This is a genomic window from Thermobispora bispora DSM 43833 (assembly GCF_000092645.1).
Taxonomy (GTDB): Bacteria; Actinomycetota; Actinomycetes; order Streptosporangiales; family Streptosporangiaceae; genus Thermobispora; species Thermobispora bispora.
Map to the genome: position 1 here is coordinate 2,403,529 of NC_014165.1, position 115,343 is coordinate 2,518,871.

The window sequence follows — 115,343 nt, forward strand, 5'->3', positions numbered from 1 at the left end:
CCTCCTGGAGCCGGTGGACGAGGTCTCCGTCCTCATCCCGGACGAGTACGTCGGCGCGATCATGTCCGACCTGTCGGCGCGGCGCGGCCGGGTGCTCGGCACCGAGCCGGTCGGGACCGGCCGCACGGTGGTGCGCGCCGAGGTGCCGCAGCTCGAGATCACCAGGTACGCGGTGGACCTGCGCTCGCTGTCGCAGGGCACGGGGACGTTCACCCGGTCCTTCCTGCGGTACGAGCCGCTCCCCGCCCACCTCGCGGCCAAGGTCACCCAGGCCGCCTGACCCGGGGCTCAGCCGCACCGGGCGCCGGCGCCGCCGGTGCCCGGTGCGCCGCGCCGCCGGCCGTACCGGGGCACGCGGCGAACCCGCGCCGGGAGGGTCACGGGATCGTGCCGGGCGGGCCATGCCGCGGCCTGCGCGCGGGCTCCCCTGCCCGCATGGGCCGGACCCCACGCGGTGAACTAGGCGTTCCCGCGCGGCGGAACCGGCCCTGGGCGAGCCCGGCCGGCTGCCCGCGCCGTGCCGTACCCGGCGTGCCGGGCGCGGCATGCCGGGCCGTACGCGGGGACGGCCCGGTTCCGCCCGGGCGGCCGGGTGCACGGCGGCGCGCGGGTGGGCCACGGCACACCGCGGGTACCGCGCGGCACACCCCGGGTAAGGGAAGATCTCCCTCCGCTTGGCCGGGCCATCCGGTTCCGATGCCAGACTGTGTGGCTGATGCCCATCGGAATCGGGGAGGACGCCACGTGTCCGGACGGGGCCAGACCGCTCGGCCGTTACTGATCAGCACCGCCATCGCCGTGCTCGCCACCGGGGCGGCCTACGCCTTCGGCCCGCAGGCGAGCGCGGACCGGTCCGCGGCCTCGGCGCAGCGGCAGGCGGCGGCCGAGGTCACGGTGCCCACCTCGGCCGCGTCGTGCCGGGTGGACGCGCGCTTCCCCAAGCGGGAGATGCGCGGGGTCTGGATCGCGGCGATCCACAACCTCGACTGGCCGTCGCGCGGGGCGCGCACCCCCGAGCGGCAGCGCGCCGAGTACCTGAAGATCCTCGACGCGGCGGTGCGGCACCGGCTCAACGCGGTGTTCGTGCAGGTCCGGCCGGCCTCGGACGCGCTCTACCGGTCGTCGCTGGAGCCGTGGTCACAGTGGCTGACCGGCACGGCGGGCAAGGACCCGGGCTGGGACCCGCTGCCGTTCCTGATCAAGGAGGCGCACAAGCGCGGCCTGGAGTTCCACGCCTGGTTCAACCCGTACCGGGCGGCGCTCACGGACGACGTGACCAAGCTCCCGGCCCGGCATCCCGCGCGGCTTCACCCGGAGTGGACGGTCAAGCACGAGGGCCGCCTCTACTACGACCCGGGCCTGCCGGAGGTGCGGGACTGGGTGACCAAGGTCGTGACCGACGTGGTGCGCCGCTACGACGTGGACGGCGTCCACTTCGACGACTACTTCTACCCGTACCCCGGGAAGGGGACGCCGTTCCGGGACACCGCGACCTACCGGAAGTACGGCCGCGGCAAGCCGCTCGCCGATTGGCGGCGGGAGAACGTCAACAAGCTGATCGCCCAGGTCCACGCGGCGGTGCGCAAGACCAAGCGGCACGTGAAGTTCGGGGTGAGCCCGTTCGGCATCTGGCGGAACAAGAAGCAGGACCCGGCCGGCTCGGCCACCTCGGGCATGTCGGCCTACGACGCGATCTACGCGGACGCGAAGGCGTGGATCAAGGCGGGCACGGTCGACTACGTGATCCCGCAGCTCTACTGGCCGCGCGGGTACGCCGCGGCCCGGTACGAGGTGCTCGCCCCGTGGTGGGCGGACGCGGTGAAGGGCACGGACGTCCACCTCTACATCGGCCAGGCGCTCTACCAGGTGGGCACCAAGGACGTCCCGGGCTGGCGCAAGCCCGGCGAGCTCCCCGCCCACCTCGCCATCAACCGGAAGTACCCGCAGATCCGCGGCGACGTGTACTTCAGCGCGTCCTCGCTGCTCCGCGACCCGCTCTCGGCGATGAGCACGATCACCAAGGAGTACTACCGCAGGCCGGCCCTGCTCCCGGTGCCGGAGCGGATGGCGGGCCGCCCGCCCGCGGCCCCGCAGGGCGTGCGGCGCAGCGGCGGCACGCTGGTGTGGCGGCACACGCCGGGTGCCCGCGCGTACGCCGTCTACCGGGTGAACGGCAAGGCGGACGCGTGCGCGTTCGCCGACGCCCGCAACCTGGTGGCGATCGTCCCGGCGAGCCGGAACCCGCGCCTGGCCGTCAAGGGCGATGGGAAGTACTACGTGAGCGCGCTCGACCGGCTCACCAACGAGAGCCCGGCCGTCCTCGCCCGGTGAGCGGCCGGGCCGGAGGGCTCAGGCGGGCCAGGCGTCGGCGAGCAGGTCCCGGGTGTCGCGCAGGAGCTGCGGGAGGACCTTGGTCCGCCCCACCACCGGCATGAAGTTCGTGTCACCGCCCCACCGGGGCACGACGTGCTGGTGCAGGTGGGCGGCGATGCCGGCGCCCGCGACCGCGCCGAGGTTCATGCCGACGTTGAACCCCTGGGCGCCGCTCGCCTTGCGCAGCGCCTGGATCGCCCGCTTGGTGAACTCGGCGAGCTCGGCGGTCTCCGCCTCGTCGAGGTCGACGTAGTCGGAGACGTGCCGGTAGGGGCAGACCATCAGGTGACCGGAGTTGTAGGGGTAGAGGTTGAGCACGGCGTAGACGGCCGAGCCGCGGGCCACGATCAGCCCCTCCGGGTCGGGCCGCTTGGGGATGTCGCAGAAGGGGCAGCCGTCGTCCGCCCCGGGGCCGCTGGGCTTGTTCTCGCCCTTGATGTAGGCCATGCGGTGCGGGGACCAGAGGCGCTGGAACTGGTCGGGGATTCCGGCGCCGGCCTGCTCGATCGGCTCTGGATTCACGGTCGTGCTCTCCTCCACTCCGTCACTGCCCCGGTTCACCGGTTCCTACCGCACCCGAGCGGGGTTCCTGCCGCCCCCAAGCAGGATATGCCGCACTGATCGCCATCCGTCCGGGTGGTCGCGACAGTGCGGCCCTTGGGCGCGCGGCGGGCGGGGGCCTCGCCCATGCTCCCCGGCGGGGGCGGCCCCACGGCGGACGCCGGCCGCACCGCGTCCTCCCGGCCGCGGACGTGGGCCGGGCCACCGGAGCGCGGACCGGCCCCGGCGGACGGGCGGTTCCGCGGCCGGGGCGCGGACGGCCCGGCGGCACGGGGCGGCCGGCCTCGCGGCCGGGACGCGATCGGGCCGGCGGCCGGAGCGTACGGCTCCCGCCGCGCCGGGCGGGAGCCGTACCGGGGTCAGACCTGGATGCGGCGCTCGACCGCGCTGACGATCTCCTCGATCGCCTGGTCGATCGGCACCCCGTTCTTCTGCTCGCCGTTGCGGTAGCGGAACGACACGGCACCGGCCGCGACGTCCTTGTCCCCGGCGAGCAGCATGTACGGGACCTTGGCCTTCTGCGCGTTGCGGATCTTCTTCTGCATCCGGTCGTCCGAGGCGTCCACCTCGACCCGGATGCGCCGCTCGCGCAGGCGCTTGGCGACGTCCTGCAGGTACGGCACGTGCGCCTCGGTGATCGGGATGCCGACGACCTGGACCGGGGCGAGCCACGGCGGGAAGGCGCCGGCGTAGTGCTCGACCAGCACGCCGAAGAACCGCTCGATCGAGCCGAACAGCGCCCGGTGGATCATGACGGGGCGCTTGCGGGTGCCGTCGGCCGCCTGGTACTCGAGCTCGAACAGCTCGGGCAGGTTGAAGTCGAGCTGGATCGTCGACATCTGCCAGGTGCGGCCGATCGCGTCCCGCGCCTGCACCGAGATCTTGGGGCCGTAGAAGGCGGCGCCGCCCGGGTCGAGGACGAGCTCGAGGTTCTCCGCCTCGGCGACCTCGCGCAGGGTCCGGGTCGCCTCCTCCCACACCTCGTCGGAGCCGACGTACTTCTCCGGGTCCTTGGTGGACAGCTCCAGGTAGAAGTCGTTGAGGCCGAAGTCGCGCAGCAGGTCGAGCACGAACCGGAGCAGCGAGCGCAGCTCGTCGCGCATCTGCTCCTGGGTGCAGTAGATGTGCGCGTCGTCCTGGGTGAGGCCCCGCACCCGGGTCAGGCCGTGCACCACCCCGGACTTCTCGTACCGGTAGACCGTGCCGAACTCGAAGAGCCGCAGGGGCAGCTCCCGGTACGACCGCCCGCGCGCCCGGAAGATCAGGTTGTGCATCGGGCAGTTCATGGGCTTGAGGTAGTACCGGGCGCCCTCGAGCTCCATGGGCGGGAACATGGCGTCGGCGTACCAGTTGAGGTGGCCGGAGATCTGGTAGAGCTTCTCCTTCGTGATGTGCGGGGTGTTCACGAAGGAGTAGCCCGCCTCCTCGTGACGCCGGCGGGAGTAGTCCTCCATGATCCGCCGGATGGTGCCGCCCTTCGGGTGGAACACCGGGAGGCCGGAGCCGAGCTCCTCCGGGAAGGAGAACAGGTCCAGCTCGACGCCGAGCCTGCGGTGGTCGCGCTTCTCCGCCTCCTCCAGGAAGTGCAGGTACTCGTCCTGCTTCTCCTTGGACTCCCAGGCGGTGCCGTAGATCCGCTGGAGCTGCGGGTTCTTCTCGCTGCCGCGCCAGTAGGCGCCGCTCGACCGCATGAGGGCGAACGCCGGGATCGCCTTGGTGCTCGGCAGGTGCGGCCCCCGGCACAGGTCCTTCCAGCAGACCTCGCCGGTCTTCGGGTCGATGTTGTCGTAGATGGTGAGCTGGCCGGCGCCCACCTCGACGTTCGCGCCGTCCTCGGACCCGGCGGCGCCCTTCAGCTCGATCAGCTCCAGCTTGTACGGCTCGCCGGCGAGCTCCTCGCGGGCCTGCTCATCGGTCACCGGGCGCCGCCGGAAGAGCTGCCCCTGCTTGATGATCTCGCGCATCCGCTTCTCGATGCGCTTGAGATCCTCCGGGGTGAACGGCTCCCGCACGTCGAAGTCGTAGTAGAAGCCGTTCTCGATCGGCGGCCCGATGCCGAGCTTCGCCTCAGGGAATAGCTCCTGAACGGCCTGGGCCAGGACGTGAGCGGTGGAGTGACGGAGGATGGCCCGGCCGTCGCCGCTGTCGATGGTGACCGGCTCGATGACGTCGCCGTCGGCCACCTCGGTCGCGAGGTCACGCAGCTCGCCGTTGATCCGGGCGGCGATCACCGTCCTGCCGTCCGCCTCGAGCGCCTGCCCGGCCGTCGTCCCCGCCGCCACCACGCGCTCGGTCCCGGCGATGGTGATGCGGATCTCTTGGGCGGAGGACACGGCTGCTCCTTCGGTCATGGAAACGGAATCGCACGTGAGTGAACGCCCCTCGAGCCGGCAGGGGCCCGATTCGAGGCACACCATCCGATGCTACCGGTGCCGCCGCCCGGCGATTCGCATGATCGCTTGCGTGACGGCGGCCGGTGCCCGGCCTGCCGGCCCCGCGGTACGGCGCGGCCGCCCACGGCGCGGGCCCGGGACGGCGCCCGGTCCCGGGCCCGGCCGGCTCACCAGCGGTGGTGGACCTGCGGCCGGATCAGCTCGTCGTACACGGTGCGGACCGCCGCGTGCACCTCGGGGGACAAGCGCGGGAAACCCGCGGCCGCGGCGTTCGCCCGCGCCTGCTCCGGGTTGCGCGCCCCCGGGATCACCACGCTGACCCCGCTCTGGTCGAGGATCCAGCGCAGCGCGAACTGGGCCATGGTCATGCCCTCGGGCACCAGCGGGCGGAGCCGCTCCACCGCCTGGAGGCCGACGCCGTACTCCACGCCGGAGAACGTCTCCCCCACGTCGAACGCCTCACCGCGGCGGTTGAAGGTGCGGTGGTCGTCCTCGGCGAAGACCGACCGCGGGCCGAACTTGCCGGTGAGCAGCCCGCTGGCGAGCGGGACCCGCGCGATGATGCCGACCCCGGCCTTCTCCGCGGCGGGGAGCACCTCCTCCAGCGGCTTGAGCCGGAACATGTTGAGGATGATCTGCACGGTCGCCACCCCGGGCCGCTCGATCGCCCGGAGCGCCTCGGCGCAGGTCTCCACGCTCACCCCGTACGCCCGGATGGCGCCCTCCGCGACGAGCGTGTCGAGTGCGTCGAAGACCCGGTCGTCGTCGTAGACCGGGGACGGCGGGCAGTGGAGCTGCACCAGGTCGATCGTGTCCACCCCCAGGTTCGCCCGGGAGCGGTCGATCCAGGAGCGGAAGTTCTCCAGGGTGTAGACCTCCGGCGTCTGGGCGACCCGGCGGCCCATCTTCGTCGCCACGGTGAGCCCGGGCCGTTCCTTGAGCACCCGCCCGATCAGGCGCTCGCTGCGGCCGTCGCCGTACACGTCGGCGGTGTCGATGAAGTCGACCCCGGCGTCGATCGCGGCGTGGATCGTGGCGAGCGCGTCGGCCTCGCTCACCTCGCCCCAGTCCCCGCCGATCTGCCAGGCGCCGAGCCCGACCACGCCGACTCGCCTGCCCGTTCTGCCCAAGACGCGCTGTTCCATGAGGCCGATCGTATCGAGTGGGTCACGGGCGATTCTCATGCGCCGCTCCCCCGCCGGTCTCCCGGGCCGGATCGCCGGGAAGGCGGGGCCGGAAACAAGAAGGGGTGAACCGAGCGGTCCACCCCTCCGTTGCGATGCGCCGGCTCCCGATCACTCCTCGGGCTGGGACTCCGACGTCTGCTGATCGGCGTCGGTGAACTGCTGGCCGACCGCCTGCTTGGCGAGGTCCTCACCGGAGAGCTTCGCGTTGACCGGCTGGTTGCCCTGCGAGCCGAACAGGAAGTCCTGCCCGCCGTCCGGGCGGTTCCGCGTGACGACCGGCCCCGTGGCGCCCTGGCCCGCCGGCACGGTGAACCCGGGGACGCCGCGGACGTTGATCGGCTGCTTGCGCACGTTCCGGTCACCGGTGTTCCACACCGGGATGTCGAAGTCCTCCAGGAGCGGGAAGCTCATCTCCGGGAACTCCGGGAAGCTCACGTTGGCGATCTCCGGGGCCTGCCCCGAGCCGGATCCGGGGTTCGGGTTCCCCTCCTGGACGGCGGCGTTCTCCGCCGGACCGGCCTCGGCGCCGGTCTGGGCCTCCTCAGCCGCCGGGCGCTGCGGGCCGCTGGCCTCGGCCAGGTCCTCGAGGTCCATCAGCGGACCGGCCTTCACGGGCTTGCCGAGGATCTCCAGCGTCCGGTTGGCGATGAGGTCCGGGTTGTCCGGGTGCTGCAGGGCGACCGCGGCGATCTGCTTGCCCGGCGTGAGCACCCCGGGCGCGGCGGCCGGCCCGGGATCGGCGGGCGTCCCCGGAGCCGCGGCCAGGGCCGCGGCGATGATTGCGCTGCTCAACGGCATGACATTCCCCCCGAAGGTTGCTGTCGGTTACGGACCCGACGCTATGCGCCACATTCCGGCTGATCACGTATTTCACGTTCTGTGTCGGGTCAAAGATCGGGTGTGCCCTCGTGACCCACCGCCGCCCGCGTGATCGCGGCCCGCGAGATCGCGGTCCTCGTGATCGAGGGCCTCATCACCGCGGGTCTCATCACCATGGCCCGCGGCACCGCGGCACGGCGGGGCGGCGCGCCGCGCGGGCCGGCCCGCGCGACAGGACGCCGGGCCACCGGTCGAACCCAGCCGGGCTCGATGTCGCGAGGCGGCGGGCCGCCGGTCCAGCCCGGCCGGGCTCGGGTGCCGCAGGGCGGCGGGCCACCGGTGCGGGCCCGTTCCGGCACCCCGCCTACTTCGGCAGCAGCACCTTGTCGATCAGGTAGACGGTCGCGTTGCGCGTGCTCAGCTCGCCGCAGATCACCCGCGCGCCGTTCACCTTGGCCCGCTCGGGCGATCCCTTCACGACCAGCGTGTCCCCCTGCAGGTTGGTCAGCTTGCCCCGCAGCCCGGAGCGGGGCGTGCGCCCCTGCACCATGTGGTAGCCGAGCAGGCTGCCGACCGCCCGCTGGTCCTTCATCAGCTTCTTGATCTTCCCGTCCAGGGCCTTGTCGAAGGCCTTGTCGACGGGCGCGAACAGCGTGACGTCCTCGACCGTGTCGATCTTCTCCACCAGGCCGGTCCGCTTGGCCGCCTTGGCCAGCGTGGAGAGCTCGGGGATCTTGGCGAGGGCGGTGCCGACCGGTTCCCGCTCCAGCGAGGCCGGCACCCCGGCGCAGGCGGAGCCGGACCGGGGCGCCGCGGCCGGGGCGGACGGTGCCGCGGTGGCCGTGGCCGTCACCGCGCCGGAGGCGGCCACGCCGGTTTGGGGGTGTTCGGTGCCCGTGCCGCCGCAAGCCGTGGCGAGCCACGCCGCCGCGGCAGCGGGGAGGGCGAGTAGCCGGGTGTTCATGACGTCGTGCTCCCTCGTCGGGTCGCTGCTCGCCGGCGTGGCCGGGATGGTCACCGGAGTGCGCCCGGCCGCCGCGGTGGCGGCACGGCACGGTGGACGATCAGCGACGGGTCACATTTCGTACCTGCGGATGCGGCTTCGCATGGACGGTGCGGCGGGCGCTCCGGTCGCGGGCCGCGCAGGGCCCGCGCGGGCTCGCTCACCGTGGGCGGGCCGGCGCGCCGCGCCGGTGCCGGGCGCCGCGTCCCCGCCCATCGGTGCGGTGCCGTACGGGGTGCCGCACGGCCGCCGCCGTACGGCACCGCCCACCGGGAAGCGGCCGCGCCGCCGGCGGTGGGTCAGCGGTGGAACCGGCTGCCCTTGCGGCCGGCCTTGCCGGAGAACGAAGGCGTTCCCTTCGCAATCTGGATCTGGCGGCCCGTCAACTGCGGAAGGGTGAAGCTCTGCCCGCCGGTGCCGATCTTGTCGAGCGGCGGGTGGATGAAGACGTCGCCGGTCTCCGGGTCGACGATCGTGCCGGGCGGCAGCGACTTCGGCCCGGTCTTGTCGACCGCGGGCAGGGTGACGAACTTCTCGTCGTCCTCGCCCTGGGCGTCGTCGTCCTTGTCCAGCGCGTCGATGTCGGGCACCACGTTCGCGGGAATGAGGGACAGGGGCGATTCGTCGGAGTCCTCGTCCCCGGCCGCCTGCTTCTCCCCCGTCTCACGCGCGACCGCGTCGTTCGCCCTGGGCAGCAGGCCCGCCTCCTGCTGCCACCAGATCGGCGGGCCCCACCAGCCGGGCTGGTAGCCCGGGGCGAATCCGGGCACACCGGTCGTGCTCTGAGCGGGCCGGGACGCGGTGGTGTCCCCCGGAGCCGGATCGGCCGGCGCGGTCACAGGTCCGGCAAGCAGGACAGCGGTGAGCATGGCCGTACTGATCATGAGACTCCCCCGATGTCGTTGACGGTATGTGCAAGACGGTAAGCGCGGTTCGCCGGATGGTCTGAGCTCCGACGATCAATGTCCGGTCAACAATGGGGATGGGCCACTTCACCCGGATAGGTCCACCGGATCCGCGCTCCCCGCACACCCTCGGCAGGCTGCCGTTCCCGCGCGCTCCCCACGCGCCCTCTGATGGGTGGCGTTCCCGCGCGCTCCCCGCGCGCCCACGGCAGGCGACCGTCTCCACGCGCTCCCGCGCCGTCAGTGGGCGGGCATTCCCCACTCGCCCTCAGTGGGCGACCGTCTCCCCGCCCTTCGCCGCGCCCGCGGTGGGCGGGCGTTCCCACGCGCTCCCCGCGCCCATGGCGGACGAGCGTTCCCGTCAGCGAGCAGGCCGGGCGGGATGGCTCCACCGTGCGCCCGGCTCCCCGGCCACCACGTCACCGGGCGCCACTCCTGCGCCGGACCACGGTGACCTCCCCCGCCGGCGGTGCCCACCCGCCACCGCGATCCCGGCGCGCCGCCCCGCACCCCCGGGACACCACCGGAGACGGGCTCGCGCGGCACCGCGGCGGGTGCCCTCGCCCGCCCCGGCGCGCGTACGGCACGCGGATGCCCGATGGGCCGGCCACCGCGGCACCGGCCCATCGGGCATCGAGGGGTGATCAGGCGCTGCGGATCCGGGCGGCGTCGTGCAGGCCGAGGATCTCGATGGCCTGCTCCCGCATCTCCACCTTGCGGATCTTCCCGGTGACCGTCATGGGGAAGGAGTCCACGACGTGCACGTACCGGGGGATCTTGTAGTGGGCGAGGCGGCCCGCGCAGAACTCCCTGAGCCGCTCGGCCGTGAGCGGCTCGGCGCCCGGGCGCATGATGATCCAGGCCATGAGCTCCTCGCCGTACTTCTCATCGGGCACGCCGATCACCTGCACGTCGGCGATGTCCGGGTGCGTGTAGAGGAACTCCTCGATCTCGCGCGGGTAGATGTTCTCGCCGCCCCGGATCACCATGTCCTTGATCCGGCCGACGATGTTGACGTACCCCTCCTCGTCCATGGTCGCCAGGTCGCCGGTGTGCATCCACCGGGCGCGGTCGATCGCCTCGGCCGTGGCCTCGGGCTGCTCCCAGTAGCCGAGCATCACCGAGTAGCCGCGGGTGCACAGCTCACCGACCTGGCCGCGGGGCACGGTCCGGCCCGTCTCCGGGTCGACGATCTTCACCTCGATGTGCGGCATGACGCGGCCGACCGTCTCGGTACGGCGGGCCAGCCCATCGGTCCGCCGGGTCATCGTCGACACCGGCGAGGTCTCGGTCATGCCGTAGCAGATCGCCACCTCGGACATGTGCATGTCGGCGACCACGCGCTTCATCACCTCGACCGGGCAGGGCGATCCGGCCATGATCCCGGTGCGCAGGCTCGACAGGTCGAAGGACGCGAACTCCGGGTGGCCGAGCTCCGCGATGAACATGGTGGGCACGCCGTACAGGGACGTGCACCGCTCCCGCTCGACGGCGCGGAGCGTCGCCTCGGGGTCGAAGCCGGGCGCGGGGAGCACGACGCACGACCCGTGGGAGGCGGCGGCGAGGTTGCCCATGACCATGCCGAAGCAGTGGTAGAGCGGCACCGGCAGGCAGATCCGGTCCTGCTCGGTGTACCCGAGCAGCTCGCCCACGAAGAACCCGTTGTTGAGGATGTTGTGGTGCGAGAGGGTGGCGCCCTTGGGGAAGCCGGTGGTGCCCGACGTGTACTGGATGTTGATCGGGTCGTCGAAGGTCAGGGTGGCCGCCCGCTCCCGCAGCGCGGCCGCATCCAGGCTCCGCCCGTCCTCGATGAGCCGCTCCCAGCTCGGCTCGCCGATGTACACCACGTCGCGGAACCCGATCTGCTCGATCATCGCCCGGTAGTCGCTGGTGCGGTAGGCGACCGCGCTGATCAGCAGCCGCATGCCCGACTGCCGCACCACGTACTCGAGCTCATGGGCGCGGTAGGCGGGGTTGACGTTGACGAGGATCGCGCCGATCTTCGCGGTGGCGTACTGGACGAACACCCACTCCGCGCAGTTGGGCGACCAGATGCCCACCCGGTCGCCCTTCTTGATCCCGCGGGCCAGCAACCCGAGCGCCACCTCGTTCACCGCGGCGTCGAGCTCCGCGTACGTCCAGCGGCGCCCGGTCGCCGCCTCCACCAAGGCCTCGCGGGCGCCGAACCGCGCCACCGTGCGTTCGAAGTTCTCCCCGATCGTCTCACCGAGCAGGGGGACGTCGGAGACACCGGAGGAGTACGACAGCAACTCGGCCATGCCCGCAGTCTCCGGGCGGGTGCCGAGGCCGGCCACCCCCGTTCGGGGGTGGTTAACAGCAGGCAAAATGCGTGCCAATCTGTCCCTATGCCGGACACCCGCCCACCGGTCGCGACCGCGCAGCACGAGCGCGAGGTGGTGCGCGCCGCCCTGCGGAGGGTGGGGCTGGCGACCGGGCTCCCCGTCCTGTTCGGCGGGACGATCGGGCAGCGGGGCGTGCGGCTCACCGAGCTGCTGGGCACCCTCACCCCGCACCTGCACGGCCTGGTCATCCGCCCCGGGGCCGGGCTCGGCGGCCGGGTGATCGTCACCACGCGCCCGGGCAGCGTGGAGGACTACCTCGCCGATCCCCGGATCACCCACGAGTACGACGGGCCGGTGAGCGCCGAAGGGCTGCGGGCGATCGGGGCGGTGCCGGTCGTCGTGGACGGCTCGGTCGCCGCGCTCATGTACGGCGGCACGCGCGAGCCGGTGCCGCTCGGCACCCGGGTGCTGGACGCCATGGCCCAGGCCGCGGCCCGCGCCGGGATCGAGCTCACGGTACGGCGGGAGGTCGAGCGCCGGATGGCCGAGCTCGAGACGGCGGCGGTGATCCGCGCGGCGCGGGAGGCGCCGGCCGCCCCGGAGTGGGAGGAGATCCGGCAGGCCCACGCCGAGCTGCGGTCGATCGCCCGGGAGATCACCGACCCGGCCCTGCGCCGGCGCATCGACGAGGTCTGCGCCCGGCTGACACGCCCGGGCGGCCGGCCCGCCCGCCCGAACCCGCTCTCCCCGCGGGAGCTCGACGTGCTCGCCCTGGTCGCCGTGGGCTGCGGCAACGCCGAGGCGGCGCGCCGGCTCGGCATCGGGCCGGAGACGGTGAAGAGCTACCTCCGCAACGCCATGCGCAAGCTCGGCACGCACAGCAGGATGGAGACCGTGGTCGCCGCCCGGCGCGCCGGCTTCCTCCCGTAGCGCGAACCGGGATGTCCCGCGGCGGGTGCCTCACCGCCGCGGGTGCCGGAGTGGCCCTCCGGCGGCCGGGCCGCAGGCCGGCGGATGCGCACGCCCGGCGGCGGTGGCGGCCGGCGGCGATCGGCATGCGCACGCGCCGCCCACGAGAGTGGGCCGCCCGGCGCCTTGGAACCGCCGCTCCAGCCGGGCGCTTCACAGCGGGGGCAGCGGGGCCGGAGGAGCGGGCCGGGAGGCCCTCACACCCGGGCGAGGCCGGAGACGGGCCGAGCGCTCACACCCGGGCGGTGCCGGAGGCCCGGAAGCGCCGGACCAGCTCGACCCGGGAGCCGATGCCGAGCTTGGCGAAGATGTTCCGCACGTGGTAGTCGACCGTGCGCGGGCTGATGAACAGCCGGGCCGCCACCTCGCGGTTGGTCGCCCCCTCCGCGATGAACCGGGCGATCTGGAGCTGCTGCGCGGTGAGGGCGCCGGTCTCCTCGCCCTCCGGATCGGTGACCGTCTCCCCGGCGGCCCGCAGCTCGCCGCGCGCCCGCTCGGCCCACCGGGTGGCACCCAGCCGTTCGAAGATCTCCAGCGCCTCGCGCGTGTACCGCCTGGCCTGGGCCCGCCGGCGCTGCCGGCGCAGGTGGGCGCCGTACAGCAGGGCGGTGCGGGCCCGTTCGAAGTCCCGCGCGCTGACCGCGTGCAGCTCGAGCGCGCGCCGGTAGTGCCCGTCGGCGGCCGCGGGGTCGGCGAGCAGCGCGCGGCACCGCTCCACCAAGGCGAGCGCCCAGGCGGACTGCACGGCCTCCGCCCAGGAGCGGAACATCGCCAGGGCCCGGGCGGCCCGGTCGTGGTCGCCGCTGCGCACCGCCGCCTCCACGTAGTGCGGGGCCGACAGCACGGTGATCACCGGGTGGCCGTGCCCGGGGCCGGCCTCCGCCATCCGGGTGAGCCGGTCGGCCGCCTCGCCGTACCGGCCCAGCGAGAGATCGCTGAACGCGAGGGCCCAGGTCGCGACGGCGGAGACCAGCCCGAGGTCGTGCTCCCTGGCCCGGGCCAGCGCCTCCTGGGCGCGCTCCCGGCAGGTGCGCACGTCGCCTTCGATCGCCGCGTGCAGGGCGAGCAGCGCCCGCAGGTGGCCGGCGCAGTTGAGCTGCCCGGTCTGGGTGGCGAGCCGCAGGCCCTCCAGCGCGTTCGCCCTGGCGATGGCGAGCCGGCCGGTCCACAGCTCGCTGTGCACGAGCAGCTCGATGGCCTGCGGCACCTTGGTGACCGCGCCGCGGGCCCGGGCGATGTCGACGGCGCGCGCGGGGAGGGCGTGGGCGATCGTGTCGTCGCCGACCATCAAGGCGGCGGTCGCCGCCCACCGGAGCAGGTCCGGGTCGTCGATCCGCCCGGCGATCTCCAGGACCGTGCGGAACTGGCGGATCGACGCCGCGATCTCCCCCTCGGCGGCGTGGGCCATGCCGGCGAAGTACGCGCGGATGAGGGCGGCCCGCTCCCCCGGGACCGGGCCGAGCCGCCCGATCCGCGCCGCGGCGGCGGTGAACCGGAGCTGGTCGCCCGCGTAGAAGGCCGCCTCGGCCGCGGCGGTCAGGGCGTGCAGCGCCTCCTCCGGGCCGAGCCGGTCGGCCGCGGACACCAGGGACTGGTAGGCGTCCCGCGCCACCCCGCCGCGCAGGCCGATCATGCCGCGGAGCAGGTCGATCTCGCCGAGCGTGCCGGCCCGGCCGCCCGCCTCCGCGGCGCGCCGGGCCTGGTCGAGGAGGCCGACGGCGGCGTCGGCGTGCCCGCCGAGCCACCGGTCCCAGGCGGCGCGGACGAGGCGGCGCGCCCGCACCCCGTCGTCCGGGGTGAGCTCGGCCGCGCGTTCCATGGCGGCGGCCGCGGCCGTGTACCCGCTGCGGACCCGGGCCCGGCCGGCGCTCCGCTCCAGCTCGTCGGCGAGCCCGGCGTCGGGGTGGAGCGCGGCGGCCGCCCGGTGCCAGGCGCGCCGGTCGTCCCGGGCCGCGACCTCGCCGAGCACCTGGTGGGCCCACCGGCGGCGGGCGAGCCCCGCGCCCTGGTACACGGCGGAGCGGATGAGCGGGTGGCGGAAGCGCACCCGCGTCTCCGACACCCGGATCAGCCCGGCGGCCTCGGCCGCCTCGAGCGCGGACGCGTCGATCCCGGCGTGGGAGGCGGCCCGGAGCAGGGTGACGGCGTCGATCTCGTCGTCGGCCGCGGCGAGGAGCAGCAGCCGCTGAGCGGCCACCGGGAGCGCGGACACCCGCTCGAGGTACGCGCGCTCCAGGGCCGGGCCGACCGGCAGCGGGCGCGGCAGCGGGGCCCGGCCGGCGAGCTGGGCGGCGGAGAGCCGTTCGGCGATCTCCAGCAGGGCGAGCGGGTTCCCGCCGGTGTGGGTGATCAGCCGGTCGAGCACCGGTCCGGCGACCGGGCCGCCGGACCGGGCCCGGATGAGCTGTTCGCAGGCGGCGGGCTCCAGCCCGCCGATGGTCATGACCGGCGCCCAGGAGAACGGCTCGGGCGGCTCCGGCCGGGTGGCGGCGAGCAGGGCGATGCCCTCCGCTTGGAACCGCGCGGCGGCGAACGCGAGCGCGTCGAGCGACGGGGCGTCGAGCCAGTGGGCGTCGTCCACCACGACGAGCACCGGCCTCTTCTCGGCCAGCTCCGACAGGAGGCCGAGCACGGCCACGGAGACGAGGAACCGGTCGGGGGCCGGGCCGTCCTCCTGGCCCAGCGCGGCGCGGATCGCCGTGCGCTGCGGCGCGGGGAGCCCGCCGATGAGCTCGGTGACCGGGCGGAGCAGCCGGTGCAGCCCGGCGTAGGGCAGCCGCGCCTCGGACGGCGTGCCCCGGGCGCACAGCACGGCGAAGCCGTCGGCGTGCGCCGTGACGCTGTTGAGCAGCGCGGTCTTGCCGATTCCCGGCTCGCCGACCAGCACCCGCACACCGCTTTCCGACCGTGCCGCCGCCTCGATCACCGCGGTGAGCTCGGCGCATTCCTGCACACGGCCGTATAACACGGGCATTTCCGCCACATTTCGAAGTTACTTGTCAGTTAAGGCCGAGTGAATAGGCAACCGCCCACTCCCGGCCGCGCCCCGGGCCGGCCGGGAAGTGCGGCAGCCCAATCGGATCCTCCGTATTGCGCCCGGTCGCGCGCCGCATGAGAAGACCGGCGATTTCACCGGTGCGCGCGCAATGCGATCGGGCCGACTCTTTCGGCGGCACCGCCAATCCCCCTGCGGGCCGTACGAAGGAGGATCCCCCATGGCACGTGCGTTACGGCGCGTCGCCGCGGCAGTGATACTCGTGGCCGCGGCGATTCTCTCCCCCTTCACCACCCCGGCGAAAGCCGCGACCCCTGACCCCGTGATTTTCGTGCACGGCTGGTCCGGCGCGGACTGGAACTGGGCCGTGATGATCGCCGACTTCCAGCGCAACGGCTGGCCCAGCAACCGGCTTTTCGCCTGGAATTACGACTGGACGCAGTCGAACGCCGTCACGGCGCAGAAGCTCGCCGCCTACGTCGACCAGGTGCGCGCGCAGACCGGTGCCGCCAAGGTGGACATCGTCACGCACTCGATGGGCGGGCTGTCCTCGCGGTACTACCTGAAGTTCCTCGGCGGCACCGCGTACGTCGACGACTGGGTGTCGATCGGCGGCCCGAACCACGGCACCAACGCCTCGTACCTGTGCAACCTGCTGATGGTCTCGTGCGCGGAGATGAACTACAACTCCGCGTTCCTCACCCAGCTCAACGCGGGCGACGAGACCCCCGGGCCGGTCAACTACGGCACGTTCTGGTCGAACTGCGACGAGATCATCAACCCTGACTCGAGCGTGCTGCTCGACGGCGCGGTCAACACCTACGTCGGCTGCATCGGCCACATCTCGATGCTGGCCTCGCCGTCGGTCGCGCAGAAGGTCCGCAACTTCATCCGCTGACCTTCGGCCGATCCGCCTGTCACCCGGCCGCCTTCCACTACCGTCGCCACACCACCACGCGGCCGTCCGCGCGCCCTCACCGGCCCGCTCGCCGGTGAGGGCGCCGCCGTGCCGTACGGCACCGCCCAGGGCCGGCCCGGCGCGGCGGGCGGGCGCCATGAGCGGGCCGTCCATGCGGCCCCACGGCCAGGCCGGGCGGCGCGGCGAGCGCGCCAGGTGCCCGGGCATCGCCGGGCCGGCGGCGACCCGGCGGACGCTCGTCTCCCGGGCGCATTCCCAGATCCGCCGCGCGGTGCCGTCGCGGCTCCCCGTACGGCGGAGCGGAGGTCAGGCGGCGCGCAGGCCCTTGAGGGCCGGGGCGAGCCGGGCGAGCTCACTGAGCATCGCGTCGGCCGCCTGGTTCATCACGTCGTTGGGCCGCAACCGGCCGTCGTCGCCGAGGTACCGGTTCACGTACGGGATGGTCACCGCCTCGGCCACCGGCATCATCTTCAGCCCGGTGACGACCTGCTTGAGCATCTGCACCGCCCGGGTGCCGGCGGAGACGCCGCCGTAGCTGGCGAACCCGACCGGCTTGTACAGCCACTCCTGGTGCAGGTAGTCGATCGCGTTCTTCAGCACCGCGCTGAAGCCGTGGTTGTACTCGGGTGTGACGAAGACGAACGCGTCGGCCCGCTCGACGGTCGCGCTCCACTCCTTGGTGTGCGGGTGGACGTACTGCCGGAGCCGCGGGTGATTGGGCTCGTCCAGGAACGGCAGGTTCACCTCGGCGAGGTCGATCAGCTCCACCTGGAACGCCCCGTGGGCGACCGCCCGGTCACGCAGCCACCGGGCCACGGGCAGCGCCACCCGGCCGGGCCGCGTGCTTCCGATGATGATCTGCAGCGTTGGTTGCCCCAACGTCTCCCCCCACGAACACAAGCTGTGACTTGCTCAACAAAGCATAGCGACTAAGAATTCCGTAGTAGGAAGCGCGTGGGACCCACGCCCCTGAGCGGATCGGACGGTCGACGGAACATGTGCGAAGCGCGCCGCTGCTCGAAGTTCCACCAGGCGGTCGAGCTCATCGGCGCCCGCTGGTCGGGCGCGATCATCCACGCCATCTTCACCGGGCGGCATCGCTACGCCGAGCTCAAGGCGGCCATCGCCGGGGTGAGCGACACCATGCTCAGCCAGCGGCTGCGCCGGCTCGAGGGCGAGGGGATCATCGAGCGGCGGGTCATCCCCAGCACCCCCGTGCAGGTGGAGTACCACCTCACCGACAAAGGGAAGGAGCTGGAGCCGGTCATCGAGGCCCTGACCGCGTGGGCCGAGAAGTGGATCACCCTGGAGGAGCCCGGCGGCGGGCGGCAGGGCGAGGCCGCCCCGGCGCGGCCCGGCGACGCGGATCCCGGCTCCGCCCGCTGAGGACGGCCCGGCACCACCGCCGCGGCAACGCGCCTCGGCCGCACCGGCGCACTCAGCCGCACCGGCGCGCCTCGGCCGGTCATCCGGCCGGCCGTACGGCACGCCCGGGGGCGGCCGGTCACCCCGGTCCGGCTCAGCGGCCGGACCACTCCCGGAGGATCTCGTCGATATCGCTGGCCGTCTGCCCGATGGGGTTCACCCCGCCGCCGGCGGTGCGGGAGAACCGGGGCGCCACGCCCGCCTGGGTGACCCCGTCCACCGTCACCACCGAGCCCCGGGCGGCGATGTGCGGGTGGCGCGGCACCTCGGCGAGGCTCAGCACCGGGGTGACGCAGGCGTCGCTGTCCGCGAAGAGCTCCGCCCAGTGGTCGCGCGGGTGCTCCCCGAACCGCCGCTCGAAGATCTCGTGGAGCTTGGGCCACTGGGACGGGTCGTTCCGGTCGGGCAGCGTGGCGAGGTCGAGCCCGAGCTTCTCCACCATCTCGGCGTAGAACTGCGGCTCGATGCACCCGACCGCGACGAAGCCGCCGTCGGCGCACCGGTAGGTGCGGTAGTACGGCGCCCCGCCGTCGAGGAGGTTGCTCGCGCGCCGGTCCCGCCAGAGCCCGGCGCTGTACATGCCCCAGGCCATCTGCATGAGCGAGCTGACCCCGTCGACCATGGCGATGTCGACGACCTGGCCCTCGCCGGAGCGCTCCCGCTCCAGCAGCGCGGCGAGGATGCCGACCACCGCGAGCATGGAGCCGCCGCCGAAGTCGGCGACCAGGTTGAGCGGCGGGATCGGCCGCTCGGCCTCACCGATCGCGTGCAGGGCGCCGGTGAGCGAGATGTAGTTGATGTCGTGCCCGGCCCGCTGGGCGAGCGGACCGGTCTGCCCCCAGCCGGTCACCCGGGCGTAGACGAGGCGCTTGTTCCGGGCGGTGCACTCCTCCGGTCCCAGGCCGAGCCGCTCGGTCACCCCGGGGCGGAACCCCTCGAGCAGGACGTCGGCCCGGGCGATGAGGTCGAGGACCTTGGCCTTCCCCTCCGGCTGCTTGAGGTCGACGACGACCGTGCGCCGGCCCCGGGTGGCCGGGTCGCGCATGGCTCCGGGGATCCCGGCGGCGCCGGGACGCTCCACGCGCACGACGTCCGCCCCCAGGTCCGCGAGGATCATCGCCGCGTGCGGGCCGGGGCCGATGCCCGCGAGCTCCACCACACGCGTTCCGGTCAAGGGTGACGCCACTTGCTCCTCCGTGCCCGTTCCACCCGCCCGCCCGGGCGGCGAGGCTTGATCGATCTCGGATGCTTAGTCACGCTATCAAACGTGATATCCCCTGACCTTTACGGAAATCTCATCAGATTGTGGAAACGCACAATCGAAACCCGGCCGCGGACTCCGGGCCGGGATCGGAAACCGTGACATCCTGAGCGGACCGGCGGTGCGCCCACCGCCACGGCGCGGGCCCGGCGCCCGCCCACCCGAGACGCCTCGCCGATCGGCCGCGGGAGCCGTACCGCGGCCGGGGAGGCGGGACCGCACAGACCGAGCCATCGAGGAGCACCATGGGCGACCTGGTCCTGATCGACCGGCCCGCACCCGGCGTCGCGGTGGTGACGCTGAACCGGCCGGCGAAGTACAACGCGCTCTCCGCCGCGCTGCTGCAGGAGCTCACCGCGGCCCTGGAGCGGCTCGCCGGCGAGCCGGAGCTGCGCGCGCTGGTCCTCACCGGGGCCGGCCCCGCCTTCTGCGCCGGGCTCGACCTCCGCGAGCTGGAGGCGGGCGTCAAGATCGCCGGCCCGGAGAGCATCCGGCCGCTGCAGAACTTCCCCGTGCCCGTGATCGGCGCGATCAACGGGGTGGCGGTGACCGGAGGCCTCGAGCTCGCCCTCGCCTGCGACTTCCGGGTGGCGAGCGAGCGCGCCCGGTTCGCCGACACCCACGCCCGGGTGGGCATCGTCCCCGCCTGGGGGATGACCGCCCGGCTCAGCCAGGCGGTGGGCCAGGCCTGGGCGCGGCAGATGAGCTTCACCGGGGACTTCGTCGACGCCGCGCTCGCGCTGCGCATCGGCCTGGTCAACGAGGTCGTGCCGCACGACCGGCTGCTCCCCCGGGCCGTGGAGCTCGCGCAGAGCATCGCGACCACGGTGCCGGAGACCCTGCGCCGGATCCGCGAGATCTACGACATCATCCGGGACGGCACGGGCGCGGACGGGATCCGGGCCGAGCTGGAGACCGCCGGGCAGGGCCTCGCGCTCGCCGACCCCGCCGGGCTCGCCGAGCGCCGGCGCGCCCTCATGGACCGCGGCCGGGCGCAGACCCGGTGACACCCCGGGGCTCGCGCCGCTCCCCGGCCGTGCCCGCCTTGACGGAACAAAGTTCTGTATGCCCATGATCTGTGCGAGCCGCCGTACGCGCCCGCTCGCACGCCCCGGCCGGTGCGGCCGAGCGCGCCGGGGCACCGCAGAGCCGTCCGCGGAGGAGAGCCGTGACCCTGACCCCGGAGGAGCAGCAGATCGTCGACCTCGCCCGCGCGTTCGTGGACGAGCAGGTGCGCCCGCGGGTCCGCGAGTTCGAGCCGGACGACGTCTACCCGGCCCCGCTCATCGACCGGATGAAGGAGCTCGGGTTCTTCGGCATGCTCGTCCCGCCCGAGTACGGCGGCGCCGGCGTCAGCATGGCCTGCTTCGCCCGGGTGAGCGAGGAGCTCGCCCGCGGGTGGATGAGCCTCGCGGGCGCGATCGGCGGGCACTCGGTCATCGCCTACCTCGTCCGCGAGTACGGCACGCCGCGGCAGCGGGAGGAGCTGCTCCCCGGCATGGCCGACGGCAGCATCCGGGCCGCGATGGCGCTCACCGAGCCGGACGGCGGCAGCGACCTGCAGGCCATGCGCACCGTCGCCACCCTCACCCCCGACGGGACGGCCTACCGGGTGCGCGGGGTCAAGACGTGGATCTCCAACGCCCGGCACGCGTCGGTCATCGGCCTGCTCTGCAAGACCGACCCCCGGGCCGAACCCCGGCACAAGGGGATCAGCGTGCTGCTCGTCCACCGCGACCACGGGTACACGGTCTCCCGGAAGCTCCCCAAGCTCGGATACCGGGGCGTCGAGGCGTGCGAGGTGGTCTTCGACGACGTCACCGTGCCCGCGGACGCCGTGCTCGGCGGCGAGCCCGGGCGCGGGTGGGCGCAGATGATGCGCGGGCTGGAGGTCGGCCGGGTGCAGGTGGCCGCCCGCGCGGTCGGCGTCGCCCAGGCCGCCTTCGACGACGCGCTCGCCTACGCCCGGCAGCGGGAGACGTTCGGCAAGCCCATCTGGCAGCACCAGTCGGTCGGCAACCTGCTCGCCGACATGGCCACCAAGGTCCACGCCGCCCGGCTGCTCACCCTGGACGCCGCCCACCGGATCGACCAGGGCAAGCGCGCCGACCTGGAGGCGGGCATGGCCAAGCTCTTCGCCTCCGAGGCCGCCATGCAGGTCGCCCTCGACGCGATCCGCGTGCACGGCGGCAACGGCTACTCCCGGGAGTACGACGTGGAGCGGTACTTCCGCGACGCGCCGCTGATGATCGTCGGCGAGGGCACCAACGAGATCCAGCGCCAGGTCATCACCGGGCGGCTCATCGCCCGGGCCACCGGCCGCGAGTAGGCGGACCCCGGACGCCAGGGTCCCCGGGAAGGCGCAGGCCGACAGCGGGAGGATGCCGTGACACGGGAACCGGAGCAGACCACGCGGGCCACCGGGGCCGGGCCGGCCGTACCGGCCGGGACCGCGGCGGCCCCGCTGCGGGGCATGCGGATCGTCGAGCTGTCCGCCTTCGTGGCCGCGCCGCTGTGCGGCCTCACCCTCGCCCAGCTCGGCGCCGACGTCATCCGGGTCGAGCCCATCGGCGGGCAGGTGGACCGCACCCGGTGGCCGCTCGCTGCCTCCGGCACCAGCCTCTACTGGACCGGGCTGAACAAGGGCAAGCGCGCCATCGAGGTGGACCTCCGCTCCGCCGAGGGCCGGGCCCTGGTCACCGACCTCATCACCGGTGGCGGGCCGCGCGGCGGCATCGTGGTGACCAACGCGGAGCTCCCCGGCCTGGCGTACGAGGACCTGCGCGCGCACCGGCCCGACCTCGTCTACGTGCGGCTCACCGGGCGGTGGGACGGGCGGACCGCGGTCGACTACACCGTCAGCGCCGAGACCGGCATGCCCGCGATCACCGGGCCGGCCGGGGTGGACGGGCCGGTCAACCACGTGCTCCCCGCCTGGGACGTCGCCGCCGGGCTGTACCTGGCGGTCGGGCTGCTCGCCGCCGAGCGCCACCGGCTGCTCACCGGCGAGGGCCAGCAGGTGACCGTGGCCCTGCACGACGTGGCCCTCGCCACGGTCGCCACCCTCGGGTACCTGGCCGACGCCCAGCTCGGCGGCCGGCCGCGGGCCAAGGACGGCAACCACGTCTACGGCACCTACGGCCGGGACTTCCCCACCGCGGACGGGCACCGCGTCATGCTCGTCGTCCTCACCGCGCGGCACTGGCGGGACCTGCTCGACCTCACCGGCCTCGGCGAGGCGTTCGCCGCGGTCGAGCGGGCCCTCGGCGCGGACTTCACCCGCGAGGGCGACCGGTACGCCCACCGCGCGGTGATCGACGCCCTGCTCGAGCCGTGGTTCGCCGCCCGCCCGCTCGCCGAGATCGAGGCGGAGCTGTCCGCCCGCCGCCTGCTGCACGCGCCGTACCGGACCTTCGAGGAGCTCGCCGCCGACCCCGCCGCGCTGCTCGCCGCCAACCCCGTGCTCGCCCTGCTCGACCAGCCCGGGGTCGGCCCGCACCTGGCCTCCCGCTCCCCGCTGGTGATGAACGGCGAACGCGGGGACGCCCGCCCCGCGCCGTCGGTCGGGCAGCACACGGACGAGGTGCTCACCGAGGTGCTCGGCCGCTCCCCCGAGCACGTCGCCGCGCTGCGGGAGAAAGGGGTGGTCGGCCGGAACCGGCCCGCTTCGAAGGAGGACTGACATGGGTCGCCTTGCCCAGACCGATGGCCTCACCGACGTCCAGCGGGAGATCCTCGCCACGGTCCGGACCTTCGTCGACAAGGAGGTCATCCCGGTCGCCACCGAGCTGGAGCACCGGGACGAGTACCCCACGGAGATCGTCGAGCGGCTGAAGGAGATGGGCCTGTTCGGCCTGATGATCCCCCAGGAGTACGGCGGGCTCGGCGAGTCCCTGCTCACCTACGCCCTGGTGGTGGAGGAGCTCTCCCGGGGCTGGATGAGCATCTCCGGGATCATCAACACCCACTTCATCGTCGCCTACCTGATCCGGCGGCACGGCACACCGGAGCAGAAGCAGTACTTCCTGCCGCGGATGGCCGAGGGGCGGATCCGGGGCGCGTTCTCCATGTCCGAGCCGCACTGCGGCTCCGACGTCGCGGCGATCCGCACCACGGCCGTGCGGTCCGGCGACGAGTACGTGATCCACGGCCGGAAGATGTGGCTGACCAACGGCGCGTCGGCCAACCTGATCGCGCTGCTCGCCCGCACCGGCGAGGACGGCGGCAGGCCGCACGCGAACATGACCACGTTCCTGATCGAGAAGGAGCCCGGCTTCGGGGAGACCCGGCCCGGGCTCACCGTCCCCGGGAAGATCCAGAAGATGGGGTACAAGGGCGTCGACACCACCGAGCTCGTGCTCGACGGCGTCCGCGTGCCGGCCGACCGGGTGCTCGGCGGGGAGCCGGGCAAGGGCTTCTACCAGATGATGGACGGGGTCGAGGTCGGCCGGGTCAACGTGGCCGCCCGCGCCTGCGGCATGGCCCTGCGCGCCTTCGAGCTCGCCATCCGGTACGCCCAGCAGCGCGAGACCTTCGGCGAGCCGCTCCACCGGCACCAGGCGATCCGGTTCCGGCTCGCCGAGATGGCGACCAAGGTCGAGGCGGCCCACCAGATGATGGTGATGGCCGCGCGCCGCAAGGACACCGGGGAGCGGGGCGACCTCGAGGCCGGCATGGCCAAGTACCTCGCCGCCGAGTACTGCAAGGAGGTCGTGGAGGACGCCTTCCGGATCCACGGCGGGTACGGGTACTCCACGGAGTTCGAGATCGAGCGCCTCTACCGGGAGGCGCCGATGCTGCTCATCGGCGAGGGCACCTCGGAGATCCAGAAGATGATCATCGGGCGGCGGCTGCTCGGGGAGTACCGGCTGCCCGAGTGACCCGGGCCCCTGCCTACCACGCACTCGTGCCAGGCCGGGCTCGGCACGCTCGCCCGGCGGTACCAGGCACTCTCGCCGGCCGCTAGGCCACCCGGACCTTGACCTCGGAGAGCCCGCTCGCCTGGGCGACGTGCGCCGCCTCGGCCTCCAGGGCGTCCATCGGCGGGCGCTCCGCGTCGGGGAAGAGCGACACCGCGAGGGTGTCCTTGTCGAGCTCCCAGGTCCCGGCGACCCGGCCGCCCACGACGACGATCGGCGAGATCCACCCGGCCGTCCGGCTGACCTTCGCCCGGTGCTCGGCGGGCACCACCCAGGTGTCCTTGGTGCCCGGGCCGAGCACGTACTGGTCGAACGAGCCGAGGAGCCGCACGGAGGCGCTTGGCTCGCACCGGGCGAGCTCGTCGGCGTGCTCGGTGAGAACGTACCCGGTGGCGCCCTCCACATCGACCTCGGTGAGCCGGTCGCCCATGTCGGCGAACCACCGGCGCACCGTGGTCTTCCGGTGGCTGTGGCTCGCCAGCCACCCGTCGAACGTCTCCGGGGTCGCCGGGCCGTACGCGCCCAGGTAGGCGGAGATCACGATCGGGGCGGCCTCCTCCGGGTCGGGCAGGTCCCGCCAGCGCGGGCTGAGGCTCGCCGGCCGGGCGAAGGTGGCCTTGCCGCCCTGCTTCGGTCCGTGGCAGATGATCCCCTGCCAGGCGAGCGGTTTGAACAGCATGCCCCAGCTCGACCGGAGGTGCTCCTCCATGGCGGCGAACCGCCTGTCCTCCGCGAGCCGGCGGACGAGCTCGTCCCGGGTGAGCACGGCGCCGTCGAGCAGCGCGGACACGGCCTCGCCGAGTGCGTCGATCTCCTCCGGGCTCGCCCCGAAGGCGCGCTTCCACGCGGGCTTGACCCAGATGCGGGCCGCGGCGATCAGGGACAGGTAGGCCCCGGCCACCTCGGCGGGCAGCAGGTGCAGGGTGCCCCGCATCGCCCAGGTCTTCACCAGCGTGCCGTCGGCGAGCGCCCGGGTCACCGCATCGGCCTCGGGCGTGCGCTGCCGGAGCCCGACCGCCAGCTCCGCGGCGGAGGCGACCTGGGCCTGGACGCCGCAGAGCCTGCCGACGATCTCCCCGGCGCTCGCCTCACCACGCGGGTCGACGAACTGCCTGCGGAGCCGCCACGCCAGTACCTGTTCCCGCGTGATCTTCACGTTGCTTCCCCTCACCGGCTCGTGGGCGTACGAATCTGTGTTCGATTGTCACGGAGCGGGGCGCGTTCGGGAGGGGAAATCGTCGGATCGATACCGCGTTTTCAGCCGGTCGGGCGCGGGTCACGCTTCCGTGTGGCGCGGGATCCCGTCACCGCGGCCGGCACGCGCCCGCCGGTGGCGCGCCCGCCTTGTGGAGCCGGGCGAGTGCGGGACGAGGGCCCGAACCCGCCCGCCGACGGCTCCACAACACATTTGTCAACACCTCGCGAAACGTTCCCGGTCCGCCCGCCGTCCGGAGGCCGGGTGCCATAGCATCGTTCCATGCTCCGGCCGATCCGCCATGATCATCGGCGGGGAAGGTCGCCGTGAGAGGATGCCGCCGAGGCGGAAAGCAGGGGCAAAGCGATGCCTGGATTGCGATGTTTGAGCAGGTAGATGACGAATGTCAAGCTGTGCTGCGCGTTACAGGAGAGCCAGTAGGCGGAATCCTTATCCATGGGTCGCGTCGCTCGCCCACCGGTGGTGAGCGAGGCACCACCGAGCGCTGAGAGCCCCTGTGAGGGGACCCGACGACGAAAAGGTTTGGCTGAGGATGAACAGCATCACCGTCTCTGCCGAGCTAGGCCTTCGGCTTGTGGTCCCCGACCGCACCACCATCCCCCTCACCGCCAGCCTCACCTATACGGCTACCGATCCGTACGCCATCCGGATGGCCTTTCACGTGGGGAACGACGAACCGGTCGAGTGGATCTTCGCCCGTGAGCTGCTGACCATCGGGATGGTGCGGCGCGTGGGAGAGGGTGACGTGCAGGTCTGGCCGGCCCGGACCGAGGGCGAGCAGAGCTTGAACATCAGCCTGACTTCGCCGTTCGGGCAGGCACTCTTCGAGGTTCCGCTGGCACCGCTCACCGCGTTCCTGAATCGCACCTACGAGCTCGTTCCGGCCGGTCGCGAGTCGGACTTCATGGATCTCGATCAGGAGCTCAGCAACATGCTCTGGAGTTCGTAGCTCCGCGAGATCCGTCGCCTCCGCCGCTCCTCTTCTCGCCTGCTGTCCGTGGGAGCAGTCTGTCCTCTGCCGCCGGCAGTGCCTCGGCGAGGGTGGCGTCCTGCGGCACGGTGGAGGCCGATCATCCGCTACGCAGGCCCGCAGCACGCTCGACCGCCCGCGGCATGGTCACGCCGATGCGCAATCAGGCGCCGGCATCAGCCGTGCGTACGGCACGCCGCGCGGTCTCCGGCGTCCCCGCTTGCGGTGCACCCGTCTCAGTGAGCATGAGACCGAGTCGGCTCTAGTTGGGCTCGCCTCCGAGGGCCGGGCCGACGTCCGGAGGCGTCCGTGGACGACGCACCCGGGTCACCGCTCGGTCTCGATCGTCGTCAGGGAGACGTACGATCCGCCCTCCGACCGGCGAAGGCGCTGGTCAGCGGAGGTGGTCAAGATCCTGTGAAGAAGTTCCCGCTCTTGATTTCCACCTGAGCCGCAGGGTGCGGTATGGTTTCTGACGTCAGCCCCAACGGGGCAACGGGCGATTAGCTCAGCGGGAGAGCGCTTCGTTCACACCGAAGAGGTCACTGGTTCGATCCCAGTATCGCCCACCAACGAATCCGCAGGTCAAAGCCCGCACGGTCGCCTAACCCCGGGCTTTTCGCATATCCGTGCACTGTTCGTGCAGTGATCCGTCGTTGGATACCGCCGGAGCGCCGTCCTTGACCGGTCCTCTGCCTCCAGCTCTGCTGCGCTCCGCATCCGCTGGGACGACGAGCGTGGCCATCCCGTCTACGGTGACGGTCGGAGCGAGCGCCTGAGCGAGCACGGAGCGTGACCCGAAGCGGCAGTGGGTGGATGCGCTCGAGGTTGAGCGAAGCGCCGCCGATCGGCACCGCCGCGGCCGATCTCAACCACCTCGGGTAACCGTGATCATCACGATCACCAGCACGATGACGATGAGGACGCCGCCCGCGGTGATTCGTGTGCGGCGCGGCCTACGACGATAGTGGCTCCGTACCCAGGTGACCTTGCCGCTCTTCAAGCGCCTTAGATGACCCCGGACTCGCACCACACGCCAAAGGTAATTGCATTTTCATGGAGCGTTCCATAGCCGACGAAGTAATATCGGCGGAATCCATAAACGGCTGCGGAGTGAATATGACAACATGCGCCACATCCGTTACGCGGGCAACGAAATCACTGCGTTCGCGTCGCGACCGCTCCGCCCTCACACGGGATGAAAGGTGAGACAGGAGTGAAAGCGAATCGCCGTGGCTAGGACCGTCCGACGGGGTGCACGTATGGCGAGCGGTCGTGAGCGGAGTCAGCGGAATGGCGCACTTCCGGGACATCGCCGCCAATGACCTCGTCTCCCCGGGCCTTGCGGGCGCTCTTGGTCGGTCACGGCGGGTACGTCCCATACCCGGGTGGTGGCCGGCGACCAGGGTGCTTGTTACTCCAGAGGCTTACAAGAATACATTTTGGAACGTAGCAAGCACCCTTTTAGGCCATGAATTTGGGCCATGAATTCGGTGTGGCCTGAGCGAACGACCAGAAGGGATGACCAGGAATCCATAGACCGGCCCACTCTGCGACGTTCTGCGCCATGGACGGGCGGAGATCCTTGAACGACCGGGCGCCGACAGGTCCCGTGGTCACGGCCGTCGGCCATGAAGGGCGACCGTTACCAGTCCCATATCAAGCCGGTGCGACCGGCCGCCCGAGGGCCACGACCGGCTGTCCCAGAGCCGACGGCCTCGCCCAGGCCGCCCCGTCACGGGTCGGAATCGGCCGCAGAGCGCTCGGCGAAGATCTTCATGGCCTCCTTGGTGACCGGGCCGGGCGCCGACGGGAGCGGCTTGCCGTCCACCATCCGGATCGGCTGGATGTCCCGGGTGGTCGACGTCAGGAAGGCCTCCTCCGCCTCGTACAGCGCGGAGATCGGGACGTCCATCTCCTCGGCCCCGCACCATTCGAGCGTGAGCGCCCGGGTGACGCCGGCGAGGCAGCCGGAGGCGAGCGTCGGGGTGATGAGCCGGCCCTTGTGCACGAGGAAGACGTTGCTCCCCGTGCCCTCGCACAGGTTCCCGGCGAGGTTCGCGAAGATCGCCTCACCGCCGCCGCGTTCCTTGGCGTACGCGAGGGCCTTGGCGTTCTCCCCGTACGAGGTGCTCTTGACCCCGGCGAGGGCGCCGCGCTCGTTGCGCGGCCAGGGCACCACGGTGACGTCCACGGTCGGCGGGAACGGCTTCTGCTCCCCCACGATCACGATCGTGTTCGGCCCGGCCGTGCCGCGGTCCGAGCCGAGCGGCCCCGGCCCGCTCGTGTAGGTGATCCGCACCCGGGCCAGCGGCCACTTGGGCGCGCGCTCCAGACACTGCCGTACCCCATCGGCGATCGCGCCGAGGTCGGGTTCGGGCAGGCCCATCCGCTTGGCGGAGAGGGCGAGCCGGTCGAGGTGCCGGGTGAGCGCGAACGGCTGCCCGTGCACCGCCTTGACCGTTTCGAACACCCCGTCGCCGACCATGAGGCCGTGATCGAACACCGAGACCACCGCGGTGTCCGGGTCGCGGAGCTCCCCGTTGACCCAAATGGGTAACACCATCTGCCTCTCCTCCTATGGCCGCGGCTCGCTCCCCGATGCGAGCGCGGTGAGCCGGGCGGCCTTCAACTCGGTTTCCCGCCACTCCAGCCGAGGATCGGACCCCCAGGTGATCCCGGCCCCCGTACCGAAGCGGATCGTGTCCTGCTCGATCCAGAAGGTGCGGATCCCCACCGCCAGCGCGGCCTCGCGCCGGTCGGCGTCGACCCATCCCACTGCTCCACAGTACGGCCCCCGGGGCTCTGGTTCGAGCTCATCGATGATGCGCATCGCCGAGGACTTCGGCGCACCCGTGACCGAGCCCGGCGGGAAGGTGGCGGCGAACAGCTCCGGCCAGCCGGCCCCGTCGTCCAGCCGGGCCCGCACCGTGGACACGAGGTGGACCAGGCCGGGGTGCTCTTCGACGTCGAAGAGCGACGGCACGGTGACCGACCCGACCGCGGCCACCCGCCCGAGGTCGTTGCGCACCAGGTCGACGATCATCAGGTTCTCGGCGTAGTCCTTCTCGAGCAGGTCGCCGGCGGTGACCCCGGTGCCCTTGATCGGCCTGGACTCGATCACCTCACCCCGCCGGGACAGGTACAGCTCGGGCGAGGCGGAGACCACGGTCAGCCCGGGTACGGCGATCACCGCAGCGTACGGGGCCGGGTTGCCCTCGGCCAGCCGGTTCGCGAGCGCGAGCGGGTCGGCCGGCCCGGGCAGCGGCGCGGACAGGATCCGGCACAGGTTCGCCTGGTAGACCTCGCCCAGCTCGATGTAGTCCTTGATCCGCCGGACCCCTCGCTCGTAGGCGACCTGGTCGAGCGAGCTGCGCCACGCCCCGGGCTCCGGGCCGCGCCAGGGGCCCGCCGGTCCGGGCAGCGGCGCCCGCCGCACCTCCTTGAATCGGGCGCAGGTGACCTTGCCCTCGTAGCTCACCACGACCGCCCACCAGCCGGTGGTGTCCAGCGCGGCCAGATCGGTGGTGACATCGATCAGGCCGGTGGCGAGCCACCCGCCGATGTGGGCGAAGTCGGTGTGCACACCCTCATTGTCGCAACCGGCCGGCACCGAGCGAAACAGCAGGTCAGCGACCGATTCACGGCATTCCGGCCACGAGCGGGGCCGTCCGGGCGCCACCCCACCGCTCGCGCTCTGCAGCCGGCCACGCCCCGGCGCATCCACGGCCCCTGCGGGCCGGGCACCCCGCCTCGGGCGACCCGGGCACCTCGCCCACCCTCCGAACGGCGACGGCGCGTACGGCGTACGACAGCCCGGCGCGAGCCCAGGGCCGCGGCCCACACCGCCACCGCGGCACGGTGACCGGCACTCCCCCGCGTCACCCCGCCGCGGCGCCCGGCGAGGCCGGCGGGGCCGTCAGCCGCCGCGCCTCCTCCCGGAGCGGCGCCAGCAGCGCCATGGCGGCGGGCAGCGGGGCGGTCCGGGGCAGGGCGGCGTAGACCATGCGGCGCGGCGCGAGATCACCGATCGGCCGCAGGACCACGTCGGCCGGCACGGCGGGCGCGGCCATGACCGGGACCAGGGTCACGCCCAGGCCGGCCGCGACGTATCCCAGCTTGCCGATCCAGGCGGTGATGCGGATGTCGACCCGGGGCGTGAAGCCCGCCCGCGCGCAGGCCTGGCCGAGCGGGGTGATGTCGTCGGGCGGCGGGCCGGCGATCCAGCTCTCCTCCCGCAGGTCCCGCAGGTGGACGACGTCGGCACCGGCCAGCCGGTGCCCGGCGGGCAGGGCGATCAGCAGCTCGTCCTCCAGCAGCGGGACGACCTGCACGTCGTCGGCGGGGTGCGGCAGGTGCGGCCCGGCGAAGTAGTCGCTCACCACCGCGATGTCGATCGCGGCGTTCCGCAGCGCGTCGATGAGGTCCGCGCTGAACCCCTCCACCAGGCGCACGGCCACCCCCGGGTGGGTCCTCCGGAACGCCCGCAGCGCGTGCGGCACCAGCACGGCGTTGGCGGTGGCGAACGCCCCCACCCGGAGCCGCCCACCGGTGCCGGCGTGCAGGGCGGCCAGCTCCTCCCCCGCCCGGTCGAGGCGTTCCAGCACCTCACGGGCGTACCGGTGCAGCACCTCGCCGGCGGGCGTGAGCCGTACGCCGCGGGGAAGCCGCTCGAACAGCGGGCCTCCCGCCTCGGCCTCCAGCGCGGCGATGCGGCGGGAGACCGCGGACTGGGTGTAGTTGAGCTCCGCCGCGGCCGCGGTGAACGACCCGGTCCGGGCGGCGACGTCGAACAGCCGCAGCGCTTCCGTGTCGAACATCTTCCCCTGATCTATGACGAAACCGCATGGGTGACATGCAATCTAATCGCTGGTGGCATGGGAAGCGCTCCCCTAGCGTGCGGCATGTGATTGCGTTTCTCGGATTGGGGCGCATGGGCGCCCGGATGGCACAACGGCTCGTGGCCGCGGGGCGCGCGGTCACGGTGTGGAACCGGACCCCGCGCGAGATCCCCGGCGCGGCGACGGCCTCCTCCCCGGCCGAGGCCGTGGCCGGCGCGGACGTCGTGGTGACGATGCTCAGCGACCCGGACGCGGTCCTCGAGGTGGTACGGGCCGCGCTGCCGGGTCTGCGCCCGGGGACGACGCTGATCGAGATGTCCACGATCGGCCCGGACGCGGTCGTGCGGGTGCGCGCCCTGCTGCCCGCGGGCGTGGCGCTCGTGGACGCCCCCGTGCTGGGCAGCGTGCAGCCCGCGGCGGAGGGGACGCTGCAGATCCTCGCCGGCGGATCGCCGGAGGACCTGGACCGGGTCGAGGACGTGCTGGCGGTGTTCGGGCGGGTCCGCCGGGTGGGCGGCCCGGGCGCCGGCGCGGCGATGAAACTCGCCGTGATGAGCGCGCTGGTGCCGGCCCAGGTGATGCTCGCGGAGAACCTCGCCTACGCGGCGGCGCTCGGCGTCGACCGGGCGGCGTACCTCGACGTGCTGGCCACGACCCCGCTCGGCCCGCTGGTGGAGCGGCTGCGGCCGGTCGTCGAGTCGGGCCCGCCGGAGACCCGGTACGCCCTGGGACTCGCCGCCAAGGACCTGCGGCTGGCCACCGAGCACCCGGGACGGATGCAGACCATCGCCGCCGCCGCCCGGGACCGGTTGACGGCGGCGAGCGCGGCGGGCCTCGCCGACCGGGATCTCACCGCGATCATCGGCGCGGTCGGCGGCTCCGGCCCCGGCACGCCGGTGCTGAAGATCAACCCGCCCTCGGTGCCGCCCACGAACGGCCGCTACTGCCACGCGGTGCGGTACGGTGACCTGCTGTTCGTGTCCGGGCAGGTGGCGCTCGACGAGAACGGGGAGGTCGTCGGCCCGGGCGACATGACCCGGCAGTCCGAGTACGTCATGGAGAACCTCGGGCGCATCCTGGCCGATCAGGGCTCCTCGTACGACCGGATCCTGCACATCAGGACGTTCCTGACGGACATGGACCGGCTGCCGGAGTACGCGGCCGTGCGGGCCCGCCACATCCCCAAGGACCCGCCGGCGAGCACCACGGTGGAGGTGCCCCGGCTGTTCCGGCCCGGGCTGCTCATCGAGGTCGAGGTGATGGCGGCGGTCTCCTGATCATCGCTCGACGCGGGTGCCCTGATCACCCGCTCGGCGCCGGTGCCTTGATCATCCCCGAAGTGCCGGTGTCTTGATCAGCCCTGCGGTGGCGGTGGCTTGATCATCCGCGCGGTGGCGCCCCTCAGCCGAGCGGGCCGACCGCGGACTCGGCCGCGGCGACCACGGAGCCGTCCCGGATGAGCTGCACGGCGGCCTCGATCTCCGGGGCGAGGAACCGGTCCTGGCCGGGCCCGCCGACCGACTCCCTGAGCAGGGCGACCACCGCGCCGGTGCCCGGGGCCGGCCGGAGCGGCCGGCGCAGGTCGATCGCCCGGGCCGCGGTGATCAGCTCGATGGCGAGCACCCGGGTGAGGCCGTCGACCGCCCGGCGCAGCTTGCGCGCGGCGGACCAGCCCATGGAGACGTGGTCCTCCTGCATGGCCGAGCTGGGGATCGAGTCGACGCTCGCGGGCGCGGCGAGCCGCTTGAGCTCGCCGACGATGGCGGCCTGCGTGTACTGGGCGATCATGTGCCCGGAGTCCACGCCGGGGTCGTCGGCGAGGAACGGCGGCAGGCCCTGGCTGCGCGCCACGTCGAGCATCCGGTCGGTGCGCCGCTCCGCCATGGAGGCGAGGTCGGCGACCGGGATGGCGAGGAAGTCCAGCACGTACGCCAGGGGCGCGCCGTGGAAGTTGCCGTTGGACTCCACCCGGCCGTCGTCGAGGACGACGGGGTTGTCGATGGCGCTGGCGAGCTCCCGTTCGGCCACCGCGGCCGCGTGGGCGACCGTGTCGCGGGCGGCCCCGGCGACCTGGGGGGCGCAGCGCAGCGAGTAGGCGTCCTGCACCCGGGTGCACGAGCCGTCCCGGTGCGAGGCCATGATCCCGGAGCCGGCGAGCAGGGCGCGCATGTTCGCCGCGGCCACGGCCTGCCCGGGGTGCGGGCGCAGGGCCTGCAGGTCGGCGGCGAAGACCCGGTCGGTGCCGAGCAGGGCCTCCACGCTCATCGCCGCGGTGATGTCGGCGGTCTTGAGCAGCCGGGTGAGGTCGTGGATGGCGAGCACGAGCATGCCGAGCATGCCCTCGGTGCCGTTGATGAGCGCGAGGCCCTCCTTGGCGGCGAGCTCGACCGGCTTGATGCCGCACTCCTTGAGCGCCTCGGCGGCGGGCTTGAGCGTGCCCGCGGCATCCCGGACCACGCCCTCGCCCATGATGGTCAGGGCGACGTGGGCGAGCGGGGCGAGGTCGCCGGAGCAGCCGAGGCTGCCGTACTCGTGGACGACCGGGGTGATGCCGGCGTTGAGCAGCGCCTCCAGCACCTTGGCGGTCCGGGGCCGGATGCCGGTGTGCCCGCTGGCGAGGGTGCGCAGCCGGAGCAGCATCATGGCCCGGGTGACCTCGGTCTCCACCTCGGGGCCGGATCCGGCGGCGTGCGAGCGGATCAGGCTCTGCTGGAGCTTGGCCCGGAGCTCCGGCGGGATGTGCCGGGTGGCGAGGGCGCCGAACCCGGTGGACACGCCGTACGCGGGCACGTCGGCCCGGGCGAGCTCCTCGACCCGGCAGCGGGAGGCGGCCATCCTGGCCATCGCGTCGTCGGTGAGCCGTACGGCCGCGCCGTACCTGGCGACCCGGACGACGTCGTCGAAGCCGAGCCGTTCCGGTCCGACCGCCACGACCTCGCGCATCATCCCACCCTACTCGCCGGCCAGCCACGAACGGGTAACCAGCGTAACTCAGGTTCGCTCATTACAAAGATTGGCGCCCGGCCTCCCCCTGGCCTCAGAGGTCACACGGTTTCTGACCGGATCCGGGATCGTGATTTGGGGAGTCGGCGGGAATTGGATACAGTGCTCTGCGTGAGTCCGGCCAACGGACGCACGCGGAAGTGGCTCAGTTGGTAGAGCATCACCTTGCCAAGGTGAGGGTCGCGGGTTCGAGTCCCGTCTTCCGCTCGAGGCTTCGCCTGGTGGAGTGGCCGAGAGGCGAGGCAGCGGCCTGCAAAGCCGCGTACACGGGTTCAAATCCCGTCTCCACCTCTGCGTCAACGGGCGATTAGCTCAGAGGGAGAGCGCTTCCCTGACACGGAAGAGGCCACTGGTTCAATTCCAGTATCGCCCACCAGCGGCCCCGGGCCTGTGGCCCGGGGTTTTGCGTTTCCCAGCGTTCTCCCCCCGGCACGCCCGGCACCGCCGTACCCGTGGAGAGCCCGATCGCGGCCCTGGCGGAACGCGTCCACCCCGCTCATCCGCGCCCGTACGGAGAAGCCCGGCCGCGTCGCACGGACTCATCCACCCGCTCGCCCGCACCGCCGCACCGGGCGGATCCCGGCCGCGGCTCGCAGAACGCGCCCGCACCCCCGCGCCGCCGTACCGGACAACGCAGCGGCCGGCGAACCGGCGCCCCGGCACTGCGCGGCCCGCCGAACGGCCCATGCCCTGCGGGAACGCGCCGACACCAGGCACAGAAGGACATTCGGTCACCGGGCAGAGCACCGGTTTGGGCCCACACCGCTCCGGCCTTCTGGAATGATCTCGGAAAAACCCCCTGATCACCACGAGACTTGAAACGGACATGAACTCGCTTGACGAGATCTCAGCGTTCGCAGCCCAGAACCCGCTCATAGCGGTCCTCGGCTGTGTGCTCGGTCTGGCCCTGCTGGTACTGCTCTGCCTCATCCTCCGCACGGCGTTCACCGCCAGCGCCCGGGTGATCAGCCGCTGGGCCGAAGGCCGGCCGGCGGAGGACATCCTCACCATCGTCGCGGCGAGCATCGCCACCGCGGTCTCCGCGCAGGGCATGTGGCGCTTCTTCGGCGACGTGCTCGGCTTCGACGGGCCGCTGCGCCTGCTGCTCTTCGCCTTCATCGAGGTCGCCGTGATCACCAGCGCCGTGCGGGCCCGGCGCAACATGCGGGAGAACTACTCGGCCGGCATCGACGGCGTGGCCGTGTGGGTGCTCACCTGCCTCTCCGCGGTCCTGGCGAGCATGGACGCGCGGAGCGCCCCCGAGGTCATCTTCCGGCTCGCCGCCCCGCTGGTGGCCGCGTGGCTCTGGGAGCGCGGCATGGCGATCGAGCGGCGCAAGCTCACCGGGCGCGGCCGGATCAACTGGCGCTTCACCCCGGAGCGGATCCTGGTCCGGATCGGCCTCGCCGAGGCGACCGACCGCACCGCCAGCGAGGTGGACGCGCACCGCAGGCTCACCCGGGTGGCCCTCGCAGCCAAGCGGGCCCGTGCGCTGCGCGAGGCCGGCGCGTCCGAGCGGAAGATGCGCGCCGCGCTCGCCAAGCTCGACCGGGCGATGGACCGGGCCGTGGAGTACGCGGGCCTCGCCGTGGACGAGGAGCGGCAGAAGGCGCTGCTCGCCCAGATCGGCGCGCTCTACAACACGGCCGCGCTCATCGACCTGGACCCTCCGGTGCCGTGGGAGCACAAGGACAACAAGCAGCAGTCCCCCGCCGCCGCGCCCGCCGCGGCGCTGCCCGCCGGCAGCTCCCAGCCTGCGCAGCAGCAGGCCCAGGCCTCCCCGGCTCCGCCGATCGTCGATGAGGACGAGGAAGAGGACGTGCCCGCCGAGGAGCTGCCGGCGTTCGACACGGCTCAGCGCGCCGCGATGATCCGGGCCGCCCGCCGGTACTGGGACGAGCAGATCGAGCGCAAGTACGTGCCCCGGGCGGCGGACATCGCCAAGGAGGTCGGGATCCCGCTCGGCCTCGCCCGGGAGTTCCGCGCGCTGTGGAAGCTGGAGCCCAAGGCGCACGCGCTCCTCGAGGCGGCGTACAAGGAGCACGGCATCCCCGACACCGGGACCTTCCCGGCCATCGAGGTGCCCGAGCCGATCATGAGTGTGAACGGCTCCGCGAAGAGCGCCTGATCACGAGTGCGCTCCAGGGTGCTCTAGGCTTCGCCGGGGCGGGTTTCCCGGCCCGGCGAAGCCGCCCCGCCTCCGGGCGCACGGCCGTGCGGCGGTGTGGCCGGTTTCGTGAAGTGTCACCGAGATCCCTGGGGGCGGTATATGACTAAACCCATGGACAAAGCAGACATCGGCGTCACCGGGCTTGCGACGATGGGTCGCAACCTGGCCAGGAACTTCGCCCATCACGGTTACACCGTCGCGGTGCACAACCGGACCGTGAGCCGCACCAAGGAGTTCATGGCCGAACACGGCGGCGAGGGCGCGTTCCTGCCCGCCGATTCGATCGAAGAGTTCGTCGCCTCCCTGAAGCGGCCGCGCAAGGCGATCATCATGGTCATGGCCGGGAGCGCGACCGACGCGGTGATCGAGCAGCTCGCCGCCCATATGGAGCCCGGCGACATGATCGTGGACGGGGGTAACGCCCACTTCGCGGACACCCGGCGCAGGGAGGCGGCGCTCCGGGAGCGGGGCATCCACTTCGTCGGCACCGGGATCTCCGGGGGCGAGGAGGGCGCGCTGCGCGGCCCGAGCATCATGCCCGGCGGCTCCCCGGAGGCGTACCTCGAGCTCGGCCCGATGCTCGAGGACATCGCGGCGAAGGTGGACGGCACCCCGTGCTGCGTGCACGTCGGGCCGGACGGGGCCGGCCACTTCGTCAAGATGGTGCACAACGGCATCGAGTACGCCGACATGCAGCTCATCGCCGAGGCGTACGACCTGCTCCGGCAGGGGCTCGGCGCGACCCCGGCCGAGCTCGCCGAGATCTTCCGCGAGTGGAACCGGGGCGACCTGGAGTCGTACCTGATCGAGATCACCGCCGAGGTGCTCGGGCACACCGACCCGGCCACCGGCTCCCCGTTCGTGGACATCGTGCTCGACCGCGCCGAGCAGAAGGGCACCGGCCGCTGGACCGTGCAGAGCGCGCTCGACCTGGGGGTGCCGGTCACCGGCATCGCGGAGGCGGTCTTCGCCCGCGCGCTGTCGGCCCACCCGGAGAAGCGGAAGGCCGCGGCAACGCTCGCCGGCCCGCGCGGCGGCAGGGCGGCCGGCGGTGACACGCTCGTGGAGGACGTGCGGAAGGCCCTGTACGCGTCGAAGATCATCGCGTACGCCCAGGGCTTCGATCAGATCGCCGCGGCGAGCCGGGAGTACGGCTGGGACGTGAACCTCGGGTCGCTCGCCACGATCTGGCGCGGCGGGTGCATCATCCGGGCCCGGTTCCTCGACCGCATCCGGGCGGCGTACGACGCGGACCCGAGCCTGCCGACCCTGCTCGTCGACCCGGCCTTCGCCGAGGCCCTCGCCGACGCGCAGGACGCGTGGCGGCGGGTGGTGTCGACCGCGGTGACGATCGGCGTGCCGACCCCGGGCTTCTCCTCCGCGCTCGCCTACTACGACGCGCTCCGGCGCGACCGGCTCCCCGCCGCGCTCATCCAGGGCATGCGGGACTACTTCGGCGCCCACACCTACCGCCGGGTCGACCGGGAGGGCGCTTTCCACACCGACTGGTCCGGCGACCGCGCCGAACGGCCGGCCTGACCCGGTACGGCCCGCGCTCCGGCGGGCCGTACGGGCCGCGGGTGCGGGCCGTACGGGGTGCGATCCCCCTATCCCGGATCCGGACCCGGGCCGCGCGACCGGACGCGTGGCCCGGGGGATCACGGGGAGCTGCGACGGCCCACCCCGCCGGTGAGGCTCACTCCGCGGCGGCGGGGACCTTCTCCGGCTCCGCTGCTCCGCCGTGGCCGAGGCCGGTGCGCAGCGGGACGTGCTTGACGAAGGCGGAGGCCAGCGGGACCACGACCGCGAACAGCAGCGACCAGGCGAAGACCGAGGCGATCGCGTCCGCGAGGGACTCCACGAAGCCGGCCTTGACCTGGGCGGGGATGCTCCCGGCCGAGGCCGAGCGCATGTGCAGGGTGCTGCTCTGGCCGAGCATCTCCGCGGCCTGGGGCCCGAACCGCTCGGTGAGGTTGGCGGTGAGCCGGCTGTTGAAGATCGCCCCGAAGATCGAGATGCCGAACGAGCCGCCGATCGACCGGAAGAACGTCGCGGTGCTGCTCGCCACGCCCATGTCCTTCGGGTCGACGCTGTTCTGGGCGATCACCACGGTGGTCTGCATGAGGAAGCCGATGCCGGCGCCGAGCACGGCGATGAACACGCCGGTCTGCCACTTGGGCGTGGCGGCGTCCTGCAGCGAGAGCAGCCACAGGCCGGCCATCATCACCAGGCCGCCGATGATCGGGTAGCGGCGGTACCGGCCGGTCTTGGTGACCGCGAGGCCCACGACGACGGACACCACGGTCGAGGAGAGCATCATCGGGAGCAGGAGCAGCCCGGAGTTGGTGGCCGTGGCGCCCTGGACGAGCTGCTGGTAGATCGGCACGAAGGCGATGGCGCCGAACAGCGCGAAGCCGAGGAAGACGCCGACCACCGACATCAGGGTGAAGTTGCGGTCGGCGAACACGTGGAGCGGCAGGATCGGCTCGGCCGCGCGCCGCTCGATCGGGATGAACACCGCGAGCGACACGACCGCGAGCGCGGCGAGGGAGAGGATCTGCCACGAGCCCCAGGGTAGCCGTGCTCCTGGCCGCCCCAGGTGGCGATCAGCACGAGCGCGGTGATGCCGATGGTGATGACGATGGCGCCGGGCCAGTCGATCCGGTGGTCGGTGCGGTGCTTGGGCAGGCGCAGCCGCAGGTAGCACCAGATCAGCGACGCGCCGCCGAGCGGCAGGTTGATGTAGAAGGCCCAGCGCCAGTCGGCGTTGTCGGTGATGAAGCCGCCGACCAGCGGCCCGGCGATCATGCTGAGCGACATGACCCCGGCCATGATGCCCTGGTACTGCCCGCGCTGCCGGGGCGGGACCAGGTCCCCGATGATCGCCACCACGCCGACGAGGAGGCCACCGCCGCCGATACCCTGCACCGCGCGGAAGGCGATGAGCTGGGCCATGCCGCCCTCCGGGCCGCCGAGCAGGTCGGAGCCGGCCATGCCGCAGAGCGCGGACCCGACGATGAAGATCAGGATCGAGGTGAGGAAGACGCCCTTACGGCCGTACAGGTCGCCGAGCTTGCCCCAGATCGGCGTGGAGACCGTGGTGCCGAGGACGTAGGAGGTGGTCACCCAGGTGAAATATTCCAGCCCGCCGAGCTCGCTCACGATCCGCGGCATGGCGGTGCCGACGATCATGTTGTCGAGCATGGCGAGCGTCATCGCCAGCAGCAGGCCGGGCAGGACCTGCACGACCTCTTTGGACCGGCCCGGCACGGTTTGCGTCATGTGAGGTTCTCCTTCGTCTACTTACCTGCCGACCGGCAAGTAACCCGGCACACGGTAGAGTCCCTACCTGCCGGCCGTCAAATCCACGAGGACACCGAGGGATGCGCGCACAGACCGACACCAGGAGCCGAATTCAGGACATCGCCGTCCGGCTCTTCAGCGAGAAGGGGTACGAGGCCACCTCACTGCGGGAGATCGCCGAAGCCCTGGGCATGACCAAGGCCGCGCTCTACTACCACTTCCGCACCAAAGAGGACATCATCAGCAGCCTCGTCCAGGATCGGATCACGTACCTCGACGAGCTGATCGCCTGGGCGCGCCGGCAGCCGCAGACCCCCGAGACCAGGCGGGAGGTCATCCGGCGGTACGCCGAGGGCCTCCGGCAGGGGCGCCACAAGGACGTGATGCGCCTGATGGACTCCAACCAGGCCTCCCTCGCCCGGCACCCGAAGATCGTGGAGGTCCACGGCAAGATCTTCGAGCTCATCGACGTGCTCTGCGGGCCCGACGCGACCCTCGCGGACCGGCTCCGGGGCATGCTGGCGCTCGTCTCGCTGCACACCGTGTGGTTCCTCCCGGACGGCGCCGCGCCGCAGGAGCGCGTCGCGGCCGCGCTCGAGGTCGCCGATGAGCTGATCGAGCGGGCCGCCCTCCCCTCCCCCGGCGACGCCCGCTGAGCGGCGGCGCACCCTCACCGGCGCCCGGCCCGGCGGTTCCGCTTGGCCGGTCCGCCCATGTCCTTCCCGCGTGTCCTCCCCGATCGCGGCCGCCCGCGCGACGGTCGCCGGCCGCGGCGCTCCCGGCCGGACCTGCCGATCCGCTTCGGCTCGGCCACGTACGAGGGGTTCGTGGCCGCACCGGACGCCCGGAACCCGGCGCGGGCGCATCCCCGGAATCGTCGGCCGCCCTCGTTATCGTCGCGCCATGGACCACCCGAGGCCGGTGAGCGGCACGGTGCTCGCGTCCGGCGGAGGCCCGGCGCTCCCGTCCCACGGCGCACCGGCGGGCGCTCGCCCCGGATGGACGCCGGTGGCCGGGCAGGGACGAGAGGGAAGGCTTCGCCGCAGGGAGGGAGCGCTGACATGGCCGAGTCGATGGCGACGTTTCTGATGTTCCAGGACGGCCGCGCCGAGGAGGCGATGCGCTGGTACGTGTCGCTGTTCGGCGGCACCATCGAGCGCATCGACCGCTGGGGCGAGGACGAGCCGGGTGAGACCGGCAGGGTGAAGTACGCGTCGTTCACCCTCGCCGGGCACGCGCTGCGGTGCATGGACAGCCCGCCGGTGCACGCGTTCGGCTTCACGCCCTCGGTCTCGCTCTTCGTCGACTGCGCGGACGAGGCCGAGGTCGACCGGCTGTTCACGGCGCTGTCCGAGGGCGGCCAGGTGCTGATGCCGCTGGGCGAGTACGAGTTCAGCCGCCGCTTCGGCTGGTGCAACGACCGGTACGGGGTGTCGTGGCAGATCGGCCTCGTCTGAGGCCGCCGGGGGCCGGGGACGACGCCGGTCCGGTCTCCGCGTGCCGCCGTCCGGATTTCGGAGATCATGCGTCAGCCCGGGCGCGTCGCCCTTGGCACCCACCGGAACATGCCGGAGGATGCGCCCAAAGCGACCATCCGCGGCGACATGGCAGGTGAGCACATGACCCAGGCCGAGGAACGGAAGCCCGGCGCCGGTGTGCTGTTCGGGCAGGAGCACGTCCGGCGGTACCTGGAGACCGGGGGCGAGGAGGGCCACGACTGGCAGGGCACGACCGTCCTGATCCTCACCACCACCGGGCGCAAGACGGGGCGGAAGCACAGCACCCCGCTGATCTATCAGCCGTACGGCGACGCCTACCTCGTCGTCGCGTCCAAGGGCGGCAGTGACACCCCGCCGGACTGGTACCTGAACCTCGTGGCCAACCCCGAGGTCGAGGTCCAGATCAAACGCGACCGGTTCCGGGCCAGGGCGCGGACCGCAACCCCGGAGGAGAAGCCGGACATGTGGCGGGTGATGACCCGGGCGTGGCCGGCGTACGACGAGTACCAGCGGAAGACGAGCCGGGAGATCCCGGTCGTCGTGCTGGAACGGATCTGAGCCCACGGCCGAGGCACCGCCCCTACCGAGACCACCATGTCATCCACCCCGTGGCGGTGGCGGGGGCGCGCGGTTCACGCCGTCGCCTTAGGGCCGGAGGAAGGGCTGTCCCGGCTCTCCCCCGGAGGCGTGAGCGGGAGCCGGGCGGCGAGCGCGAAGCCGCCGTCGGCGGTCGGCCCGGCCATGAGCCGGCCGCCGAGGATGGCCACCCGCTCCCGCAGGCCGGCGATGCCGTACCCCCCGCTCACCTCCGAGGCCTCCTTGATCGCCCCGCGTGGGGGCCCGGACACCCGGGTGAGCTCCTCCATCGCCGCCTCCGCGTCCGTGCACGCCTCGGCGGTGGAGGTGTTGATCACGCCGACGTAGACGAGTTCGTCCCCTCTGACCTCGACGGCGATCCGGACCTTGGAGCCCGGGGCGTGCTTGCGGACGTTGTTGAGCCCTTCCTGGACGATGCGGTAGCAGGCGTGGGCGACCTTCTGCGGCAGGCGGCCCTGCGGGACGTCGATGTGCGTGGTGACCTCGAGGCCCGTGGCCTTGGCCTCCTCCGCCAGGCGCATGATCCCCTCGAGCCCTCCGGGCGAGGGCACCTCGTCCCGGCGGAGCACGGTGAGCAGCTGGCGCAGCTCGCTCAGCGCCTGGACGCCCTTCTCCTCGATGTTGCCGGCGAGCTCGTAGACCTCGCGGAGGTCCTTGGTCTCGCGGATGATCCCCGCGCTGAGCACCATGACGGTGACCGCGTGCGTCACCGTGTCGTGCAGCTCCCGCGCGATCCAGCGGCGCTCCCGGGACGCGGCGATCTCCTCCCGTTCGAGCGCCGTGGCGCGGGCCTCCTCGATCGCGTGGCGGTAGTGGCGCACCCAGGTGCCGACGAGGGCCGGCAGGTAGACGAGGGTGAAGGCGCGCACGAGGCTGAAGAACGGCAGCCGGTCGGTGTACGGGCACGCGTGGTCGACCACGAGGTACACGGCGGTGAGGCCCAGCGCCACGAAGGTCCACCGGGGCAGCCGGTGCACCGCGGTCATCGAGTAGGCGGCGAGGAGCATCGGTACGACCTGGCCGGTGAGCAGCGCGCACACCGCCGACATGATGATCATCGGCCAGGGCGTGCGACGCCGGAGCAGCATGGCCGCAGCGGTCAGCCCGCCCACCAGGTACTCGGCCCAGGCCAGCTGCGGCCCCCAGACCGAGAAGCTGAGGCCCGTGGCCGTCGCCGGTAGGGTGAACGCCAGGACGGCCACGGCGAGCACCACGTCGACGATGGCGCCGCGGTGCCGCATGACCAGCTCGGCCAGCTTCGTTCTCACACGGTGAGAGTGCCCGTTGACCTGCGGGTTCTCTCCACGGCACGCGCCTTTGGCGCCAACTTTACGGTGGGTCGCCGGGCTTGCGGCGGACCGAACGGTGCCTTGGTTTCGGCAGGATAGGACTCGTGAGCGAGAACCAGAGCCTCATCCAGCGTTTGCCGCGTGACCCGGATCCTGACTCGGTGTTCGACGCGTTCGTGAGATGGAACGCCGACCGGGGCATCACGCTCTACCCGGCGCAGGAGGAGGCGCTGATCGAGGTCGTCTCCGGCCACAACGTGATCGTCGCCACGCCCACCGGCTCCGGGAAGAGCCTGGTGGCCGCCGGAGCCCACTTCGCCGCCCTCGCCCGGGACGAGGTGAGCTTCTACACCGCGCCCATCAAGGCGCTGGTGTCGGAGAAGTTCTTCGACCTGTGCGCGCTCTTCGGCAGCGAGAACGTGGGCATGATGACCGGCGACGCCTCGGTGAACATCGACGCCCCGATCATCTGCTGCACGGCGGAGATTCTCGCGCAGATCGCGCTGCGGGACGGCGCGGACGCCGACGTCGGCACCGTGATCATGGACGAGTTCCACTTCTACTCGGAGCCGGACCGCGGCTGGGCCTGGCAGGTGCCGCTGCTGGAGCTGCCCCAGGCGCAGTTCGTGCTGATGTCGGCGACGCTCGGCGACATGTCCCGGTTCGAGAAGGACCTCACCCGCCGGACCGGCCGCCCCACGACGGTGGTCAAGAGCGCCGAGCGCCCGGTCCCCCTGGTGTACTCGTACCGGAAGACGCCGCTGCACGAGACGATCGAGGAGCTGCTCGCCAACGACCAGGCCCCGATCTACGTGGTGCACTTCACCCAGGCCGCGGCGATGGAGCGCGCCCAGGCCCTCACCAGCATCAACGTGTGCACCAAGGCGGAGAAGGAGGCCATCGCCAAGGAGATCGGCAACTTCCGGTTCACCACCCGCTTCGGCCGCACCCTCTCCAGGCTGGTACGGCACGGCATCGGCGTGCACCACGCGGGCATGCTCCCGAAGTACCGCCGCCTGGTGGAGCGGCTCGCCCAGGCGGGCCTGCTGAAGGTGATCTGCGGCACCGACACCCTGGGCGTCGGCGTCAACATCCCGATCCGCACGGTGCTCTTCACCGCCCTGTCGAAGTTCGACGGCAGCCGGGTGCGCCGGCTGCGGGCCCGGGAGTTCCACCAGATCGCCGGGCGGGCGGGCCGCGCCGGCTTCGACACGGTCGGCTACGTGGTCTGCCAGGCGCCCGAGTACGTCATCGAGAACGAGCGGGCCCTCGCCAAGATCGGCGACGACCCGAAGAAGCGGCGCAACTTCGTGCGGAAGAAGCCGCCCGAGGGGTTCGTCGGGTGGAGCGAGGAGACCTTCCAGAAGCTCCAGGAGTCCGAGCCCGAGCCGCTGGTCTCCCGGTTCAAGGTCACCAACGCCATGCTGCTCGCGGTGATCAACCGGCCGGGCGACTGCTTCCAGGCGATGAAGCGGCTGCTCACCGACAACCACGAGGACCGCAAGGCCCAGCGGCGGCACATCAGCCACGCCATCGCGATCTACCGCTCGCTGCTGGCCGGCGGGATCGTGGAGACCCTGCCCGAGCCGGACGAGTACGGCCGGCGGGCACGGCTCACCGTGGACCTGGGCGAGGATTTCGCCCTCAACCAGGCGCTCGCCACGTTCGCCGTGTCCACGTTCCGGCTGCTCGACCCCGAGTCCCCGACGTACGCGCTGGACATCGTCTCGGTCGTGGAGTCGACGCTCGACGACCCGCGGTCGATCCTCCAGGCCCAGCTCAACAAGGAGCGGGCCGACGCGGTCGCGCGGATGAAGGCCGAAGGGCTCGACTACGAGGAGCGGATGGAGCGCCTCGCGGAGATCACCTACCCCATGCCGCTCGCCGACCTGCTCTTCGGCGCGTACGAGGAGTACCGGCGCGGTCACCCGTGGGTGGCCGACCACGCGGTGAGCCCCAAGTCGATCGTGCGCGACATGTACGAGCGGGCGATGACCTTCACCGAGTACGTCCAGTACTACGAGATCGCCCGCTCGGAGGGGACGCTCCTGCGCTACCTCACCGACGCCTACCGGACCCTCTCCCGGACGGTTCCCACGCAGTACCGCAACGACGAGCTCGTCGACCTGATCGAGTGGCTCGGCGAGATGGTCCGCCAGGTCGACTCGAGCCTCATCGACGAGTGGGAGAAGCTCGCCAACCCCGAGGCCGCGGCCCAGGAGGAGGAGACCGAGGCCCCGGCCCGGCCGGTCACCGGCAACCCGCGGGCCTTCCGGGTCATGGTCCGCAACGCGATGTTCCGCCTGGTCGAGCTCGCCGCGCTCGACAAGGAGGAGGAGCTCACCGAGCTCCACCCCGAGATCGACTGGGGGGCCGCGCTCGACGCGTACTACGACGAGCACGACGAGATCCTCACCGGCCCGGACGCCCGCGGGCCGCACCTCCTCATGATCGAGGAGGGCAAGGACGTGTGGCGGGTGCGCCAGATCATCGACGACCCCGCCGGCGACCACGACTGGGGCATCAGCGCCGAGGTGGACCTCGCCGCCTCGGACGCCGAGGGGCAGGCCGTCATCCGGGTGACCGCGTTCGACCGGCTGTGACGGGGACGGCCGCCCCTCCCCCGGGGTTCCCGGCGTGTTGCACACCACTCACGGGAATTCGCTACCATAATCACGTCGCCGCAAGGCGGACGCGGAAGTGGCTCAGTTGGTAGAGCATCACCTTGCCAAGGTGAGGGTCGCGGGTTCGAGTCCCGTCTTCCGCTCTAAGAGAGGTCTTCACACCCGGGCCTCGCTCGGTGGAGTGGCCGAGAGGCGAGGCAGCGGCCTGCAAAGCCGCGTACACGGGTTCAAATCCCGTCTCCACCTCTATTCCGGTCTGCCGCATTCTCGCGCGGCGCAGGTCGCCCCTTCTCATCGATCTTCCGCAGGCGCACACTGGAATCGAGGCTGAAGCGATTCCGGTGGAGCGGCCATGCCCGGTGACACGTTGCACGGAGTGCCGCTGCTCTCCCGCGGCAGGCACCGCAATCCGGCGAAGGGCGCGTGCTTCATGGAGCTCGCGTCCTACCTCGCGGGGGAACGGTGGAGCGACCATCCCTCATGCACGCATCCGCTGCTCGCCGGGCTCGCCCGCATGGTCAACGACCTCATCTCCGATGAGGCCCGGCCCGGGCTCGCCGTGCTCATCCCGTCGGTGATCGGCCTGGTCGGCGACGACCCCCGGCTCGACGCGCGGATCGCGCTCCGCTGCGCCACGACCGCGCTGCCCGTCGCCGCGCACGAGCGGCAGCTCGCGCTCGCCGTCTCGATCCTGGCGGCCGAGCGGGTGCTGGCGCGGCTCGAAGACCGGCCGTACGGCACGCTCGAGGAGCGGAGCCGGGAGGCCCTGCTCCGGGCGCCGGACGCGTGGCGCTGGGCGCGGGACTTCAGGCTCGGCAGCAAGGTCTCGCCGAAGCGGTTCCGCAAGTACGCGGCGCCGAGCACGGTGCAGCTCGCCGTGGTGTCGGTCGCCGAGGCCTGCATCCCGGACCCGGACGCGCTGCTCAAGGAGATGCTCGCCGGCGCGATCGACGACTGCTGGGCCCTGCTGCGGGCCACCTCGGGCCGGGGACCCGCCACGGTCGACCCTCAGCGCTGGGCCGAGGCCACCCGCCTCACCCGCCGCCCGGCCGCGGCGTCGGCCCGCTGAGCGCGGCGCGCGCCGGCGCAGGGATCGACGGCGCGCGTGCGTGAGACCGGCGCGGGCTCGCGCATCCCGGCACGGCCGGTCGGCACCACGCAACGGCACCGCCGCCGGCGCACCCGGCCGCGTGGCTCCATGAGGGCGCGCGGGACGGGTCAGGGGCCCAGCCGTACGGGGAGCCGGGCCAGGCGCCAGAACATGGGCACCGGCTGGCGGTCGAGCCTCTCGGGCGGGACCGCGAGCCGGAGCCCGGGGAACCGGCGGAGCAGCGTCCCGATCGCCACCTCGGCCTCCTGCCGGGCCAGCGCGGCGCCGAGGCAGTAGTGCGGGCCGTGCCCGAACCCGAGGTGCGTCTCCCGGCGCGGATCCGGCTGGCGGGTGATGTCGAACCGCTCCGGGTCGGCGAAGTGACGCGGGTCGTGGTTGGCCGCGACCAGCACGGCCATCACCGCCTCGCCGCGCCGGATGGTCACCCCGCCGACCTCGATGTCCTCGGTCGCGTACCGGAGCCGGGTGCCGTGGATGGGGCTGCACCGGCGGACGAACTCGTGGACCGCGCCCGGCAGCAGCCCCGGGTCGGCGCGCAGCCTGGCGAGCTGGTCGGGGTGGGCGAGCAGGGCGGCGACGGTGTTGCCGATCAGGTGGGCGGTGGTCTCGTGCCCGGCGAAGACCAGGGTCACCACCATCGTGATCATCTCGGCGTCGGTGAGCCGGTCCCCCTGCTCGTCGTGGGCGCGGATCAGCCCGGTGAGCAGGTCGTCGGCCGGATGCCCGCGCCGGTGCGCGATCAGGTCCGAGATGTGGCCGACCATCTCCCGCACGGGCTCGGCCAGGGCCCCGGGCCGCATCCCGGCCAGGGAGGTGAGCGCCCGCCCCCACGCGCGCCAGCGCGGCCGGTCCGCCTCGGGGATGCCGACGAGCTCGGAGATGACCGTGATCGGCAGCGGGTAGGCGAAGTGCTCCATGAGGTCGGCCACGCCGTGCTCGGCGGTCCCGGGGAGCCGGTCGCACAGCTCCTCGGTGATCTTCTCGACCCGGGGCCGGAGGGCCTGGACGTGCCGCGGGGTGAACGCGCGGGAGACGAGCCGCCGCAGCCGGAGGTGGTCGGCGCCGTCGGCGTCGAGGACGCCCTCGAACAGGTACCGGGCGTACTCGCGCGGGATGCCGCGGGCCTCGAGCATCCGCTCGCGGATCGCGGCCGCGTCCACGCCGGGGACGTTCGCCGGGTCGTTGACGAACCGCTGGTCGCTCAGCACCGCCGCCACGTCCTCGTACCGCGTGGCGAGCCAGATCGGCGCGTCCCGGCCGGCGAGCAGGGCGCGCGTCATCGGGGACTCCTCGCGGATCCGGGAGAACCCGCGGATCGGGTCGGCCAGCAGCCCGGGATCCCGCAGGTCGATGGGGCACGTGGTGCTCGGTCCGCTCATGATCCCCCCTGACCGGCCGTCCCGGTGGGCGGTTCCCCACCCGGGCGGGCGGCGCAGCAAGATGCTTCCCGTTCCGCGCGGGCTGATGCCGGAAATGTCCCCTGGCCCCGCCGGGAGCGGCTCCGGGGCCGGGTCCCGCCAGTTGGGCGCCACGCCTCGTCAGGCCCCACGCCTCGTCCGCATGCCACCGGACGGGCCGCGGCAGCGCCGGCTTCGCGCGCCGGCGGTCGGCGGCGTGGCGCGGGCGCGCCCGCCCGCCGCTGGGAGAGCCGCACGTGGGGGTGAGCCGCCGCTCGGCCAATGGGCGCACCCACCCGCCACGGGGAGAGCCTCACCCTGGCCCGTGTGGCACCGGATCGTGAGCGGGTCCGGGAGCGAAGCCCGGCCTGAGCCGGGACGGCCGGGGTGATCCGTACGGCCGTGGGCCGGCCTCGGGCGCCGCCGCTCAGCCGGCCAGCCACACGTACCCGGCGAACCGGCCGGTCACCCGCTCCCGCCGGTACGAGTACAGGTCGGGCGTCTCGATCGTGCAGCGGTCGTCGTGCCGGATGTCGGTCACCCCGGCGGCGCGGAGCTGGGCCTCGATCCCGGCGCGCAGGTCGAGGGAGGGCGTGCCGCGCCGGGTGGTGGCCCACGCCTCCGGGACCCGGGCGGCGACCCGCTCGCGCATCTCGGCGGGGACCTCGTAGCACCGGCCGCAGGCGGCGGGCCCGATCACGGCGACCATCCGCGCCGGGTCGGCGCCCCGGGCCGCCATGGCCTCGATCAGCGCCGGGACGACCCCCGCCTCGGTGCCCGGCCGCCCCGAGTGCGCTCCCCCGGTCAGGCCCGCCACCGGGTCGGCGACGAGCACCGGGGCGCAGTCGGCGACCAGGACCGCGAGCCCGAGGCCCGGCTGGTCGGTGAAGACGGCGTCGAGACCGGGCGGGTCGGCGCCGAACGGCGCGGTGACGTAGGCGACGTCGGCGCCGTGCACCTGGCGCATGTAGACGACCCGGTCCAGGCCGAGCTCGGCCGCGGTCCGCGCCCGGTTCTCCGCGACGGCCGCCGGGTCGTCCCCCACCGCGCCGCCGAGGTTGCGGGTGCCGTACGGCCCGGTGCTCACCCCGCCGTGCCGGTCGGTGAACGCCATCCGCACCGGGCCCACCTCGATCACCTTCACCGCCGCCCCGCCTCCGCCACCTCGGCGTACAGGTCGCGCGTCCGCTCCGCCACCCGCCGCCAGGAGAAGTGCTCGATCGCGCGGCGGCGGCCCGCCTTGCCCATGGCGGCCGCCCGCGCCGGGTCGCGGAGCAGCGCGTTCACCCGGTCGGCGAGGGCCGCGGCGAACGCGCCGGGGTCGGCCGGCTCACCGTCCGGGCCCTGGTCGATCGGCACGAGCAGCCCGGTCACCCCGTCCTCGACCACCTCGGGGATGCCGCCGGTGGCGGTCGCCACGACCGCGGTCTCGCAGGCCATCGCCTCGAGGTTGACGATGCCCATGGGCTCGTACACCGAGGGGCAGACGAAGACCGTGGCGTGGGTGAGGATCTCGATCAGCTCGTCCCGGGGCAGCATCTTCGTGATCCACACGACCCGCTCCCGGGTGGCGGACAGCTCGCGCACCAGGCCGGTGACCTCCTCGGCGATCTCGGGCGTGTCCGGTTCGCCGGCGCAGAGCACGAGCTGGGCGCCCGGCTCCAGCGACCGGGCGGCCCGCAGCAGGTGGGGCAGCCCCTTCTGCCGGGTGACGCGGCCCACGAAGACCGCGTACGGCACGGCCGGGTCGATGCCGTACCGCCGCAGCGCGCCGATCCCGGGCGACGGGGCGTACTCGCCGGTGTCGATCCCGTTGTGGATCACCCGCACCCGGTCGGGCGGTATCTCGGGGTACACCCTGAGCACGTCCCGGCGCATCGCCTCCGAGACCGCGATGATCGCGTCGGCGCCGAGCAGGGCGGTCCGCTCCGCCCACGAGGAGAGGGCGTACCCGCCGCCGAGCTGCTCGGCCTTCCACGGCCGCAGCGGCTCGAGGCTGTGGGTGGTGGCCACGTGCGGCACGCCGTACAGCAGCTTGGCGAGGTGCCCGGCGAAGTTGGCGTACCAGGTGTGGCTGTGCACCAGGTCGGCGTCCGCGCACCCCGCGGCCATCTCCACGTCCACCCCGAGGACCTGGAGCGCGGCGTTCGCCTGCCGCAGCCCGTCCGGCACCCGGTAGGCGCGCACCCCGGGCTCGGCGCGGGGCTCGCCGAAGCAGCGCACGCGCACCTCCACCAGGTCGCGCAGCTCCCGGGCCAGGTAGGCGACGTGGACACCGGCCCCGCCGTACACATCGGGGGGATATTCGCGGGTGAGCAGATCGACGCGCATACCTGGACAGCTTACGGCCCGGGCCCCGTCCCGGGCCGGGGCGGCGATGACGCCCGGGGTGCGGGAGACCGGACCGGCTCCGGTGCCCGGCGCGTCCCGGAGCGGCACCGCGAGCACCCCGGTAGACGGCGCGTTCCGGACCCCAGGCAGCCGACGTGTTCTGGCACTGCACCGCGAGCGCCCCTGGCCCGGCGGGCGGCGGCATCGCGCCGCACGGGCGGGCCGCCGCGGTCGCGCGGCCCCGATGCCGGCGATCGTCTGCGGGGACCCTGGCCCGGCCCGGCGATGTGACATACCGCTTTTTCCGGTCACTGTGCTGCTCGCCGGTGTTCTGGACGTTAGTGTCCTCTTATGAGGGTCCTGGCGATCGTGCTCGCCGGTGGCGCGGGCAAGCGGCTGATGCCGCTGACCGCGGACCGCGCCAAGCCGGCGGTTCCCTTCGGCGGCGTCTACCGCCTGATCGACTTCGTGCTGTCGAACCTGGCGAACGCGCACTTCCTGCGCATCGTCGTGCTGACGCAGTACAAGAACCACAGCCTGGACCGGCACATCTCCCGCACCTGGCGGCTCTCCGCGATGCTCGGCAACTACGTGACGCCGGTCCCGGCGCAGCAGCGGCTGGGCCCGCGCTGGTTCGCCGGCTCGGCCGACGCGATCTTCCAGAACCTCAACCTCATCTACGACGAGCGGCCGGAGCACGTGCTCGTGTTCGGCGCGGACCACATCTACCGGATGGACCCCCGGCAGATGCTCGATCAGCACGTCGCCACCGGCGCCGACGTGACGGTCGCCGCGATCCGGCAGCCGCTGTCGCTCGCCGACCAGTTCGGGGTGATCGAGACCGATCCGACCGGCCGGCGGATCACGTCGTTCCGGGAGAAGCCCACCAACGCCACCGGCCTGCCGGACGCCCCCGACCAGATCTTTGCGTCGATGGGCAACTACATCTTCCGGACCCAGGCCCTGATCGAGGCGCTGCGCGAGGACGCGGTCAACCCGGACAGCCGGCACGACATCGGCGGCGACATCATCCCGATGTTCGTCAAGAGCGGCACCGCGTACGTCTACGACTTCGCCACCAACGTGGTCCCGGGGGCGACCGAGCGGGACCGGGGGTACTGGCGCGACGTCGGGACCCTGGACGCCTACTACGAGGCCAACATGGACCTGGTCTCGGTCCACCCGGTCTTCAACCTGTACAACGACGAATGGCCGATCTACACCGGCCACGACCCGCTGCCGCCGGCCAAGTTCGTGCACAACGAGGGCGACCGGATCGGGCGGGCGCTCGACTCCCTGGTGTCGCCCGGGGTCATCGTCTCCGGCGGGATGGCGGTGCGCTCCATCCTCTCGCCCCGGGTCGTGCTGCACTCGCAGTCACTGGTCGAGGACTCGGTGCTCATGGACTCGGTGACGGTGGGCCGGGGTGCGATCGTCCGCCGGGCGATCATCGACAAGAACGTGGTCGTCCCCGACGGCGCCCGGATCGGGCTCGACCTGGAGTACGACCGTCAGCGCTTCACCGTCACCGCGAACGGGATCGTGGTGATCGGGAAGAACGAGATCATCGACCGTTGATCCGCCACATCGGTTCGACGATCGTCCACTGCGCCTCCCACATGCGCCGGGCGCGCCGCTGGTTGATCGCGCGAACCGACACGGTCAGGGTGCCGAGCACGGCGGCCGCGAGCACGGGGATCCCGCCGCCCACGGTGACCGCGCGCACCACCGTGGCGTCCCGGTCCTGCGGGCGGGTGGTGGGCGCGCCCCGCTCGTCGACCCAGAGCCGCACCGTGTCGCCCGCCCGCTTGGTGGGCGCGACGGTGAGGGTGTCCTGCCACACCGTCCCGTTGGGGGCCGTCCACCGCGCCTTGGCCTGCCCGACCGGGGCGCCGGCCGGCGAGAACCGGGCCATGGCGACGTCCTCGATCAGGGTGGCGCTCACCTCGTGCCGGGCCCGCTGCTGCTCCGCCTCCACGCGCAGGCCCTTCTCGTACTCCCGGATGCCGAGCATGATCCCGGCCACCATCGCGACGAGCACGCCGATGACCGCGAGCAGCCGGACGGCGGCCTCGAACCGGTCGCACGGGCGGCGGAGCGGGTTCCGGTCGAAGCCCAGCCATCGGGCCAATCGTGCGATGGGACTCTGCGACGGGACCGAACTCTTCGACATCTCACACCTCACAGGGTGATTACCACTGCGAGTCCCGTTTATGCCTATATTGCATCCCAAGAGAATCGTGGGGAACGACCTTCCTGAAATGCCCGGACGCCTTCGGCCAATTCCCCGCTCTCCCGGGCCACGCGCTGCCAGCGGCGAAAGGCCTCCTCGTCCGCCCGGCCGTCGATGATCTCCTTCATCGCGGCGAGCGTCAGCCGGGAGCGGGTGGCGATCGTCGCGGCCATGCCGTACGCCCGGCCGGCGAGCTCCTCCGGCGGGACGACCTCGTCGACGAGGCCGATCCGCAGCGCGTGACCTGCGTCGATGAGCTCGGCCGTGTAGATCAGGTACTTCGCCCGCGCCGGCCCGACGGTCTCCACCAGCCGCCGCGCCGAGCTCATCGGATAGACGATGCCCAGCTTCGCCGGGGTGATACCGAACCGCGCGCGGGACGAGGCGATCCGCAGATCGCACGCGAGCGCGAGCTGGCAGCCGCCGCCGACGCAGTAACCATCGATCACCGCGATAACGGGTTTCGGAAACTCGATCAGCGCGCGTTCGGCCGCGACGGTAAGCGCCGTGTCATCTCCGTTCTCGCCGAGTTTGGCGATTTCTGAAATATCAGCACCGGCGCAGAAAGTCTCCCCCGCTCCGGTGAGGAGCAGCACGCGGACCGCGGGATCGGTGGCGAGGCCGGAGAGGATCCCTGGGAGCTCCTGCCACATCTGCGCCGTCATGGCGTTCCGCTTCTCCGGCCGGTTCAGGGTGAGCGTGGCGATGTGCCCGGCGATCGTCAGGGTGAGGTGTCCGGAACTGGTCACCCCTCGATTCTGCGGATGATCGCCGAGCCGGTCCGCACCGGGGCCGGGCCACGCGCGAAGGCCGTGCGGCCGGCAGCGGGCTCCCGGCCGGGCCACACCCGCAACGGCCGCACGGGCATCCGCGATCTCCCGGAGCATCTCGGCGAGCGGTATTCCGGCCGGGCCACACCGCCGGGCTCTGGATCCCTGCGCGCTCCGCCCGGTGGGCGGCTCCGGGCCGGAGCGCGGCCGTCGCCCATCAGGTCACCCTGAGCCCGGGGGTGACGTCCCGGGCAGCGGTTCGGCGGTCAGCGCAGGCCGAGGTCCCGCAGCAGTTCGCCGGTCCGGCGTGCCTCGTCCACCAGCCACTCGCCGAACTCGTCCCCGGCGAGGTACATGCACGCCCACCCGTTGCGGTCGCACGCCCGCTGCCAGGCGGGCGATCCGGCGATCGCGGCGCACAGGTCGAGCAGCGCCTGACGCTCCCGGTCGGGCAGGGTCCGCGGGCCGACCAGCCCGGTCCAGTCGGCGTACACCAGCCGGACCCCCGACTCCAGGAGGGTGGGCGCGTCCACCCCGGCCAGGCGCTCCGAGGAGGAGACGGCGAGCGGCCGGAGCCGCCCGGCCCGGATGTACGGGAAGAGGTCGCTCCTGGTGCCGAAGGCGAGCGGCGCCTGCCCGTCGAGCACCGCGGCGATCAGATCGGCGGGGTCGGGGAAGGCCGCGTAGTTGAGCCTGCGCAGGTCGGCCCCGAGGCCCTTGGCGGTCAGCCCGTAGAGCAGGTGCTCGGGCCCGCCGGTGGCGCCCCCGGCCACCCGCGGGCCGGCGGGATTCCGCCGCAGCGCGGCGGCGAACTCGTCGAACGTGCGGAATCCGGAGTCGGGCGAGGTGACCAGGACCTCCCACTCGCCCACCAGGCGCGCGAGCGGTACGGCACGGCCGGCCACCGGGGCGCACTCCCCCAGCGCCGCGGAGGTGAGCAGCCTGGTGTCGGTCACCAGCAGGTCGCCGGCGCGGCCGTCCTCGACGAATCGCGCGAGCCCGCCCATGCCGCCGCCGTCGTCGGCGCCGGAGCCGGCGCCGTCCAGCCGCACGCGCGCGGCCCAGCGGCCCTCGATGAGCGCGGTCAGCTCCCGTGCGACGCGCTCCGCCTTCCGGCCGGCCTCCTCCGGGACCACCAGCAGGAGCTCCTGCCGCCTGGGCGGGTCCGGCACCCCGCACGCGCCCGCGAGGGCGAGCACCCCGAGCGCGAGGACGGTACGGCGTCGCACGTCGGCACCCTCCCCCGAGTAGTCCTCACCCTCAGAATAGGACTAATTACTCGTTGTATCCATATATCGGGCATATGGGATCAAAAGGTGGATGCCGGACGCCGTCCGGGCCGGGGCGGTGAAGTACGCCCGGACATGAGAGAAGGCGGTGCGGCCGGGCCGCACCGCCTCTCCCGGGTCCCGTCCCGGCTCAGACCGCGGTCGCGCTCACTCCACGGTGACGCTCTTGGCGAGGTTGCGCGGCTTGTCCACGTCGCGGCCGAGGGCCACGGCGGCGTGGTAGGCGAAGAGCTGCAGCGGGATGGTGAGCAGGATCGGGTCGAGCTCGTTCTCGTTCTTCGGCACCACGATGCAGTCGTCGGCCGCGTCCGTGGCCCGGTGGCCGACCATCACGATGCGCCCGTTGCGCGCCCGGATCTCCTCGAGGGTGGTGAGGTTCTTGTCGAGCAGCTCGTCGTCCGGGACGATCGCGACGGTCGGCAGCTCGGGGCTGATCAGCGCGAGCGGGCCGTGCTTGAGCTCGCTCGCCGGGTAGGCCTCGGCGTGGATGTAGGAGACCTCCTTGAGCTTCTGCGCGCCCTCGCGCGCCACCGGGAAGCCGCGCACCCTGCCGACGAACATCATCCCCGGGGCGTCGGAGTACTTGATCGCGAGCTCCCGGATCTGCTCCTCGAGCGTGAGGATCTCCTTGATCTGCTCGGGGAGCCGGCGCAGCCCGTCGCAGATCCGCTTGCCCTCGGCCGGCGACAGGTCGCGGACCCGGCCGAGGTGGAGGGCGAGGAGCGCGAACACGACCGCGGTCGAGGTGAAGGCCTTGGTCGAGGCGACCGACACCTCGGGGCCGGCGTGGAGGTACACGCCACCGTCGCACTCCCGGGCGATGGCGCTGCCCACCGTGTTCACGATGCCGAGCACCCGGGCCCCCTTGCGCTTGAGCTCCTGGACCGCGGCGAGGGTGTCATAGGTCTCGCCCGACTGGCTGACCGCCACGTAGAGGGTGTCGCCCTCCACGACCGGGTTGCGGTACCGGAACTCCGAGGCCGGCTCCGCGTCCGCGGGGATCCGGGCGAGCTCCTCGATGAGCTGCGCGCCCATCTGCCCGGAGTAGTACGCCGACCCGCAGCCGATGATCTTGACGCGGCGGAACGAGCGCAGCTCCCGCGCGTCCATGTTGAGCCCGCCGAGGTGGGCGATGTGGAACCGGTCGTCGATGCGGCCGCGCAGCGCCCGGGCGACCGTGTCCGGCTGCTCGCAGATCTCCTTGAGCAGGTAGTGCTCGTAACCGCCGGTGTCGTAGTGGCCCGCGTCCCAGTCCACGGTGAGCGGCTCCTTGGCCGTCTCCGTGGCGTCGCTGGTGAACGTGCTGAACCCGTCGGCCTTGATCACGGCGAGCTCGCCGTCCTCCAGGTGCACGACCTGCCGCGTGTAGCGGATGAGCGCGGCGACGTCGGAGGCGGCGAACATCTCCTTCTCGCCGATGCCGAGCACGATCGGGCTGCCGTTGCGGGCGACCACGATCTCACCGGGCCGCTCGGCGTCGAGGACGGCGATGCCGTACGTGCCGACCACGCCCTTGAGGGCCCGCCGGACCGCCTCGGCGAGGGTCTCCGTCTCCTTGACCGCCCGGCCGATGAGGTGGGCGAGCACCTCGGTGTCGGTCTCGCTGACGAAGGCCACGCCGTCGGCCTCGAGGCGGCGGCGCAGGTCGTCGGCGTTCTCGATGATGCCGTTGTGCACCACCGCGATCCGCTCCCCGGCGTCCAGGTGCGGGTGTGCGTTCACGTCGCTCGGCGCACCATGGGTCGCCCAGCGGGTGTGCCCGATGCCGGTCGTCCCCTTGAACCGGGCGGGCACGGCCGCCGCCAGGTCGGCCACCCTGCCCTTCACCTTGCGGGTCTTCAGCCGCTTGTTGCTGACCACGGCGAGACCCGCCGAGTCATACCCGCGGTACTCCAGCCGCTGGAGGCCTTCGAGCAGGATGGGTGCCGCGTCCTTCCGCCCGACGTAGGCGACGATTCCGCACATATCACTTCCTTATCCGTAGACGATCCGGCGGAGCTGGCGCAGGGACAGCTCCGGTGCCGCGACCCGCCGAGCGGAGAGCTCGGCGGCGATCATCGGGAAGATCTGGTCGTTGGTGAGCCCTTTGGCCTTGAGCTCGGCGTGGCGCCGCCGCACGAAGGCTTCGGCGGTCTCGCCGAAGTACGCCAGCACGTCGGCCACCACCCGGGCGGCCTCCGCCGGCTTGAGCGACGTGGTCCGGGTGAGATGGCCGATCAGATCCTCGAAGGGGTGCCGCGTCGTGGACACAGCGCAGGACCTTAACGCACGAACGCTACTTTTTAGCAAGTTACTTGCCCGTTTTCGGGCAGACTCACCGTATCACCACGAATTGCCGCGCTTCGTTCGGGGTCCCGATGGCCACTGAAGGGGTTCGTACCGCCTGGTCCCCGGCGTCCGGCCGGGCCGGGATGGGGCGGCCGAGGACGGGATGTCGCCTCGCTCGGGAGATTGATGGCAGTGAGAGCGCCAGATATCCGCTAAAGTTGAACCGCGAGCGCGGACCACATCGCGCCGGATGCGGAAGTGGCTCAGTTGGTAGAGCATCACCTTGCCAAGGTGAGGGTCGCGGGTTCGAGTCCCGTCTTCCGCTCTAAGCCCGGCGTACGCCGGGGCACGGGCGATTAGCTCAGGGGCAGAGCGCTTCCTTGACACGGAAGAGGCCAGTGGTTCAAATCCACTATCGCCCACCAGGAGATTACGCCGATGGCTCCGCGGTTCGCGGAGCCATCGGCGTTTTCGCGACCGCCTCATGCCCCAGAGAACAGGTCGAGACCTGCCCTGGGAAGCACGGCGGTCCTCCCGGGGACCGGTCCGGAGCGATGCGCGGCCCTCGATTTCCGAACGGCTGCGGTGGAGAACTCCGGCGTCGGCACGCCCGGCGGCCGTGCCGAGCAGCCGGCGGACCGCACCCGGCGGCGGGGCATGCCCGGCCGCGTGCCCCGGAATCGGTGACGCACGCGGGCGTCGGCACCTGAGTCACCGATCCGTGCGCCTCCGCCCGTTACCCGGGCCGCAGCGGGGTGATGCTGAGAGAGCGGACCAACCCGGGGCCCGGGAAGCCGGTGATGGGCATGGGCGATCTCCTCGTCATCCTCCTCGCGGCGCTCTCGCTCGCCCTGCTCGCCTGGTTCTTCTTCGGGCCGCGGCGCGCCGGCCGTGCCGTGCCGCGCGACGGCGGGCAGGAGGCGGAGATCACCGTCAAGGGCGGTTATTCGCCGGACGTGATCCGGGTACGGCAGGGCGTGCCGCTGCGGCTGACCTTCGACCGCCGGGAGTCCGGGGACTGCACCGCACGCGTGGTGTTCCCGGACTTCGGGGTGAACCGGCCGCTGCCCGCCTTCCGGCGGACCACCGTCGAGCTGACCCCGGACCGCGCGGGCGAGTTCCGTTTCGCCTGCGGCATGAACATGGTGCACGGCCGGCTGATCGTGGAACCGGCCGGTGGGCCGGGGCCCGCCGAGGGGAGCCCTACCGCCGGCGGACCGGTGCCGGGCCGTATCGAGCCAGTGAACCTCCGGGCCGAGCACGTGCCGGGCCGCACCGCATCACCGGATCGGACCGGGCCGGGTCCACGCCCGTCCGGGCACGAGGACCCGGGCGACGAGCTCGAGGCGGCGGAGCGGCGGGCGGAGATCCGGGACCTGTCCCGGCGGGTCGCCGTGGGCGCGGTGCTCACCGCCCCGGTGGCCCTGGCGGTCATGGCCCATGAGCTCTTCCACGCGGCCTGGGTGCCGGAGCTCCTGCTCGACCGCCGGGTTCAGCTCGCGCTGATCACGCCGGTCATGTTCGTCACCGGTCTGCCGATCCACCGGACCGGCTGGCTGAGCCTCCGCCACCGGACCGCGGAGATGAACAGCCTGATCACGCTGGGCACCACCGCCGCGTACGGCTACAGCCTGCTCGTGACCGTGCTGCCCGGGCTCTTCCCCGCGGACCTGCGCGACGTCTACTTCGAGGCGGTCGGGGTCATCCTCACCCTGATCCTGCTCGGCCGGCTGCTCGAGGCGCGCGCCAAGGCGGGGACCGGGGAGGCGATCCGCCGGCTCATCGGGCTGCGCGCCGAGACGGCCCGGGTACGGCGGGACGGGGCCGAGGTGGAGATCCCGGTCGAGCAGGTGGTGCCGGGCGACCTCGTCAGCGTCCGGCCGGGCGAGAAGATCCCCGTGGACGGCTCGATCGTGGCGGGCCGGTCGGCGGTGGACGAGTCGATGGTGACCGGCGAGCCGATCCCGGTGGAGAAGGGGCCGGGCGACCCCGTGGTCGGCGCGACCGTCAACCAGACCGGGGCGTTCACCTTCCGCGCCGAGAAGGTGGGGAGCGAGACCGCGCTCGCCCAGATCATCCGGCTGGTGCGGGCCGCGCAGGCCTCCACGGCGCCGATCCAGCGGGTCGCCGACCGGGTCTCGGGCTACTTCGTGCCCGCGGTCATGGGCGTCGCCATCGTGACGTTCGCGGTGTGGTTCACCACCGGCCCGGCCCCGGCGCTCACCCACGCGCTGGTCGCCGCGGTCTCCGTGCTGATCATCGCCTGCCCTTGCGCGCTCGGGCTCGCCGCGCCCTTGTCGGTCATGGTGGCCGCCGGCAAGGGGGCGGAGGCCGGCATCCTGATCCGCGACGCGGAGGCGCTCGAGACCGCGCGGCGGCTCGACGCGATCGTCCTCGACAAGACCGGCACCGTCACCCGCGGCCGGCCCGAGCTCACCGACGTGGTCCCGGCCGGCGGCCTGGCCGCCGGTGAGCTGCTCCGCCTCGCGGCCTCGGCCGAACGCTCCTCCGAGCACCCGCTCGGCCGGGCGGTGGTGGCCGGGGCGCTCGGCCGCGGCCTCCGGCTCGCCGAGCCGTCCGGGTTCGGCTCGGTGACGGGTGAGGGGGTGAACGCGGTCGTCGAGGGACGCCGGGTGCACGTGGGCGGCCGCCGCCTGCTCTCCGGGGCCGGGGTGGACCCCTCGCCCTTGACGGGGCTCGCCGACCGGCTCGCCCAGGCCGGCCGTACCCCGATCATGGTGGCGGTGGACGGCGAGCCCGCCGGGGTGGTGGGGGTCGCCGACACCGTCAAGGACGGCTCCCGGGACGCGATCGCCGCCCTCCACGATCTCGGCCTCCGGGTGCTGATGCTCACCGGGGACGACCGGCGCGCCGCGGAGGCGATCGCCCGGCAGGTCGGCATCACCCGGGTGCTGGCCGAGGTGCTGCCCGGCCAGAAGGCGTCCGCGATCGCGCGGCTGCAGCGCGACGGCCTGCGGGTGGGCATGGCCGGCGACGGCATCAACGACGCCCCCGCGCTCGCCCGGGCCGACGTCGGGTTCGGCATCGGCACCGGCACCGACGTCGCGATCGAGGCCTCCGACGTGACGCTCGTCTCCGGGGCGCTCAGCGGGATCGTCACCGCGGTACGGCTGTCGCGGGCGGCCATGCGCAACATCACGCAGAACCTGTTCCTCGCCTTCGGGTACAACGCGGTGGGCATCCCGATCGCCGCCGGCGTGCTCTACCCGGTCCTGGGGATCCGGCTCAGCCCCATGATCGCCGCGGCCGCGATGGCCCTGTCGTCGCTCTCCGTGGTGGGGAACGCCAACCGGCTCCGCCGCTTCACCCCGGCGGCCGTCCCGCCCGCGCCACCGGTCCCGGCGGGCCTGGCGGTCACCGTGGAGACGGTCGCGCCGCCGGACCCGGCGGACCGGGGCACCGCCGAGGCAGCGCCGCGGGCGGACCCGCCCGGCGGGTCGCGGACCGCGCCATCGGTCAGGCGACCACCAGGGCCTGGGGAGCGGCCTCGCTGATCCTCGACCGCAGCCACAGCAGGTGGCGGGCGGACTCCTCACCGCAGTACCGGACGAGGTCGAGCAGCTCGGCGTCGCGCACGCCCTGGGCCGCCTGCCCGACGATCCGCCACGACAGGTCGCAGTCGGCGGCGAGCAGGTACAGGTCGTGCAGGTCGCGCAGCAGCCCCAGAGTGCCGGACCGCTCCGTCGGGTCCGGGGCCGGCCGGTCCAGGGGGTCCGGCGGTGCGCCGGACGCGTACCTGCGGATGAACGGCTCCAGGCGCACCGCGTGGTCCCCGCACTGCGCGGCGAGCCGCTCGCACACCGTGCACAGGTCCACCTCGCGCGGATGCCGCCGCCGGAAGGCGTGGTAGGCGTCGGCGAGCTCCCGCTGGGAGCGCTGCAGCCGCCCCAGGTAGCGGGCCAGGTGCATGGCTCACACCCCCTCGAGTCGCTCGGACGCCTCGGCCACCGGGCCGCCCGCCGCGGCCGGCACCCCGGCCCCGGCGATGGGCACCGGGTCCGGGGAGAGCGCGACCTCGGCGCGCTCGCCGCCGCGAACGCCCTCCCCGGCGACCTTGGTCATCCGTACCGCGATCGCCGTGCTGATCGGCTGCCTGGCGATCGGATCCCAGGCGGGTGCGGTGAGGCTCGCCACGGCCGGGGCGTGCGCGCTCCCGGCGAGCAGCACCACCACGCCGGGGCGCGTCCCGGTCGGGCGCGCCCGCGCGCGGAGCCCGCCGCGCCGGGACTCGATCCAGACCGGGTCGCCCTCCCCCAGCCCGAGGGCCTCCGCGTCCCGGGGGTGCACCTCCGCCCATGGCTCGCCGGGCGTCGCCGGCACGCCGGGACCGCAGACCGTGGTGAGCAGCAGCGGATGGTCGTCCCCGGTCACCTCGGGCGAGGTCTCGTAGTGCGCGGCGTGCAGGAAGGCGCGCCCGTCCGGGTCGATCTCCCGGTACCGCTCCGGGCCGTGCTCGGCGCCGGTGACGAGGTCGAACCCGTACGTCTGGCAGTGGTCGCGGCCGGTCGGGAAACGGCCCCCGGCGTACAGCCGCTCCGTGCCGTGCGGCTCGCCCGGCGTGCACGGGCTCGGGACCGCGCCGCGGCGCAGCCGCTCGTAGCTGAGGCCCGAGTAGTCGCACGGCCGGCCCTTGGAGCACGCCTTCCACGCCTCGAAGGCGGACTCCGGGTCGGACCAGCCGATCAGCGGCGCCCCGTCCCGGGTGCGGAAGCCCATCCGCCGCGCGTAGTCCAGGAAGATGTCGAGGTCGGGACGGGCCTCGCCGGGCGGGTCAACGGCCTTGCCGCAGAGGTGCACCGTCCGGTCGGCACCGGTCACCACCCCGAGCTTCTCCCCCCACCCGGCCGCGGGGAGGACCACGTCGGCGTGGCGGGCGGTCTCGGTGAGGCACAGGTCCTGCACGACCACGAACACGTCGTCCCGGTCGAGGATCTCCCCGAGACCGGGGTGCCACCGGGCCGGGTCCGAGGCCGTGATCCACAGCAGGCCGATCGAGCCCTCCTCCGCGTACCGGAAGAGACGCAGGGTGTGGGTGGGCGGCCCGAGACACGGGATGACCGCAGGGTCCACCCCCCACAGGTCGGCGAGCTCACGGACGTGGCGGGGGTTCGCCCAGTTGCGCAGGCCCGGCAGCCCGCCGGTGGCCCCGGTCTCCAGCGCGTTGCGGGCGGAGAACCCCCCGCCGAGGTGGAGCACCCCCGCCCCGGGGCGGCCGATCATGCCGCGGAGCAGGTGGAGGTTGTGCACCTGGCAGGCGGCGATCGTGGCCTGGTTCGACCGGTGGAAGCCCGGGCCCACCGCGGACAGCAGCCGCTCGGCCCGGCCGATGATCTCCACGGCGCGTTCGATGAGCTCCTCGGGCACGCCGCAGATCTCGGCCACCCGCTTGCCCGGGTACGCGTCCACCACCCGGCGCAGCTCGTCCAGCCCCACGGTGTGCCGCTCGACGTAGGCCGGGTCGTACCGGTGGCGGGCGAGCAGCTCGTGAAGGAGGCCGTTCATCAGGGCGACGTTCGTGCCCGGGCGGATGGCGAGGCGGACGTCGGCCTCGAGCGCGGCCTGGGTCTCCTGCGGGTCGACGACGATCAAGGCGGGCGGGTCGGGCCCGAGCCGCCGGTCGAGGATCCGCTCCCAGAGCACCGGGTGGGTCCCGGCCGGGTCCAGGCCCCAGAGCGCGATCGCGTCGCAGTGGTCCACGTCGGCGTACGAGCCGGGCGGCGCGTCCACGCCGAAACTCGCCGCGAGCGCGGCCGAGGCCGAGGCGGTCAGCCGGGTGTCGCCGTCCATGTGGGGCGTGCCGATCCCGGCCTTCGCGATCACGGCGAGGGTGTAGTACTCCTCCAGGAACAGCCGGGAGCCGGTGTGAAAGCCGAACCGGCCCCAGCCGCCCGGGCGGCTCAGCAGCTCCCTCGACCGGTCGACGATCCGGGCCATGGCGGCGTCCCAGGTCGTCTCGACCAGCTCCCCGCCCTCCCGGACGAGCGGGCGGGTCAGCCGTCCGGTGTGGCGTCCCGGCTGCGGCCTGCCGTGCCGTTCCCGCGGGTCGAGCCTGCCGTGGTTGACCCGGTCGGCGGCCCGGCCGCGCACCCCCACCACGCGGTTCCCGCACACCGCGATGTCGAGACCGTCGCCCCCCGAGCCCAGCGCCGAGACGGCCGGCACCCAGGCGTCGACGTCGTCCTCGCCGAACCCGTCCTCCAGGTAGGTGTCCACCCGAACCGGCCAGGGGCTTCCTCTGCCGATCTCGGTGGGGAGCACATCGCGCATGCACCCGGGCAGGGCGGCCGCCAGCCGTTCCACCGCGCCCGGGGATCCGTACGGCGTGCGCGCTCCCCAGTCGGCGGTCCGGTCCAGCACCTGACACCTCCGCGGTGACGACGCTTGAACGACGTTCGCCGTACCCCGCAGCCTGTACGGTTTATCCCTGATTCGACCTAATTGAACGGTTTCTTAGCTAATACTTCCCCGGCCATGTGCCCCGGCCTCGGGCACCTCGCACCCGGTCGCGATCCCGGCCGGGAGCAGCCCCGGCCGGGCGCGGCCCCGCATCGCCCGGGCGCCGCACCGTGCCGCCGATGCGCACCGTCAGCGACAGCCACGGCCCCGCATCGCCCGGGCGCCGCCGCCCGCGTCGTGCGCCGCCGCGGCCGGAGCTCACCACGAGCCGGTGAGGTAGCGCTCGGCGAGCTCGCAGCTCCCCTCGGTGTATCCGGCGCCGAGCTCGCGGGCGATGTCCGCGGCGGAGTGGGTGCCGATCCAGGCGACCAGCAGCAGCCGCCGGAACAGGATGAACGTCCAGACCTCGTCCTCGTCCTCCTTGGGCAGGTCGAGCACCGAGCGGTACCCGCGGAGCCAGGAGTCGACCATGAGGGGCACGTCGGGGTGGTGCTCGATGAAGCTCAGGGCGGCGCCGAGGTCGTAGAGGTACCAGCCGAACCCGCAGTCGTCGAAGTCGATCACGCTGATGCCGGTGGCGTCGTCCACCAGGAGGTTCGCCAGCCGGAGATCGGCGTGGATCAGGCCGTAGCGGTCCGGGCCCGTGCCGTACCGCGCCAGCCGGCGGCGCAGCTCGGCCTCGAGCCGGGCGAGGACGGCGCGCGCCTCGCGGTCCACGCCCACGCCGTCCTGCCACCTGCCCCACCGGGCCTCGGGGCCGAACGCGGCGTCGAGATCCCAGTGGAACCGGGTGAACGACGGCGGCCTCGCCCACTCGCGCGCGTGCCGGTGCATGCGCGCGGTGATCGCGCCGAGCTGCTCGAACCGCTCCACCAGCCGGTCCTCCCGCGGCTCGGTCCCCGGGAGGAACTCGAACATGACGCAGTGGCGCGGCTGCGCGCCCGGATCCGCTACGGTGATCACCCGCGAGCCGTCGCGGGCGGGGATGACCTCCGGGGTCCGGATCCCCGCCTCGGCGCGGAGCGCGTCGAGCCAGGCGAGCTCCGAGGCGATCGCCTCCCGCGAGTGGTAGCCGAGCCGGTGGACCCGCAGGACCGAGCGGCGGCCGGAGTCCTCGACGAGGAAGACCGCGTTCTCCGAGACGCTGAGCAGCGACAGATCGGCCTCCGGGGAGAGGCCGTAGCGCGGCAGGGCCCGCCGGGCGACCCCTGCGACGCGGGCGAGCACGCCGCCTCCCGCGGAGAGGTCGTGCAGCCGCCCCTGCCACGGGCCGGCCGTACCCGGGGCGGCCCATCCGTCCCGGCCGCGCTGATCACGGGCGTGCCCCGGTCCGCGGGCCGGGCCCTCCCCGGCGGAACCGTGCGGCGAGCCCTGCCGATCTAGATCACCCATCGGCAACAAGAATCGCATCGGTTCATCCGATCCACCAATTTCGCCCTAGAATCCGCGAATGTGAGCGAAGGTCCCGAAGACCCTCCGAAGCTGCCTGTCCGGGAACGGCCCACCCGGTACAAGGGAGGCCGGCACCGGCGGCCACTGCCGGCGATCCTGCCCCCGGACGCCCCGGCACTGGTGATCGCGGTGCCCGGCAAGACCGGGGACGGCGGTGAGGGCACGGATCACCGCGTGGCCGAGGAGATCGCCTCGATCATCCGGATCGACAACCCCCAGCTCGACCTTCGTCTCGTCTCCCTCGCCGACGGCGGTGCCGAGCTGGTCAAGCAGTTCGCCGCCATCGCCGCCGAGCGGGCACTCGCCGACGGCAAGCCGGCCGCGGTCGTCGTCCCCCTGGTGACCGCGCCGCACCCCCGGCTGATGCGCGCGATCCGGGACGCCGTCGGCCAGAGCGAGATCCCCGTCAAGATCACCGAGCCGCTGGGTCCGCATCCCCTGCTCGCCGAGGCCCTGCACGTCCGGCTCTCCGAGGCCGGGCTGGCCCGGGCCGACCGGATGCGGCTGTTCAACGTCTCCTCACCGGTCGACGGGATCATCGTCGCCACGGCGGGAGGGGACGAGGCGGCCCGGGGCGCCGACGCGACCGCGGTGCTCCTCGCCGCCCGGCTGACCCTGCCGGTGGTGCCCGCCGCGATCGACGGGGTGCCGACGATCCAGGACGCGGCCGATCGGCTCCGCAAGATCGGCGCCAACCGGCTCGCCGTCGCCCCGTTCATCGTCGGCCCGGAGGCGGACCTGGAGCGCGTCGCCTCGGCCGCCGAGGCGATCGGAGCCGGGTGCGCGGCCCCGCTCGGCGCCCACGAGTCCGTCGCCCGCATGATCTGCGTCCGGTACGGCGCCACGCTCGACGATCTCGCCGAGTACGACGACCTGAGCGAGTGACGGCCCGCGCGCACCGGGGCCGATGACCGGATCCCGGTGCTCAGCCCCGCTGAGCCGGCCGACGGCCCGCGCGCGCCGATGAGCGACCGGGCGATGGGTGGCGACCGCCGCCGTGCGGCGGCACCGGCACCGCATGCCGTACCACGCCGCGGTGCCGGTCCGAGGCCGGATCGGCTCAGATGAGGCCGAGCGCGATCATCGCGTCGGCGACCCGGATGAAGCCGTCGATGTTGGCGCCGGCAACGTAGTCACCCGGCATGCCGTACTCCTCGGCGGTCTGCAGGCAGCGGTCGTGGATGTCCTGCATGATCTCCCGCAGCCTGCGCTCGGAGTACTCGAACGTCCACCGGTCGCGGCTCGCGTTCTGCTGCATCTCCAGGGCGCTGGTGGCCACGCCGCCCGCGTTCGCGGCCTTGCCCGGGCCGAAGGACACGCCGGCCCGCTGGAACACCCGGATGCCCTCCGGGGTGGTCGGCATGTTGGCGCCCTCGCCCACGGCGATGCAGCCGTTGCGCACCATCCGCTCGGCGTCCTTGCCGGTGATCTCGTTCTGCGTGGCCGACGGCATCGCCACCTCGCACGGCACCTCCCAGACCGTACGGCCCGGCACGAAGGTGGCCGCACCGCCCCGGCGCTCCGCGTACTCGTTCAGGCGGCGCCGCTCGACCAGCTTGACCTGCTTGAGCAGCTCGACGTCGATGCCCTTCTCGTCCACCACGTAACCGGTGGAGTCCGAGCACGCCACGACCACGGCGCCGAGCTGCTGGGCCTTCTCGATCGCGTAGATCGCGACGTTCCCGGCGCCGGAGACCACCACGCGCTTGCCCTCGAAGGTGGTCCCGCGCGCCTTCAGCATCTCCTCCACGAAGAAGGCGCAGCCGTACCCGGTGGCCTCGGTACGGACCTGCGCACCGCCGTAGCTGAGCCCCTTGCCGGTGATCACACCGGACTCGTAGCGGTTGGTGATCCGCTTGTACTGGCCGAACAGGTAGCCGATCTCGCGCTGCCCGACGCCGATGTCCCCGGCCGGCACGTCGGTGTACTCGCCCAGGTGGCGGTAGAGCTCGGTCATGAAGCTCTGGCAGAACCGCATGATCTCCCGGTCCGACTTGCCCTTCGGGTCGAAGTCGGAGCCGCCCTTACCGCCGCCGATCGGCATGCCGGTGAGGCTGTTCTTGAAGATCTGCTCGAAGCTGAGGAACTTGATGATGCCGAGGTAGACCGAGGGATGGAAGCGGAGCCCGCCCTTGTACGGCCCGAGGGCGCTGTTGAACTCGACCCGGAAGCCTCGGTTGATGTGGATTTCGCCGTTATCGTCCTCCCACGGGACGCGGAAGATGATCTGGCGCTCCGGCTCACAGATCCGCTCGATGATCTTCTGGTCGGCGTATTCCGGGTGCTTGGCGAGCACGGGTCCGATGCTCTCCAGCACCTCCCGTACCGCCTGGTGGAATTCAACCTCGCCCGGGTTCCGGCGCAGGACGTTGTTGTAGACCGCTTCCAGCCTCTCGTGCAGCATCGACCTTCCCGATTTCTGCAGGTAAGGGGAACTCCGCTCACTTTATGACTGGCCTCTGGGCAGGCGTCACCCTGCCCCGGCCGTTTCTCGGGTGACGCCGGTGGCACCCGTGAGCGGTCCGGTGACCGTATTTCCGCTATTTCGCTCGCCGGTCACGCAGATACCGGACATTTCCGGCGAATCACCTGCGCGCCGACGTCAACACCCGGGCCATCGCCGTTGATGGAGCCGGGCTGCCTGCCACAAGGTCAGGACAACCGTGATGACGTGGACATTCTCCACATTAGGCGGTATTCATCGCGCAGGCGAATGGGACACCCCCGTCACCCCGGCAACCCCGCCGGTCGCCCCCATCCCCGGAAGCACGCAATGCACCTAGGGAGATCCCATCCGGGGTTTCGGGCGACCTGGGCTTCGGAGCGCATCCGGAAACTCGCCGCGCCTCAGGTGAAAATTACACGCTCCGGCGGCGCACCCGCGCCTATGGCTGCGGCGTGCCCTCATCCCGGCCGGGGGATCTCCCCCATGCGCCCGGGTGTTCACCATGTACGGCGAGGCGCGCCGCCGGTACAGGCCGTCACCCACCGGAACGGGGAGCACGCCCGCGACCGCGCGCGGCACCCGCCCACGGCCGGGCCGTCCCCGGGAGGCGGAGTGCGCGCGCGGGACGGCGTGCACCGTGCGGAGCGGGCCGGAGATGGCCGGGTACGCGCGCCGGCGGAGCACGCCTCGCCGCCACCGGCCGTACCGGTGTGGCGGTCGCCGGATGCGGTGTGCGGTGGGGGCCTCCACCCGCGGACCCCCGGCGCCCGGCGCGATTGGCGCCGGGCCTCGAGCACGTGACCGCGCCGCCGGCCCGGCGAACCGGGGAATCGTCACCCTGACCACCTAGGCTGAACCCATGGGACGGGTGAACGAGGACGTGGCGGCGGCGCTCCAGGAGTACGCGGACCTGTTCGCGCTCACCGGTGGCGACCCATTCCGGGTGCGCAGCTACCAGAAGGCCGCCAAGTCCATCGCCGGGTACCCCGAGGACCTGCGGCACACCGACATCCGGAAGATCCCCCACGTGGGGGAGGCGATCGGCAAGAAGGTCGAGGAGTTCCTGCGACGGGGGAGCTTCCGCCAGCTCGACGAGCTGCGCGCCCGCATCCCCGCGGGGGTGCGCGCGCTGACGCGGATCCCCTCGCTCGGGCCGAAGCGCGCCCTCCTCCTCTATAACGAGCTGGGGATCGACTCCCCGGCCGCGCTCGCGGAGGCGATCAAGGCAGGGCGGCTCGCCGGGGTGCGCGGATTCGGCCCCAAGGCCGAGGAGAACCTGCTCCGGGGCATCGAGCAGCTCGAGCTCGCGGGCAAGCGGTTCCACCTCGGCATCGCCATCGACCTGGCGGAACGCATCATGGCCGCCCTGCCCGCGGAGCGGATCGCGTACGCCGGGTCGGTCCGCCGGATGAAGGAGACCGTGGGCGACATCGACATCCTCGCGGTCGGCCCGCCCACGCTGATGGACGCCCTCGCCCGCCTGCCGTACGTGACCGAGGTGATCGCGCGCGGCGACCGGAAGACCTCGGTGCGGACCGACCGCGGGGTGCAGGTGGACCTGCGCCTGGTGCCCGCCGAGTCCTGGGGCGCCGCCCTGGTCTACTTCACCGGCAGCAAGGAGCACAACGTCCACATCAGGGAGCTCGCGGTCAAGAAGGGCTGGAAGCTCTCCGAGTACGGGCTGTTCGACGCCGACGACCGGGTGATCGCCGCGGCGACCGAGGAGGACGTGTACCGCGCCCTCGGCATGGAGTGGGTGCCACCGCCGCTGCGCGAGGACCGCGGCGAGGTCGAGGCCGCGCTGCGGGGCGAGCTGCCCCGGCTGGTCGAGCTCTCCGACATCAAGGGCGACCTGCACACGCACACCGACCTGACCGACGGCGTGGCCCCGCTGGAGGAGATGGTCGCCGCGGCCGCGCGGCGCGGCTACGCCTACTACGCGGTCACCGACCACGCGCCGAACCTGGTCATGCAGCGGATGACCCTGGAGAAGGCGCTGGACCAGCGCGCCAGGCTCGCCGAGCTGCAGGCCCGCCATCCGGGGATGCGGCTGCTCCACGGCACCGAGCTCAACATCGGGCCGGACGGCTCGGTGGACTGGCCGGCCGAGGTGCTCGCCGGGTTCGACATCCGGGTCGCCTCGGTGCACTCGCACTTCACCCAGCCGCGCGACGAGATGACCCGGCGCCTCATCGCGGTCTGCGAGAACCCGCACGTCGACATCGTCGGCCACCCCACCGCGAGGCGGCTCGGGTCGCGGGCGCCGGTGGACGCCGACTGGGAGGCGGTCTTCCGCGCCGCCGCCCGCACCCACACGATCATGGAGATCGATTCCTACCCGGACCGGGCCGACCTCGACTCCGATCTGGTACGGCTCGCACGCCACCACGGGGTGAAGTTCTCCATCGACAGCGACGCGCACGCCATCCCGCACCTGGACCACCTGCGGTTCGGGGTCGGCATCGCCCAGCGGGCCTGGCTCACCCCCGACGACGTGGTGAACACCTGGCCGCTCGACCGGCTGCTCGCCTACCTGGGCCGCTCGTGAGCCGGCCCCGGCGGCCGTGCCGGTGTACCGGCCAGGGCTCCGGCCGGGTGGGGCGCAGCAGGGGTCGTGCCACCGAGCCGAGACGCCCGATCGGCACGCCCGTGAGCGTCTCGCCCGGCGCGCCCCGTGGGCACGTGGCCCCGGCGCGCCCGAGCGCCGGGGGCATCTTTGGGCCGGCCGGCCGAGCCCGGCCCGGCACGGCAAGGCCACCCGGCGAGCAGGGCTATCCCTGCCACCGGTGGTGGCCGCGCGGCGCGGACGGGCGGTGATCCTTTGGGCACGTCTTACACCGACTTGAGCCGTCCGTTCGGCACCATCGCCGAAGATCCCGTTATGGTCGTGGCCCAAGCGGGGGTCGCGCCGGGAGCGGCCCGGGTGAACCGGGTCGCGTACGGCGAGGTTCCCGGACGGGGGCCGGGCCCACGGCCGCCGTGGGGAGCGAGCAGGGAGGATCGGGCATGCGCCAGCTCACGCCACTCGACGCGCAGTTCCTCAGCCTGGAGTCGGCCACGACCACGGCCCACGTCGGGACGGTATCGATCTTCGACGCCTCGTCCGCGCCGCCGGGCGCGGTGACGCGGAAGAGCCTGGTCGCCCTGCTGCGGGAACGCCTGCCGCTCGCGCCGCCGCTGCGCATGCGCCTCGCCGACGTCCCCCTCTGGCTCGACCGGCCGTACTGGGTGGACGCCGAGGACTTCGATCCCGCCGACCACGTGCACGAGGCCGAGCTGCCGGCGCCGGGGGACGACCACCAGCTCGCGGCCTACGTGGCCGGCGTCCACGCGCGGCGGCTCGACCGGAGCCGCCCGCTGTGGGAGGCCCACCTCATCCACGGCCTCTCCGGCGACCGGGTCGCCCTCTACACCAAGATCCACCATTGCGCGATCGACGGCGTCACCGGGTCGGAGATCCTCGCCGCGGTGCTCGACCCGTCCCCCGACCCCCGGCTGGTGGAGCCTCCGCCGCCGGTGGAGCCGGAGCGCGGGCCCGGGCTGGTGGGCATGCTCGCGGGCGCGGTGGCGAGGTCGGCGCTCCAGCCGGTGGAGACGCTCTGCTCGCTCGGCCGCACCCTCGGCGACCTGGACACGCTCCCGGTGCTCTCCACCCTGCCCGACGCCCGCCGGATCGCCCGGGCGGCGCGGGCGCTGGCCGGGGACACCCGTGCGGTCCCCGAGACGCCTCCCCTGGTGGTGCCGCGGACCCCGTTCAACGGCCGGATCACCGGCGCGCGGGCGGTCTCGTTCGGCTCGGTGCCGATGGGCGAGGTACGGCGGGTGGCCCGGGTGTTCGGGATGAGCCCCAACGACGTGGTGATGACGCTGTGCGCGTCGGTGCTGCGCCGGTGGCTGCTCGCCCACGGCGCGCTACCGGACCGGCCCCTGGTCGCCGCGGTCCCCGTGGCGCTCCGCACCGCCGGCGGCGACCTGGGCAACAGGATCTCGGCGATGGTGATGCCGCTCGCCACCGAGGTGGCCGACCCGGCGGAGCGGCTGGCCGCGGTCCGGTCGGCCATGGCGGCCGCGAAGCGGCGGTTCGTGCTCTCCAAGCGCAGCTGGCTGAACGACGTGTGCGCGATGTTCCCGGCCGCGTTCGCCAAGCTCGCCACGCCGATCGTCTTCCGGATGCTCGGCGTCGCCGGCACCGGGGTGAACGTGATCATCTCGCATGTGCCGGGGCCGCGCCGTCCGCTCTACCTCTGCGGGGCCCGGATGCTCGCCTGCCACCCGCTCTCCGTGGTGACCGACGCAACCGGCGGCCTCAGCATCACCTGCATCTCCTACGACGGCCGGCTGGACTTCGGCTTCGTCGTCTGCCCCGATCTGGTCCCCGACGTGTGGAGCCTCACCGGGCACCTCGGCGACGCGCTGGACGAGCTGCTCCGCCTGGCGGGAGAGACGGATCGGCCCGAGGGGACGGCCCCGGAGGAGGACAAGGTTCCGGCCTGACGCGGACCCGGACCGGCCGGGCGTGGGCGGCTAACCCAGGGCGTGGGCGATCAGCTCGGCCACGGCGTCGGGATCGATGTGGTGGCCGGTGAGCTGGCAGAGGTTCTCCTGGTAGAGGAGTACGGCGGCGAAGGTGGCCGCCGCGGCCTCGAGCCGTGCCGCGTCGCCGCGGCTGCCGGGGAGGGCGAGCTCGAGGGCGAACTTCGCGCGCCGGATGATCTCCGCGTTGAGCGAGCCGAGCCGCTCCCGTACGGAGCGGTGGGTGTCGGCCTCCCGGAACAGGATGCGCCGCATCGCCGGGGAGGCGCGGAGCGGCAGGCGGCGGGCGAGCCGGGAGAGCGTCCCGGCGGGGTCGCCCGGAACGGCCTCGACCTCGTCCTCGGTCACCGCCGTCCGTTCCTGGACGAGCGAGATGAGCACGTCGATCTTGCGCGGGAAGTAGTGGAAGACCAGCCCTTTGGGCACGCCGGCGACCTCGGCGATCCGCGCGGTGGGGGTCGCCTCGTAGCCGTCACCGGCGAAGAGCTGCTCGGCCGCGTCAAGGATCCGGGTCCGGGCGTCGGCTTCCGCCGCTTTCCTCTTTCTTTCGGCCCGGGAACGCGACCACGCCCGCGCGGTCTCGAGAGGGTTTTCCACAGGCCAGACGATAACCAGAGTGGGGGTTCCAACGCCATGCCCAGGGCAGGGCTATGGCCCGGCCGGGGCGGCAGCCCCGGCCGGGCCCGACGGCGCCGGGGAAAAGGGGGGACAGAATCGGCAGGAGGCGCCGACGATCAGTGGGTGGACGCCTTCTCCGCGCCGAGCCCGGTGAGCGCCCGGACCTCGATCTCGGCGAACTTCTGGGCGTTGTACTCCTTGCTGAGCACGGTGCCGAGGTAGCCGCAGAGGAAGCCGATGGGGATCGAGAAGATGCCCGGGTTGGAGATCGGGACCACCGCGAAGTCGACGTTCGGGAACATCGCCGAGGGCGAGCCCGAGACCACCGGCGAGAAGACCACCAGGAGCACGGCGGAGATCAGGCCGCCGTAGATGGCGGAGACCGCGCCCGCGGTGTTGAACCTCTTCCAGAACAGGCTGTAGAGGATCGCCGGCAGGTTGCCCGAGGCGGCGACGGCGAACGCCAGGGCGACGAGGAAGGCCACGTTCAGCGACTGGGCGAAGATGCCGAGCACGATCGAGATGGCACCGACCACGAAGGCGGCGATCCGGGCGGCGTTCACCTCCTCCTTCTCGGTGATGTTCCCGCGCTTGAACACGTGGGCGTACAGGTCGTGCGCGAAGCTCGACGAGGAGGCGAGGGTGAGGCCGGCGACCACGGCGAGGATCGTGGCGAACGCGACCGCCGCGATGACCGCGAGCAGCACGGTGCCGCCCACGTCACCGAAGAAGTCCCGCCCGACCGCCTCGGCGAGCTGCGGCGCGGCCGTGTTGCCCGCCGCGTTCGCCTCGGCGATGGTCTGCGAGCCGACCAGGGCGGCGGCGCCGAAGCCGAGCACCAGGGTGAAGAGGTAGAACACGCCGATGATGCCGATGCCCCACATCACCGACTTACGGGCGTCCTGCGCGGTCGGGACCGTGTAGAAGCGGATCAGGATGTGGGGCAGGCCCGCGGTGCCGAGGACGAGCGCCAGGCCGAGGCTGATCAGGTCGATCTTGCCCCAGATGCCCTGATCGTCGGTGCCGTACTTGAGGCCCGGGTTGAGGAACGCGTCGCCCTTTCCGCTCTGCGCGGCCGCGTCACCGAGCAGCGCGGAGAGGTTGAAGCCGTACTTGGCGAGCACGAGCAGGGTGACGAGCCCGGCACCGGCCATCAGGAAGACCGCCTTGACGATCTGGACCCACGTGGTGCCCTTCATGCCGCCGAACACCACGTAGATGATCATCAGCAGGCCGACACCGACGATGGTCCACATCTTCCCCGCTTCGGAGGAGATGCCGAGCAGCAGGCCGACGAGGGCACCGGCACCGACCATCTGCGCGATCAGGTAGAAGATGCTCACCGTGATGGTGGACACGCCGGCGGCCGTGCGCACCGGGCGCGGGGACATCCGGAACGCCAGGACGTCGGCCATGGTGTACTTGCCGGAGTTGCGCATGAGCTCCGCGACGAGGAGCAGCGCCACCAGCCAGGCCACCAGGAAGCCGATCGAGTAGAGGAACCCGTCGTACCCGGAGAGCGCGATCATGCCGGCGATGCCGAGGAAGGACGCCGCCGACATGTAGTCGCCACCGATCGCGAGACCGTTCTGCAGGCCGCTGAACGAGCGGCCACCGGCGTAGAAGTCCGCGGCACTCTTGGTGTTCCGGCTCGCCCAGAACGTGATCGCCAGCGTGGCCGCCACGAACAGGACGAACAGGATGGTCGATAGGACCTGGTGGCTGCTCACTTGACCGCCCCCTCGAGCTCGGCCTTACGGCGGAGGTCCTCGGCAAGCGGGTCGAGCTTGCTCGAGGCGTGCCTGGAGTACGCCCAGGTGATCAGGAACGTCGATGCGAACTGCAGCAACCCGAAGATCAGGGCGACGTTGATGTTGCCGATCAGCTTCGTGCCCATGAAGTCACGGGCGAAGCCGGAGAGCACCACGTAGAGCAGGTACCAGGCAAGGAAGGCCACGGTCATGGGGAAGGCCCACGACCGGTACCTGCGGCGCAGCTCACCGAACTGCTGGCTGGCCTGTATCCGCTCGTAGACCGAGGAGTCGTGCTGAACGGTCATGCCCTCCTCCAAACGAGTGATCTGGATCACTTCACGCTAGGTTCGGAGGGCCGCTTGTTTCGAGACCTTTACGGTCACGTGTCGCCCAGCCGTCGCAGTACGTCGTTCACCTGGTGGGTGGCTGCGGTGAATGGTCGAATGCGTGCGCCGAACGGCACGGCGGCCATCCCGGCCGGAGCGCCGGCCGCCGCCGCCGGGCTCGACGACCCCCGGGAAGCGGCCGCGGTGAACGGCCGGATGCGTGCGCTCGACGGCACGCCGAGCACCCCATCCGGCCCCTCGCCCGCGCGGCCGACCGCAAGGGCCTCCGGATCAGGCGGTTGCGCTGGCCGGCCGGCATGCTCCCACCGGCACCACGCTCAACCGGTCCCGGTCCGGCTGCCCCCGAGGGGTCCCGGGGCAGGCGGCCGAGGTGGACTGCTGAATTCCTGCGCCGTACGGCACGGCGGTCATCCCGTCCGGGGGCGCCAGCTCCCGCGGTCGACGTCGAGGGTCTCCGGGGCGTGCAGCCGCACCATGGTCCGGGCCACCCCCGGCGGGATCCGCGAGGGGGTGAGCAGCGAGACCACGATCATCACGAGGAAGGACACGGGCACCGTCCACGCGGCCGGCTCGGCGAGCAGCACGCCGATCCAGCCGTCGTGCGGCCCGCCCACCATGGTCGCGAGCACGGCGGTGGCGGCGAGCCCGCCGCCGACCAGGAGCCCGGCCATCGCGCCGACCGTGGTGAGCCTCCGCCACCAGATGCCGAGCACGAGGAGCGGGCAGAACGAGGAGGCCGCCACGGCGAACGCCAGGCCCACCACGTTGGCGACCGGCAGCGACCGCACGGTGAGCGCCAGCGCGAACGGCACGATGAGCGCCAGCGCGGTCGCCATCCGGAAGGCGCGCACCCCGCCGGCCCCGAGGATGTCCTGCGCGATCACCCCGGCCACGGAGACCGTGAGCCCCGAGGAGGTGGAGAGGAACGCGGCGAACGCGCCCGCGCTCACCAGCGCGGTGAGCAGCTCGCCCAGGGTCCCGCCGATCAGCCTGCTCGGCAGGGAGATCACCACGGTGTCGGTCGCGGGCAGGCCGTACACCCGGCCGAGGAACCCGTAGCACGCGGGCATCAGGTAGAACATGCCGAGCAGGGCGAGGACGACGAGGGTGGTCCGGCGGGCCGCCCGGCCGTCGGGGTTGGTGTAGAACCGGACGAGCACGTGGGGCAGGCCCATCGTGCCGAGGAACGTGGCGAGGATGAGCGAGTACGTCTCGTAGACCGCGTACTCCGAGCGGTGCAAGGGCTGCAGCCACGGGTCGTCCGGCGGGACCGCCGGCATGCCGTCGGAGCGCCACGCCCCGAGCATGAGCACGAGCGGCACCCCGAGCGCGGTGAGCTTGAGCCAGTACTGGAACGCCTGGACGAAGGTGATCGACCGCATCCCGCCGGAGAGCACGTTCACCACGACCACGCAGGCCACGACGAACGCGCCCACCCAGGCCGGCGCCCCGGTCACCGTGCGCAGCACCAGCCCCGCGCTCTGGAGCTGCGGCATCAGGTAGAGCCACCCGATGAGCACCACCAGCACGCTGGAGACCCGCCGGACCGCCATCGACTCCAGGCGGGCCTCGGCGAAGTCGGGCAGCGTGTAGGCCCCCGACCGGCGCAGCGGGGCCGACACGAGCACGAGCAGCACCAGGTACCCGCCGGTCCAGCCGACCGGGAGCCAGAGCAGGTCCGTGCCGTACGTGAGGATGAGCCCGGCCACCCCGAGGAACGAGGCGGCCGAGAGGTACTCCCCGCCGATCGCCGAGGCGTTCCACAGCGGGGAGACCGTGCGCGAGGCGACGTAGAAGTCCGAGGTGGTGCGCGAGATACGGATGCCGAACGCGCCGATCAGGATGGTCGCCACGACCACCAGGACGACGGCGACGAAGCTGCTCATCCGCGTCTCACCCGCGATACCCGCGTTCCGCCCGGGCGGCTCAGCGCCGCTCCACCAGGTCGGCGAAGTCCCGCTCGTTCCGCTCGGCCTGCCGTACGTAGAACCAGCCGACCGCGACGAAGGCAGGGTAGATCAGCACGGCGAGCACCGCCCACGGGAGCGGGATGCCGAGCAGCCGCACCGAGGAGATCTGGGGCACGAGGAGGAAGAGCAGCGGCAGCCCGCCGACCACGAGGCCGAGCAGGCTGCACACGAACAACGCCAGGCGGAGCTGCGTCCTGATCAAGGAGCGCATGTAGATCTCGCCCAGCTTCGTCTGCTCGTCGATCTCGCGGGTGAGCGGGTAGCGCGGCCGGCGCGCCGCCGACGTCCGTGGGCTGGTGACGACCACCCGGCGCGGCTTGGCGTTCACGGCTCAGCTGTCCCGCTTCCCTTTCCGCGCCCGCCGGACCAGGAGGTCGCGCAGCTCGCGGGTGTGACGGCGGCTCACCGGGATCTCCGTGCCGCCCACCCGCACCGTGCACTTGCCGGAGTCGATGTGCATCTCGTCGATGTGCTTCACCGAGACCAGGTGACTGCGGTGCACCCGCATGAACCCGGCGGAGGCCCACCGCTGCTCGAGGGTGGCGAGGGGGATGCGGACGAGATGGCTGCCCGTCGCGGTGTGCAGGCGGGCGTAGTCACCCTGGGCCTCGACGTACCTCACCTCCGAGCTCGCCACGAACTTGGTGACCCCGCCCAGCTCGACCGGGATCGTGTCGACCTGGGGCTCGGGCTCGGCACGGCCTTCGCACACCCGCCGGACCGCCTCGGCGAGGCGCTCCGGCCGGACCGGCTTGAGCAGGTAGTCCTCGGCCTTCAGCTCGAAAGCGTCGACCGCGTGCTCCTCGTAGGCCGTCACGAACACCACCTTCGGCGGCCGGGAGAAGCGGGTGAGCAGCCGGCCGAGCACCACCCCGTCCAGACCGCGCATGCGGATGTCGAGGAAGACCGCGTCGACGGGTCTCTTCTCCGCGATCGCCCGGTCCAGGAGCTTCAACGCGGCCGCTCCGTCACGCGCGGTGAGCACGTCCCCGATTCGGGGGTCCGCCCGGAGCAGGTAGGCGAGATCCTCCAGGGCGGGCTGCTCGTCATCGACCGCGAGGACGCGCAGACCGGTCACCGAAACACCCCTTTCACCGGAAGAATCTTTTTGAGAGTGAAGAACGGGATGCCGGAAAGTCAACGGTTACGCCATCACGACCGGGTTACGGTGCAGAAATAGATCAATCATCCGATGATCGGTAGATCCGCTAAACGGATTTCCTCCGCTATCACCCGAAAAATCAGGATTTGCCCGGAGAGATGGCCTGGAACCCGGCCGTCACGCTCCGTGACGATCAGCTCGCCGAGACCCCCGGGTGGTACTTGGGCACCCGCACGGTGACCTTGGTGCCGGCGTCGGGCCCGGTCTCCACCACGAGGCCGTACTCGTCTCCATAGACCTGCCGGAGCCGTTCGTCCACGTTGGCGAGGCCGATCCCGCTCCCGCTCGAGTTCGAGGGGTGCTCGCCGGCGAGGATCCGGCGCAGCTGCTCGGGGTCCATGCCGACCCCGTCGTCCTCCACGGTGATCCGGCACTCGGACCCGGCGTCCTCGGCGATGATCGTGATCCGGCCGACCCCCGCCTTCGGCTCCAGGCCGTGCCGGAGCGCGTTCTCCACGAGCGGCTGCAGGCACAGGAACGGCACCGCGACCGGGAGCACCTCCGGGGCGATGCGCAGGGTCACCCGGAGCTGGTCGCCGAACCGCGCCCGCTCGATCGTGAGGTACCGGTCGATCGACCGGAGCTCCTCGGCGAGGGTGGTGAAGTCGCCGTGCCGCCGGAACGAGTACCGGGTGAAGTCGGCGAAGTCCAGCAGCAGCTCACGGGCCCGCTCCGGGTCGGTGCGGACGAAGGACGCGATCGTGGTGAGCGAGTTGTAGATGAAGTGCGGGGAGATCTGGGCCCGCAGGGCCCGCACCTCCGCCTCCATCAGCATGGTGCGGGATCGGTCCAGCTCGGCGAGCTCGAGCTGCGCGTCCACCCACCGGGCCACCTCCTCGGTGGCCCGCACCAGGGCGGCCGAGGCGTGGTCGCCGTATGCGGCGAGCGTGCCGACCACCCGGTCCTCGGTGGTGAGGGGGACCACCACGGCGGATCTGATCGGGCACTCCGGCTCGTGGCAGTTGAGGGTGAGCACCTGGGTGCGGCCGTCTTTCAGGGTCCCGGCCGCGTGCTCGAAGGCCTCGCTCGCGTGGTGCTCTCCGGCACCGTCGTAGACGAGGAGCTCCTCGCTGTCGGTGATCGCGATGGCCGGCGAGCCCAGCAGCTTGCGCAGGTGCCGGGAGGCCTTCTCCGCGCCCGCTTTGGTGAGCCCGCTCCGCAGCGCCGGAGCGGCCAGCGACGCGGTGTGCAGGGTCTCGAAGGTCGCCCGCTCGGCCGGGCTTCCGCCGAGATCACGGCGATGGCGGAAGATCCGCCAGAGAACGGCGGGCACCCCGACGAGGGTCGCGGCGATCAATGCGGCGACGAGGCATTCCACGTCGCGGAGCCTACCGGGACATCGCCTCCCGGATACGGGCGGCATACGCCGACATTTCCTCCTTGTCGGCATATTTCGTGCGCGGCCAGAAGAAGCCGCGCAGCCCGTCCTTGCGGTTGCGCGGCACGACGTGGACGTGGAGGTGCGGCACGCTCTGGCTGATCCGGTTGTTCATCGCCACGAACGTGCCGGCCGCGCCGGTGCCCAGCTCGACCGCGCGGGCGACCGACTGCACCCGGATGAAGAAGGGCCCCACCAGATCGGCGGGGAGATCGCCCAGGGTCTCGGCGTGGGCGCGCGGGACCACCAGGACGTGGCCCTTGAAGACCGGCCGCCGGTCGAGGAAGGCCACGGCCACCTCGTCGGCGAGCACCACATGCCCGGGCCGCTCCCCGGTGGCGATCTCACAGAACAGGCACTCCGGCCGGGCGGCCGCCCCGGCCTCCGCCGCCGTCAACGGCCGCGCCGGCGCCCCGTGGCCGGGCGCCTGCCGGCCCCCTGCGGTGCCGCGTGCAGCGTCCCCTGGAGCGCCGCCAGCGCCCCGGCCGCCGCCACCACGGCCCCGGCCCCGATGACCGCGAGCGCCGCGGGCCTCCCGCGCGCTTCCCGCGCGACCGCGGCCGCCGCCTCCCGGACCGGCCGGGCGGCGCCGGCGATCCGCTGCGCCGTACCGCTCCGGGCCTGCCGCAGGCCGCGCCGCACCCGCTCCTTGATGTCCGCCTTGGCGGCGAGCGCCTGGAGCGTCTCGCCGAGCTCTTCGCGGGTCTGCTCGATGTCCCGGCGCAGCTCGGCGACGGCCAGCCGCCGGGGCGGCGGGCCCACGACCGGATCCTCCCTGCTGATCGGCACGGGGGCGTTCCGCGACTCCGGCTCGGTGAGCTCGGTGTCGGGGCCCTCCCGGTGCACCCCGATGGGCGGGTGGACGTGCACGGGCTCGTACTCGGTCATCGCCGCGCCTTCTCCTTCATCAGCTCCACGTCGGTCCGCATGCCCCGGATCGCCTCCTCAGGGGTCGGCGGCACCGCGTGGGTCACCTGCACCTTCCCGAGCATGCCGAGCACGGCGGCCACCACCAGCAGCGCGCCGCCGATGATCAGGGCGCTCGCCCAGGCGGGCAGCACGAGCGCGAGCAGCATGATGAGGCCGGCCACGATCGCGGCCGCGCCGAGCAGGGCCACGAACCCGGCGCCGCCGAGCAGCCCGGCGCCGACCCCGGCCCGCTTGCCCTTCTCGGCGATCTCCAGCCGCGCCAGCCGCAGCTCGTCCCGGATCAGGCGGGAGACGTTCTCGGAGAGCCGCCGGACGAGCATGCCGGTGGACATCTCTTCCGTCTGGTTCGTCGTCATGAGAGCCGCCTCCTCTCGCCAGACCGCCTACCCCGAGCCCGGGCTCCTAACCCCGGCGCGGGCCGGCCGGCCGGGCAGGCCGCGGCCGGAAGGGTCCGGAGCTGAAATTTTCACCGCCCGGCGGCTCCGCTCCGCCGGGCGGATCGCCGTGCCGTACCGGCGCAATCGGGCGGGATCACCAGGCAGGAGCGGGGTGCGCGGCGGACGGCGCCCGCCGGAGCGGGACCGCGCTCGCGGATCATCGTTGACACGCCTCCCCCGCGCACCTTCAATCTCGGGGTGGGAGCGCTCCCAATCCCCCGAGCATCGGCTGTAGAAGCCGCCGGAAACCTTCTCCTCCGATGCCTCTCCCCTTTCCCGTCCCCAAAGTGCCTCTGGAGATCCAGCGGAAATGCGAATGAGAGCTCCTCGAGCACACGCGGTCCCGCGACCGCGGAAACGGCTCGCCCTGGCGGCAGCGGCGACCGTCGGCGCCGGGATGCTGAGCGCGATCCACTCCTTCCCCGCGTCCGCCGCCGTGGCCTGCGACGTCACCTACACCACCAACGACTGGTCCACCGGGTCCGGGCAAGGCGGCTTCACGGCCAACATCACCATCAAGAACCTCGGTGACCCGCTGAACGGCTGGACGCTCACCTTCACCTTCCCCGCCGGCCAGCAGATCACCCAGGGGTGGTCGGCCGAGTGGAGCCAGTCCGGCGCCAACGTCACCGCGCGGAACATGCCGTGGAACGGCAACCTCGCCACGGGCGCCACCGCGGACATCGGCTTCAACGGCACCTGGACCGGGAGCAACCCCAAGCCCAGCGACTTCGCGGTCAACGGGGTGCCCTGCACCGGCGCCACCCCGCCGTCGCCGTCGCCGTCGACGGAGCCGCCGCAGTCCCCGTCTCCGTCCCCGTCGGAGAGCCCCACCGTCTCGCCGAGCCCGATCCCGACCACCGACAACGAGTACGTCCAGGCCTTCCTCGACCTGTACGAGAAGATCCACGACCCGGACAACGGGTACTTCTCGCCGGAGGGCGTGCCGTACCACGCGGTGGAGACGCTGCTCGTCGAGGCGCCGGACCACGGGCACGAGACCACCTCGGAGGCGCTGAGCTACTACCTGTGGCTCGAGGCGGTCTACGGCAAGGTCACCGGCGACTGGTCGAAGTTCAACAAGGCCTGGGAGGTGCTGGAGAAGTACGGCATCCCCTCCAACCAGGACCAGCCGACGAACGGCTTTTACGACCCGAACAAGCCGGCCACGTACGCCGCCGAGCACGACGACCCCTCCCAGTACCCGAGCCAGCTCGACAGCGGGGTCAGCGTCGGCGCCGACCCGATCGCCAACGAGCTGCGGAGCACCTACGGCACCGCCGACATCTACGGCATGCACTGGCTGATCGACGTGGACAACGTCTACGGCTTCGGCCGGTGCGGCGACGGCACCACCAAGCCGAACTTCATCAACACCTTCCAGCGCGGGCCGGAGGAGTCGGTCTGGGAGACCGTCCCGCACCCGTCGTGTGAGACCTTCCAGCACGGCGGTCCCAACGGGTTCCTCGACCTGTTCACCAAGGACAGCCAGTACGCCCAGCAGTGGCGGTACACCAACGCGCCGGACGCCGACGCCCGCGCCGTCCAGGTCGCCTACTGGGCGCTGACCTGGGCGAAGGAGCAGGGCCGCGAGTCGCAGATCTCCGCATCCGTGGCCAAGGCCGCGAAGATGGGCGACTACCTGCGCTACGCGATGTACGACAAGTACTTCAAGCAGCAGGGGTGCACCAGCCCGTCCTGCCCGCCCGGCAGCGGTAAGAACAGCGCGGCCTACCTGCTCTCCTGGTACTACGCCTGGGGCGGCGCGCTCAACAGCTCGGCCGGCTGGGCCTGGCGGATCGGCTCCAGCCACAACCACTCGGGTTACCAGAACCCGATGGCCGCCTGGGCCCTGTCGAACGTCAACGAGCTCAAGCCGAAGAGCCCGACCGCGGCGACCGACTGGTCGACCAGCCTCCGCCGGCAGCTGCAGTTCTACAAGTGGCTGCAGTCGGCCGAAGGGGCGATCGCCGGTGGCGCGACCAACAGCTGGAAGGGCCGGTACGACAACCCGCCGTCGAACCTGCCGAAGTTCTACGGCATGGCCTACGACTGGCAGCCGGTCTACCACGACCCGCCGTCCAACCAGTGGTTCGGCTTCCAGGCCTGGACCATGGAGCGGGTCGCCGAGTACTACTACGTGACCGGCGACAGCGACGCCAAGTCGATCCTCGACAAGTGGGTGGCCTGGGCGCTGTCCGAGACCACGATCAACTCCGACGGCACCTTCCAGTTCCCGTCGACGCTGCGGTGGAGCGGCGCGCCGGACGCCGACTTCAACGGCCAGACCCAGATGCCGCCGGACAACCAGAACCTGCACGTCGAGGTCGTCGACTACACCAACGACCTCGGTGTCGCCGGCGCCTACGCCAAGACCCTGATGTTCTACGCGGCCAAGGCCAACCACAGCCAGGCCAAGGCCACGGCCAAGGCGATCCTCGACGGCATCCTCAAGAACCACCAGGACGCCAAGGGCGTCTCGGTCCCCGAGACCCGCGAGGACTACGAGCGCTTCGACGACCCGGTCTACGTCCCGTCCGGGTGGACCGGCCGGATGCCGAACGGCGACGTGATCAACAGTAACTCGACCTTCATCTCCATCCGGTCGTTCTACCGGAACGACCCGGACTGGCCCAAGGTCCAGGCCTACCTGAACGGCGGCTCCGCGCCGACCTTCAGGTACCACCGGTTCTGGGCCCAGGTCGACGTGGCCACCGCCCTGGCTCAGTACGGGGTCCTCTTCCCGCAGGGCTGAGCCGGGCGGCCTAGGCCCCACAGGCCTGGGGCGCGGTCCCGCCCGCCGCGCCCCGGACGACCTGGGTGTGGCGGCCTGCCCGACCCAGGCCGCCACACCCAGCCCCAGCCGGCCCCGCCTCCCGCCTCGTCCACCCGTCCCGCTCCCCGGCGACCGGGCGGGGGCGGGGGACCCGGTGCCCGCCTTCCCCGGAAGCGCCCGGGGAAGGCCGGGCATTCCCTTATGCACCCCTCCGAAAGTTTCGGGAGAGTTCCCGAAACATTTGATGACGAGGGAGGACCCATGTCCGTTCGATCACCTAGACGCCACGCCTGGAAGATCGGACTGGCGCTGCTGATCGGCGTGATCCCGGCGGTCGCCACCGCCACCACCGCCGACGCGGCCGCGCCGCTCCGCCAGCTCGCCGAGGCCAAGGGCATCTACTTCGGCACGGCGGTCGCGGCCAACCGGCTCGGCGAGAGCCAGTACGTCCAGGTCCTCGACCGCGAGTTCAACTCCGTCACCCCTGAGAACGAGATGAAGTGGGACGCCACCGAGCCGTCCCGCAACTCGTTCAACTTCGGCAGCGCGGACCAGATCGTCAACCACGCCCAGGCCAACGGGCAGATCATCCGCGGCCACACCCTCGTCTGGCACAGCCAGCTCCCGTCGTGGGTGAGCAACGGCAACTGGACCGCCAGTGAGCTCACCCAGGTCATGGAGAACCACATCTCCAACGTGGCCGGCCGCTACCGCGGCAAGCTCTACGCCTGGGACGTCGTCAACGAGGCCTTCAACGAGGACGGCACCCGCCGCCAGACCGTCTTCCAGCGGGTGCTCGGCGACGGCTACATCGCCACGGCGTTCCGGGCCGCCCGGGCCGCCGACCCCACGGCCAAGCTGTACTACAACGACTACAACATCGAGGGGATCAACGCGAAGAGCAACGCCGTCTACAACATGGTGCGCCAGTTCAAGCAGCAGGGCGTGCCCATCGACGGCGTGGGCTTCCAGGGCCACTTCATCCTCGGCCAGGTCCCCAATGACCTGCAGCAGAACCTGCAGCGCTTCGCCGACCTCGGCGTGGAGGTCGCGCTGACCGAGGTCGACATCCGGATTCCGCTGCCGGTCACCTCCGCCAAGCTCGCCCAGCAGCGGGCCGACTACGAGAAGGTGGTCCGGGCCTGCCTCGCCGTCTCCAAGTGCGTGGGCGTCACCGTCTGGGGCGTCACGGACAAGTACTCCTGGGTGCCGGACGTCTTCCCGGGCGAGGGCGCGGCGCTGCTGTTCGACGACAACTACAACCCCAAGCCCGCCTACGACGGCGTGGTCACCGCCCTCGGCGGTGACTCGAGCCCGAGCCCGACCCCGACTCTGACGCCCTCGCCGATCCCCGACTCTCCGCCCAGCCCGCCGCCGAGCAGCGGATGCACCGCCACCTACCGGCTCGTCAACGAATGGCCCGGCGGCTTCCAGGCCGAGGTGACGGTCAGCAACAACGGCACGTCACCGATCAACGGGTGGACCGTGTCCTGGTCGTTCCCGAGCGGCCAGACCATCACCCAGCTCTGGAACGGCGAGCACACCCAGTCGGGCGCCAACGTGACCGTGCGGAACGTCTACTACAACGGCAACGTCGCGCCCGGTGCCTCCACCTCGTTCGGGTTCCTCGGCAGCTTCTCCGGCAGCAACGGCGCCCCGTCGTCGGTGAGCTGCACGGCATCCTGAGCGACGCCTAGGTGACGCCGCGGTGCCGCCGCGACCACGGCGTCCGCACGGCGCGGGCCCGGCAGTGGGCGTTCCCTGGCGCCCGTGCCGGGCCGATCCCCATCCCGCGATTCCCCTGGCCGCCTTCGGAGTCCCCGGCCACCCTGGAACTCCGGAGGCGGCCCTTGCTCTCACCAGGCCTCGGGCGGAACGTTGACGTTCGCCACCGGGTCGTACAGCACCGTGTTGTCGGTCAGCCGTATCACCACGACCCGGCGGGCCAGCCCGATCCGCTCCAGCGCCCGCGCAGCCTCCATCGCGTTCTTCGCGAAGTGGTACCGGTCCCGGCTCTCCGGGAACGGGGCGATCCGCTCGCACAGGACCTCATAGCGGTCGGGCGGCCACGCATGGGTGAACCCGTCGCCGTAGTGGGTCTCGGCAACGGTCGCGGACATATCACACCTCTCTCAACGCGGGAGTCACTCCCGCAGCCTCACGTTGACTTCTTGCTCATCCGGTCGTGCATATGTTCCCATCCCAGAATCTTGATCACGTCGCCGCCCTCCCAGCGGGCGTTCAGCTGTCCACGAAATCCCGCGGCACCATCACCCGGACGCCGTTGGGGATCACCTTGATGCGCAGCGGCGTGCGCAGCGCCACCTCCCCGTCGACGTCCGCCGCCATCGGCGGATCGGTCTCGAGCAGGATCTCCGAGGCGACGAGGAACGGCCCGCCGGCGAGGCTGCGCCACCGGCCGGTGGCCGCCCGCACGAGCGTCTCGGCCACCAGGCGCAGCCGCTTGCCCGAGCCGAGCTGGTAGGCGACGAAGAGCCGGTCGTCGATGCCGGCGTCCCTGGCGATCCGCCAGCCCCCGTGGAAGGCCCCGTTGGCGATGTTGAGCTGGTGGGTGAGCACCTCGTGCCGCTCGCCGTCCACGGTGAGGTAGGCGCGGAAGGGCCGGTGCCCGGGGAGGATGGTGAGCGCGGTCAGCGGGTACGCGGCCCGGCCGAGCAGCCGCTTGAGCCAGGGCCGCACCGTGGCGGCGACCTCGACCGAGACCCCGAAGCTCACCAGGTTGGCGAACGCCCGGTCGCCGCAGAGGCCCAGGTCGATGTCGGCCACCTTGCCCTCGGCGAGCACGCGGACCGCGCCCTCGACCGAGAGCGGCACGCCGAGGCTGCGCGCGAAGTTGTTGGTGGTGCCGAGGGGTAAGACGCCGAGCGCGACGTCCGCCCCGGCGACGTGCTTGACGGAGCTGCTCAGCGTGCCGTCGCCCCCGCCGACGATCAGCAGGTCGGGGGCGGCGGAGAGCGCCCGGTCGAGGGTCTCGGCCAGCAGCGCGGGGTCGCGGACCGGGTGAACGCCGGTGAGCCGGAACCCGTGCGCCTGCAGGGCCTGCAGCACCTCGGGGAGCCGGCGGCCGCGGCGGGATCGGACGTTGACGACGAGCGCGGCTTTCCGGTGCTCGCGGATGGCCGCCGTGTGCTCCGCCTTGCTCCGCATGATCGTCATGCTAAGCGGCCGGGGCCAAGGAGCGCGTGAGACGAAGATCGGCCGGCCGGGCCGCGGCGGCGTGCCGGGGCCCGGCCGGCCAGGGGCGGCCGGACCGCTCCGGCCGCTCCGTTACTTCTTCTTCGCCGGGGTGACCTGGACGACCGCCCCCACGTTCCCGGGCAGCGGGGTGAGCAGCCTGATCACCACGCCGAGCTGCTTGCCCTCATCGCCCGGGTTCCCGGTACCGAGGACGCTGCCCCCGACGTCGACGCCGTACAGCTCCTTGGCCGGGGTGCCGTCCGGGTGGACGACGCGCGTCGTGTACGGCGCGTCGCCCTTGGACGGGATGACCACGGAGGCGTCGCGGTGCCGGTAGTAGAGCGTGCCGTCCCGCACCTCGACGCCGGGGTACCAGCCCTTGGCGTCGGTGAACGTGGTCACCGCGGGCTGCTTGCCGAACGAGGTGCAGTACTCGGTGAACGGCTCGCCCTCCAGGCACTCCCGGAACGGGTAGGTGCCGAAGAAGTTGAACGCCGCGTTCGACGACTGCGGGCGCGACGGCAGGTTCTTCAGCGTGGTCGGGTCCTGCTGCGCCGCCTCACCGGTGCGGCGGAGCGGCTCGAAGTGCGAGTCCACGATGAGGAGCTGGCCCTTCGGCCCGATGGACGGCGGATCGAACAGGGCGTTCGCCACGTGGTTGGCGCTGCGGGCGGTGTCGCGGTACCAGACCAGCAGGCCCGGCGCGTTGTACTTGATCCGCTCGACCTTCCAGGCGCCGTCCCGGCTGTAGGTCGTGTCATAGGTGTACTGCAGGCCGTTGTCGAAGCCGTCGAAGTTGCGCCACTCGGCGAGGTAGTAGTGGGCGGCCCGGTACTGGCCGGAGTGGATCACGAACCCCGCGCCCGTGGTGTCGGTGAAGGTGCCCGAGGTCGCGGTCCAGCCGTTCGGCCCGCTCTCCACGTCGTCGCTCCAGACGGTGGTGGCGCCGTCGGTGAGCTCGAAGTCGTCGTTGAACCAGCCCTCCTCGAGCGCCGCGGCGTCCGTCGCGTACCTGAGGCGGAGCTGCACGGTCCGCCCGGCGAACGGCGTCAGGTCGACGTGGAGCCGGACCCAGCCGCCGCTGTCCCCGGTGAGGCCGTACTTCTTGCCGCCGTAGTCCCGCAGCCGGCCGTTGGGGTCGGGGTAGTCGTCGCCGGTGGAGGCGAGGGCGCCGTCGTCCCGGTAGATCTTCTGCTCGGCCCAGGTGGCGCCGCCGTCGGTGGAGACCTCGACGAACCCGAAGTCCCAGTCCTGCTCGATCTTCCAGTGGCTCCACCACCGGAACTTCACGTCGGACCCGGCCGGGACCTCGATGGTCCGGGTGAGCCTGGAGTCCGCCCAGTTCTGGTCGTTGCCGGACCACCACAGGTTCGCGCCGCTGTGCGGGGTGGTCATCACCACCTCCTTGTCCGGGAGGTTGATCCGGATCCCGTCCGCGGTGCCCGTGGGCGTGCGCGAGGTCTGGCCGACGCGCACGGTGCGCTTTCCGTTACCCGGCTCGATGACCACGGGGTCGGCCCAGCCGAGCACCCACTTGCCCCACAGGCCCATGTGGGTCGGGATCGCCTGGAAGACCGGCCCGGCGTGGGAGCCGCTCGCCATGAGGTCCCAGAAGTCTACGTCGGACTCGCCCAGCCCTGAGGTGTCGTACAGGTCGGGCAGGCCGAGGTCGTGGCCGTACTCGTGGGCGAAGACGCCGACCCCGGCGTCCTCCGGCTGGAGGATGTAGTTGTAGACCTTCAGGTTCGTCCCCGGGATCGTGTGGCCGCCGGGGACGGCACTGGAGTGCGCCCAGAGCGCGAACGTCCCCTCGGCGCCGCCGCCCGCGGACTTGTCGACGCCCGCGTGGATCAGCACGAGGTGGTCGATGACGCCGTCCGGCTCGTCGACGTTGCCGTCACCGTCGGCGTCGGCGGGGTCCTCACGGTCGTAGTCGGCCCAGGGGAAGGAGGGGTTCTGGGCGGCGAACGCGTTGACCGCGTCGATCGCGAGCTGCGCGGGGCCGAGCGGGTTGTCCGGGTGGCCCGCCATGTCCTGCGGGTAAGTGCCGCACCGGCCCGCGCCGTACCACGCCTCGGAGTGCGGGACCTTGATCCAGCCGACGACCTGCCCGGTGACGGTGTAGGCGCCCTTGGACAGCTCCTCGTACATGTTCTTCAGCGTGTAGCCGGAGATGTCGATCCCCGGCTTGCCGTCCCGGGGGTCCCGGAGGTCGGTGCGGACCCGCTGGGTGATCCCGGTGGAGCTGTAGAGCAGCGCGTGGTAGTGGGCCGGGCTGAAGTCCGGCACCCACATCGAGTTGTTGTCCTTGCCGCCGCCCGCGACGTGGGCCGGGTTGGGGATCTGGTTGTGCAGCGGGCCGTTGAGCTTGGTGCCCGGCGGCTCGGTCACGCAGTCATCGACGTCGTAGATGGTCTTCGGGTGGGACCAGCCGGAGAAGTCGTCGTTTGCCTGATCGTTGAACTCGACCAGCAGGGTGAGAAGCTTGGCGGTCTTGGTGGTCTTCGCCCGCTTGTAGAGGAAGTCGGACGGGTTCCGCCCGGTGGCGACCGCCTGCCGTTCCCGCTCGGCGAGCGCCTTGGCGGCGAGGGGGTTGCCGCCGGAGAACTTGCGGTCGATCTGCCGGGTCAGCAGGGCGGTCCGCCGCATTCCCGGCGGGGAGACCTTCTCGTCGGTGAGGGAGACGTCGCTCTGCACGCGCGGTGGCGCGTAGTTGATGTAGTGCTCCTGCAGCGACGGCGTGCGGCCGCCGGCGGGGGCGGCCTGCGACGGCTGGACGGCGGCCGTGGGAGCCGCACCGGTCAGGGCGAGCCCGCCCACGGCCAGGGCTAACGCCGGCACGGTCGCGGCGATGCGCCGGAATCTCTTGGTCACCCAGTTCCCTTCCCGTCCGGGGTCCCGGACGCTCGTGGCTCGACGTGGCGCGCCGGATGGCGCGCAATCGCAAGCTATGCCTTTTGGTAAAGGGGTAGTAAAGATGCGGAAGTTAGATATTCATCAAATCGTGATCTTTTCTGATATGGCTGGTGAATATGGGCTAATGAGGCTTGGCTGACATTCCAGACAGAAGGGCTGAGGTCAATGGCCGGAAACGGCCCGCCGGATATGCCGTAAAGTCCAGGTGTGAAGGAACTCGCCGCAGCGCTGCCGCACGGGCGGCTGCTCACCGACCCCGACGTCACCGCCTCCTACGCCAGGGACCGCACGTTCGCCCGCCCGGGGATCCCGCGGGGCGTCGTCCTCGCCGAGTCGGTGGACGACGTGGTCGCCACCCTGCGCTGGGCGAGCGCGCACCGGGTGCCGGTCGTCCCCCGGGGAGCGGGGACCGGCCTCGCCGGCGGCGCCACCGCCGTCGACGGCTGCGTCGTGCTGTCGCTCGCCCGGATGACGCGGATCCGCGAGCTGTCTCCCGAGGACGAGATCGCCGTGGCCGAGGCGGGGGTCATCACCGCCGACCTCGACCGGGCGGCCCGCGAGCACGGGCTGATGTACGCCCCCGACCCCTCGTCCGCCGGCATCTCCACCATCGGCGGCAACCTCGCCACCAACGCGGGCGGGCTCCGCTGCGTCAAGTACGGCGTGACCCGGGACTCCGCCCTCGGGCTGGAGGTGGTGCTCGCCGACGGGCAGGTGCTCACCACCGGGCGCCGCACCGTCAAGGGCGTGACCGGCTACGACCTCACCGGCCTGTTCATCGGCTCGGAGGGCACCCTCGGGGTGATCACCGCGGCGACCCTGCGGCTGCAGCGGCTCCCCGGCCCGCTCTCGACCGTGGCGGCCGAGTTCGCCTCGCTCCGCGACGCGGCCGCCGCGGCCTCGGCGATCATCGCGGCCGGGTGCCGCCCCTCCCTGCTCGAGCTGATGGACCGCACCACCCTGCAGTCGATCGACGAGTGGAAGAACATCGGGCTCGAGCCCGGCACCCAGGCCATGCTCATCGCCCAGGCCGAGGGGCCGCCGGACGAGATGGCCGCGCTCTGCCGGGCCGCCACGTTCGTCGCCACCTCATCGAGCGAGCAGGAGGCGGCCGAGCTCATCGGCATCCGGCGGCTGGCCTACCCGGCGACCGAGCGCCTCGGCCAATGCCTGGTCGAGGACGTGTGCGTGCCCAGGTCCGTGCTGCCCGACATGATCTCCCGGATCGAGGAGGCGGCCGCACGGCACGGCGTGATGATCGCGACGATCGCGCACGCCGGGGACGGCAACCTCCACCCGGTCTTCGTGTTCGAACGCGGCCTCGACGAGCCGCCCCCGGAGGTCTGGGCGGCCGCGGACGAGGTGTTCACGGCCGCGCTCGAGCTCGGCGGGACCCTCACCGGGGAGCACGGGGTGGGCCTGCTGAAGAAGCGCTGGCTGGAGCTGGAGACCGGCCCGGTGGTCACCGAGCTCCACCACGGCATCAAGCGGCTCTTCGACCCGTTGAACATCCTCAACCCCGGCAAGGCCATCTGACCGGGCCCCGGCGACCACCGGCCGCCCGGCCCCATCGAGCCCGCCGCCCGCGGCAGGGCTCGCGTTCGCCGCCCCGCCCCGGGCCGGGTAGGGTCCTGCGCGTCGAGAGGATCGAGGAGTGGTGATGGAGCCGCTGGTCCACCGCACCGAGTCGTCCGGGGTCGCGACGATCACGCTGGACTCGCCGCACAACCGGAACGCGCTCTCATCGAGGCTGCTCGCGGAGCTCGGCGAGGCGATCTCCTGGGCGCTCGCCTCGCCGTCGGCGCGGGTGATCGTGCTGACCGCGACCGGGCACGTGTTCTGCTCGGGTGCCGATCTGAAGGAACAGGGCGGTGGGGCCGCACCGGTCACCGAGGCCCTTCCCGGGATCATGAAGGCGCTCTGGGAGAGCCCCAAGCCCGTCATCTGCCGGCTCAACGGCACCGCCCGGGCCGGCGGCCTCGGCCTGGTCGCGGCCTGCGACTTCGCCATCGCCCCGGAGAGCGCGTCGTTCGCCTTCACCGAGGTGCGGCTGGGCGTGGTGCCGGCGATGATCGCGGTGACCGTGCTGCGCCGGCTCGATCCGCGGGCGGCGGGCGAGTACCTCCTCACCGGCGAGACCTTCTCCGCCCGGCGGGCCGTGGAGATCGGGCTGCTCACCCGGGCCGTGCCGGAGGAGGAGCTCGACGCCGAGGTGGCGCGGTACACCGACATGCTGCTGCGCGGCGCGCCCGAGGCGCTCGCCATCACCAAGCGGCTCGTGCGCGAGGTGCCGCTGATGCCGTTCGACGAGGGCCTGCGCCGGATGGCCGAGCTGTCGGCCGAGCGGTTCGCCTCCGCGGAGGCGCGGGAGGGCATCAGCGCCTTCCGGGAGAAGCGCCCGGCCGCGTGGGTGCCCCGGTGAGACCCGGCGCCGGCGGCCGGCGGACGGGCCCGGGGCGCCGGTTCCGGACGTGACCGCATGCCCGGGGCGGAGCCGTACCGTATTCCCGGGGTGATGATCATGAATTTCCGTGGGTCACGTACGATGACCAGCACGACCGTCGGCGCACTCGCTTGAATCCCGGGTGAGCCCCGTGCGATCCTTGGCGCTTGAGCGAGAGGGGGATTTTTTGGTCGATTCCGTGGCCGGCATCAACGAATTCGCCTCCGCTGCCAGCCGACACATCGACCTCTCCGTCCGGGTGCTCGGCAGCCTGCCGCCCCGGGTCCGGGTCCGCAACCGGTTCAGCGAGACCCTCTGCGAAACGGTGACCTGCACCGAGGAGGGCGTCTTCCTCACCTCGTGGGGCTACCGCCTCGGCACGGTGGAGAACGTCGAGGACGCCGCCGCCCGCCTCGCCTACCTGCTCGCCGCGCTCCCCTCCCCGCAGACCTCGGCACAGCCCGGCCGGCACCGGCACGCCTGACGGCACGCGCGGCCGCGCGCCGGTCCGGGGCGCGGTGCCCGCAGGCCGGCGACCGTGGGCGGCCCGGCTCGCCGGCGGACCGCCCGGCGCCCGGATCCGGACCCGGCTCGGCAGACCAGGAGGCACGGGGCCCGAGATGCCCTTCACCAGCCGGGAGCACCGGCGCCCGGCACCGCTCGGCCGGTGCACGACGCCGGCGTGCGCTGCGCCCGGTCAGCCGAGGACCGCCATCGCGGCGTTGTGGCCGGGGATCCCGCTCACACCGCCGCCGCGCTTGGCGCCCGCCCCGCAGAGCAGGATGCGGGGGTGCTCGGTCTCCACACCCCACGGCCCCAGGTCGCCCGGCTCGGCGTACGGCCAGGCCAGGTCCTCGTGGAAGATGTGGCCGCCGGGCAGGCCCACCTCCTGCTCCAGGTCGGCCGGGGTCTTCGCCTCCAGGCACGGCTCGCCGTCCGGGGTGCGCAGCAGGCAGTCCTCGATCGGCTCGGCGAGCACGGAGTTCAGCGAGGCGATCGTCCGGCGCACCGCCTCCTCCTTCGCCTCCGGTCCGGTGAAGAGCCGCGCGGGCATGTGCAGCCCGAACAGGGTCATGGTGTGCGCCCCGGAGGTGCGCAGCGACGGGCCGAGGATCGACGGGTCGCTGATCGAGTGGCAGTAGACCTCGGCCGGGGGCACCTCCGGGATCCGGCCCTCGGACGCCTGGGCGTGGGCCGCGGCGAGCCGGTCACGGCCCTCGTTGATGTGGAAGGTGCCGCTGAACGCCTCGGCGGGGTCGACCGCGGGGTCCTTGAGCCGCGGCAGCCGGGCCAGCACCATGTTGATCTTGATCTGGGACCCCTCCGGCGCCCGCCGCTCCTCGCCGAGCAGCCGGGCGAGCCGGGCGGGCGGCAGGTTGGCCAGGACCTTCTCCGCGGTGACGGTGTGCTCTGCCCCGTCCCGGAAGGTGACCTCCCCGGTGTCCGGGTCGATGGCGACCACCTCGCGCCCGGTGCGGATCTCCGCGCCGGCGCGCCGGGCGGCGTCGGCGAGCGCGCCGGTGACCGCGCCCATGCCGCCGACGGGCACCTTCCACAGGCCGGTGCCGTCGCCGATCACGTGGTAGAGGAAGCACCGGTTGGCGCGCAGGTCGGTGGCCGGGTCGGCGAACGTGCCGATCAGCGCGTCGGTGAGCACCACCCCGCGCACGGTGTCGTCGCCGAACCGCTCGGCCACCTCCTCGCCGATCGGCCGCTCGAACAGGTCCCGCCAGGCCTCGTCGTCGCCGACCACGGCGCGCAGCCCGGCCCGGTCCCGGAGCGGCTCCAGCAGGGTCGGCGCCACCCGGCGGGCGACCTCCGCGACCATGCCGTAGAACCGCTCCCAGGCCTCGAAGTCCCGATGCCCGCCGGTGACCGCGGCGAACGACGCGGCGGTACGGCCGGCGTCCGAGGTGTCGACGAGCAGGCCGGTGCCGCCCACCGGGGTGTAGGAGGCGAAGCGGCGGTGGCGCAGCTCGATCCCCAGGCCCAGGTCGTCGATGATCTTCCTGGGCAGGAGGCTGACCAGGTACGCGTAGCGGGAGAGCCGGACGTCCACCCCAGGGAAGACCGGGGCGGAGATGGCGAGCCCGCCGACGTGGCCGAGGCGTTCGAGGACGAGCACCCGGCGCCCGGCCTTGGCGAGGTAGGCGGCGGCCACGAGCCCGTTGTGCCCGGCGCCGACGATGACGGCATCGAAGTGCGCCTGCTGCATGGGATCACCCGGCGAGACGTGCGAAGAGTCTGGAGAGATCGGGGATGAGACGTGCGGAGAGTCTGGGAGAGATCGGGGAAAGGAACGGCCTGAGATCAGGGGGAAAAAGGCCGGTGACGCAGGGCGCCGGGTCACAGGCCCGTGGGCCAGTGGGGCTCGGGCCGGGAGACCGCCCGCACCTCGGCTGCTGACATGTCCCGCACAATAGCCCGAGGCATCTACATTCCGTCAATATCCCAAATATCGGACAGGAGAGTCATGCGCGTATCCGCTGAGGTCGCCGACGCGCTCGCCGCCGGCCGTCCGGTCGTGGCCCTCGAGTCCACGATCATCTCCCACGGCCTCCCCCGGCCGCGCAACCTCGAGGTGGCCGTGGAGCTCGAGGACATCGTCAGGCAGGCCGGTGCCGTACCGGCGACGATCGCGGTGGTGGACGGCGTCCCCTCGGTGGGGCTCGACCGGGCGCACCTCGAGCGGATCGCCACCGAACCCGGCGTGCGCAAGCTGGGCTTCCGGGACCTCGCCCCGGCCGCGGCGCTCGGCGTGACCGGGGCCACCACGGTCTCCGCCACCGCGATCCTCGCCGCGCGGGCGGGCATCCGGGTGTTCGGCACCGGCGGGCTCGGCGGGGTGCACCGGGAGTGGACCGTGGCGCAGGACGAGTCGGCCGACCTCGACGCGCTCGGCCGGACCAGGATCACGGTGGTCTGCGCCGGGGTGAAGTCGATCCTCGACGTGCCGGCCACCCTGCAGCGCCTGGAGACCCGCCAGGTCACCGTGGTCGGGTACCGCACCGACCACTTCCCCGGCTTCTACCTGCACAGCTCCGGGGAGCCGATCGAGTGGCGCATCGAGACCCCGGAGGACGCGGCGCGGATCATGCGCGCCCAGGACGCCCTGGGCGGCCCGGAGACCGCGCTGGTCGTGGCGAACCCGGTCCCGGTCGAGCAGCAGCTCGACCCCGAGCTGCACGACCGGGTGCTCGCCGAGGCGCTCCGCGCCGCCGCCGAGCAGGGCATCACCGGCCAGGCGGTCACCCCCTTCCTCCTCGACTACCTGGTCAAGGGCACCGATGGCGCGTCGCTGGAGGCGAACCTCGCTGCGGTGCGCGGCAACGTCCGGCTCGCCGCGGAGATCGCGGCGGCCTGGGCCAGGGGCGCGTGATGGCCGGCCTGCTCGTCATCGGCGACGTGGTCACCGACATCGTGGCGATCTGCGCGGAGCCGATCGCCACCGGGACCGACACCCCCGCCGACATCGTGCTCCGGCCCGGCGGCTCGGGCGCGAACACCGCGTGCTGGGCCGCCCACCTCGGCGCGGACGTCCGGATCCTCGCCCGCGCCGGGTACGACACGGCCGACTGGCACATCGCGCAGCTCACCTCGGCCGGGGTCACACCGCACGTCCGGGTGGACCGGGAGCGGCCCACCGCGGTCGTGATCGCGATGGTGGACCCGAGCGGGGAGCGGACCATGCTCACCAACCGGGGCGCCGGCCGCCACCTCGGGGTGGCCGACTGGGCGGCCTCGCTCCTCGACGGGGTGGCGCTGCTGCACGTCTCCGGGTACACGCTCTTCGCCGAGCCCGGGCTGGAGCTCGCCCGGCTCGCCATGCGGCAGGCCGCCGAGCGCGGCGTTCAGATCAGTGTGGATCCGTCGTCCACGCGCTTCCTCGGCGAGTTCGGCGTGGAGCGCTTCCTCGAGGAGACCGCCCCGGCCCGGATCGTCTTCCCCAATCTGGAGGAGGCGCTGCTGCTCACCGGGGCCGCCGATGCCACGGCCGCGGCCGAGGCGCTCAGCGCCCGGTACGGCACGGCGGTGGTGAAGCTCGGAGCCGGCGGGGCGCTGCTGGCCGAGGGCGGCCGGGTGGCCGCGCGGGCGCCCGCGCCCCCGGCCGAGGTGGTGGACTCCACCGGCGCGGGCGACGCGTTCGCGGCCGGATTCCTCGCCGCGCTGCTCGTCGGAGGGTCTCCGGAGACCGCGCTTCAGGCCGGTTGCGCGGCCGGTGCGGCGGCTGTTTCCCAGGTCGGCGGAAGGCCGACAAATAGCGGTTTTACCCTATTGACACCAATTGCTGAATTGGGGCGTAAGCTGCACCATTAGCAACATGCATCACTCGCGGGAGGGTGCGGTCGAACCCATGGACGCCGAGTCGACGATCTGCCTGAGCGACCTCGTACCGGCCCTTCGCTGGAGCCGTCCTCAGCAAGTGGCGGAGGTGTTGGCCGACCCTCGCCTGCCCGGTGGGTGGTGGTCGTCCGTCTCGCTCGAGCGGGCCGTCAAGACGACCGGGGTGGAGTGGCTCTGCGAGCGGCTCGCCCGGCTCGCGCTCGGCCGCCTCGACCACCTCCCGCTCACCGAGCTGCTGCCCGCGCTGCAGGTGCACACCCTCGACCCGGCGCTGCCCGGGTGGCCGGAGCCGGTCCGCTCGCTGGTCAACGGGCTCGGCGGCTGGTACCGGCTGCGCCGCCTCACCCCGTGCGACCTGCAGGTGCCGTCGGCCCCCGTCTCCCCCGAGGCGCTGCTCATCACCGTCTTCCGCGAGATCTTCCACCACATCGCCCCGGCCGCGCCCGCGGAGACGGCACCCGCCGAGGCGCAGCCCGCCGCCGCGGAGCCGGCCGCCGGGCAGCAGGCGCCCGCCACCGGGCCGGTGCCGCCGGACGTCCCCGCGCCGGCCCCGGTCACCGGCGGTCCCGTGCAGGTGGCCGCCGCACCGGCCGTGGCCCCGCCGCAGCCCGTCACCGGGCCGCAGCCGGTTCCGGCCCAGCCCACCGGGCCGCACCCGATCCCCGCGGAGATCACCGGGCCTCAGCCGCTCGCGGCCCCGGTGGCCGCCCCCCAGCCGGCCACCGCCCAGCCGGCCGCCGCCCAGCCGGTGGCCGCCCCGGCCGCCGCGCCGCAGCCGGTTGCGGCGCAGCCCGCCGCACCACAGACCACCGCACCGCAGCCCGCTCCGGCCCAGGCCCCGGGCGCGCCCGCCGAGGCGCAGCCCGCCGCCGCGGAGCCGGCCGCCGGGCAGCAGGCGCCCGCCGCCGGACCGGCCACTCCGCCGCCCGCCCCCGCGGCCGCGGCGCAAGCCCCGGAGGCGGCGCCGTCGGCTCCGGCCGACCACCCCATCGTGGCCCTGGTCGACTCCCTGTTCCGCGACTGGGACCCGCTGTCGAAGGCCGTGGCCGCCAAGCGGCTCTTCGCCGAGGAGCCGGTCAGCCTGCGCGCCCTCGCCCACCAGCTCAACGTCGACCGGTCCATCCTCTCCCAGGCGCAGCGCGCCGCCGAGGAGCGGGTGCTCCAGTGGCTCCGCTCCCCTGACTCGGCGCCGCTCACCGGCCACCTGTTCGGCCTGTCCGAGTGGCTCGGCGCCGCCGCAACCGAGGAGCAGCTCATCGCGGCCGACCCGTCCCACCCGGTCGAGGTGCCCGCCCTGGGCGTGCCGCTCTGGCGGGTGCTCGTCGCGCTCATGCCCGATCGCCGGCTCCAGGACGGCTGGCTGGTCGTCGGCGACGTGGCCACCCTGCGGGAGCGGACCCGCCGGCTCCTCGCCGACCTGCCGGAGGGCGCAGACGTGGTCGAGTCCCTGGGCCAGCTCGGCATCCGGCCGCACTCCGCCCAGGCGTGGCTGGACTCGCTCGGGGACGCCCCGGCGGAGGCGCAGCCCGCCCGGCCGCGCGACGCTGCGGCCGCCCCGCAAACCGAGCCCGCCCCGCTCCCCCGCCGCACTCCTGGGGCGAACAGCCACCATCGCGGGGGTGTCCCCGTGCCGTCGCAGGCGAACAACGGGCCCGATCCGGCCACCGCGCTCGCCACGCTCAACGCGCTCGCGAGCAACGGCGCGGCGCCCCGGCCGCACCTCGTCCCGCCCGAGCCGCGGCAGCAGTCCGCGCCCGCCCCGGCGCAGCGGCAGCGCCGCTGGCAGCGCATCGACGTGACCAGCGAGCACCTGCGGGGCGAGCCCGTGGCCGTGCCCGAGCGGTACGCCGCCGAGCTCGGCATGCGGCCGGGCACCCTGCTCTCGGTCACCGGGCCCGGGGACAACGCGGTCGTCCTGGTATGGCGGGACGACCAGCCGGTCTTCGACTCCCTCCAGCCGGTCCTCATGCGGCTCAACGCCCGGCCGGGCGACTCGCTCTACGTCTCGGTCGACGGCTACCGGCTCGACGCGCAGCTCACCCCCGCGGGCGCGAGCTGAGCCCACCGGCGGGCGGCCCGGCCCCGAGACCGCGGCGGCACCCGGCCCGCCCGGCCCGGCACGGTCGCATGCCCGGTGCCACGGCCTGACACGGTCACAGGAGATGCGGTCTGGCCCGGCACGATCGCATGCCCGGTGCCCCTACCCGACGCGGTCACAGGAAAGGCGGTCTGGCCCGGCACGGTCGCAGAACCGATGGCATGGCCGGGCACGATCGCAAGCCCGGCGGCACGGCCCGGCGCCGTCACGGGCTCCGGCCGCCCGGGACGGGGCGCACAGGGCCGCGCGTTGTGCGGACCGTCGTCGCCACGGCGCGCCGCCCGGGCACGAGGCGCACCCGGGCGGCGGTCACTTGAGCAGCTTGCGGTAGTAGGTGCCCGACACCTCGTACCCGAGCGCGTGGAAGAACTCGGCCGCCCGGCGGGTGGCGATCGACACGTACCCCGCCCCGCGCGACCGCGCCCACGCCTCGAACTCCTCCAGCAGCCGCCGCCCGATGCCGTGCCGGCGGAAGCCGTGCTCGATGATGGCCTCTTCCACGTACGCCACCGGCCCGTTCGCGAAGAGCGTGAGGTGGACGAAGCCGAGCAGGTAGCCACGGATCACGCCGTCCACCGTGGCCACCGTCAGGAACGCGTCCTCGTCCTCCAGCAGCCGCGGCAGCGCGGCGTCGAACGCCTCTCGCTCGGGCCGGAAGGTGATCCCGAACTCCCGGGCGAGCGCGAATATCTCGTTCGCATCCGACTTTTCGGCCCTCCGGAGCCGGAGGTCCCCAGACTTCATGAAGTGGACTCTAGATTCGCTCGCGGCGATACGTCCAATCAGCTCGGCAAGCCGAGCTCACGCGCGATGAGCATCCGCTGGATCTCGCTGGTGCCCTCCCCGATCTCCAGGATCTTCGCGTCCCGGTAGAAGCGGCCGACCGGGTACTCGTTCATGAACCCGTAGCCGCCGAAGATCTGGGTGGCGTCCCGGGCGTTGTCCATGGCCGCGTTCGACGCGACCAGCTTGGCGATCGCTGCCTCCTTCTTGAACGGCTCGCCGGCGAGCATCCGCTCGGCCGCGTGGTAGTAGGCGAGCCGGGCGGTGTGCACCCGGGCCTCCATGTCCGCGATCTTGAACTGGATGGCCTGATGGCGGGCGAGCTCCCGGCCGAAGGCCGTCCGCTCCTTGGCGTACTTGATCGACTCGTCCACGCACCCCTGGGCGAGCCCCACGGAGAGCGCGGCGATCGCGATCCGCCCCTCGTCCAAGGTCTGCAGGAACTGGGCGTAGCCGCGCCCCCGGACGCCGAGGAGGTTCTCCTCCGGCACCCGGCAGTCGGTGAACGACAGCTCACGGGTGTCCGAGGCGGACCACCCGACCTTGGAGTACTTCTTCGACACGGTCAGGCCCGGGGTGCCGGCGGGCACCAGGATCGTGGAGATCTCGGGCCTGCCGTCCTCCCGGCGGCCGGTGACCGCCGCCACCGCGATCACCCCGGTGATGTCGGTCCCCGAGTTCGTGATGAACGCCTTGGTGCCGTTGATCACCCATTCGCCGTTCTCGAGGACGGCCGTGGTCCGCATGGCGCCGGGAACGTCGCTGCCGCCGCCCGGCTCGGTCAGGCCGAACGCGCCGAGGATCTCGCCCCGCGCCATCCCCGGCAGCCAGCGCCGCTTCTGCTCGGGCGTGCCGAACCGGAGGATCGGCATGGCACCGAGGGAGACCGCCGCCTCGAGGGTGATCGCCACCGACGAGTCGACCCGGGCCAGCTCCTCCAGGGCGAGGCAGAGCGCGAAGTAGTCCCCGCCCATGCCGCCGTACTCCTCCGGGATGGGCAGGCCGAACAGCCCCATCGCGCCCATCTTGGCGACGATCTCGTAGGGGAACTCGCACCGCTCGTAGTACTCCCCGATCACCGGGGCGACCACCTCGCGGGCGAACGCCGCCACGGTGTCGCGGAGCTGGCGGTGTTCCTCGCTGAGCCGCATTTACCTCATCTCCTTCGCGAGAGCCTGAACGACCCGGGACGGGCTCGGGCGGCCGAGCCGCTCCGCGAGCCAGAGGCTGGTGGCGACGAGCGCCTTGAGGTCCACCCCGGTCTCGACGCCCATGCCGTGGAGCATCCACACCAGGTCCTCGGTGGCGAGGTTGCCCGTGGCGCTCTTGGCGTACGGGCAGCCGCCGATGCCGCCGGCCGAGGCGTCCACCACGGTCACCCCGCGGCGGAGCGCGGTGAGCGTGTTGGCGAGCGCCTGCCCGTAGGTGTCGTGGAAGTGCACGGCGAGCCGGTCCATGCCGACCCCGGCCTCGGCGAACGCGTCGAGCAGCCGCTCCACGTGGCCGGGCGTGCCGACCCCGATCGTGTCGCCGAGCGACAGCTCGTAGCAGCCGAGGTCGAGCAGCCGCCGCCCGATCCGCACCACCTGCTCCGGCGGGGTCGGCCCCTCCCACGGGTCGGCGAAGACCATCGACAGGTACGCCCGGACGCGCAGGCCGTGGGCGAGCGCCCGCTCGACGACCGGGGCGAACATGTCGAACTGGGAGTCCAGGGTGCGGTTGAGGTTGCGCCGGGCGAACGACTCCGTGGCGCTGCCGAAGATCGCGATGTCGGTGACCCCGCGGGCGAGCGCCCGGTCCAGGCCGCGCTCGTTCGGCACGAGCACCGGGTAGCGGACCCCGGGCCGGCGGGGCAGGTCCGCGAGGAGCTCGTCGGCGTCCGCGAGCTGGGGCACCCACTTCGGGTGGACGAAGCTGGTGGCCTCGATCGTGGTGAGCCCGGCGTCGGCGAGCCGCCGGATGAACTCCCGCTTCACCTCGACGGGGATGGTCACCGGCTCGTTCTGCAGGCCGTCCCGCGGGCCGACCTCGTAGATCGTCACTCGCATGGCGCCACCCTCGCCAGCACCGCGTCGAGCGCCACGGCCTGCCCGGGGCGCGCCCGGAGCTCGGCCACCACGCCGTCGATCGGCGCGACCAGCGTGTGCTCCATCTTCATCGCCTCCAGCACCAGCAACGGCTGACCGGCGTGCACCCGGTCGCCCTCCGCCGCCTTGACCACGAGCACGGTGCCCGGCATGGGGCTGCGCACCACCCCGTCCCCGCCGTGGCCCGCCGCGTCGCGCTCCGCGCCCGCCGCCACCGGGGTGAACGGCCACGCCCGGCCGCCGGCGCCGAGCCAGAGCCGGTCGCCCTCCCAGGCGACCGCGTAGCGCCGGGTGATGCCGCCGATCGTGACCAGCGCCTCGCCGTCGCCCGGCACTACCCGCGCCCGCCCGAGTGAACGGCCGTTAACCTCGACCTCGGCGTCCCCGGCCGGGCCCCGCACCCGCACCTGGGCGCCGGCGAACCGGTAGACCGTCCACGCGTGCCCGCCGATCCGCCAGCCGTCGGCGATGTCCCACGGGTCGCCGGTCTCCCGGGTCGCCGCGGCGTGGCGGACGAGCCCGGCCGCGGCGTACGCCTCCTCCGGCACCTCGTCCCCGGTGAGCTCCGCGGCGTGCCGCTCGACCAGCCCGGTGTCGAGCCGGCCCGCGGCGACCTCCGGGTGGGCGATGAGCCGCCGCAGGAAGCCGACGTTGGTGGTGACGCCGAGGATCACGGTCTCCGCGAGGGCGCGGTCGAGCGCGGCGAGCGCCCCGGCCCGGTCCGGGGCCCAGGCGATCACCTTCGCCAGCATCGGGTCGTAGTCGCCGCCGATCACCGCCCCCTCGGCGAGCCCGGAGTCGACCCGCACCCCGGACGGTTCCCGCAGCCGGAGCACCCGGCCGCCGGACGGCAGGAAGCCCCGGGCCGGGTCCTCCGCGTAGATCCGGGCCTCGACCGCGTGGCCGCGGAGCCGTACCTCGTCCTGGCCGAACGGGAGCCGCTCCCCCGCGGCGATCCGGAGCTGCAGCTCCACCAGGTCGAGCCCGGTCACCAGCTCGGTCACCGGATGCTCCACCTGGAGCCGGGTGTTCATCTCCATGAAGGCGAAGTCGAGCGGCCCCTCCCGGCCGGACACGATGAACTCGACCGTCCCGGCCCCGGCGTACCCGACCGCCCGCGCCACCTCCACGGCGGCCGCCCCGATCCGCTCCCGGGCCTCCGCGTCGAGCAGCGGGGACGGCGCCTCCTCGATGATCTTCTGGTGGCGCCGCTGCAGGCTGCACTCGCGCTCGCCGAGGTGCACCACGTTGCCGTGGCGGTCGGCGAGGATCTGCACCTCGATGTGCCTGGGGCTCGGCACGAACCGCTCGACCATGAGCGTGCCGTCCCCGAAGGCGGCGATGGCGGTGCGCCGGGCCGACTCGAGCGCCGCGGGCAGCTCGGCCGCGGAGCGGACCAGCACCATGCCCTTGCCGCCGCCACCGGCCGACGGTTTGACCAGCACGGGGAAGCCGATCCGGTCCGCCACCTCGGTGAGGTCGTCGCCGGGCTCGGCGCCGCCGGGGACCACCGGCACCCCGGCCCGGGCCACGGTCGCCTTCGCGCGGATCTTGTCCCCCATGGCCTCGATCGCCTCCGGCGGCGGGCCGACGAAGACCAGGCCCGCCGCGGCGCAGGCCCGGGCGAACTCCGCGTTCTCGGCGAGGAACCCGTACCCGGGGTGGATCGCCTCCGCCCCGGTGGCGCGGGCGGCCTCGATGATCCCCTCGATGTCCAGGTAGCCGCGCGGCAGCCGTACCGCGGCGTCGGCCTCGCGCACGTGGCGGGCGTCCCGGTCGGCGTCGCTGAACACGGCCACCGAGCCCACGCCCATGGCCCGCAGCGTCCGGATGATCCGGACCGCGATCTCTCCCCGGTTGGCGATCAGAACTCTCGCGAACATGGCTCGCTCACATCCGGAAGACGCCGTAGCCGACGGGCCCGAGCGGGGCGTTCGCCGCCGCGCTCAGCGCCAGGCCGAGCACGGTCCTGGTGTCGACCGGGTCGATCACCCCGTCGTCCCAGAGCCGGGCCGTCGAGTAGTACGGGTTGCCCTGCTCCTCGTACTGCGCCCGGATCCGCTCCGCCTCGGCGGCGCGCCGCTCCGGGTCGCCGACCATGGACAGCACGGTGGCCGCCTGCTCCCCGCCCATGACCGAGATCCGGGCGTTCGGCCACATCCACAGGAACCGCGGGGAGTACGCCCGGCCGGCCATGGCGTAGTTCCCGGCGCCGAACGAGCCGCCGATGATCACCGTGAACTTCGGCACCCGGGCGCAGGCCACGGCGGTGACCATCTTCGCGCCGTGCTTGGCGATCCCCCCGTGCTCGTAGGCCTTGCCGACCATGAACCCGCTGATGTTCTGCAGGAACACCAGGGGGATCCCGCGGCGGTCGCACAGCTCGATGAAGTGGGCGCCCTTCAGGGCCGACTCGCTGAACAGGATGCCGTTGTTGGCGAGGATCCCGACCGGGTGCCCGTGGATGTGGGCGTACCCGGTGACGAGGGTGGGGCCGTACTCGGCCTTGAACTCCAGGAAGCGGCTCCCGTCGACGATCCGGGCGATCACCTCGCGCACGTCGTACGGTGTGCGGTTGTCCGGCGGCACGATGCCGTACAGCTCCCGCGGGTCGTAGGCGGGCGGCTCCGGCGGCACGGTCTCCCACGGCCGCGGCGGGGGCGGGCCGAGGGTGGCGACGATGTCCCGCACGATCCGCAGGGCGTGCGCGTCGTCCTCGGCGAGATGGTCGGTGACCCCGCTGATCCGGGCGTGGACCTCCCCGCCGCCGAGCTCCTCGGCGGTGACGGTCTCCCCGGTCGCCGCCTTCACCAGGGGCGGCCCGCCCAGGAAGATCGTGCCCTGGTTCCGGACGATGACCGCCTCGTCGGCCATCGCAGGGACGTAGGCGCCGCCGGCCGTGCACGACCCGAGCACCGCGGCGATCTGCGGGATGCCGCGGGCCGACATGGTGGCCTGGTTGTAGAAGATCCGGCCGAAGTGGTCCCGGTCCGGGAAGACCTCGTCCTGCATCGGCAGGAAGGCCCCGCCGGAGTCGACCAGGTAGATGCAGGGCAGGTTGTTGTGGAGCGCGACCTCCTGGGCGCGCAGGTGCTTCTTCACGGTCATCGGGAAGTAGGTCCCGCCCTTGACCGTGGCGTCATTGGCGATGACCACGCACTCCCGGCCGGAGACCCGCCCGATGCCGGTGATGATCCCGGCCGCCGGCGCCTCGTCGTCGTAGAGGCCGTTGGCGGCGAGCGGGGAGAGCTCCAGGAAGCGGGAGCCGGGGTCGAGCAGCGTGTCCACCCGGTCCCGGGGCAGAAGTTTGCCGCGATTCACATGGCGCTGGCGCGCCCGCTCCGGACCGCCCTGGGCCGCGGCGGCGAGCCGCTCACGCAGCTCGGCGGCGAGCCGCTCGTTGACCTCGGCATTGCGCTTGAACTGCTCGGTGTGCGGATCACACCGGCTCTGCAGTGCCGGCCAGCCACTCGTGGTCATGCTTGGATGTTAATCACGATTAACTCAGTCCGTCTACCATGGGGACATGTCCGTTGTGAGGCCTCCTACCCGCAACCGGCGCGCCGAGATCCTGCAGGCGGCCGCGGTCCTCTTCGCCGAGCGCGGGTTCCACAAGGTGTCGATCGAGGACATCGGCGCCGCCGTGGGCGTGTCCGGGCCCGCCCTCTACCGGCACTTCAGCGGCAAGGAGGCGCTGCTCGCCGAGATGCTGCTCGACATCAGCGAGCGGCTGCGCGCCCAGGGAGAGCGCCTCGCGGCCAACGCGAACCCGGAGGCCGCGCTGGACGCGCTGCTCGACGGGCACATCGACTTCGCGCTGCGCCACCCGGAGCTCATCCGGGTTCACGAGCGGGAGCTCGACAACGTGCCCGAGCCGTCCCGGCGGGCGATCCGGCGGCTCCAGCGGCTCTACGTCGAGGAGTGGGTGACCGTGCTCGCCGAGCTGTACCCGGGCTGCCCCTCCGCCCGGCTGCGCGCGGCCACCCACGCGGTCTTCGGGCTGCTCAACTCCACGCCCCGCACGCTCGGGGAGCTCGCGCCCGAGGCCATGAAGGAGTTGCTCCACGGGATGGCCAAGGCCGCCTTCGCCTCCCTGGGGGACGCGAAGCCCTGAGGGCCCGCGTCACCCGCCCGCCCCGAGGTCCGCGCCCTGGGCCGCCGGAGCGGCCCGCAGGCCGCCCTCCCCCGCCCGGCCCGCATAGACGGCGCGGACGCCGGTGAGCTCGGCGTTCCCCTCGTCCCGGCCATATGGGGCGGGCCCCGTCCCGGCCCGCGTGCGGCCTGGTCCCGGTCCGCCGAGGTCCGCGCACGACGCCCGCGCCCGGGCCCGCGCGGGGCGACCCGGGCCCGCGGCCGCTAGCCCGCGAGGAGGCGCCGCGCCGCCTGTTCGATGTCGTCCTCGGAGAGCAGCACGGCGTACGCGGCGTCGCCGAGCGGGACGAAGCTGTCGCAGGAGGCGACCCGGGCGATCCGGCCGGAGAACCCGTTGTCGATCAGCGCCGTGATCACGCCCTCGGAGACGCCGCCGGTCCGGCGGGTCTCATCGGCGATCAGCACCCGTCCGGTGAGCTCGGCGGACTCCAGCAGGTCCTCCACGGGCAGCGGGGAGAGCCAGCGCAGGTCGAGCACCCGGCAGCCCACGCCCTCCGCGGCCAGCCGGGCCGCCACGCGCAGGCTCATCCGCACGCCGTTGGCGAAGGTGACGATGGTCAGGTCCCGGCCGTCGCCGTACGTGCGGGCGCGGCCGATCGGCACATGGGTCTCCGCCCAGCGCTCCGGCGGCGCGTACGGGGCGAGCCAGCCGCCGTCGCCCTCCTCGAGCAGGTCACGGGTGTGGTAGAGGGCGATCGGCTCGAGGAACACGCACACCGAGCCGTCGGCGCGGGCCGCGGCGAGGCAGGTGCGGAGCATGGCGGCCGCGTCGTCCGGGCGCGCGGGCGAGGCGATCACCACGCCGGGGATGTCGCGGAGCGCGGCCACCGAGTTGTCGTTGTGGAAGTGCCCGCCGAAGCCCTTCTGGTACGCGTAGCCCGCCACCCGCACCACCATCGGGTTGCGGTACGCGCCGGTGGAGAAGAACCCCAGGGTGGAGGCCTCGCCCCGGATCTGGTCGAGGGCGTTGTGGATGTAGGCGAGGTACTGGATCTCCGGCACCGGGAGCAGCCCGGAGACCCCGGCGCCGAGCGCCAGCCCGAGGATCGCCTGCTCGTCGAGGAGCGTGTCGAAGACCCGCTCGGCCCCGAACTTGCGGAGCAGGCCGCGGGTCACCCCGTACACGCCGCCCTTGCGGGCCACGTCCTCCCCGAACACGAGGATGCCCGGGTCGTGCGCCATGGCGTCGGCGAGGGCCCGGTTCACCGCCTGGGCGAGGGTGAGCCCGCCCTCCCGCTCGGGGAGCGTGCCGAACACCCGCTCCCGCACGTCGTCCGGGGCCGAGCGCGCCGCCACCGCGGCCACCCGGTCGGGGTGGCGGGGGGCGAGCGGCGCCATCACCTCCTCCGCCGTGGTGAGCCGCGGCCGGCGGGCGCACTCCATGGCGAGCGCGAGCACGTGCTCCCGCTCGGCCTCGTAGCGCTTGACCAGCTCGTCGGGCTGGGCGAGCCCGGCCGCCACGAGCAGCCGCGCCGTGCCGACCAGCGGGTCGCGCTCCAGGTCGGCGGCGATCTCCTTGCGGGTCCGGTAGGCGATCTCCACGTCCGAGCCGGCGTGGCCCATCAGGCGGACCGTGCGCAGGTGCAGGAAGGCCGGGGCGCGGGTGGACCGGACGTACTCGGCGGCCCGGCACGCCGCGTCGTAGGCCTCGGCCAGGTCGCAGCCGTCGGCGGCGAAGTACTCGAGCCCGCGGTGCCGGGCCTGCTCCACCCAGCCGGGCGGGGTCTTCACGCTGATCCCGATGCCGTTGTCCTCGCAGACGAACAGCACGGGCAGGCGCAGCCCGCGGAAGCGCGTGTAGGCGGCGGTGTTGAACCCGGTCAGCGCCGAGGCGTGGTTGACCGAGGCGTCGCCGAAGCTGCACACCACGATCGCGTCCTCCGGCCACCGGGTGGACAGGCCGAGCGCCCGCGCCCGCTCGATCGCGAAGGCGACCCCGACGGCCCGCGGCAGGTGGCTGGCGATCGTGGAGGTCTGCGGGATCACTGCGAGGCCGGGGTGGCCGAACACCTTGTGGCGGCCCCCGGCGATCGGCTCCTCCGCCGAGGCGCAGAGCCCGAGGAGCACGTCCCGCAGCCCCTCCTCGGGCGCCCGCCCGGCCTGGGCCGAGCGCGCCAGGTAGAACGCGCCCGACCGGTAGTGGAGCAGGGCCGGGTCGGTCGGGCGGAGCGCCGCGGCGACCGCCGCGTTGCCCTCGTGCCCGGACGATCCGATCGTGTAGAAGCCCTGGCCCTTCTCCCGCAGCACGCGGGCGGCGATGTCGAGCAGCCGGCTGCCGAGCTGGGCCGCGAAGAGCTCCCGGCAGAGCGCGCCGGTCAGCGTCGTGCCCGGCCGTACCGGGCGATCCGGGTCGCCCGGGGCGCCCGGCGCGAGGGAACCGACGACCTCGGCGAAATTCGTTTCAACAGCGTCCCGCACCACAAGGCCGCAGTCTAAGCCCAGCGGCCCGCGCCCCTCGGGGCGCGGGCGGGCGGCAGGGGCGGCCGGTCTCGCCCACCGGGGCGGCCCCATGCCCTCGCGCGCGTCGCGGGCGGGGACCCCGGACCCTGACCGGCGTCCCCGGGGCGTCCGCCGCATCGCGCGCGTCGCGGGCGGGGCCCCGGGGTGCTCCCAGGTGCGAACCCGGTGCCCATGCCCGCGGCGCGCGAGCGGGCGGGTCCGCGCCGAGCGCCTTGAACGAGGCCCGGGAGTCATGCCCGCGGCGCGCGAGCGGGCGGGTCACTCGGTCTTGCGGAACTGGGCCACCGCGCCGGCGAGCATGGCCAGGCCGATCAGCGCGACCATGGCGACCTCCAGCCCCACGGGGAGCTGCCAGCCGAACCAGGTCACGCCCGGGTTGAGCACCGCGTTCACCTGCGGGGGCACGTCGAGGTGGGCGAACACCGCCTGGCGCATCGGGTCGACCGTGTAGGTCAGCGGGTTGATCGTGGTCAGCCAGTGCAGCCACGACGGCAGGTTCGACAGCGGGAACATCGCGCCGGACAGGAACATCATCGGCATGATCGCCATCTGCATCAGGCCGAAGAAGGACTGCATGTTCCGCATCCGCGCGGCGAAGAGCAGGCCGAACGCCGTGATGGTGAACGCGGCGATGAACATCTCGGCCAGCAGGGTGAGCATGAGCGGCGGCGAGTACGGCACGCCGACGAACCCGGCGAGGGCGAGGATGATCACGCCCTGCGCGCAGGCGACCGCGGCCCCGCCGAGGCACTTGCCGATCACGATCGCCCCGCGGCTCACGGGCGCGACCAGCATCTCCCGGAGGAAGCCGAACTCGCGGTCCCACACGATCGACCCGGCGGAGAACATCGCGGTCATGATGACCGTCATCGAGATCATCCCCGGGAACATGAACGTGCGGAAGTCGACCCCGGGGATCGAGTCGCGCACGAGCGTCCCGAACCCGGTGCCCATGATGAACAGCCACAGCACGGGCTGGACCAGCATCGAGACCATCCGCGGCCGATCGTTGACGAACCGCAGCATCTCACGGTGGAGCACCACCTTGATCGCGCGCAGATCGTGGCGCCCGCCCCGTGGCGCCACGCCCACCCGGGCCACCTCGGCCGTCATCGTCACCTCCGTGCCATCCGCCGCATGAACTCCGCGCGCCCCTCGCCGGCCTCGGCGTCCCGGATCGTCGTGCCGGTGTAGGCCATGAACACGTCGTCGAGCGAGGGCCGCGACACGCTCACCGACCGGATCGCCACGCCGAGCTCGGCGAAGAGGCGGGGCACGAACCGCTCGCCCGCCTCCACGGCGAACGTCACCTGGCCCTCACGGACGGCCGCGTCGATGCCGAAGCGCTCCTTGAGCAGCACAATGGCCTGCTCGTCGTCCTCGGTCCTGAGCTGCACCCGGTCCTTGCCCACGCTCGCCTTGAGCGCCTCCGGAGAGTCGATCACCACGATCCGGCCGTGATCGATGATCGCGATCCGGTCGCAGTACTCGGCCTCCTCCATGTAGTGGGTGGTCATGAAGATCGTGATGTCCTCGGCGTGGCGCAGCTTCTCGATGTAGCCCCAGATGGCGGCGCGGGTCTGCGGGTCGAGACCGACCGTGGGCTCGTCGAGGAAGAGCACCCGGGGCGAGTGCAGCAGGCCGCGGGCGATCTCCAGGCGGCGCTTCATGCCGCCGGAGAACGTCATGACCTTCGCGTCCCTGCGGTCCCACAGCCCCACCATGTCGAGCACCTGCCGCATGCGCTCGCGGAACACCTGCCGCGGCATGCCGTACAGCTCGGCGTGGAAGCGCAGGTTCTGCTCGGCGGTGAGGTACCCGTCGAGCGTGGGGTCCTGGAAGACCAGGCCGATGTTGCGGCGCACCTGGTCCCGCTCGGTCACCACGTCGTAGCCGGCGACCTTGGCCGTGCCCGACGTCGGGGTGACCAGGGTGCAGAGCATGTTGATGGTCGTGCTCTTGCCCGCGCCGTTCGGCCCGAGGAAGCCGAACACCTCCCCGGGCGCCACTTCGAAGTCGATGCCCTTGACGGCCTCGACCTTGTCATATCGCTTCGTCAGGCCGTGTACGGCCACGGCCGGGGTCTGGCTCACCGATCCTCCGCGAGATTCCGGAACATCGCCTGCCGCGTGCTCGTGGGCGGGTCCTCTCCCCGGCGATCCGCCGGTACGTCCGCCGCGCGGAGCACGTGCCATCCGGCTCGCCGGGCCGGCCCCACGGCCCGGCGCGGCCACGCCGTTCCCCGGGCGGGCCGTGCGCCGTACCCGTCCAGGGCTCGGGCCGCGGGAAAGCCGGTCAACGATATATCTAGACAGTCAGGATGCCAAGCAAATTTCCTCACTCTCCACGGCAAGGCCGTACGATTCCGGCCGAGGTGACCTTTCATCGAGCCGAGGTGACCCCCTGAACGAGCTCTGGAACGAGCTGACCGCTCCGCTGCCCGCGCCCCAGCCGTGGCTGGTCGCCCTCACCGGGGTGGCCGCGTTCCTCTTCGTCGCCCACCCGGTCCCGTGGCGGTCGGCCCGGGCGCTCATCACCATCGCCCACGAGGGCGGGCACGCCCTCACCGCCCTGCTGACCCGGCGCACGTTGAAGGGCATCCGCCTCCACTCGGACACCTCGGGGATCACCCTCACCAAGGGCCGCCCCACCGGACCGGGCATGGTGGCGACCGCCGCGGCCGGCTACCTCGCCCCCTCGCTGCTCGGGCTGGGCGCCGCCTGGCTCGTCTCGTCCGGGTACGTCGCCCTGCTGTTATGGGCGATGCTCGCCCTGCTGACCGGCATGCTGCTCATGGTCCGGAACCTGTTCGGCCTGGTGGCGCTCTTCGCGGTGGCGATGGCGGTGTTCGCCCTCTCCTGGTTCGCCGACGCCGGGGTGCAGGTGTTCTTCGCCCACCTGGCGGCCTGGTTCCTGCTCTTCGGCGGGGTGCGGCCGATCATCGAGCTGTGGTCGAAGCGGCGGCGCGGCCGGGCCCCGTACTCCGACGCCGACCAGCTCGCCCGGATCACCCCGCTGCCCGCCGGATTCTGGCTGCTGCTCTTCCTCGCCGTGTCCGTGGCCGCCGTGCTCGGCGGCGGCTACCTCCTCACCAGCCGCTGGCTGCCCCTTCCTTCCTGTACAGCGGGGCGGGCGGTCCGGTAGCTCAGGGGCCGGTCTGTCAGCGGTCGCGGCGCAAGAACACGGGAATTGGCACCTTTCCGCCGTTGCAGGAGACGGGTGTTCTGGCGGGATTGACTCATTGCCGGTGCCATCAAACTGGATTCGGACATTCGGGGTCGCAGGGTCGGTGGAGTATCGGTAGAGAAAAAGCATGCCCGGATGCGACAGTAGATGTACAGTATGTACATTCGTACATAAGGACGGAAATATGGCATTACAGCCAACCTCAAGCATCGAACGTCCAAGGCGTCTCGGAATTAGGTCAATCATGATCATCTAGCCAGAGCATGATCCATGAATCATCATGGTCGAGGCTGGTTCATTCCAGTATGATCGGAGCCCTTCATGGACGACAGGACCCCCACCCGCTCTGATCCCCCCGGCGATTCCAACCGGTCCGCTCAGCAGAAGACCTGGTCGACGGCGTTCACCACACTCTGTTCTATCATCGGGCTCCTTTCGTGGTTCCTGCCGGATATCAGCCTCGATCGCAAGATACTTCTCACAATCGTCCTCTTGGCCGCCATCGTGGCGGTGGAATCCCGTATGGCGTTCATCAGGGAGCGGGGGAAACAAGTCATCAAGAAAATCTGGGACCGTAGATATCTCCGTGTTGGTGTCATCGGATTCGCCGTCACAGCCATCGTGGCCATCGCGCTCATATTCCAATTGACGGCCACGCCCGGTGGACCGAGATCACTCTCTCCATCCGGGCCGCGCAAGGCGGCCCCGAACGTGACCTACGCCTGGAACGCCTTCTGCGCCCACCGTTACCTGTCCCGGCCGGCCGACCTGGTCGATCCCAAGGAGGTGGCGGAGACCGATCCGGCCGTGGACGACCCGGTCCTCGCTGACGACGTCTGGCTGGACATCTCGGTCCGGCGGGAGTCCGAGGCCGAGCTCGAGCTCACCGGGATCCGCATCGAGGAGGTCGGCCGGAACGCCACACCGCAGACGGGCGTGCTGGTCCGCCCGGCCACCGGAGGATGCGCGGAGGGAACCGCGCAGTACGCCTGGAGAGTGGAGCTGGACGAACACCCGCCGGCGTTCTCACCCGTGGACCTCAACACCCGTCCGGGCGAGCCGGTGACCCGGATCCTGCTCCCCTACACCATCAAAGCTGAGCACGAGACCTTCCGGCTGTACTTCAGCAGCCATGGCTGCGCGTGCCGGTTCCGCGTCGTGCTCACCTGGCGTCACGGTGGGCAGGAGACCGTGCCGACCGCGCTGCCGGAGGACGGGAGGCGGTTCTTCGTCGTCCCGCGCGGGAGTCTCCCCGCGTACCGGGTGGAGCAGCCATCGGACGGGCGCTACTCCATGATTCAGGAGACCTCCACCCCCTCTCCTCCCTCCGGTCCGGCGCGGGATGCCGCTCCCGATCGAGCGAGGTGAACCGCTCATGACCGGCCGGATGTCGCGGGAGGGCCGGCCGCTTGATCCGCCTGCCAGGCTCCCCGGTTGACCGGCGATCCGGCGTCGACGTCCGCCGGCCCGGCCATGCGCCGTACCGGCCCGCGCCCATCCGGCCCCGTACGCCATGGGCCGGCCGGACAGCGAGACCGTCAGATGCCCTCGGCGTCGCGGATCAGCTCGAGGGCGTCCTCGTCGGCGGTGCGCCCGTTATCCGCGGCGGCCTGGATGACGAGCAGCTCCCCGGTGTGGGTGACGTGCACGCGCATCGCCTCGGCGGCCGCGCCCGGGTCCCGGGCCTCGATCGCGGCGAGGATCGGCTCGTGCTCGGCGGCGATGTCGGCGAGCGAGCGGGACCGGTCCACGGTGGAGGCGCCGAGCATGATCGTGGAGTCCCGGAGCCGGCCGACCGTGTCGACGAGCTTCCGGTTGCCTCCGGCGGCGAGCAGGATCTCGTGGAACGCGCGGTCATGCCGCATGAAGAGCGGCTCGTCGTGCGCCTCGGCCGCGGCGCGCATCGCGGCCAGCTCCTCCTTGAGCCGGATGATCAGCGCTTCGTCGGCGTGCCGGGCGGCCCGCCGGGTCGCGGGCACCTCGAGCAGCAGCCGGAGCTGGAAGATCTCGGCGATCTCCCGGGGGTCGCGGCGGAGCACGCGGAAGCCCTTGCTGCGCTCGAACCGGACCATGCCGGCCTCGGCGAGCCGGAGCATCGCCTCCCGGACCGGGGTCCGGGACACGTTGAGCTGCGCGGCGAGCTGGTACACCGAGTACAGCTCCCCCGCCTTGAGCTCACCGGAGTGAATGGCCTCACGGACCGACTCGAGCACCTGCTCGGTGAGGCTGGACGTACCGTCGACCGCTCGCACCGCCAGACGACCTCTCGGATCTTCGTTTGCCGTTGTGGTGGAGCCTAGCGAGGAAATTCTCCCCGGGATATTGACACGTAGCATGCTACATGCCACATTCCAGTCACCTACCGGTTAGCCCAACCACCAGGGGAGCGGCGATGAAACTGCACGTGCTCGACTGCGGGGCGATGAGCTGTGACCTCACCTGGCTGCTGCTCAAGCCAGGCCGCACCATCCGGCCCCGCTCGGAGCGGGACAAGCCGGTCGAGTGGTACCCCTGCACCACCCACGCCGTCCTCGTAGAGACGGGCGAGGGCACCCTCCTGTGGGACACGAGCTGCCCGCGTGACTGGGAGACCCGGTGGGAGCCGACCGGGCTGCAGGAGTACTTCCCCTACGACCAGGTCACCGAGGAGCAGTACCTCGACGCCCAGCTCGGCCGGCTCGGCTTCGCCCCGGAGAACATCGACTACGTGGTCCTCTCCCACCTGCACTTCGACCACGCCGGCAACGTGCGGCTGTTCGCCAACACCGGGGCCAAGCTGATCTGCCACCAGAAGGAGAAGGAGTTCGCCTTCGGCTTCGAGGGCCCGTTCACCGGGGCGCACCTCAAGGCCGACTACGAGGGCCTCGAGTTCGAGACCGTCTCCGGCGACACCGAGATCCTCCCCGGGGTGACGCTGATCGAGGCGCCCGGCCACACCCCCGGCACCATGGCGATGCGCGTCGACCTCCCCGAGACCGGCACCATGATCTTCACGTCCGACGCCGTCTACATGGGCGACTCGTACGGCCCGCCGGCCGTGCCCGCGGCGATCGTCAACGACCTGAGCGCCTGGTACGCCTCGGTGGAGAAGATCCGCTCGATCGCCGAGCAGAGCAACGCCATGGTCGTCTTCGGGCACGACGCCGAGCAGCTCCGCTCCATGCGCACCGCCCCCCACGGCTACTACAGCTGAGAGGCCGACGTGTACGCGCCCAGCAATCCTGAGTCGATCTTCACCTACGGCGCGCCGGCGCTGAAGTTCGGTCCCGGCGCCTCCGCCGAGATCGGGTTCGATCTCAGCCAGTCCGGCGTACGCCGCGTGCTCGTCATCACCGACCCCGGTGTGGCGGCGACCGGCGCCCCGCAGCGGATCGCCGAGCAGATCGGCAAGTACGGCATCGCCGCGGAGGTCTACGACGGGGTCCACGTCGAGCCCACCGACGAGAGCCTGCTCGCCGCGATCGAGCACGCCCGCGCCACCGGGCCGTGGGACGCCTACGTCGCGGTCGGCGGCGGGTCGAGCATCGACACGGCGAAGGCCGTCAACCTGCTCACCACCAACCCGGGCGAGCTGATGGACTACGTCAACGCCCCGGTGGGCGGGGGCCGCGCCCCGTCCGAGCCGCTCAAGCCGCTGATCGCGGTGCCCACCACCACGGGGACCGGGTCGGAGAGCACCACGATCTGCGTGCTCGACGTGCTCGCCCTGAAGGTGAAGACCGGGATCAGCCATCCGCGGCTCCGCCCGGTGCTCGCCGTGGTCGACCCGGACCTGACCCTCACCCAGCCGGCCGGGGTGACCGCCTCGGCGGGGATGGACATCCTCTGCCACGCGCTGGAGAGCTACACCGCCCGGCCGTACACCTCCTACGAGCACAAGCGGCCCGAGGAGCGCGTGCCGTACTGCGGCGCGAACCCGATCTCCGACATGTGGTCCGAGCAGGCGATGCGCCTCCTCGCCGAGTCGTTCCGTGCCGCGGTGCGCGACGGGAACGACACCGAGGCGCGGGCGAAGATGGCCCTCGCCGCGACCTTCGCCGGGCTCGGGTTCGGCAACGCCGGCGTGCACATCCCGCACGCCAACGCCTACCCGATCGCCGGCCGGGTGAAGGACTTCCACCCCGACGGCTACCCGGACGCCGAGCCGCTGGTGCCGCACGGCATGGCCGTGGCGCTCACCGCGCCCGAGGCGTTCCGGTTCACCTTCGAGGCGAACCCGGAGCGGCACCTGCGCGCCGCCGAGCTGCTCGACCCGGGGGCGGAGCGGCCGGACGACCCGGCGGAGTTCCTGCCCCGGGTGCTGCTCCGGCTCATGCAGGACATCGGCATGCCGAACGGCATCGGCGGTGTCGGCTACGACAGCGGTGACGTCCCCGCCCTGGTCGAGGGGGCGATGAAGCAGCAGCGGCTGCTCGCCACCGCGCCCAAGCCGGTGACCGAGGAGGACCTCGCCGGCATCCTGACCCGCTCCATTACGCTGTGGTGACGCCATGCCGATCTACGACCTGCGCTG

General features: G+C 72.6%; 90 protein-coding genes and 8 tRNA genes (2 of these 98 only partly in view). 45 read left to right on the forward strand and 53 right to left on the reverse strand.

Translation table 11 applies throughout. From position 1 onward, the window contains the following. Positions 1–280, forward strand: partial view of an elongation factor G-like protein EF-G2 gene (locus TBIS_RS10285; RefSeq protein ID WP_013132320.1) — the 3' end only. The gene continues 1,847 nt to the left of window position 1, outside the view; 280 of the gene's 2,127 nt are visible here — the last part of the coding sequence; the start codon falls outside the window, past its left edge; its stop codon occupies positions 278–280. A 464-nt stretch (positions 281–744) separates the two neighbouring features. Beyond that, complete coding sequence (locus TBIS_RS10290; RefSeq protein WP_013132321.1) at positions 745–2,331, forward strand: glycoside hydrolase family 10-like protein; 1,587 nt, start codon at positions 745–747, stop codon at positions 2,329–2,331. 18 nt (positions 2,332–2,349) lie between these two features. Here the strand turns inward: TBIS_RS10290 and TBIS_RS10295 are convergent, their stop codons facing one another. From TBIS_RS10295 to TBIS_RS10325, 7 genes are all read right to left on the reverse strand, one after another. Next, positions 2,350–2,895, reverse strand: coding sequence for an HIT family protein (locus TBIS_RS10295; protein WP_013132322.1), 546 nt, complete (start codon positions 2,893–2,895; stop codon positions 2,350–2,352). Positions 2,896–3,293: 398 nt separating this feature from the next. After that, a complete protein-coding gene (gene thrS, locus TBIS_RS10300) occupies positions 3,294–5,285 on the reverse strand; it encodes a threonine--tRNA ligase (RefSeq protein WP_425263888.1) in 1,992 nt (663 codons plus the stop codon). Between the two features lie 209 nt (positions 5,286–5,494). Next, a complete protein-coding gene (locus TBIS_RS10305) occupies positions 5,495–6,472 on the reverse strand; it encodes an aldo/keto reductase (protein ID WP_050760496.1) in 978 nt (325 codons plus the stop codon). Positions 6,473–6,622: 150 nt separating this feature from the next. Continuing rightward, a complete protein-coding gene (locus TBIS_RS10310) occupies positions 6,623–7,306 on the reverse strand; it encodes a hypothetical protein (protein WP_148231498.1) in 684 nt (227 codons plus the stop codon). Between the two features lie 391 nt (positions 7,307–7,697). Next, the gene (locus TBIS_RS10315; protein WP_013132326.1) at positions 7,698–8,297 is read right to left on the reverse strand and encodes a fasciclin domain-containing protein; all 600 of its coding nucleotides are present in this window, start codon (positions 8,295–8,297) and stop codon (positions 7,698–7,700) included. 338 nt (positions 8,298–8,635) lie between these two features. Then, on the reverse strand, positions 8,636–9,205 hold the full coding sequence (locus tag TBIS_RS10320; protein ID WP_148231499.1) for a hypothetical protein: 570 nt from the start codon (positions 9,203–9,205) through the stop codon (positions 8,636–8,638). 680 nt (positions 9,206–9,885) lie between these two features. Then, the gene (locus tag TBIS_RS10325) at positions 9,886–11,520 is read right to left on the reverse strand and encodes an AMP-binding protein (protein WP_013132328.1); all 1,635 of its coding nucleotides are present in this window, start codon (positions 11,518–11,520) and stop codon (positions 9,886–9,888) included. 87 nt (positions 11,521–11,607) lie between these two features. On the opposite strand from TBIS_RS10325, the gene TBIS_RS10330 reads away from it, so the two are divergent. Continuing rightward, the gene (locus TBIS_RS10330; protein WP_013132329.1) at positions 11,608–12,474 is read left to right on the forward strand and encodes a helix-turn-helix transcriptional regulator; all 867 of its coding nucleotides are present in this window, start codon (positions 11,608–11,610) and stop codon (positions 12,472–12,474) included. A gap of 271 nt (positions 12,475–12,745) precedes the next feature. Here the strand turns inward: TBIS_RS10330 and TBIS_RS20075 are convergent, their stop codons facing one another. Next, complete coding sequence (locus TBIS_RS20075; RefSeq protein ID WP_013132330.1) at positions 12,746–15,487, reverse strand: helix-turn-helix transcriptional regulator; 2,742 nt, start codon at positions 15,485–15,487, stop codon at positions 12,746–12,748. Between the two features lie 241 nt (positions 15,488–15,728). Here TBIS_RS20075 and TBIS_RS10345 point away from each other — a divergent pair, with 241 nt between their 5' ends. Next, the gene (locus TBIS_RS10345; protein ID WP_013132331.1) at positions 15,729–16,406 is read left to right on the forward strand and encodes an esterase/lipase family protein; all 678 of its coding nucleotides are present in this window, start codon (positions 15,729–15,731) and stop codon (positions 16,404–16,406) included. Between the two features lie 327 nt (positions 16,407–16,733). On the opposite strand, the gene TBIS_RS10350 is transcribed toward TBIS_RS10345, so the two are convergent. Beyond that, positions 16,734–17,306, reverse strand: a complete 573-nt coding sequence (locus tag TBIS_RS10350) for an NADPH-dependent FMN reductase (RefSeq protein WP_013132332.1) — start codon at positions 17,304–17,306, stop codon at positions 16,734–16,736. Between the two features lie 117 nt (positions 17,307–17,423). Here TBIS_RS10350 and TBIS_RS10355 point away from each other — a divergent pair, with 117 nt between their 5' ends. Further along, a complete protein-coding gene (locus tag TBIS_RS10355) occupies positions 17,424–17,813 on the forward strand; it encodes a winged helix-turn-helix transcriptional regulator (RefSeq protein ID WP_050760499.1) in 390 nt (129 codons plus the stop codon). Positions 17,814–17,946: 133 nt separating this feature from the next. Here TBIS_RS10355 and TBIS_RS10360 read toward each other — a convergent pair whose 3' ends face one another. Continuing rightward, on the reverse strand, positions 17,947–19,026 hold the full coding sequence (locus tag TBIS_RS10360; protein ID WP_280938079.1) for a CaiB/BaiF CoA transferase family protein: 1,080 nt from the start codon (positions 19,024–19,026) through the stop codon (positions 17,947–17,949). A gap of 332 nt (positions 19,027–19,358) precedes the next feature. On the opposite strand from TBIS_RS10360, the gene TBIS_RS10365 reads away from it, so the two are divergent. From TBIS_RS10365 to TBIS_RS10380, 4 genes are all read left to right on the forward strand, one after another. After that, complete coding sequence (locus TBIS_RS10365) at positions 19,359–20,120, forward strand: enoyl-CoA hydratase (protein ID WP_013132335.1); 762 nt, start codon at positions 19,359–19,361, stop codon at positions 20,118–20,120. Positions 20,121–20,281: 161 nt separating this feature from the next. Then, positions 20,282–21,442 (forward strand): acyl-CoA dehydrogenase family protein, encoded by a 1,161-nt coding sequence (locus TBIS_RS10370; protein WP_013132336.1) that lies wholly within the window; start codon positions 20,282–20,284, stop codon positions 21,440–21,442. Positions 21,443–21,499: 57 nt separating this feature from the next. Next, the gene (locus TBIS_RS10375; protein WP_013132337.1) at positions 21,500–22,795 is read left to right on the forward strand and encodes a CoA transferase; all 1,296 of its coding nucleotides are present in this window, start codon (positions 21,500–21,502) and stop codon (positions 22,793–22,795) included. Between the two features lies 1 nt (position 22,796). Continuing rightward, the gene (locus tag TBIS_RS10380; RefSeq protein ID WP_013132338.1) at positions 22,797–23,993 is read left to right on the forward strand and encodes an acyl-CoA dehydrogenase family protein; all 1,197 of its coding nucleotides are present in this window, start codon (positions 22,797–22,799) and stop codon (positions 23,991–23,993) included. A gap of 82 nt (positions 23,994–24,075) precedes the next feature. Here TBIS_RS10380 and TBIS_RS10385 read toward each other — a convergent pair whose 3' ends face one another. Continuing rightward, entirely contained in the window at positions 24,076–25,188 is a 1,113-nt protein-coding gene (locus TBIS_RS10385; protein ID WP_013132339.1) for a winged helix DNA-binding domain-containing protein, read from the reverse strand. Positions 25,189–25,780: 592 nt separating this feature from the next. Here TBIS_RS10385 and TBIS_RS10390 point away from each other — a divergent pair. Both TBIS_RS10390 and TBIS_RS10395 read left to right on the forward strand, forming a co-directional pair. Further along, complete coding sequence (locus tag TBIS_RS10390; RefSeq protein WP_013132340.1) at positions 25,781–26,197, forward strand: SsgA family sporulation/cell division regulator; 417 nt, start codon at positions 25,781–25,783, stop codon at positions 26,195–26,197. A gap of 518 nt (positions 26,198–26,715) precedes the next feature. After that, positions 26,716–26,790: transfer RNA gene (locus TBIS_RS10395), tRNA-Val, on the forward strand. Between the two features lie 1,163 nt (positions 26,791–27,953). Here TBIS_RS10395 and TBIS_RS10400 read toward each other — a convergent pair. The 3 genes from TBIS_RS10400 to TBIS_RS10410 form a co-directional block, all read right to left on the reverse strand. Beyond that, complete coding sequence (locus TBIS_RS10400) at positions 27,954–28,784, reverse strand: aminotransferase class IV (RefSeq protein ID WP_013132341.1); 831 nt, start codon at positions 28,782–28,784, stop codon at positions 27,954–27,956. Between the two features lie 12 nt (positions 28,785–28,796). Then, complete coding sequence (locus tag TBIS_RS10405) at positions 28,797–29,804, reverse strand: chorismate-binding protein (protein ID WP_041431448.1); 1,008 nt, start codon at positions 29,802–29,804, stop codon at positions 28,797–28,799. Between the two features lie 295 nt (positions 29,805–30,099). After that, entirely contained in the window at positions 30,100–31,038 is a 939-nt protein-coding gene (locus tag TBIS_RS10410; protein WP_013132343.1) for a LysR family transcriptional regulator, read from the reverse strand. Between the two features lie 35 nt (positions 31,039–31,073). Here TBIS_RS10410 and TBIS_RS10415 point away from each other — a divergent pair, with 35 nt between their 5' ends. Then, on the forward strand, positions 31,074–32,336 hold the full coding sequence (locus tag TBIS_RS10415) for an NAD(P)-binding domain-containing protein (protein ID WP_083785339.1): 1,263 nt from the start codon (positions 31,074–31,076) through the stop codon (positions 32,334–32,336). A 124-nt stretch (positions 32,337–32,460) separates the two neighbouring features. Here the strand turns inward: TBIS_RS10415 and hutH are convergent, their stop codons facing one another. Beyond that, positions 32,461–34,005, reverse strand: a complete 1,545-nt coding sequence (gene hutH / locus TBIS_RS10420; RefSeq protein ID WP_013132345.1) for a histidine ammonia-lyase — start codon at positions 34,003–34,005, stop codon at positions 32,461–32,463. 191 nt (positions 34,006–34,196) lie between these two features. Here hutH and TBIS_RS10425 point away from each other — a divergent pair. The 5 genes from TBIS_RS10425 (at position 34,197) to gndA (ending at position 37,771) form a co-directional block, all read left to right on the forward strand. Then, positions 34,197–34,269 (forward strand) — tRNA-Gly (locus tag TBIS_RS10425). Positions 34,270–34,282: 13 nt separating this feature from the next. After that, a tRNA-Cys gene (locus tag TBIS_RS10430) sits at positions 34,283–34,353 on the forward strand. A gap of 10 nt (positions 34,354–34,363) precedes the next feature. Continuing rightward, positions 34,364–34,438, forward strand: a tRNA-Val gene (locus TBIS_RS10435). Positions 34,439–34,888: 450 nt separating this feature from the next. Continuing rightward, entirely contained in the window at positions 34,889–36,190 is a 1,302-nt protein-coding gene (locus tag TBIS_RS10440) for a hypothetical protein (protein WP_013132346.1), read from the forward strand. Between the two features lie 153 nt (positions 36,191–36,343). Beyond that, complete coding sequence (gndA, locus tag TBIS_RS10445) at positions 36,344–37,771, forward strand: NADP-dependent phosphogluconate dehydrogenase (protein ID WP_148231501.1); 1,428 nt, start codon at positions 36,344–36,346, stop codon at positions 37,769–37,771. Between the two features lie 157 nt (positions 37,772–37,928). On the opposite strand, the gene TBIS_RS20080 is transcribed toward gndA, so the two are convergent. Together TBIS_RS20080 and TBIS_RS20085 are read right to left on the reverse strand one after the other, a co-directional pair. Further along, on the reverse strand, positions 37,929–38,762 hold the full coding sequence (locus tag TBIS_RS20080) for an MFS transporter (protein ID WP_206771172.1): 834 nt from the start codon (positions 38,760–38,762) through the stop codon (positions 37,929–37,931). Beyond that, positions 38,672–39,514 (reverse strand): MFS transporter, encoded by an 843-nt coding sequence (locus TBIS_RS20085; RefSeq protein ID WP_206771173.1) that lies wholly within the window; start codon positions 39,512–39,514, stop codon positions 38,672–38,674. The genes TBIS_RS20080 and TBIS_RS20085 overlap by 91 nt, the downstream gene beginning before the upstream one ends. Before the next feature lie 101 nt (positions 39,515–39,615). Here TBIS_RS20085 and TBIS_RS10455 point away from each other — a divergent pair, with 101 nt between their 5' ends. From TBIS_RS10455 to TBIS_RS10465, 3 genes are all read left to right on the forward strand, one after another. Beyond that, positions 39,616–40,191, forward strand: coding sequence for a TetR/AcrR family transcriptional regulator (locus tag TBIS_RS10455; RefSeq protein ID WP_013132348.1), 576 nt, complete (start codon positions 39,616–39,618; stop codon positions 40,189–40,191). Positions 40,192–40,596: 405 nt separating this feature from the next. After that, on the forward strand, positions 40,597–40,992 hold the full coding sequence (locus TBIS_RS10460; protein ID WP_013132349.1) for a VOC family protein: 396 nt from the start codon (positions 40,597–40,599) through the stop codon (positions 40,990–40,992). A gap of 198 nt (positions 40,993–41,190) precedes the next feature. Continuing rightward, positions 41,191–41,592 (forward strand): nitroreductase family deazaflavin-dependent oxidoreductase, encoded by a 402-nt coding sequence (locus TBIS_RS10465; protein ID WP_041432165.1) that lies wholly within the window; start codon positions 41,191–41,193, stop codon positions 41,590–41,592. Between the two features lie 74 nt (positions 41,593–41,666). Here the strand turns inward: TBIS_RS10465 and TBIS_RS10470 are convergent, their stop codons facing one another. Then, positions 41,667–42,899: a sensor histidine kinase gene (locus tag TBIS_RS10470; protein ID WP_041431450.1), complete on the reverse strand. Its 1,233-nt coding sequence runs from the start codon at positions 42,897–42,899 to the stop codon at positions 41,667–41,669. A gap of 125 nt (positions 42,900–43,024) precedes the next feature. Between TBIS_RS10470 and TBIS_RS10475 the strand changes: the two genes are divergently transcribed. The 4 genes from TBIS_RS10475 to TBIS_RS10490 all read left to right on the forward strand — a co-directional run bounded on the left by TBIS_RS10475 (position 43,025) and on the right by TBIS_RS10490 (position 46,613). Continuing rightward, the gene (locus TBIS_RS10475) at positions 43,025–45,523 is read left to right on the forward strand and encodes a DEAD/DEAH box helicase (RefSeq protein ID WP_013132352.1); all 2,499 of its coding nucleotides are present in this window, start codon (positions 43,025–43,027) and stop codon (positions 45,521–45,523) included. Positions 45,524–45,614: 91 nt separating this feature from the next. Beyond that, a tRNA-Gly gene (locus TBIS_RS10480) sits at positions 45,615–45,687 on the forward strand. 32 nt (positions 45,688–45,719) lie between these two features. Further along, positions 45,720–45,790 (forward strand) — tRNA-Cys (locus TBIS_RS10485). Positions 45,791–45,896: 106 nt separating this feature from the next. Then, positions 45,897–46,613, forward strand: a complete 717-nt coding sequence (locus TBIS_RS10490; RefSeq protein WP_013132353.1) for a hypothetical protein — start codon at positions 45,897–45,899, stop codon at positions 46,611–46,613. Positions 46,614–46,762: 149 nt separating this feature from the next. On the opposite strand, the gene TBIS_RS10495 is transcribed toward TBIS_RS10490, so the two are convergent. From TBIS_RS10495 to glgA, 3 genes are all read right to left on the reverse strand, one after another. Further along, positions 46,763–48,034: a cytochrome P450 family protein gene (locus tag TBIS_RS10495; RefSeq protein ID WP_013132354.1), complete on the reverse strand. Its 1,272-nt coding sequence runs from the start codon at positions 48,032–48,034 to the stop codon at positions 46,763–46,765. A gap of 445 nt (positions 48,035–48,479) precedes the next feature. Next, positions 48,480–49,166: a peptidoglycan editing factor PgeF gene (gene pgeF / locus TBIS_RS10500; RefSeq protein ID WP_041432168.1), complete on the reverse strand. Its 687-nt coding sequence runs from the start codon at positions 49,164–49,166 to the stop codon at positions 48,480–48,482. Between the two features lie 26 nt (positions 49,167–49,192). Continuing rightward, positions 49,193–50,383, reverse strand: coding sequence for a glycogen synthase (gene glgA / locus TBIS_RS10505; RefSeq protein ID WP_013132356.1), 1,191 nt, complete (start codon positions 50,381–50,383; stop codon positions 49,193–49,195). Between the two features lie 351 nt (positions 50,384–50,734). Between glgA and glgC the strand changes: the two genes are divergently transcribed. Further along, complete coding sequence (glgC, locus tag TBIS_RS10510) at positions 50,735–51,961, forward strand: glucose-1-phosphate adenylyltransferase (protein ID WP_013132357.1); 1,227 nt, start codon at positions 50,735–50,737, stop codon at positions 51,959–51,961. On the opposite strand, the gene TBIS_RS10515 is transcribed toward glgC, so the two are convergent. The 5 genes from TBIS_RS10515 to TBIS_RS10535 all read right to left on the reverse strand — a co-directional run bounded on the left by TBIS_RS10515 (position 51,948) and on the right by TBIS_RS10535 (position 56,925). Further along, entirely contained in the window at positions 51,948–52,556 is a 609-nt protein-coding gene (locus TBIS_RS10515; RefSeq protein ID WP_013132358.1) for an Rv1733c family protein, read from the reverse strand. The two genes, glgC and TBIS_RS10515, sit on opposite strands and share 14 nt — an antisense overlap. A gap of 44 nt (positions 52,557–52,600) precedes the next feature. Then, entirely contained in the window at positions 52,601–53,503 is a 903-nt protein-coding gene (locus tag TBIS_RS10520) for an enoyl-CoA hydratase/isomerase family protein (protein WP_083785255.1), read from the reverse strand. 149 nt (positions 53,504–53,652) lie between these two features. Then, positions 53,653–54,615, reverse strand: coding sequence for a Bug family tripartite tricarboxylate transporter substrate binding protein (locus TBIS_RS18175; protein WP_013132361.1), 963 nt, complete (start codon positions 54,613–54,615; stop codon positions 53,653–53,655). 207 nt (positions 54,616–54,822) lie between these two features. After that, a complete protein-coding gene (gene glmS / locus TBIS_RS10530) occupies positions 54,823–56,640 on the reverse strand; it encodes a glutamine--fructose-6-phosphate transaminase (isomerizing) (RefSeq protein WP_013132362.1) in 1,818 nt (605 codons plus the stop codon). A gap of 9 nt (positions 56,641–56,649) precedes the next feature. Beyond that, complete coding sequence (locus TBIS_RS10535) at positions 56,650–56,925, reverse strand: hypothetical protein (RefSeq protein WP_013132363.1); 276 nt, start codon at positions 56,923–56,925, stop codon at positions 56,650–56,652. A gap of 270 nt (positions 56,926–57,195) precedes the next feature. Between TBIS_RS10535 and TBIS_RS10540 the strand changes: the two genes are divergently transcribed. From TBIS_RS10540 to TBIS_RS10550, 3 genes are all read left to right on the forward strand, one after another. Further along, positions 57,196–57,268, forward strand: a tRNA-Gly gene (locus tag TBIS_RS10540). 25 nt (positions 57,269–57,293) lie between these two features. Then, positions 57,294–57,368, forward strand: a tRNA-Val gene (locus tag TBIS_RS10545). Positions 57,369–57,701: 333 nt separating this feature from the next. After that, complete coding sequence (locus TBIS_RS10550) at positions 57,702–60,458, forward strand: heavy metal translocating P-type ATPase (RefSeq protein WP_013132364.1); 2,757 nt, start codon at positions 57,702–57,704, stop codon at positions 60,456–60,458. Here TBIS_RS10550 and TBIS_RS10555 read toward each other — a convergent pair. From TBIS_RS10555 to TBIS_RS10565, 3 genes are all read right to left on the reverse strand, one after another. Beyond that, positions 60,421–60,873 (reverse strand): molybdopterin oxidoreductase, encoded by a 453-nt coding sequence (locus TBIS_RS10555; protein WP_013132365.1) that lies wholly within the window; start codon positions 60,871–60,873, stop codon positions 60,421–60,423. The genes TBIS_RS10550 and TBIS_RS10555 overlap by 38 nt on opposite strands. A gap of 3 nt (positions 60,874–60,876) precedes the next feature. Then, on the reverse strand, positions 60,877–63,321 hold the full coding sequence (locus TBIS_RS10560) for a molybdopterin-dependent oxidoreductase (RefSeq protein WP_013132366.1): 2,445 nt from the start codon (positions 63,319–63,321) through the stop codon (positions 60,877–60,879). Between the two features lie 297 nt (positions 63,322–63,618). Next, complete coding sequence (locus tag TBIS_RS10565; protein ID WP_083785257.1) at positions 63,619–64,752, reverse strand: phosphotransferase enzyme family protein; 1,134 nt, start codon at positions 64,750–64,752, stop codon at positions 63,619–63,621. Between the two features lie 60 nt (positions 64,753–64,812). Here TBIS_RS10565 and TBIS_RS10570 point away from each other — a divergent pair, with 60 nt between their 5' ends. Then, positions 64,813–65,697 (forward strand): sirohydrochlorin chelatase, encoded by an 885-nt coding sequence (locus TBIS_RS10570; RefSeq protein WP_013132368.1) that lies wholly within the window; start codon positions 64,813–64,815, stop codon positions 65,695–65,697. Between the two features lie 175 nt (positions 65,698–65,872). Here TBIS_RS10570 and gdhA read toward each other — a convergent pair whose 3' ends face one another. After that, positions 65,873–67,216 carry an NADP-specific glutamate dehydrogenase gene (gdhA, locus tag TBIS_RS10575; protein ID WP_013132369.1) on the reverse strand — a complete coding sequence of 448 codons (1,344 nt, stop codon included), beginning with the start codon at positions 67,214–67,216 and terminating at the stop codon, positions 65,873–65,875. A gap of 901 nt (positions 67,217–68,117) precedes the next feature. On the opposite strand from gdhA, the gene polX reads away from it, so the two are divergent. Beyond that, positions 68,118–69,806: a DNA polymerase/3'-5' exonuclease PolX gene (gene polX / locus TBIS_RS10580; RefSeq protein ID WP_013132370.1), complete on the forward strand. Its 1,689-nt coding sequence runs from the start codon at positions 68,118–68,120 to the stop codon at positions 69,804–69,806. Positions 69,807–70,264: 458 nt separating this feature from the next. Continuing rightward, on the forward strand, positions 70,265–71,752 hold the full coding sequence (locus TBIS_RS10585; RefSeq protein ID WP_013132371.1) for a WS/DGAT/MGAT family O-acyltransferase: 1,488 nt from the start codon (positions 70,265–70,267) through the stop codon (positions 71,750–71,752). A gap of 30 nt (positions 71,753–71,782) precedes the next feature. On the opposite strand, the gene TBIS_RS10590 is transcribed toward TBIS_RS10585, so the two are convergent. From TBIS_RS10590 to TBIS_RS10635, 10 genes are all read right to left on the reverse strand, one after another. Beyond that, on the reverse strand, positions 71,783–72,388 hold the full coding sequence (locus TBIS_RS10590) for a TetR/AcrR family transcriptional regulator (protein WP_013132372.1): 606 nt from the start codon (positions 72,386–72,388) through the stop codon (positions 71,783–71,785). Between the two features lie 137 nt (positions 72,389–72,525). Further along, positions 72,526–74,139, reverse strand: a complete 1,614-nt coding sequence (locus TBIS_RS10595; protein ID WP_013132373.1) for a solute symporter family protein — start codon at positions 74,137–74,139, stop codon at positions 72,526–72,528. Then, a complete protein-coding gene (locus tag TBIS_RS10600; RefSeq protein WP_013132374.1) occupies positions 74,136–74,468 on the reverse strand; it encodes a DUF485 domain-containing protein in 333 nt (110 codons plus the stop codon). The genes TBIS_RS10595 and TBIS_RS10600 overlap by 4 nt, the downstream gene beginning before the upstream one ends. A gap of 449 nt (positions 74,469–74,917) precedes the next feature. Then, positions 74,918–76,396, reverse strand: a complete 1,479-nt coding sequence (locus TBIS_RS10605) for a sodium/solute symporter (protein ID WP_013132375.1) — start codon at positions 76,394–76,396, stop codon at positions 74,918–74,920. Between the two features lie 40 nt (positions 76,397–76,436). Then, positions 76,437–76,808 (reverse strand): membrane protein, encoded by a 372-nt coding sequence (locus tag TBIS_RS10610; RefSeq protein ID WP_013132376.1) that lies wholly within the window; start codon positions 76,806–76,808, stop codon positions 76,437–76,439. A gap of 3 nt (positions 76,809–76,811) precedes the next feature. Next, positions 76,812–77,558: a LytR/AlgR family response regulator transcription factor gene (locus TBIS_RS10615; RefSeq protein WP_013132377.1), complete on the reverse strand. Its 747-nt coding sequence runs from the start codon at positions 77,556–77,558 to the stop codon at positions 76,812–76,814. 217 nt (positions 77,559–77,775) lie between these two features. Further along, positions 77,776–78,960, reverse strand: coding sequence for a sensor histidine kinase (locus TBIS_RS10620; RefSeq protein ID WP_013132378.1), 1,185 nt, complete (start codon positions 78,958–78,960; stop codon positions 77,776–77,778). A 10-nt stretch (positions 78,961–78,970) separates the two neighbouring features. Next, positions 78,971–79,417 carry an HIT family protein gene (locus tag TBIS_RS10625; protein ID WP_013132379.1) on the reverse strand — a complete coding sequence of 149 codons (447 nt, stop codon included), beginning with the start codon at positions 79,415–79,417 and terminating at the stop codon, positions 78,971–78,973. Further along, positions 79,414–79,908 carry a DUF3618 domain-containing protein gene (locus TBIS_RS18180; protein ID WP_013132380.1) on the reverse strand — a complete coding sequence of 165 codons (495 nt, stop codon included), beginning with the start codon at positions 79,906–79,908 and terminating at the stop codon, positions 79,414–79,416. The genes TBIS_RS10625 and TBIS_RS18180 overlap by 4 nt, the downstream gene beginning before the upstream one ends. After that, entirely contained in the window at positions 79,905–80,306 is a 402-nt protein-coding gene (locus TBIS_RS10635) for a phage holin family protein (protein ID WP_013132381.1), read from the reverse strand. The genes TBIS_RS18180 and TBIS_RS10635 overlap by 4 nt, the downstream gene beginning before the upstream one ends. 478 nt (positions 80,307–80,784) lie before the next feature. Between TBIS_RS10635 and TBIS_RS10640 the strand changes: the two genes are divergently transcribed. Continuing rightward, the gene (locus TBIS_RS10640) at positions 80,785–83,142 is read left to right on the forward strand and encodes a glycoside hydrolase family 48 protein (RefSeq protein ID WP_013132382.1); all 2,358 of its coding nucleotides are present in this window, start codon (positions 80,785–80,787) and stop codon (positions 83,140–83,142) included. Between the two features lie 282 nt (positions 83,143–83,424). After that, a complete protein-coding gene (locus tag TBIS_RS10645) occupies positions 83,425–84,849 on the forward strand; it encodes a glycoside hydrolase family 10 protein (protein ID WP_013132383.1) in 1,425 nt (474 codons plus the stop codon). A gap of 170 nt (positions 84,850–85,019) precedes the next feature. On the opposite strand, the gene TBIS_RS10650 is transcribed toward TBIS_RS10645, so the two are convergent. From TBIS_RS10650 to TBIS_RS10660, 3 genes are all read right to left on the reverse strand, one after another. Then, entirely contained in the window at positions 85,020–85,283 is a 264-nt protein-coding gene (locus TBIS_RS10650) for a hypothetical protein (protein WP_013132384.1), read from the reverse strand. Positions 85,284–85,404: 121 nt separating this feature from the next. Beyond that, positions 85,405–86,340 (reverse strand): diacylglycerol/lipid kinase family protein, encoded by a 936-nt coding sequence (locus TBIS_RS10655; RefSeq protein ID WP_013132385.1) that lies wholly within the window; start codon positions 86,338–86,340, stop codon positions 85,405–85,407. Positions 86,341–86,451: 111 nt separating this feature from the next. Then, complete coding sequence (locus TBIS_RS10660; RefSeq protein WP_013132386.1) at positions 86,452–89,235, reverse strand: immune inhibitor A domain-containing protein; 2,784 nt, start codon at positions 89,233–89,235, stop codon at positions 86,452–86,454. Between the two features lie 249 nt (positions 89,236–89,484). Between TBIS_RS10660 and TBIS_RS10665 the strand changes: the two genes are divergently transcribed. From TBIS_RS10665 to TBIS_RS10675, 3 genes are all read left to right on the forward strand, one after another. Beyond that, complete coding sequence (locus TBIS_RS10665) at positions 89,485–90,813, forward strand: FAD-binding oxidoreductase (protein WP_013132387.1); 1,329 nt, start codon at positions 89,485–89,487, stop codon at positions 90,811–90,813. A gap of 124 nt (positions 90,814–90,937) precedes the next feature. Continuing rightward, positions 90,938–91,699 carry an enoyl-CoA hydratase-related protein gene (locus TBIS_RS10670; RefSeq protein ID WP_013132388.1) on the forward strand — a complete coding sequence of 254 codons (762 nt, stop codon included), beginning with the start codon at positions 90,938–90,940 and terminating at the stop codon, positions 91,697–91,699. A gap of 208 nt (positions 91,700–91,907) precedes the next feature. Beyond that, a complete protein-coding gene (locus tag TBIS_RS10675) occupies positions 91,908–92,204 on the forward strand; it encodes a hypothetical protein (RefSeq protein ID WP_013132389.1) in 297 nt (98 codons plus the stop codon). Between the two features lie 213 nt (positions 92,205–92,417). Here TBIS_RS10675 and TBIS_RS10680 read toward each other — a convergent pair whose 3' ends face one another. Beyond that, a complete protein-coding gene (locus tag TBIS_RS10680) occupies positions 92,418–93,935 on the reverse strand; it encodes a phytoene desaturase family protein (RefSeq protein WP_013132390.1) in 1,518 nt (505 codons plus the stop codon). A 258-nt stretch (positions 93,936–94,193) separates the two neighbouring features. On the opposite strand from TBIS_RS10680, the gene TBIS_RS10685 reads away from it, so the two are divergent. The 3 genes from TBIS_RS10685 to TBIS_RS18185 are packed head-to-tail and all read left to right on the forward strand — an operon-like array spanning position 94,194 to position 98,123. Then, complete coding sequence (locus TBIS_RS10685; RefSeq protein WP_013132391.1) at positions 94,194–95,099, forward strand: pseudouridine-5'-phosphate glycosidase; 906 nt, start codon at positions 94,194–94,196, stop codon at positions 95,097–95,099. Continuing rightward, on the forward strand, positions 95,099–96,037 hold the full coding sequence (locus tag TBIS_RS10690; protein ID WP_013132392.1) for a carbohydrate kinase family protein: 939 nt from the start codon (positions 95,099–95,101) through the stop codon (positions 96,035–96,037). The genes TBIS_RS10685 and TBIS_RS10690 overlap by 1 nt, the downstream gene beginning before the upstream one ends. Positions 96,038–96,041: 4 nt before the next feature. Beyond that, the gene (locus TBIS_RS18185) at positions 96,042–98,123 is read left to right on the forward strand and encodes a hypothetical protein (protein ID WP_148231504.1); all 2,082 of its coding nucleotides are present in this window, start codon (positions 96,042–96,044) and stop codon (positions 98,121–98,123) included. Positions 98,124–98,471: 348 nt separating this feature from the next. Here the strand turns inward: TBIS_RS18185 and TBIS_RS10700 are convergent, their stop codons facing one another. From TBIS_RS10700 to TBIS_RS10720, 5 genes are read right to left on the reverse strand one after another with little or no spacing between them, the layout of a single operon-like run. Further along, the gene (locus tag TBIS_RS10700) at positions 98,472–98,906 is read right to left on the reverse strand and encodes a GNAT family N-acetyltransferase (RefSeq protein WP_013132394.1); all 435 of its coding nucleotides are present in this window, start codon (positions 98,904–98,906) and stop codon (positions 98,472–98,474) included. Positions 98,907–98,944: 38 nt separating this feature from the next. Further along, positions 98,945–100,096 (reverse strand): acyl-CoA dehydrogenase family protein, encoded by a 1,152-nt coding sequence (locus TBIS_RS10705; protein WP_013132395.1) that lies wholly within the window; start codon positions 100,094–100,096, stop codon positions 98,945–98,947. Next, positions 100,097–100,993, reverse strand: coding sequence for a hydroxymethylglutaryl-CoA lyase (locus TBIS_RS10710; RefSeq protein WP_013132396.1), 897 nt, complete (start codon positions 100,991–100,993; stop codon positions 100,097–100,099). After that, entirely contained in the window at positions 100,984–102,915 is a 1,932-nt protein-coding gene (locus tag TBIS_RS10715; protein WP_013132397.1) for an acetyl/propionyl/methylcrotonyl-CoA carboxylase subunit alpha, read from the reverse strand. Before TBIS_RS10715 ends, TBIS_RS10710 begins: the two co-directional genes overlap by 10 nt. Before the next feature lie 7 nt (positions 102,916–102,922). After that, positions 102,923–104,512, reverse strand: coding sequence for a carboxyl transferase domain-containing protein (locus tag TBIS_RS10720; RefSeq protein WP_013132398.1), 1,590 nt, complete (start codon positions 104,510–104,512; stop codon positions 102,923–102,925). A 46-nt stretch (positions 104,513–104,558) separates the two neighbouring features. Between TBIS_RS10720 and TBIS_RS10725 the strand changes: the two genes are divergently transcribed. Next, complete coding sequence (locus TBIS_RS10725) at positions 104,559–105,146, forward strand: SACE_7040 family transcriptional regulator (RefSeq protein ID WP_013132399.1); 588 nt, start codon at positions 104,559–104,561, stop codon at positions 105,144–105,146. A gap of 242 nt (positions 105,147–105,388) precedes the next feature. Here TBIS_RS10725 and TBIS_RS10730 read toward each other — a convergent pair whose 3' ends face one another. The 3 genes from TBIS_RS10730 to TBIS_RS10740 all read right to left on the reverse strand — a co-directional run bounded on the left by TBIS_RS10730 (position 105,389) and on the right by TBIS_RS10740 (position 109,737). Continuing rightward, positions 105,389–107,602 carry a thiamine pyrophosphate-dependent enzyme gene (locus TBIS_RS10730; protein ID WP_242384262.1) on the reverse strand — a complete coding sequence of 738 codons (2,214 nt, stop codon included), beginning with the start codon at positions 107,600–107,602 and terminating at the stop codon, positions 105,389–105,391. A 300-nt stretch (positions 107,603–107,902) separates the two neighbouring features. Then, entirely contained in the window at positions 107,903–108,757 is an 855-nt protein-coding gene (locus TBIS_RS10735) for an ABC transporter permease (protein ID WP_013132401.1), read from the reverse strand. 2 nt (positions 108,758–108,759) lie between these two features. Continuing rightward, positions 108,760–109,737, reverse strand: coding sequence for a daunorubicin resistance protein DrrA family ABC transporter ATP-binding protein (locus TBIS_RS10740; protein WP_013132402.1), 978 nt, complete (start codon positions 109,735–109,737; stop codon positions 108,760–108,762). A 382-nt stretch (positions 109,738–110,119) separates the two neighbouring features. Here TBIS_RS10740 and TBIS_RS19865 point away from each other — a divergent pair, with 382 nt between their 5' ends. Next, the gene (locus TBIS_RS19865) at positions 110,120–110,788 is read left to right on the forward strand and encodes a M50 family metallopeptidase (RefSeq protein ID WP_013132403.1); all 669 of its coding nucleotides are present in this window, start codon (positions 110,120–110,122) and stop codon (positions 110,786–110,788) included. Between the two features lie 363 nt (positions 110,789–111,151). After that, the gene (locus TBIS_RS19075; protein WP_013132404.1) at positions 111,152–112,198 is read left to right on the forward strand and encodes a hypothetical protein; all 1,047 of its coding nucleotides are present in this window, start codon (positions 111,152–111,154) and stop codon (positions 112,196–112,198) included. Between the two features lie 170 nt (positions 112,199–112,368). Here TBIS_RS19075 and TBIS_RS10760 read toward each other — a convergent pair whose 3' ends face one another. Next, complete coding sequence (locus TBIS_RS10760) at positions 112,369–113,082, reverse strand: GntR family transcriptional regulator (protein ID WP_013132405.1); 714 nt, start codon at positions 113,080–113,082, stop codon at positions 112,369–112,371. 140 nt (positions 113,083–113,222) lie between these two features. Here TBIS_RS10760 and TBIS_RS10765 point away from each other — a divergent pair, with 140 nt between their 5' ends. The 3 genes in view from TBIS_RS10765 to TBIS_RS19870 are tightly spaced (at most 9 nt apart) and all read left to right on the forward strand, a layout consistent with a single transcriptional unit that may run on beyond the window. Then, complete coding sequence (locus TBIS_RS10765; protein WP_013132406.1) at positions 113,223–114,023, forward strand: N-acyl homoserine lactonase family protein; 801 nt, start codon at positions 113,223–113,225, stop codon at positions 114,021–114,023. Between the two features lie 9 nt (positions 114,024–114,032). Continuing rightward, positions 114,033–115,316 carry a hydroxyacid-oxoacid transhydrogenase gene (locus TBIS_RS10770; protein WP_013132407.1) on the forward strand — a complete coding sequence of 428 codons (1,284 nt, stop codon included), beginning with the start codon at positions 114,033–114,035 and terminating at the stop codon, positions 115,314–115,316. Between the two features lie 4 nt (positions 115,317–115,320). Next, positions 115,321–115,343, forward strand: the 5' portion of a protein-coding gene (locus tag TBIS_RS19870; RefSeq protein WP_013132408.1) for an FmdB family zinc ribbon protein. The gene runs 454 nt beyond the window's last position; the window shows 23 of its 477 coding nt (coding positions 1–23); the start codon lies at positions 115,321–115,323; the stop codon falls past the right edge of the window.

Coding starts and splice junctions, on each gene's coding strand:
- TBIS_RS10355 (WP_050760499.1), top strand. CDS start 17,424: ATGTGCGAAGCGCGCCGCTGCTCGAAGTTCCACCAGGCGGTCGAGCTC.
- TBIS_RS18180 (WP_013132380.1), bottom strand. CDS start 79,908: ATGACCGAGTACGAGCCCGTGCACGTCCACCCGCCCATCGGGGTGCAC.
- TBIS_RS10640 (WP_013132382.1), top strand. CDS start 80,785: ATGCTGAGCGCGATCCACTCCTTCCCCGCGTCCGCCGCCGTGGCCTGC.
- gdhA (WP_013132369.1), bottom strand. CDS start 67,216: ATGCTGCACGAGAGGCTGGAAGCGGTCTACAACAACGTCCTGCGCCGG.
- TBIS_RS10685 (WP_013132391.1), top strand. CDS start 94,194: ATGCGCGTATCCGCTGAGGTCGCCGACGCGCTCGCCGCCGGCCGTCCG.
- gndA (WP_148231501.1), top strand. CDS start 36,344: ATGGACAAAGCAGACATCGGCGTCACCGGGCTTGCGACGATGGGTCGC.
- TBIS_RS10720 (WP_013132398.1), bottom strand. CDS start 104,512: ATGACCACGAGTGGCTGGCCGGCACTGCAGAGCCGGTGTGATCCGCAC.
- glmS (WP_013132362.1), bottom strand. CDS start 56,640: ATGTGCGGAATCGTCGCCTACGTCGGGCGGAAGGACGCGGCACCCATC.
- TBIS_RS10460 (WP_013132349.1), top strand. CDS start 40,597: ATGGCCGAGTCGATGGCGACGTTTCTGATGTTCCAGGACGGCCGCGCC.
- TBIS_RS18185 (WP_148231504.1), top strand. CDS start 96,042: ATGCATCACTCGCGGGAGGGTGCGGTCGAACCCATGGACGCCGAGTCG.
- thrS (WP_425263888.1), bottom strand. CDS start 5,285: ATGACCGAAGGAGCAGCCGTGTCCTCCGCCCAAGAGATCCGCATCACC.
- TBIS_RS10645 (WP_013132383.1), top strand. CDS start 83,425: ATGTCCGTTCGATCACCTAGACGCCACGCCTGGAAGATCGGACTGGCG.
- TBIS_RS10550 (WP_013132364.1), top strand. CDS start 57,702: ATGCTGAGAGAGCGGACCAACCCGGGGCCCGGGAAGCCGGTGATGGGC.
- TBIS_RS10305 (WP_050760496.1), bottom strand. CDS start 6,472: ATGGAACAGCGCGTCTTGGGCAGAACGGGCAGGCGAGTCGGCGTGGTC.
- TBIS_RS10670 (WP_013132388.1), top strand. CDS start 90,938: ATGGAGCCGCTGGTCCACCGCACCGAGTCGTCCGGGGTCGCGACGATC.
- TBIS_RS10715 (WP_013132397.1), bottom strand. CDS start 102,915: ATGTTCGCGAGAGTTCTGATCGCCAACCGGGGAGAGATCGCGGTCCGG.
- pgeF (WP_041432168.1), bottom strand. CDS start 49,166: ATGGCGTTCACCGACCGGCACGGCGGGGTGAGCACCGGGCCGTACGGC.
- TBIS_RS10735 (WP_013132401.1), bottom strand. CDS start 108,757: ATGACGGCCGAGGTGGCCCGGGTGGGCGTGGCGCCACGGGGCGGGCGC.
- TBIS_RS10680 (WP_013132390.1), bottom strand. CDS start 93,935: ATGCAGCAGGCGCACTTCGATGCCGTCATCGTCGGCGCCGGGCACAAC.
- glgC (WP_013132357.1), top strand. CDS start 50,735: ATGAGGGTCCTGGCGATCGTGCTCGCCGGTGGCGCGGGCAAGCGGCTG.
- TBIS_RS10325 (WP_013132328.1), bottom strand. CDS start 11,520: ATGGCCGAGTTGCTGTCGTACTCCTCCGGTGTCTCCGACGTCCCCCTG.
- TBIS_RS10655 (WP_013132385.1), bottom strand. CDS start 86,340: ATGACGATCATGCGGAGCAAGGCGGAGCACACGGCGGCCATCCGCGAG.
- TBIS_RS10650 (WP_013132384.1), bottom strand. CDS start 85,283: ATGTCCGCGACCGTTGCCGAGACCCACTACGGCGACGGGTTCACCCAT.
- TBIS_RS10315 (WP_013132326.1), bottom strand. CDS start 8,297: ATGAACACCCGGCTACTCGCCCTCCCCGCTGCCGCGGCGGCGTGGCTC.
- TBIS_RS10320 (WP_148231499.1), bottom strand. CDS start 9,205: ATGCTCACCGCTGTCCTGCTTGCCGGACCTGTGACCGCGCCGGCCGAT.
- TBIS_RS20085 (WP_206771173.1), bottom strand. CDS start 39,514: ATGACGCAAACCGTGCCGGGCCGGTCCAAAGAGGTCGTGCAGGTCCTG.
- TBIS_RS10725 (WP_013132399.1), top strand. CDS start 104,559: ATGTCCGTTGTGAGGCCTCCTACCCGCAACCGGCGCGCCGAGATCCTG.
- TBIS_RS10555 (WP_013132365.1), bottom strand. CDS start 60,873: ATGCACCTGGCCCGCTACCTGGGGCGGCTGCAGCGCTCCCAGCGGGAG.
- TBIS_RS10700 (WP_013132394.1), bottom strand. CDS start 98,906: ATGAAGTCTGGGGACCTCCGGCTCCGGAGGGCCGAAAAGTCGGATGCG.
- TBIS_RS10440 (WP_013132346.1), top strand. CDS start 34,889: ATGAACTCGCTTGACGAGATCTCAGCGTTCGCAGCCCAGAACCCGCTC.
- TBIS_RS10705 (WP_013132395.1), bottom strand. CDS start 100,096: ATGCGGCTCAGCGAGGAACACCGCCAGCTCCGCGACACCGTGGCGGCG.
- TBIS_RS10635 (WP_013132381.1), bottom strand. CDS start 80,306: ATGACGACGAACCAGACGGAAGAGATGTCCACCGGCATGCTCGTCCGG.
- TBIS_RS10380 (WP_013132338.1), top strand. CDS start 22,797: ATGGGTCGCCTTGCCCAGACCGATGGCCTCACCGACGTCCAGCGGGAG.
- TBIS_RS10455 (WP_013132348.1), top strand. CDS start 39,616: ATGCGCGCACAGACCGACACCAGGAGCCGAATTCAGGACATCGCCGTC.
- TBIS_RS10605 (WP_013132375.1), bottom strand. CDS start 76,396: ATGAGCAGCTTCGTCGCCGTCGTCCTGGTGGTCGTGGCGACCATCCTG.
- TBIS_RS10585 (WP_013132371.1), top strand. CDS start 70,265: ATGCGCCAGCTCACGCCACTCGACGCGCAGTTCCTCAGCCTGGAGTCG.
- TBIS_RS10415 (WP_083785339.1), top strand. CDS start 31,074: ATGCAATCTAATCGCTGGTGGCATGGGAAGCGCTCCCCTAGCGTGCGG.
- TBIS_RS10600 (WP_013132374.1), bottom strand. CDS start 74,468: ATGACCGTTCAGCACGACTCCTCGGTCTACGAGCGGATACAGGCCAGC.
- glgA (WP_013132356.1), bottom strand. CDS start 50,383: ATGCGCGTCGATCTGCTCACCCGCGAATATCCCCCCGATGTGTACGGC.
- TBIS_RS10410 (WP_013132343.1), bottom strand. CDS start 31,038: ATGTTCGACACGGAAGCGCTGCGGCTGTTCGACGTCGCCGCCCGGACC.
- TBIS_RS20075 (WP_013132330.1), bottom strand. CDS start 15,487: ATGCCCGTGTTATACGGCCGTGTGCAGGAATGCGCCGAGCTCACCGCG.
- TBIS_RS10490 (WP_013132353.1), top strand. CDS start 45,897: ATGCCCGGTGACACGTTGCACGGAGTGCCGCTGCTCTCCCGCGGCAGG.
- TBIS_RS10390 (WP_013132340.1), top strand. CDS start 25,781: ATGAACAGCATCACCGTCTCTGCCGAGCTAGGCCTTCGGCTTGTGGTC.
- polX (WP_013132370.1), top strand. CDS start 68,118: ATGGGACGGGTGAACGAGGACGTGGCGGCGGCGCTCCAGGAGTACGCG.
- TBIS_RS10765 (WP_013132406.1), top strand. CDS start 113,223: ATGAAACTGCACGTGCTCGACTGCGGGGCGATGAGCTGTGACCTCACC.
- TBIS_RS10365 (WP_013132335.1), top strand. CDS start 19,359: ATGGGCGACCTGGTCCTGATCGACCGGCCCGCACCCGGCGTCGCGGTG.
- TBIS_RS10690 (WP_013132392.1), top strand. CDS start 95,099: ATGGCCGGCCTGCTCGTCATCGGCGACGTGGTCACCGACATCGTGGCG.
- TBIS_RS10495 (WP_013132354.1), bottom strand. CDS start 48,034: ATGAGCGGACCGAGCACCACGTGCCCCATCGACCTGCGGGATCCCGGG.
- TBIS_RS10400 (WP_013132341.1), bottom strand. CDS start 28,784: ATGGTGTTACCCATTTGGGTCAACGGGGAGCTCCGCGACCCGGACACC.
- TBIS_RS10710 (WP_013132396.1), bottom strand. CDS start 100,993: ATGCGAGTGACGATCTACGAGGTCGGCCCGCGGGACGGCCTGCAGAAC.
- TBIS_RS10520 (WP_083785255.1), bottom strand. CDS start 53,503: ATGCTCCGGGAGATCGCGGATGCCCGTGCGGCCGTTGCGGGTGTGGCC.
- TBIS_RS10515 (WP_013132358.1), bottom strand. CDS start 52,556: ATGTCGAAGAGTTCGGTCCCGTCGCAGAGTCCCATCGCACGATTGGCC.
- TBIS_RS10330 (WP_013132329.1), top strand. CDS start 11,608: ATGCCGGACACCCGCCCACCGGTCGCGACCGCGCAGCACGAGCGCGAG.
- hutH (WP_013132345.1), bottom strand. CDS start 34,005: ATGATGCGCGAGGTCGTGGCGGTCGGACCGGAACGGCTCGGCTTCGAC.
- TBIS_RS19075 (WP_013132404.1), top strand. CDS start 111,152: ATGGACGACAGGACCCCCACCCGCTCTGATCCCCCCGGCGATTCCAAC.
- TBIS_RS10345 (WP_013132331.1), top strand. CDS start 15,729: ATGGCACGTGCGTTACGGCGCGTCGCCGCGGCAGTGATACTCGTGGCC.
- TBIS_RS10565 (WP_083785257.1), bottom strand. CDS start 64,752: ATGGGTGATCTAGATCGGCAGGGCTCGCCGCACGGTTCCGCCGGGGAG.